Here is a 100,889-nt window from a genome sequence, read left to right on the forward strand (position 1 = left end):
CTCTTTGCCTGATGACCATAGCGAGTCGGTCCCACCCCTTCCCATCCCGAACAGGACCGTGAAACGACTCTACGCCGATGATAGTGCGGATTCCCGTGTGAAAGTAGGTAATCGTCAGGCTCCCTTAGCCAGAAACCCCTGCCTAACCGGCGGGGGTTTTTGCATTTGTGGCACGGAAATGCGCGCAGCGAACGGGGCACCTATCTGGGCGCACAGTCTTCTTCGAAAAAGCCCGGTGCGATCATCGTCAGACAAGGGGCGCCACCTCGATTCCTCGCAACTGCCGTTAGCGCAAACAGGCCGCTCAGCCTGAGCTCCCGCCCATCATCTCCATCCAGCCCACTCCGCTCGAAAGCGCCAGGCAATTTCTCGGCGCAAAATAGACGGTCGCCGCTCACCGTGGCCGTAAAATCTTCACATCCCCATATCCGCGTACAAAACAATGAACGCTCCCACCCAGTTCGCGCGAGCCGTATGCCCTCATGACTGTCCGGATACGTGCGCGATGCGCGTGACGGTCGAAAACGGCAAGGCGCTCAAGGTCTCCGGCGACCCCGATCATCCGCCGACACAGGGCGTGTTGTGCACCAAAGTCAGCCGCTACGCAGATCGGGTGCATCATCCGGATCGCCTGACCGTCCCGCTCAAGCGTATCGGCGCCAAAGGCGAAGGACGTTTTGCGCCGATCAGCTGGAACGAAGCATTCGATGAAATCGGCCGCCGTCTCGGCAACATTGCGAAGCGCGCGCCGGAGGCCATCGTGCCTTACAGCTACGCGGGAACGATGGGGCTCGTGCAGGGCGAAGGCATTGCGCAACGCTTCTTCCACAAGCTGGGCGCGTCGCGGCTCGAGCGTGCGATCTGCGCGGCCGCGGGCGCGGCCGGGCTGCGCTATACGTATGGCGGAAGTCTCGGGATGCATCTCGAGTACTTCGAGGAGAGCGAACTGATCCTGATCTGGGGCGCGAATCCGATTGCGTCGAGCCTGCATTTCTGGACGCGGGCCCAGGAGGCGAAACGACGCGGTGCGCATCTTGTCGCGATCGATCCTTATCGTTCGCTTACCGCGGAGAAATGCCACCAGCACATCGCATTGAAGCCCGGAACCGACGGCGCATTCGCGCTCGGCATGATGCATGTGCTGATCACCGAAAACCTGCTCGATCATGACTACATCGACCGCCACACGGTTGGATTCGATGCGCTCAAGGCGCGAGCGATGTCCTATTCGCCGGAACGGGTGGCGGAGATCTGCGGTATCGATGCAGCCGAACTGGTCGACCTCGCGCGCCGCTACGGCGCTACCCGCAAGGCGTCGATCCGGCTCAACTATGGCATGCAGCGCGTCCGCGGTGGCGGCAATGCGGTGCGCGCAATTGCCAGTTTGCCCGCGCTGACAGGGGCGTGGCGAGACCGGGCCGGCGGCTTGCTGCTGTCTTCGTCGGAATGGGCGCCGGTCAATCAGCCGGCGCTGCTGCGTCCCGACCTGATGCCGGGCTGGCCGCACAAGCTGCCGCGCGTAATCAACATGAACGCGATCGGGGACGCGCTGCTGCACCCCGGCGACGCATCGTTCGGACCCAAGGTCGAAGCGATGATCGTCTATAACTCGAACCCGGTTGCCGTCGCGCCCGATTCGTCGAAGGTGGCCGCCGGGTTCGCGCGCGAAGATCTGTTCGCTGTCGTTCTCGAGCATTTCAAGACAGATACCGTCGATTTCGCCGATATTGTGCTGCCGGCGACCACGCAGCTCGAGCATCTCGACGTTCACAAGTCGTACGGTCATACCTACGTGATGGCCAACCTGCCGGCGATTTCTCCGATAGGTGACACGCGGCCGAACACGGAGATTTTCCGGGGCATCGCGCGCAGCATGGGGCTCGACGAGCCGGCGCTTTACGAGAGCGATGAGGACGTCGCGCGCGCGGCGCTCCGGTGGGACGACCCGACGCTCGACAGTGACTGGGATACGCTGAAGCAGGCGGGGTGGGTCAAGCTCAAGCTGCCCGATGCACCGTTCGCGAACGGCGGCTTCCGCACGCCTTCGGGCAAATGCGAGTTCTACAGCTCGGTCCTGGCGGAGCTGGGCATGGATCCCGTCCCGGACTATCTGCCGCCATTCGAGTCGGCGGAGGCGGCGCCCGAGCTCGCGGTGCGATACCCGCTGGCGATGATCTCGCCGCCGGCCCGCAATTTCCTGAACAGCACGTTCGTCAACGTCGACAGCCTGCGCAATACGGAAGGCCAGCCGCATCTCGACATCCATCCCGACGACGCCGGCGCGCGCGGAATTGCCGACGGTGATCTCGTCCGCGTCTTCAACGATCGGGGTTCGATGCAGGCACGCGCACGGGTGACCGACCGCGCCCGCGCCGGACTCGTGGTCGGCTTGTCGATCTGGTGGAAGAAACTGTCGCCGGACGGCCGAAATGCGAACGAGGTGACGAGCCAGGCGCTGACCGATCTGGGCAATTCGGCGACGTTTTACGACTGCTTGGTCGAAGTAGCGAGAACTTGAGAAAAGATCGGTCAAGCGCCCGCTCACCCGCCGGAAGTTCGAAGGGGGTGTCTAACCCTGTTGTCTCAAGCCGGGCGAGCCGCTACGATGCGTTTCAGCACGATCATTCGAAAATCCGTGAGGAGACGCGCAGTATGGAAAAAATTTGGCTGAAATCGTACCCGCCCGGCGTTCCAGCCGAAATTGACGCGTCTCCATACCCCTCAGTCTCCAGCCTGCTCGAAGAGAGCTTCAGCCAGTACCGTGACCGGACCGCATTCGTCTGCATGGGCAAGGCAATCACGTATCGCGAACTCGACACGCTGTCGCGCCAGTTCGGCGCGTGGCTGCAGTCGCGCGGGCTGGCGCGGGGCGCCCGCGTCGCGATCATGATGCCGAACGTGCTGCAGTACCCGGTCGCGATCGCGGCGGTGCTGCGAGCCGGTTATACCGTCGTGAACGTCAATCCGCTGTATACGCCGCGCGAGCTCGAGCATCAGCTCAAGGACAGCGGCGCCGAAGCGATCGTCATTCTCGAGAATTTTGCGGCGACGCTGCAGTCCGTCATTGCGAATACCGCCGTTAAGCACGTGGTCGTCGCGTCGATGGGCGACCTGATGGGCCTCAAGGGCTGGCTCGTCAATTATGTGGTGCGCAACGTCAAGAAGATGGTGCCGGCCTGGCAGCTTCCGGCGTACACGCGCTTCAAGGCCGCGCTCGCCGAAGGCGCGCGGCAGACGTTCAAGCCGCAGCAGCTCGGCCCGAACGACGTCGCGTTCCTGCAGTACACGGGCGGCACGACCGGCGTCGCGAAGGGCGCGACGCTGCTGCACCGGAACATCGTCTCGAACGTGCTGCAGGCCGAAGCGTGGCACCACCCGGCACACGCGAAGTATCCGGACGTGAAGCAGTTCGTGACCGTGGTCGCGCTGCCGCTTTATCACGTGTTCGCGCTGACCGTCTGCGGTTTCCTGACGATGCGCACCGGCGGCATGGGGATCCTGATCCCGAACCCGCGCGATATCGCCGGCATGATCAAGGAACTGAAGGGATATCAGATCTCGACGATTCCCGCCGTCAACACGCTCTACAACGCGATGCTGAATCACCCGGATTTCGATCAGCTCGATCTTTCGAAACTGGTGATCGCGAACGGCGGCGGCATGGCGATCCAGGAAGGCGTCGCGAAGCGCTGGTATGAAAAGACCCGCACGGCGATCGTCGAGGGCTATGGCCTGTCCGAGACGTCGCCGGTCGCGACTTGCAACCCCGTGACGGCCACCGAGTACAGCGGCACGATCGGCTTGCCGCTGCCGTCGACCGAAGTGTCGATTCGAGACGACGCGGGCAACGAAGTCCCGCTCGGCGAGCCCGGCGAAATCTGCATCCGCGGGCCGCAGGTGATGGCCGGCTACTGGAATCGCCCGGAGGAAACCGCCAAGGTCATGTTCCCCGACGGCTTCTTCAAGACGGGCGACGTCGGCGTGATGGATGCGCGCGGCTACGTGAAGATCGTCGACCGGAAAAAGGACATGATCCTCGTGTCCGGCTTCAACGTGTATCCGAACGAGGTCGAGGACGTGGTGGCGTCGCACCCGGGCGTCTTCGAGGTGGCGGCGGTCGGCGTGCCGGACGAGCATTCCGGCGAGGCGGTGAAGCTGTTCGTCGTGAAGAAGGATCCGGCGTTGACCGACAAGGACATTCTCGCGTACTGCAAGGAGCGGCTCACCGGCTACAAGCGGCCGAAGTTCGTCGAATTCCGCACTGAATTGCCGAAGACGAACGTCGGCAAGATCCTGCGGCGCGAACTGCGTGACGGGCGTGCATGACGCGCTGACGGAATGAATCAAGCCCGGCTTCGGCCGGGCTTTTTCGTTTCTGGTCCTGGGATGGCGAGCGGCAGGGCGGGACGACAGGCCGCGGGCCGGCGTCGGCGCGACCGCCGCGCCGGAAAAGAAAAAGGCGCCCGAAGGCGCCTTCAAGATGTTGCGGCTTGTCAGGCAAGCTGGTTAGAACTTGTGACGGATGCCGACGCGAGCGGCCACCTGGTTGCTGGTGGACGACGGGTCGAGGCCGTTGATCGCTGCGGTTGCAGCGATCGGTTGATTCGTCTTGGGATCAAGCGTATTGCCCGATGCGTGCTGATACACGCCGATCACGTAGACGTCGGTGCGCTTCGACAGGAAGTAGTCGACCCCCACCGAGCCTTGGTGGTACTTCGCTGCCGATGCGTTGTCGATCTTGCTGCCCTGCGTGTAGTCGTATGCCGCGCCCAGGATCAGTGCCGGGGTCAGCTGATACTTGAAGTTGATTTCTCCGTTGTTGAACGTCGCGGTTTGGTTCGTGAACCCGCCGGCCGAGAAACCCTTGAACTTCGTGTTCGAGTATGTCGCACCGATCGTAGCCGCGCCGAACGTGTAGGCGCCGCCCGCACCGATAACCTGGTACGTGTTGGCGGTCGCTGCGTACGGACCGTAGACCGGCGTCGATGCAACAGACGTCGATGCGTTCGCGCCGTTGTTGAACATGCCGCCGAAGTTGCCCGGCGTACGCGCGTTCAGGTAGCCGACGCCGAGGACCAGCGGGCCGTTGTTGTAGCCGGCGCCGAGCGACCAGACCTGATTCTTCGCGAACTGGCCGGCTTGCCCGCCGAAGCTGTACACGCCGCCGAACGAGAAGCCGTTGTAGGTCGGGCTCGTGTACTTGATCGCGTTGTTCACACGGTACGCGTTGTTGAAGTTGTCGACGTCGCCCGGGTGCGCGGCGATGTAGCCGCCCCACTGGTCGCCTGCCTCGAGCGGGCCGACGAAGTCGACGACGGAGTCGTACTGGCGGCCCAGCGTGACCGTGCCGAAGCCGCTCGACAGGCCGACATATGCCTGACGGCCGAATTCGAGGCCGCCCTGGCCGAGTGCGCCGGTGTTCACGTTAAAGCCGTTTTCGAGCACGAAGACTGCCTTCAGGCCGCCGCCGAGGTCTTCCGCGCCGCGCAGGCCAAAGCGGCTGCCTTGCATCACACCGCTGGCCAGGCCGTACAGGTGCTTGCCCTTGGCGTTGTTGTTGAAGATGAAGCCTTCATCGATGATGCCGTAGAGCGTCACGGTGCTTTGCGCGTGGGCAGCGCCAGCGAACGCGCCCAGCGCGACGAGCGCGAGAAGCGACTTTTTCATTAACGGATCTCCAAGAAACACTGAATTTTTTGTTGCGGGGCAAATAGTTATGTTCTGCCGATGATCCCCGCCTCAACTTCGCGTGAAGTCCGACGTAATGTAGCAAAAGGACTTTTTGCCACAAAGCGAAACGCCCCCGCCCGAGGCCGCCATGTTTCCTTTATGCAACAATGGTTAAAATCACGGGTTAACCGCAATTTCCGCTGAAGAATCAAGTCGGTTACGTAGCGGACACGCGTTTTCGCCGCGTGTGGAAGCGCGAGCAAAGCAGCCAGGAGAACAGGATGGTGTTGGATGAACTGATCAGCGAATTCGACCGCGGCCTGCGGTCGCTGACGGGCGTAAGCCGCATGAGCCGCCCCGTGCCGGCGCCGGCCGAACCCCCGGCCGTCGAGCTGACGCCGGCGGAGCGCACGCATGCCGCCGGGCTCATGCGCGTGAATCATGTCGGCGAGATCTGCGCGCAGGCGCTGTATCAGGCGCAGAAGCTGACCGCCCGCACGTCGGGTGCCAAAGCGATGTTCGAGGAGGCCGCGCGCGAGGAAGAGGATCACCTCGCGTGGACCGCGCACCGGCTGAAGGAGCTCGATTCGCGCCCGAGCCTGCTCAACCCGCTGTGGTACGCGGGCGCGCTGGCGATCGGCGTCGCGGCCGGGACGCTCGGCGACAAGGTGAGCCTCGGCTTCATGGCCGAGACCGAACGCCAGGTCGAAAGCCATCTGGAAGGTCATCTGTCGGATTTGCCGGCGACCGATACCGCGTCGCGCGCGATCGTCGACCAGATGCGCATCGACGAGGTGAAACACGGCAAGGCCGCGACCGACGCGGGCGGCATCGAGCTGCCGCTGCCGGCGCGGATGTTGATGCGTGCGGCGTCGAAAGTCATGACGAGCACTGCGTACTATCTCTGACGAAATCCGTGGGGCGGCGAGGTTCGCCGCTCTGCCATCGAGCCTGCCGATACCGCCCGCTTTTTCCGCGTTTTCCCGCCCCCGAAAGCCCCGTCCGCACGCCCATCTGGCCAGCCTTGTTCACGTATCACCTTCACAAGTTGCACTAGCTCATTCATTTATAACGGTTTTTAGAATAAGGGGGCGCATGAGCATGTGCGCGTAAGTCCTTGTTCTAACTAACAAAATTCGTCAAAAAACCGGGCCGCTCCCTTGACCGTGCTACACCCTTCCTCTAAAGTGGGAGACAGTGTGAGAAAGTGTATTTTTGTGTGATTTGGCGGGCTATTCGGGCTAAATTCTCAGCACTGAGCGGGTGCTTCGGTGCCCTGAACGGGAGAGCGGAAAGTGTTCCAAGGGGCGTCGGCGCTGACGCTCGATGCGAAAGGGCGGATGTCGGTGCCGGCTCGCTATCGCGAAGCGCTGCAAGGACAGGCAGAAGGACGGGTGACTGTGACCAAGCACCCGGACGGCTGCCTGTTGCTGTTTCCGCGCCCCGAATGGGAAGTGTTCCGCGCCAAGATCGCCGCGCTGCCGATGGATGCGCACTGGTGGCGGCGGATTTTTCTCGGCAATGCGATGGATGTCGATCTCGACAGCGCGGGCCGGATTCTCGTATCGCCCGAGCTGCGCATGGCGGCCGGGCTGGAAAAGGAAGTCATGTTGTTGGGAATGGGTAGTCACTTCGAGCTGTGGGATTCGCAGACCTACATCGCGAAGGAGCAGGCAGCGATGGCGCAGGGCATGCCCGACGCGCTGAAGAATTTCACGTTCTGATTGCGGTGACGGAGACGCCCGCGATGGGAAATGAATTGCAGCATCGGACGGTGCTGTTGGACGAAGCGGTCGATGCGCTCGTGACGCGGCCGGACGGAACCTACGTCGACGGCACGTTCGGGCGGGGCGGTCACAGCCGCGCGGTGCTCGCGCGGCTCGGGGCGGCCGGCCGGCTGATCGCGTTCGACAAGGATCCGCGTGCGATCGAGACGGCGCAGGGCATCGAGGATGCGCGCTTCTCGATCGTGCATGACAGCTTTGCGTCGATGCAGGGCGCGCTGGCGGCGCGCGGTGTCGAGAAGGTGTCGGGTGTGTTGCTGGACCTGGGCGTGTCCTCGCCGCAGGTGGACGATCCGCAGCGGGGCTTCAGCTTCCGCGCGGACGGCCCGCTGGACATGCGCATGGATCCGACGCGTGGCGAGTCGGCGGCCGAATGGCTCGCGCGGGCGTCGCTGCAGGAACTGACGGAGGTGATACGGGATTATGGGGAAGAACGGTTTGCTTTTCAGATTGCAAAGGCGCTTGTTGCTCGCCGGGCAGAGTCCGACCGTCTTGGGCCTCTCGACACCACGGGCGAGCTTGCCCAAATCGTGGGTCACGTCGTCAAAACCCGTGAGAAGGGCAAGGATCCGGCAACCCGCACCTTTCAGGCTATACGGATTCACGTCAATCAAGAGCTTGCGGACCTGCAAGTCGTACTAGACGCGGCATTGTCGTTGCTGGAGCAAGGGGGGCGGCTGGTGGTCATCAGCTTTCATTCACTCGAGGACCGGATCGTCAAGCGATTCATGCAGGCGCACGCCAGTGCGCCGGCGGTCGATCGTCGCCTGCCGATCCGCGCCGTCGACCTCCCGAGCCCCCCGTTGAAGGTGATCGGCCGCAAATTCCCGAGCGATGCGGAAGTGGCCGCGAACCCGCGCGCCCGCTCGGCCGTGATGCGCATTGCGGAGCGCGTCGCGCCATGAGCCGCTTCAATATCTTCCTTCTGATCATCGTGATGGGCTGCGCGCTGTCGGTCGTCAATTCGACGAACCAGCAGCGCCAGTTTTTCATCCAGCTTCAGCGCGCGCAGTCGCAGGAGCGCCAGCTCCAGCAGGACTACGCGCAGCTTCAGTATCAGCAGAGCGCGCTGTCGAAGACGTCGCGCATCGAGCAGCTCGCGAACGATTCGCTGAAGATGCAGTCGATCACGACCGGCCGCACGCAGTACCTGACGCTGCAGCCGGGCGCCGCGAACGCGATCGACGCGCCGATCCCGGCATCGGCGGATGCGGCCGCGGGCAAGGCCAGGGGGAGCGCGCGATGAAGCCGTCGCAGAAGCGCCAGAACGTGAAGTTCGCGTCGAGCCCGGTGCTGTCGGTGCACCTGCCGATGTGGCGCTCCAAGCTCGTCGTGTTCCTGCTGTTCATGGCGTTCGTCGCGCTCGCCGCGCGCGCGTTCTGGATCCAGGGGCCCGGCAACGGTTTCTATCAGAAGCAGGGCGAAAGCCGCTACCAGCGCACGATCGAGCTGCCGGCGACGCGCGGCAAGATCCTCGACCGCAACGGCCTCGTGCTCGCGACGAGCCTGCCGGTGCGCGCGATCTGGGCGATTCCGGACGCCGTGCCGGACGATCTCGGCGCGGACAAGGTCAACCGGCTCGGCACGCTGCTCGGCATGACGCAGAAGGAGCTGCGCGCGAAGCTGTCGGAAGACAAGGGTTTCGTCTACGTGAAGCGCCAGGTGCCGACCGACATCGCGGACAAGGTCGCGGCGCTCGACATCCCGGGTGTGTACCAGCGCAACGAATACAAGCGCTTCTATCCGGAAGGCGAGATCACCGCGCACCTGATCGGCTTCACGAACGTCGAGGACGAGGGCCAGGAAGGCGTCGAGCTGGGCGACCAGAAGCTGCTGTCCGGCACGTCGGGCGTGCGCCGCGTCATCAAGGACCGGCTCGGCCACATCGTCGAGGACGTCGCCGAGCAACTGCCGCCGCACAACGGCACCGACGTCGACCTGTCGATCGACAGCAAGATCCAGTACATCGCGTACGCGAACCTGAAATCCGCGGTCGAGAAGTTCAAGGCGAAGGCGGGGGCGGCGATGGTCGTCGACGTGCGTACCGGCGAGGTGCTCGCGCTCGTCAACTATCCGACGTACAACCCGAACGACCGCTCGCACCTGACCGGCGAGCAGCTGCGCAACCGGATCCTGACCGACGTGTTCGAGCCGGGCTCGATCATGAAGCCGTTTACGGTGTCGCTCGCGCTCGACCTGCATCGCGTGACGCCGAACACGCTCGTCGAAACGGGCGGCGGCCGCTTCGTGCTGGACGGCGCACCGATTACCGACGACGCGGGCTTCGGCACGCTGACCGTCGGCGGCGTGATCCAGAAATCGAGCAACATCGGCGCGACGAAGATCGCGATGACGATGAAGCCCGAGGAAATGTGGAATATGTATACGAGCATCGGGCTCGGCCAGGCGCCGAAGGTCGGCTTCCCGGGGGCGGCGGCCGGCCGCCTGCGGCCGTGGAAGAACTGGCGCCGGATCGAGCAGGCGACGATGTCGTACGGCTACGGCCTGTCCGCGTCGCTGTTCCAGCTCGCGCGCGCGTACACCGCGATCGCGCACGACGGCGAGCTGATGCCGGTGACGATCTTCAAGACCGACACCGCGCAGCCGGTCACGGGGCCGCAGATCTTCGCGCCGTCCACCGCGCGCCAGGTGCGCGCGATGCTCGAGACCGTCGTCGCGCCGGGCGGCACGTCGCCGGACGCCGCCGTGCCGGGCTACCGCGTCGGCGGCAAGAGCGGTACCGCGTACAAGCACGAAGGCCACGGCTACACCCGCAAGTACCGGGCATCGTTCGTCGGCATGGCGCCGATGCCGAATCCGCGCATCGTGGTCGCCGTGTCGGTCGACGAGCCGACGGCCGGCAGCCACTTCGGCGGGCAGGTGTCGGGGCCGGTGTTCTCGACGATCGCGGGCGATGCGCTGCGCGCGCTGAACGTACCGCCGAACATGCCGGTCAAGCAGCTGGTGGTGTCCGACGATACGGCCCCCGCGCCGGCCGCGGGCGGGCCGCAAAAGCTTGCCGCGGGCGCGGGAGCGAAGCATATGATCGTGTCCAGTACGACACGCAATTCTCCTGGAGTGATTCGATGAGCGCCGCTCGCAGTTCCCATCCGGCGCACCAGCAAATCGCAGCCGCGCTTGCGTGGCTGCGTCAGCATGTGGCCCCCGCGGCGCAATTGCATGCGGATACGCGCAGCCTGAAGGCCGGCGACGTGTTCCTCGCGTACGCGGTCGACGGGGCAGACAATCGCGCTTTCATTCCCGACGCCGTCGCAGGCGGCGCGGCCGCCGTGCTGTATCAGCCGGACGGCCTCGCCGCGGCGCCGGCCGCGCCGCTCGCGCTCGCGGTGCCGGCGCTGAACGAGCTCGCCGGCGACATCGCCAGCGGCTGGTATGGCGACCCGAGCGACAGCCTGCTCACGGTGGGTGTCACGGGCACCAACGGCAAGACGTCGTGCACGCACTGGATCGCCGCCGCGCTGACCGCGCTGCATCAGCCGTGCGCGCTGATCGGCACGCTCGGCAGCGGGATGCCGGGCCACCTCGTGCCGACCGGCTTCACGACGCCCGACGCGCCGCAGCTGCAGCGCAGCCTCGCGCAACTGCGCGACGCGGGCGCGAAGGCGGTGGCGATGGAGGTGTCGTCGCACGCGCTGCATCAGGGGCGCGTGAACGGCACCGCGTTCGACATCGCGGTGTTTACGAACCTCACGCAGGATCACCTCGACTATCACGGCACGTTCGACGCATACGAAGCCGCGAAGGCGAAGCTGTTCGCATGGCGCGGGCTGCGCGCCGCGGTCGTCAATCGCGACGATCCGGCGGGCCGCCGCGTGCTCGAAAAGCTGGCCGGGCGCGTGCGCACGATTGCATACGGAATCGGCGATGCACCGGCGGCTGGCGCCGATCGCGACCTGACGGCGCACGACGTGCGCGCGACCGCGACCGGCACCGCGTTCCGCCTGCGATCGTCGTGGGGCGACGCGGACGTCGAAGTCGGCACGCTCGGCACCTTCAACATCAGCAACCTGCTCGCGGTGCTCGGCACGCTGCTCGCGGCCGACGTGCCGTTCGATGCGGCGCTGGCCGAGATCGCGCGGCTCGAGTCGGTCAACGGCCGGATGCAGCGCCTCGGCGGCCGCCTGCAGAACGACGAGCCGCTCGTCGTGATCGACTACGCGCATACGCCCGACGCGCTCGAGAAGACGCTCGACGCGCTGCGCCCGATCGCCGCCGCGCGCGGCGGCGCGCTCGTCTGCATGTTCGGCTGCGGCGGCGACCGCGACGCGACCAAGCGCCCGCTGATGGGGGCGATTGCCGAGCGGCTGGCCGACGAGGTGGTCGTCACGAGCGACAACCCGCGCAGCGAGGATCCGCAGCACATCATCGACCAGGTCGTCGCCGGCATGCGCGCGCCCGGCAACGCGCGCCGCATCGAGGACCGCGCGAGCGCGATCCTGCAGGCGGTGCGCGGCGCGGCGCGCGAGGACGTCGTCGTGCTGGCCGGCAAGGGGCACGAGGCAACGCAGGAAATCATGGGCAAGAAGCGCACATTCTCCGACCAGGACCACGCGCGGCTTGCGCTCGCAGCGCGCGCGACGCACGGCAAGGGAGGTGGCGAATGACGATGCTGAGCCTTGGTGAAGCCGCGCGCCTGATTCCCGGCGCGACCGTCAGGGGCGACGCGGGCGTGACGTTCGAGCGCGTGTCGACGGACAGCCGCACGGCGGGCCCGGGCGACCTGTTCGTCGCGCTGAAAGGGGAGCGCTTCGACGCGCACGATTTCCTCGGCGACGTCGCGGCGCGCGGCGCGGCCGCGGCGCTCGTCGCGCACACGCCGGCGGGCCTCGCGATGCCGACGATCGAGGGCGGCGAAACACGGGCCGCGCTCGGTGCCCTTGCACACGGCTGGCGCAAACGATTCGCGTTGCCGGTGGTCGCGGTGACGGGCAGCAACGGCAAGACGACCGTCAAGGAAATGATCGCGTCGATCTTCGCCGCCGCGGCAGGCGTGCAGGCGCGGCTCGCGACGGCCGGCAACCTCAACAACGACGTCGGCCTGCCGTTGACGCTGCTGCGCCTGAACGCTTCGCACCGGCTGGCGGTGATCGAGCTCGGGATGAATCACCCGGGCGAGACGGACGTGCTCGCGCGCATCACGGCGCCGACGGTCGCGCTCGTCAACAACGCGCAGCGCGAGCACCAGGAATTCATGGCGACGGTCGAAGCCGTCGCGCTCGAACATGCGGCCGTGATCCATGCGCTGGCGCCGGACGGCGTCGCGGTGTTCCCGGCCGACGACGCGTATGCGGGCATCTGGCGCGTCGCGGCGACCGGCAACCCGATCGTCGACTTCGCGTTGCACGACGGCGAGCGGCAGGCCGCGGCGCAGGTGACGGGCCGGCTGCACGGCGGCGAGCTCGCGATCGACACGCCGGCCGGGCCGATCGCGGTGCGGCTGCGCGCGCTCGGCGAGCACAACGCGCGCAACGCGCTCGCGGCAACGGCCGCGGCGCTGGCGGCGGGCGTCGAGCCCGCGGCGATCAAGCAGGGCCTGGAGGCATTCGAGCCCGTCAAGGGTCGCCTGCAGGTCCGGCAGGCGAGCGTCGGCAGCCTCGCAGGCGCGACGGTCGTCGACGATACCTACAACGCGAACCCCGATTCGATGCGCGCGGCGATCGACGTGCTCGCGTCGCAGCCGGCGCCGCGCGTGCTGGTGATCGGCGACATGGGCGAGGTCGGCGACGAGGGCCCGGCGTTCCACCGCGAGGTGGGCGCGTATGCGCGCGAGCGCGGCATCGATGCGCTGTTCGCGCTCGGCGACGCGTCGCGCGACGCATGCTCGGCATACGGCGACGCGGCCCGCCATTTCGGCGACGTCGACGCGCTGGTTGTCGCGCTGCAGGCGGCGGGCTACGGCGCGCAGGCGACGGTGCTCGTGAAGGGATCGCGGTACATGAAGATGGAGCGCGTGGTCGACGCGCTGACGAACCAACCCGCGGCGGGCACGGCGCCCGCCGCACACTGAGTAGAAGGAAGGAAGCATGCTGCTGGCGCTGGCGCAATGGCTGCAGGGCGACGCAAGCTTTTTGCGCTTGTTCACGTACCTCACGTTCCGTGCGGTGATGGCCACCATCACCGCGCTCGGGATCGGGCTCGTGTGCGGACCGTGGGTGATCCGCAAGCTGACCGCGATGAAGGTCGGGCAGGCCGTGCGCAAGGACGGCCCGCAGACCCACCTCGTCAAGTCCGGCACGCCGACGATGGGCGGCGTGCTGATCCTGATCGGCATCGCGGTCGCGACGCTGCTGTGGGGCGACCTGACGAACCGCTTCATCTGGATCGTGATGCTCGTCACGTTCGGCTTCGGCGTGATCGGCTGGGTCGACGACTACCGCAAGGTCGTCCACAAGGACCCGCGCGGGATGTCGTCGCGCGAGAAGTATTTCTGGCAGTCGGTGATCGGCCTGTTCGCAGCCGTCTACCTCGCATTCAGCGTGTCCGAGGCGAACAACGTGCGCGTGTTCGACCTGTTCATGGCGTGGGTGCGGAGCGGCCTGTCGATGGGGCTTCCGGCGCGTGCCGACCTGATGCTGCCGTTCCTGAAGTCGATCAGCTACCCGCTCGGCGTATGGGGCTTCATCGTGCTGACCTACTTCGTGATCGTCGGCGCGAGCAACGCGGTGAACCTGACCGACGGCCTCGACGGCCTCGTGATCATGCCGGTCGTGCTGGTCGGCGCATCGCTGGGCGTGTTCGCGTACGTGATGGGCAGCGCGGTCTACTCGAAATACCTGCTGTTCCCGCACATCCCGGGCGCGGGCGAGCTGCTGATCTTCTGTTCCGCGATGGGCGGGGCAGGGCTCGCGTTCCTCTGGTACAACACGCACCCCGCGCAGGTGTTCATGGGCGACGTCGGCGCGCTGGCGCTCGGCGGCGCGCTCGGCACGGTCGCGGTGATCGTGCGCCAGGAAATCGTGCTGTTCATCATGGGCGGCATCTTCGTCGCGGAAACGCTGTCGGTGATGCTGCAGGTTTCGTGGTTCAAGTACACGAAGAAGCGCTACGGCGAAGGGCGGCGCCTGCTGAAGATGGCGCCGCTGCATCACCATTTCGAATTGTCCGGCTGGAAGGAAACGCAGGTGGTCGTGCGTTTCTGGATCATCACGCTGATGCTGTGCCTGTTCGGTCTGACCACCCTCAAGCTGCGGTAAAGGAAAGGTAACAAGGATGTCTGGCGAGATGTTTGGAGATCGGCAACGGCCGATGGTGCTGGTGCTGGGGCTCGGCGAATCGGGCCTCGCGATCGCGCGGTGGTGCGCGAGGCACGGGTGCCGCCTGCGTATTGCCGATACCCGCGAGGCGCCGCCGAACCTTGCCGCGCTGCAGGCCGAAGGCATCGATGCGGAATTCGTCGGCGGGCCGTTCACGCCCGCGCTGCTCGACGGCGGCGTCGAGATCGTCGGGCTGAGCCCCGGCCTGTCGCCGCTCGAGCCGGCGCTCGCGGCGCTGATCGCGGCGGCCGGCGAGCGCGGCGTCGCGGTGTGGGGCGAGCTGGAGTTCTTCGCGCAGGCGCTGCGCGCGCTCGGCGCGAGCGGCTATCAGCCGAAGGTGCTGGCGATCACGGGCACCAACGGCAAGACCACGACGACGAGCCTCACCGGCCTGTTGTGCGAGCGCGCGGGCAAGAAGGTCGGCGTGGCGGGCAACATCAGCCCGGCGATGCTCGACCGGCTTGCGGCCGCGATCGACGCCACCGCGCTGCCGGACGTCTGGGTGCTCGAACTGTCGAGCTTCCAGCTCGAGACTGCACGCACCTTCGCGCCGGACGCGGCCGCGATCCTCAACATCACGCAGGACCACCTCGACTGGCACGGCAGCTTCGACGCGTATGCGGTGGCCAAGGGCCGGATCTTCGGCGCGACGACCACGCGCGTGCTGAACCGCGACGACGCGGCGGTGATGAAGTTCGCGCCGGCCGCGGGCGCGGCCGATGCGGCGCGCACGGTCACGTTCGGGCTGAACGAGCCGGCGCACGAGGGCGATTACGGGCTGTCGCGCGACAACGGCATCGCATGGCTCGTCGAGGCGATCGATCGCGATGCGACCGACGAGCCGGCGACGGGCCGCCGCCGCAAGCGGGAAGCGGCGCACACGCCGGACATCGCGCAGAAGCGCCTGATGCCGGCCGACGCGCTGCGCATCCGCGGCCTGCACAACGCGGCGAACGCGCTCGCCGCATTCGCGCTCGCGCGCGCGATCGACCTGCCGGCCGCGCCGCTGCTGCATGCGCTGCGCGAATACCGCGGCGAGGCGCACCGCGTCGAGCTGATCGCGACGCTCGACGACGTCGACTACGTCGACGACAGCAAGGGCACGAACGTCGGCGCGACGGTTGCGGCGCTCGACGGTCTCGCGCAGCGGATCGTGCTGATCGCCGGCGGCGACGGCAAGGGTCAGGATTTCACGCCGCTCGCGGCGCCGGTCGCGCGCTGGTGCCGCGCGGTGCTGCTGATCGGCCGCGACGCGCCGGCGATTCGCGACGCGCTCGCGGAAACGGGCGTGCCGCTCGCCGATCATGCGACGCTCGAAGAAGCGGTGCGCGCGGCCGGCAGCCTCGCGGAGCCGGGCGACGCGGTGCTGCTGTCGCCTGCCTGCGCGAGCTTCGACATGTTCAAGAGCTATGCCCATCGCGCGGACGTGTTCCGTCGCGCGGTGGACGATCTCGCCCTCGATAAAGGAGCGACGCCATGAGCTGGTCGGATCGCCTTGCCTCCCGTTTCACCGGTCAGCGCGACGCCGGCGGCAATGCCGCCGGCGGCCGCGTCGCGTCGGCCACGCGGGCCGCGACGGGCGGGCTCGCGAGCGTCGTCAACGGCGTGCGGCCGAGCCGCTCGCGGATGCTCGACTTCGACTACTCGCTGCTGTGGGTCGCGATCGCGCTGATCGGGCTCGGCGTCGTGATGGTGTATTCGGCGTCGATCGCGATGCCGGATTCGCCGAAATACGCGTCGTATCGCGATTACGCGTTCCTGCTGCGCCACTGCGTGTCGCTCGTCGTCGCGTTCGTCGCGGCGGTGATCGCGTTCCGCGTGCCGGTGTCGACGTGGGACAAGTACGCGCCGCATCTCTTCCTGATTGCGCTGGTCAGCCTCGTGATCGTGCTGATCCCGCACGTCGGCAAGGGCGTGAACGGCGCGCGCCGCTGGATCCCGCTCGGCATCACGAACATGCAGCCGTCGGAAGTCATGAAGCTCGCGGTGACGATCTACGCGGCGAACTACACGGTGCGCAAGCAGGAATACATGCAGAGCTTCGCGAAGGGCTTCCTGCCGATGGCCTGCGCGGTCGGCCTCGTCGGCGCGCTGCTGCTGCTCGAGCCGGACATGGGCGCGTTCATGGTGATCGCCGCGATCGCGATGGGCGTGCTGTTCCTCGGCGGCGTGAACGGCAAGCTGTTCGGCGGCCTCGTCGCGACGGCGGTCGGCACGTTCACGATGCTCGTCTGGCTGTCGCCGTGGCGTCGCGAGCGGATCTTCGCGTATCTCGACCCGTGGGACGAGCGCTACGCGCAGGGCAAGGCCTACCAGCTCACGCACTCGCTGATCGCGTTCGGCCGCGGCGAATGGTTCGGCGTCGGCCTCGGCGGCAGCGTCGAGAAGCTGAACTACCTGCCGGAAGCGCATACCGACTTCATCCTCGCGGTGATCGGCGAGGAACTCGGCTTCGTCGGCGTGATGGTCGTGATCCTGCTGTTCTACTGGATCGTGCGCCGCGCGTTCGAGATCGGCCGCCAGGCGCTCGCGCTCGACCGCACGTTCGCCGGCCTGACCGCGAAGGGCGTCGGCATCTGGTTCGGCGCGCAGGCGTTCATCAACATGGGCGTGAACCTCGGCCTGTTGCCGACCAAGGGCCTGACGCTGCCGCTCGTGAGCTACGGCGGCTCGGGCATCCTGCTGAACTGCGTCGCGCTCGCGGTGCTGCTGCGGGTCGATTACGAGAACCGGGTGCTGATGCGCGGAGGGAAGGTATGACCGCGGCACGGCGCACGTTGATGGTGATGGCAGGCGGCACCGGGGGCCACGTGTTCCCGGGGCTCGCGGTCGCGCACCGGATGGAAGCGGCGGGCTGGCGCGTCGTGTGGCTCGGCAATCCGGCCGGGATGGAAGCGACGCTCGTGCCGAAGCACGGCATCCCGATGGAGTACGTGCGGTTCGGCGGCGTGCGCGGCAAGGGGCTGAAGACCAAGCTGCAGCTGCCGTTCAACCTGCTGCGCGCCTGCTGGCAGAGCCTCGGCGCGCTGCGCCGGGTGCGGCCGGACGTGGTGCTCGGGATGGGCGGCTACATCACGTTCCCGGCGGGCGTGATGACGGCGCTGTCCGGCCGTCCGCTCGTGCTGCACGAACAGAATTCGATCGCGGGCCTCGCGAACAAGGTGCTTGCGAAGCTCGCGAAGCGCGTGCTCGTCGCGTTCCCGGACGCGCTGCCGCACGCCGAATGGACCGGCAACCCGATTCGCGCGGAACTTGCACGCACGGCGCCGCCCCAGGCACGCTATGCGGCGCGCAGCGGGCCGCTGAACGTGCTGGTCGTCGGCGGCAGCCTCGGCGCCGCCGCGCTGAACGAAGTCGTGCCGCGCGCGCTGGCGCAACTGGCGCCCGGCGAGCGGCCGCGCATCGTGCATCAGGCGGGCGCGAAGCACATCGAAGCGCTGAAGGCGAACTACGACGCGGCCGGTTTCGTGGCGGGCGACGACGTGCGGCTCGTGCCGTTCATCGACGACATGGCGGCCGCCTATGCGGCGGCGGATCTCGTGATCTGCCGCTCGGGCGCGATGACCGTATCGGAAATCGCCGCGGTGGGCGTGGCGGCGCTGTTCGTGCCGTTCCCGTACGCGGTCGACGACCACCAGACGACCAACGCCGCCTTCCTCGCCGAGGCGGGCGCGGCGGTCCTGGTGCAACAACGCGACCTGTCGGCCGAGTTGCTCGCCGACTGGCTGCGCAGCCAGTCGCGGGCGTCGCTCGCGGACATGGCGGAGCGTTCGCGCTCGCTGGCGAAGCCGGATGCCACCGATGAAGTCGCGCGGGTCTGCGCGAAGGTGGCCGGTGCGAACCTGGAACAACTGCAATGAAACACATCGTCAAACACATCCATTTCGTCGGGATCGGCGGTGCCGGCATGAGCGGCATCGCGGAAGTGCTCGTCAATCTCGGCTACCAGGTCAGCGGCTCGGACCTGTCGCGCAATGCGGTGACGGATCGCCTCGAGGCGCTCGGCGCGCGCATCGCGATCGGCCACGACGCGGCGAACATCGAGGGCGCGAACGCGGTCGTCGTATCGACGGCCGTGCGCTCGGACAACCCGGAAGTGCTGGCCGCGCGCGCGAAGCGCGTGCCGATCGTGCAGCGCGCGGTGATGCTCGCCGAGCTGATGCGCCTGAAGCAGGGCATCGCGATCGCCGGCACGCACGGCAAGACCACGACCACCAGCCTCGTCGCGAGCGTGCTCGCCGCGGGCGGCCTCGACCCGACCTTCGTGATCGGCGGGCGGCTGATCAGCGCCGGCGCGAACGCGCGGCTCGGCACGGGCGACTTCATCGTCGCCGAGGCCGACGAGTCGGACGCGTCGTTCCTGAACCTGTATCCGGTGATCGAAGTCATCACGAACATCGACGCCGACCACATGGACACCTACGGCCACGATTTCGCGCGGCTCAAGCAGGCGTTCATCGAATTCACGCAGCGCCTGCCGTTCTACGGCAGCGCGGTCGTGTGCGTCGACGATCCGAACGTGCGGCAGATCATCCCGTTCATCTCGAAGCCGGTGGTGCGCTACGGGCTGTCGCCGGACGCGCAGGTGCGCGCGGAAGACATCGACGCGCGCGACGGCCGCATGCATTTCACGGTGATCCGCGAAGGGCGCGCGCCGCTCGCGGTCGTGCTGAACCTGCCGGGCCTGCACAACGTGCAGAACGCGCTCGCAGCGATCGCGATCGCGACGGATCTCGGCGTGGCGGACGACGCGATCCAGCAGGCGCTCGCGGAATTCAACGGCGTGGGCCGGCGCTTCCAGCGCTACGGCGAGGTGCCGGCGGCGGACGGCGGCGCCTACACGCTGATCGACGACTACGGCCATCACCCGGTCGAGATGGCGGCGACGATCGCGGCCGCGCGCGGCGCGTTCCCGGGCCGCCGCCTCGTGCTGGCGTTCCAGCCGCACCGCTACACGCGCACGCGCGACTGCTTCGACGATTTCGTCAACGTGCTGTCGACGGTCGATGCGCTGGTGCTGACCGAGGTCTACGCGGCGGGCGAGGCGGCGATCACGACCGCCAACGGCGATGCGCTGTCGCGCGCGCTGCGCACGGTGGGCAAGGTCGACCCGGTGTTCGTCGCGACGGTCGACGACGTGCCGGACGCATTGACGAAGGTCGCCCGCAACGGCGACGTGGTGATCACGATGGGTGCGGGCTCGATCGGCGGCGTGCCGGCGAAGCTCGCGCAGCACACACAACAGAAGGCATGACATGAGCGGGATCGATCCGAAACGTTTCGGCAAGGTGGCGGTGTTGTTCGGCGGCGAGTCCGCGGAGCGTGAGGTGTCGCTCACGTCGGGCCGGCTCGTGCTGCAGGGCCTGCGCGACGCAGGCGTCGACGCGCATCCGTTCGACCCGGCCGAGCGGCCGCTGTCGGCGCTGAAGGAAGAGGGCTTCGAGCGCGCGTTCAACGCGCTGCACGGCGGCTACGGCGAGAACGGCCAGATCCAGGGCGCGCTCGATTTCTACGGAATCCGCTACACGGGCAGCGGCGTGCTGGGCTCGGCGCTCGGCCTCGACAAGTTCCGCACGAAGCTCGTGTGGCAGCAGACGGGCGTGCCGACGCCGCCGTTCGAGACGGTGCTGCGCGGCGACGATTACGCGGCGAGCGCGGCGCAGATCGTCGCGAAGCTCGGCCTGCCGCTGTTCGTGAAGCCGGCGAGCGAGGGGTCGAGCGTCGCGGTGCTGAAGGTGAAGACGGCCGACGCGCTGCCGGCCGCGCTCGCGGAAGCGGCGGCGCACGACAAGATCGTGATCGTCGAGAAGAGCATCGAGGGCGGCGGCGAATACACCGCGTGCATCGCCGCGGATCTCGACCTGCCGCTGATCAAGATCGTGCCGGCCGGCGAGTTCTACGACTACCACGCGAAGTACGTCGCCGACGATACACAGTACCTGATCCCGTGCGGCCTGCCCGCCGGCCAGGAAGCGGAACTGAAGCGCCTCGCGCGCCGCGCGTTCGACGTGCTGGGCTGCACCGACTGGGGCCGCGCGGATTTCATGCTCGACGCCGACGGCAACGCGTACTTCCTGGAAGTGAACACGGCGCCCGGCATGACCGATCACTCGCTGCCGCCGAAAGCGGCGCGCGCGATCGGCATCAGCTATTCGGAGCTGGTGGTGAAAGTGCTGTCGCTCACGCTCAACGACTGAAGCAGGAACGGAACGACGTCATGTGGAACAACGTTCGCCAACTCAACCTTGCCGCCAGCGCGCTGTACGCGCTGCTGCTGCTCGTGTTGGCGGCGGCCGGCTGCTACTGGCTGATCCAGCGTCCGACGTTCGCGCTGCGCGCGATCCAGATCGACGGCGACACCGACCACATCAACGCGCCGACCGTGCGCGCGGGCGTGGTCGGCCGGCTGAAGGGCAATTTCTTCACCGTCGATCTCGATACGGCGCGGGTCGCGTTCGAGCAGATGCCGTGGGTGCGCCACGCGAGCGTGCGCCGGGTGTGGCCGAATGCGCTGGCTGTCACGCTCGAGGAGTACAAACCGCTCGGGACGTGGGGCAGCAACCAGCTGGTGAGCGTCGACGGCGAGCTGTTCACCGCGAACCAGGGCGAGCTCGACGCGGAACTGCCCGCGTTCGACGGGCCGGAAGGCAGCGCGAAGGAAGTCGTCGCGCGGTATCGCGACTTCTCGAAGTGGTTCGCGCCGCTGAAGGCGGCGCCGGAGGAAGTGACGCTGTCGGCACGCTATGCATGGACGGTGAAGCTGTCGAACGGGATGCAGGTGGAGCTGGGCAAGGAGCGCAACAGCGAAACCCTGCACGACCGGAGCCAGCGTCTCGTTGCCGCATGGCCTGCCGTCACCGAACGCTGGGGCAACGACATCGAGTACGCGGACCTGCGCTATCCGAACGGATTCGCGATCCGCGCGGCGGGCATGCGGTTCCTGACCGATACCGACAAGCGCAAGAAGTAACGAGAGATCACACGCAAGAGCACTTTATGAGCAAAGACTACAAGGATCTGCTGGTTTCCCTCGACATCGGCACGTCGAAGGTGGTGGCCGTCGTCGCCGAGCTGAAGGGCGAGGGTCACTACGAGGTGATCGGCCTCGGCCAGAGCGAATCGAAAGGTCTGAAAAAAGGCGTGGTGGTGAACATCGAGGCCACCGTGCAGTCGATCCAGCGCGCGCTCGAGGAAGCGGAGCTGATGGCCGACTGCAAGATCACCAACGTGTTCACGGGGATCGCCGGCAGCCATATCCGCAGCTTCAACTCGAGCGGGATGGTCGCGATCAAGGACAAGGAAGTCACGCAGACCGACGTCGCGCGCGTGATCGAGACCGCGAAGGCGATCAACATCCCGACCGACCAGCAGGTGCTGCACATCCTCACGCAGGAATTCATCATCGACGGCCAGGAAGACGTGCGCGAGCCGATCGGCATGAGCGGCATCCGCCTCGAGGTGAAGGTGCACATCGTGACGGGCGCGGTGAGCGCCGCGCAGAACATCGTCAAGTGCGTGCGCCGCTGCGGGCTGGAAGTGAACGACCTGATCCTGCAGCCGCTCGCGTCGTCGCTCGCGGTGCTGACCGAGGACGAGAAGGATCTCGGCGTGGTGCTGGTCGACGTCGGCGGCGGCACGACCGACATCGCGATCTTCGCGGAAGGCGCGATCCGCCACACCGCGGTGATCCCGATCGCCGGCGACCAGATCACGAGCGACATCGCGATGGCGCTGCGCACGCCGACGCCGGACGCGGAAGACATCAAGGTCAGCTACGGGATCGCGAAGCAGGCGCTCGCCGATCCGGACGAGATGGTCGAAGTGCCGGGCCTCGGCGAACGCGGCCCGCGCACGCTGTCGCGCCAGGCGCTTGCCGCGGTGATCGAGCCGCGCGTCGAGGAGCTGTTCTCGCTGGTGCAGCAGGTCGTGCGCGAGTCGGGTTACGAAGAACTCCTGAGCTCCGGCGTGGTCATTACCGGCGGCGCGGCGATGATGCCGGGCATGGTCGAGCTCGGCGAAGACATTTTCCTGAAACCGGTGCGCATCGGCGCGCCGGAATACGCGGGCGGCCTGGCCGACGTCGTGCGCAATCCGCGCTATTCGACGGCGATGGGGCTGCTCGTGGAAGGCAGTGCTCAGCGCATGCGCGGCCGCAAGGTCGCCGTGCAGTCCGGCAACGCGGGACAGATCTTCTCGCGGATGAAGGAATGGTTCCTGAGCAACTTCTGACGAACCGAATCGAAATTCGCGCCGGTGCCGGCGGCTGGCGCGCGACAGGGGGTTGCCCGATCTCCTGCCGAATAACGGCCGAGTAGCGGTAATTTTCTTGACGGAGGCAACAATGGAATTCCAAATGCTGGAAACCGAAACCAACGGCACCATCATCAAGGTGGTGGGTGTTGGCGGCGCTGGCGGCAATGCCGTGCAGCACATGATCAACCGCGGCGTGCAAGGCGTCGACTTCATCGTGATGAACACGGACGCGCAGGCGCTGTCGCGTTCGCGTGCGCCATCGGTGATCCAGCTCGGCAACACCGGCCTCGGCGCCGGCGCGAAGCCGGAAATGGGCCGTGCGGCGGCCGAGGAAGCGCGTGAGCGCATCGCCGACGCGCTGCGCGGCGCGCACATGGTGTTCATCACCGCCGGCATGGGCGGCGGCACCGGCACGGGCGCAGCCCCGGTCGTCGCGCAGATCGCGAAGGAGATGGGCATTCTGACGGTCGGCGTCGTCAGCAAGCCGTTCGAATTCGAAGGCGGCAAGCGGATGCGTGTTGCCGAAGCCGGCTCGCAGCAACTGGAGGATCACGTCGACTCGCTGATCGTCGTGCTGAACGACAAGCTGTTCGACGTGATGGGCGACGACGCCGAGATGGACAAGTGCTTCCAGTGCGCGGACGACGTGTTGAACAACGCGGTGGCAGGCATCGCGGAAATCATCAACGTCGACGGTCTGGTCAACGTCGACTTCGAAGACGTGAAGACGGTGATGGGCGAGCAGGGCAAGGCGATGATGGGCACGGCGACGGTCGCCGGCGTCGATCGCGCGCGCCTCGCGGCGGAACAGGCCGTGGCGAGCCCGCTGCTCGAAGGCGTCGACCTGTCGGGCGCGCGCGGCGTGCTGGTCAACATCACGTCGAGCCGTTCGCTGCGCCTGTCGGAAACGCGCGAAGTGATGAACACGATCAAGAGCTACGCGGCGGAAGACGCGACGGTGATCTTCGGTGCGGTGTACGACGACGCGATGGGCGACGCGCTGCGCGTGACGGTGGTCGCGACGGGCCTCGGCCGTGCGGCGAAGAAGCAGCAGTCGGCGCCGATGACGCTGCTGCGCACCGGCACGGACAACCAGCCGATCAACGCGGTGTCGCACAACAGCTACGCACCGGCGCATCACGTCAGCACGGCCGACTACGGCGCGCTGGACACGCCGGCCGTGTGGCGCAACTCGCGCGAAACCGCGGCGTCGCACGTGCAAGCGCTGCAGGAGAAGGGTGTCGACACGTACGACATCCCGGCTTTCCTGCGCAAGCAGGCTGACTGAGGCACACGGGCGAAGCCGCGGCGGGGTCGCCGCGGCGGAGCCGGCGTGACGGATGCTACGGACCGTGACAGGCCGCGTCGGATGCGACGCCGGGCCGGGAAACGTGCCCTCTTCGCTTCGGCGAGGCGGGATGGGCCGTGCTGTCCGTGTCACGCGACTGACCGTATCGCTATGAGGGACCAGCCATGATTCAAGTGGGCGACGCGCTGCCCGACGCGCAACTGTTCGAGTTCATCGACGACGCGCGCGACGGCTGTACGCTGGGGCCGAACGCCCGCAGCGTGCGCGAGCAGACGGCGGGCAAGCGGGTGGTGATCTTCGGATTGCCCGGCGCTTTCACGCCGACCTGTTCGGCGCAACACGTGCCGGGCTATGTCGAGCACGCCGACGCATTGCGCGCGGCCGGCATCGACGAGATCTGGTGCGTGTCCGTCAACGACGCATTCGTGATGGGCGCTTGGGGACGTGATCTGCACACCGCGGGCAAGGTGCGCATGATGGCGGACGGCAGCGCGGCTTTCACTCATGCGCTGGGGCTGACGCAGGATTTGTCCGCGCGCGGCATGGGGATTCGCTCCCTGCGCTACGCGATGGTGGTCGACGACAGTGTGGTCAAGACGCTGGCCGTCGAAGCGCCGGGCAAGTTCGAAGTGAGCGATGCGGCGAGTGTGCTGGCAATGTTGACGCCCTGATTGCGCGGTGCGCCGTTGCCTGCGGGCAACACGGCGTATCGGCCGCAGGGCAGTTTGTAACACGGGCTGATGACCGGAAACGCCTCCGTTCCGGGCATCGGCCCGTCCCGTATCGGCTGGGGTAAACGGCCGATACAGATTGATACGCAGTTTCAAACTGCGGCGAATAGGGATTTACGCTATAATCTCGCCTATCGAATATAACGCCTGATTGATATCTTCAATCAAGACGAAGAACACCATGTTGAAGCAGCGCACCATCAAATCGATCGTGAAGACCGTGGGTATTGGTCTCCACTCGGGCCGCAAGGTTGAACTGACGCTCCGTCCCGCCGCGCCGGGCACGGGTATCGTGTTTTCGCGCGTCGACCTGCCGACCCCCGTCGACATCCCGGCATCGGCGATGTCGATCGGCGACACGCGGCTCGCGTCGGTCCTGCAGAAGGATGGCGCGCGCGTGTCGACCGTCGAGCACCTGATGTCCGCGTGTGCGGGTCTCGGCATCGACAACCTGTACGTTGACGTGACCGCCGAGGAAATCCCGATCATGGACGGCAGCGCAGCGTCGTTCGTGTTCCTGATCCAGTCGGCCGGCATCGAAGAGCAGAATGCGCCGAAGCGGTTCATCAAGGTCACGAAGCCGGTGGAAATCCGCGATGGCGACAAGTTTGCGCGCCTCGACCCCTATTTCGGCTTCAAGCTGAAGTTCACGATCGACTTCCGCCATCCGGCGGTCGACAAGACCGGCCAGGAGCTCGAGGTCGATTTCGCGAACACGTCGTACGTGCGCGAGATCGCGCGTGCGCGCACGTTCGGTTTTGCGCACGAGGTCGAGATGATGCGCGAGCTGGGCCTGGCGCGCGGCGGCAGCATGGACAACGCGATCGTGCTCGACGAGTACCGCATCCTGAACAACGACGGGCTGCGCTACGACGACGAGTTCGTGAAGCACAAGATGCTCGATGCGATCGGCGACCTCTACGTGGTCGGCCATCCGCTGCTGGCGTCGTACACCGCGTACAAGTCGGGGCATGGGCTGAACAACGCGCTGCTGCGCGAACTGCTCGCGCACGAGGATGCGTACGAAATCGTTACGTTCGACGATCCGTCGACCGCCCCGAGCGGCTTCGCGTTCGATACGCAGACGGCATTCGCCTGAGCGCGCTGTAAGCGCTGATATAAGAAAAAGCGGCCTGCGGGCCGCTTTTTTGCATTCTGGCGCGTGTGCGTTGCGGAGCGGGTGGTCAGCGCGGCGTCTTCGCGCCGTGGCGGGCGGCCATTCGCGCGAGCGCCGCCTGCAGCGGCGACGGCTCGAGGTGGTCGGCCAGCTCGCGCAGCGCCTCGGCGCCGACGGACGTCATCCGCGCCTGCTTCACGTGCGGCGGCGGCGGCGCGTCCTTCGGCCGTATGCGCACGCGCAGCGACGTCACCGGCCAGCCGCGCTGCTGGAGCTCGCCGAGCAGCCGCGGTTCGACCTGGCGCAGCCGCGCGGCCAGCGCGTTGTGTGCTGCAAACAGGGTCAGGACGCCATCCTTGATGAAGCCCGGCTCGACGTGGCTGGCGAGATAGTCGGGCAGCAGCGTGGCGAGGTCGCGCTGCAGCGCGGCGATCTGCTCGACGCCGGCGCGCAGCGCCGCGAACGCGTCGGTGCGGCCGAGCACCTCGGACACGGGTTGCGGACGATACGGGCCGAGCGGGCCGAAACGCTTGGAAAATCGGTTCATCGAGGCTTTCTTCGGGTGCGGTGGCGCGCGTAGTCTGACGCCGACGATTGTACCCGCGTCGGCGGGCGCGTGGCCCGCCTGGCCGCCATTGCGCCGGGTGGGGGCGGCCGGGTCGGCCGTCCGGCCCGGACACGGGCGCACGCTTCCTCGCGTGCTAAAATTCGACGTTTGTATTCACTCATACGCTAAGCCGCCGAGGCTCGGGCGTCGGGGCGCGCGACGCGCGCCGGGCGCCGGTGCTGCGACGCAGGATCCGATCCGATGACAACCGGTTTTCTCCAGAAAATTTTTGGCAGCCGCAACCAGCGGCTCGTCAAGCAATATCAAAAGACCGTCGCGGCGATCAATGCGCTCGAAACGCAGATCGAGAAGCTGACGGACGACCAGTTGCGCGGCAAGACGGACGAATTCCGCCAGCGGGTCGCGGCCGGCGAGTCGCTCGACAAGCTGCTGCCCGAGGCGTTCGCGGTGTGCCGCGAGGCGAGCCGCCGGGTGCTCAAGATGCGGCACTTCGACGTGCAGCTGATCGGCGGCATGGTGCTCCATTACGGCAAGATCGCCGAAATGCGCACCGGCGAAGGCAAGACGCTCGTCGCGACGCTGCCCGTATACCTGAACGCGCTGTCGGGCCGCGGCGTGCACGTCGTGACGGTGAACGACTATCTCGCGCAGCGTGACGCCGAGTGGATGGCGCGCCTCTACAACTTCCTCGGGCTGTCGGTCGGCATCAACCTGTCCGGCATGGAGCACGAGCAGAAGCAGCAGGCGTACGCGTCCGACATCACGTACGGCACGAACAACGAGTTCGGCTTCGACTACCTGCGCGACAACATGGTCTACGAGACCGACGCGCGCGTGCAGCGCGCGCTCAACTTCGCGGTGGTCGACGAGGTCGACTCGATCCTGATCGACGAGGCGCGCACGCCGCTGATCATCTCCGGCCAGGCCGAGGACCACACCGATCTCTACGTGCGGATGAACGCGCTGCCGCCGCTGCTCGAGCGCCAGATCGGCGAGGAGAAGGCGGACGGCACCGGCGTCGAGAAGCCGGGCGACTATACGCTCGACGAGAAGGGCCGCCAGGTGTTCCTGACGGAAGCGGGCCACGAGAAGGCCGAGCGCCTGCTTGCCGAGTGGGGCCTGATCGGCGACGGCGAGAGCCTGTACGCGCCGCAGAACATCACGCTGATGCACCACGTGTACGCGGCGCTGCGCGCGCACACGCTGTTCCACAAGGATCAGCACTACGTCGTGCAGGAAGGCGAAGTGGTCATCGTCGACGAGTTCACGGGCCGCCTGATGGCGGGCCGCCGCTGGTCCGACGGCCTGCACCAGGCGGTCGAGGCGAAGGAGCACGTGAAGATCCAGAGCGAGAACCAGACGCTCGCGTCGATCACGTTCCAGAACTACTTCCGGATGTACGCGAAGCTGTCGGGCATGACCGGCACCGCCGATACCGAAGCGTACGAATTCAACGAGATCTACGGTCTCGAGACGGTCGTGATCCCGACCAACCGTCCGCCGAAGCGGATCGACAAGCAGGATCAGATCTACAAGACGGCCAAGGAACGCTACGACGCGGTGATCCGCGACATCCGCGAATGCTACGAGCGCGGCCAGCCGGTGCTGGTCGGCACGACGTCGATCGAGAACTCCGAGCTGCTGTCGCACCTGCTGAAGCAGGCCGGGCTGCCGCACGAGGTGCTGAACGCGAAGCAGCACGCGCGCGAAGCGGCGATCGTCGCCGAGGCGGGGCGCCCGCAGCGCGTCACGATCGCGACCAACATGGCGGGCCGCGGTACCGACATCGTGCTCGGCGGCAACGCCGAGAAGCAGGCCGCGTTCATCGAGGCCGACGAGTCGATTCCGGCGGACGAAAAGGCGCGCCGCATCCAGAAGCTGCACGACGAGTGGGAAACGCTGCACGAGCAGGTGAAGGCCGCGGGCGGCCTGCACATCATCGGCACCGAGCGTCACGAGTCGCGCCGGATCGACAACCAGTTGCGCGGCCGTGCGGGCCGCCAGGGCGATCCGGGCTCGTCGCGCTTCTACCTGTCGCTGGACGATCCGCTGCTGCGCATCTTCGCGGGCGACCGCGTGCGCGCGATCATGGATCGCCTGAAGATGCCGGAAGGCGAGGCGATCGAGGCTGGCATCGTCACGCGTTCGATCGAATCCGCGCAACGCAAGGTCGAGGCGCGCAACTTCGACATCCGCAAGCAGCTGCTCGAATACGACGACGTGTCGAACGACCAGCGCAAGGTCATCTACCAGCAGCGCAACGAGCTGCTCGAGGCGCACGACATCACCGAGACGATCGGCGCGATGCGCCACGGCGTGCTCGGCGACGTGGTCCGCCAGTTCGTGCCGGCAGGCAGCATCGAAGAGCAGTGGGATATCCCCGAGCTCGAGGAAGCGCTGCGCAACGACTGGCAGCTCGATCTCGCGATCCAGGAAATGGTGAACGAGTCGTCGTCGATCACGGCGGACGAGATTCTCGAGGCCGTGACGACCGCCGCCGACGAGCAGTACGAGTCGAAGGTCGCGCTGGTCGGCCGCGAGTCGTTCAGCGCGTTCGAGCGCTCGGTGATGCTGCAGTCGGTCGACCGCCTGTGGCGCGAGCACCTCGCGGCGCTCGACCACCTGCGCCAGGGCATCCACCTGCGCGGCTACGCGCAGAAGAACCCGAAGCAGGAATACAAGCGCGAGGCGTTCGAGCTGTTCGCCGCGATGCTCGAGGCGATCAAGCAGGAAGTCACGCGGATCGTGATGAACGTGCAGATCCAGTCGCCGGAGCAGCTCGAGGAAGCCGCCGAGCAGATCGAGGAACGCGGCAGCGGCCAGCTCGAGAACGTCGAGTATCAGCATGCCGAGTTCGCCGAGGCGGGCGCGCCGGTGGCCGGCGGCGCGGCGGTTGCAGCCGCGGCGGCGACTGCCGAGATGGTCGGCAGCGCGATGACCCACAGCGGCCCCGGCGGCGAGCTGCCGAAGGTCGGCCGCAACGATCCGTGCCCGTGCGGCAGCGGCAAGAAGTACAAGCACTGTCACGGCAAGCTGTCGTGATCGAATGCGGCGCGCGATGAGCGCGCCGCGTCGTTTGCAGCGTTGAATGGTGATGTGAGTTGCGGCGGCCCGCGCATGCGGCCGCCGGTTCGTTCAATCGATGCCGGCACGCGCCGGCATTTTCCTTCCGGCAGGTGTTTCTCATGGCTGTCAATTTCCCGTCGATCGATCCCGCCCAACTGCATCCCGTCGCCGGCGTCACGCTGGGCTGGGCGGAAGCCAACATCCGCAAGCCGAACCGCAAGGACGTGCTGGTCATTTCCGTCGACGGCGACGCGACGGTCGCGGGCGTGTTCACCGAGAACCGCTTCTGCGCCGCGCCCGTGACGGTGTGCCGCGAACATCTGGCGAAGGTGCGCGCGGGCGGCGCGGGCATTCGCGCGCTGGTCGTCAACACCGGCAACGCGAACGCGGGCACCGGCGAGCCGGGCCTCGCGAACGCGCGCGAAACCTGCGCGGAGCTCGCGCGTCTCGCCGGCATCGAGCCGGCGCAGGTGCTGCCGTTCTCGACGGGCGTGATCCTCGAGCCGCTGCCGATCGACCGCCTGAAGGCCGGCCTGCCGGCAGCGCTCGCGAACCGCAAGGCCGCGAACTGGTACGACGCGGCGCAGGCGATCATGACGACCGACACGCTGCCGAAGGCGACTTCGCGCCAGGTGACGATCGACGGCCACACGGTCACGCTGACCGGCATCAGCAAGGGCGCGGGCATGATCAAGCCGAACATGGCGACCATGCTCGGCTTCCTCGCGTTCGACGCGAACGTCGCCCAGCCGGTACTCGACACGCTCGTGAAGGAAGTCGCGAACCGCTCGTTCAACTGCATCACGATCGACGGCGACACGTCGACCAACGACTCGTTCATCCTGATCGCATCCGGCAAGAGCACGCTGCCGGCGATCACGTCGACCGATTCGCCCGCCTACGCGGCGCTGCGCGATGCGGTCACCGAGGTCGCGCAGGTGCTGTCGCAACTGATCGTGCGCGACGGCGAAGGCGCGACGAAGTTCATCACGGTGCAGGTCGAGGGCGGCAAGGACGTCGCCGAATGCCGCCAGATCGCCTACGCGATCGGCCACTCGCCGCTCGTGAAGACGGCGTTCTACGCATCGGATCCGAACCTCGGCCGCATTCTCGCGGCGATCGGCTACGCGGGCGTCGCCGATCTCGATGTCGGCAAGATCGACCTGTATCTCGACGACGTGCTGGTCGCGAAGGCGGGCGGCCGCAACCCGGCCTACCAGGAAGAGGACGGTCAGCGCGTGATGAAGCAGAGCGAGATCACGATCCGCGTGCTGCTCGGCCGCGGCGACGCGCAGGCGACGATCTGGACCTGCGACCTGTCGCATGACTACGTGAGCATCAACGCGGACTACCGCTCCTGAACGGGGGCGCACGAGACATCATGGACAAGCTCGAACAGTTCCTGGCGCGCGCGGAAACGCTGCTCGGCCGCCTCGAGGCGATGCTGCCGCCCGCGTCGGCGGCGGTCGACTGGACTGCCGCGCACGCGTTCCGCTGGCGCAAGCGCCAGGGGCGCGGTTATCTGCAGCCGGTGCCGGCCGTGTCGTCGATCACGCTCGCCGACCTGCACAACATCGATCGCCAGAAAGGGCTGATCGAGCAGAACACGCGGCAATTCGTGCAGCGCAAGCCGGCCAACAACGTGCTGCTGACGGGCGCGCGCGGCACCGGCAAGTCGTCGCTGATCAAGGCGTGCCTGAACGCATACGCGAACGACGGGCTGCGCCTGATCGAGGTCGACAAGGACGACCTGCATGATCTCGGCGACATCGTCGACCTGATCGCGCAGCGTCCCGAGCGCTTCATCGTGTTCTGCGACGACCTGTCGTTCGAGGAAGGCGAATCGGGCTACAAGGCGCTGAAGGTCGCCCTCGACGGCTCGATCGCCGCGCAGTCGGACAACGTGCTGATCTACGCGACGTCGAACCGGCGCCATCTGCTGCCCGAGTACATGAGCGACAACGAGACGTACAAGCACCTGCCCGACGGCGAGATCCATCCGGGCGAGGTCGTCGAGGAAAAGATCTCGCTGTCCGAGCGCTTCGGCCTGTGGGTCAGCTTCTATCCGTTCAAGCAGGACGATTACCTCGGCATCGTCGCGCACTGGCTGCGCCATTTCGGTTGCGGCGACGCGGAAATCGAGCAGGCGCGCGGCGATGCGCTGGTGTGGGCGCTCGAGCGCGGTTCGCGCTCCGGGCGCGTCGCGTGGCAGTTCGCGCGCGACTGGTCGGGACGCAAGGAGCAGGCATGAGCACGGATCTCGCACCGGGCGCCGTGCGCGCGCCCGACGGCCGGAAGGTGACCGAGGTCGCGGTCGGCATCATGGTGCAGCCGGACGGCCGCTACCTGCTCGCGCAGCGGCTGAAGGGCAAGCCGTATGAGGGCTACTGGGAGTTTCCGGGCGGCAAGCTCGAAGCGGGGGAAAGCGTCGAGGACGCGCTCGCGCGCGAACTGCACGAGGAGCTCGGCATCGTCGTCACCGCATGCCACCGCTGGCATACGCTCGAGCACGATTATCCGCACGCGTACGTGCGGCTCTACTTCTGCAAGGTGACGGGTTGGCGCGGCGAGCCGCACAGCAAGGAAGGGCAGGCATTCGTCTGGCAGCACCTGCCGGTCGATGTCGCGCCGCTGTTGCCCGCGGCGCTGCCGGTGCTCGAACTGCTCGCGAAGGACGAAGCGCAACGCTGAGGCCGGGCGGCGCGCCGGGAGGCGGGCCGCATCGCGTCGTGCGCCGGTTCAGCTCGGGCGGCGCCCGTCCGTGCTGTCGTCTTCCTCGGACAGCGGCGAGTCGTCCGATCCACCGATCCGGTATTTTTCCGCGGCCCATGCGCCGAGATCGAGCTGCTTGCAGCGCGCGGAGCAGAAGGGACGGAAGCGATTTTCAGGCGTCCAGCGCACGTCGGCGCCGCAGGACGGGCATTTCACAACGGTAGTCATACGAAAGCGTCGATCCGGCACATGGCCGTTACAGATTGCACAGGGTCAGGTGGAACGGTACGTCGATGTCCACGGCACGCGGCCGGACATCGCCGTCCTGCATGGTGAACCGCACCCACAGCATGTACTTGTTCGCGCTTGCCTCGGGAATCACGCGCAGCTCGGGCGCCACGCGCACCTGCATCAGTTGATAGCTGCGACCGGACAGCATCTGCTGATAGCTGCCCTGCATCGCCATCACCTTCGACGCCTGGCCGGACTCGCGCGCGAGGCGCAGCACGATCGCCGCCGCATCGCGCAGCGGCAGCAGCGGCAGGATCCACTTGGCAATGTCCTGGCGCCGCTGCTCCGCGGGCCATTGCTGCCATGCGTAGTACGACGGCAGATCGAATTTGCAGGTGCCGCCGGGAATCACCGCGCGGCTGCGGATGCTCGCGAGCCACTCGTTGTCGACGAGGTGCTGGCCCGTCTTGCCCTGCATCTGCGTGAGGTTCGCGAGCGTCTGCTCGATCTCGCCGAGCACGGCCTCGAGCGCGTTCTGTTCGATGCCGGGATTGCCGCGAAACGGGGCGAGCGTCTGGCGCTGGCGTTCGAGCTCCTTCAGCAGATCCGACTTCAGATCCGCACGGCCCGTGACTTCGGCGATTTCGAACAGCGTCGTCAGCGCGACGTGATGTTCCCGCGCGTCTTCTTGAGCCAAAAAGAACGCGAAGCGCTCGAACAGGTCTTCGAGGCGCAGCAACGTGCGAATTCGCTCATTGAACGGATACTCGTAAAGAATCAAGCGCGCTCGCCTCTAGGGTAGGGGGTGAAACAATGCAGGACATTCTAATGCCCACGCTCTACCCTAGCAACGCGCCAATTTCGTGCACCATCATTGCGTGCGTGGTGCATGCGCGAAGCTGCCGCGCGGTGCTCATTTTGCCGCGGCTGCGCATGCGAGATAGCGCTGGTGCAGCGCATCGACCTGGGCGGCGAGCGCATCGGGCGTCGTTGCATCGTTGACGATGACGTCGTCGGCGGCGGCAAGGCGGGCATCGCGCGTCGCTTGCCGCGCGACGATCGCCTCGACCTGCTCGCGCGTGAAACCGTTGCGGCGCATCACGCGCGCGATCTGGGTCTCGACGTCGCAATCGACGACGAGCACGCGATCGGCCCGCGCTTTCCAGCTGCCGGATTCGACGAGCAGCGGCACCACGTACATCAGGTATGCGCCTTGCGCCTCTCGTGCTTCGCGATCGGTCTCCGCGCGGATCAGCGGATGCGTGATCGCCTCGAGACGCCGCCGCGCGGCATCGTCGCTGAAGATCAGCGCGCGCATCTTCGCGCGGTCGAGCGAGCCGTCCGCCGCGACGAACCGGGGGCCGAACGCCTGCTCGATCGCGGGCATTGCGAGCCCGCCCGGCGCGGTGATGCGGTGGGCGATCAGGTCGGTGTCGACGATCGTCGCGCCGCGCGCAGCGAACAGGTCGGCGACGGTCGTCTTGCCGCTGCCGATGCCGCCGGTGAGTCCTACCGCAAACATGTCAGCCTCCGAGCGCCGAATAGAAAGGGGTGCCGAAAAACAGCGTCGCGGCGCCGCCGGCCGCAAGAAACGGGCCGAACGGAATCGGCTCCTCGAAGCGCATGCGGCCGCGCCAGGTTGCCGCGAGCCCGACGATCGCGCCCGTCACCGCGGCGAACAGCACCACCTGCGGCAGCGCGGCCCAGCCCATCCACGCGCCGAGCGCGGCAAGCAGCTTGAGGTCGCCGAAGCCGATGCCCTCGATGCCGCGCAGCAATCGGAACAGCCAGTAGATCGACCACAGGAACAGGTAGCCGGCCATCGCGCCGATCACTGCCGCGCGCAGCGACGCGAACGTGCCGCCGAGATTGAGCACGAGCCCGGCCCACAGCAGCGGCAGCGTCATCGAATCGGGCAGGTAGCCGGTCTGGATGTCGATCGCGCTCATCGCGAGCAGCGCCGCGCACAGGCCGAACGCGGCCAGCGCGGCGACGGTGGGCCCGAACGACGCGAGCGAGCCGGCGGCGAGCAGCGCGCCCGCCAGTTCGATCAGCGGGTAGCGCGCACCGATCGGGTGGCCGCAGCTGCGACAGCGCCCGCGCTGCAGCAGGTAGCTGACGAGCGGGATGTTCTCCCACGCGCGCAGCACGTGGCCGCAATGCGGGCAGGCGCTGCGCGGCCGCCACAAGTCGTAATGCGTCGGATACCCGTCGTCGGGCTCCGCGCTCGCGCCCGTTGCTTCGGCGATCTCGGCGTGCCACGCGCGCTTCATCATCACGGGCAGCCGGTGCACGACCACGTTGAGGAAGCTGCCGACGCACAGCCCGAGCACGATGGCGAATGCGTACTGCACGGCGGGCGGCAGCAGTGCCAGCGCGGACAGCGCACTCGCGGGCGAATCGGGGGCGGCGTACAGGGGCACGGGCGTCATGTTGGGTGGTGATCGGACTAAAGGCGACAGATTCGGTTGCGATGCTACACCACGTTGCCGAGCTGAAGGATGGGCAGATACATCGCGACGACCAGGCTGCCCACCAGCGCGCCGAGGACGATCACGATCAGCGGTTCGCCGAGCGCGGCGAGCGCATCGAGCTGCGCGTCGAGCTGGCGCTCGCACAGGGCGGCGATGTCGGCGAGCATCGTGTCGAGCGCGCCGGTTTCCTCCGCGACGGCGATCGGCTGCACGACGTCGTCCGGAAAGCAGCCGGCCGCATGCATCGCGTCGGCGAGCCGCGCACCGTGCAGCACGCGCGCCGCGATGCGCGCGGTTGCCTGCTCGAAGACCGGATGGCCGGCGGTGCGCTCGACGGTCGCGAAGGCATCCGCGAGCGGCACGCCGGCCCCGAGCAGCGTCGCGAGCGAACGGCACCATCGCGCGGCCGCGAAGCGGCTCAGCGCATTGCCGACGAGCGGCGCGCGCAGCAGGTGCCGGGCGAGCGAGAAGCGCAGCGCGGGCGAATGCCGGATCGCGTGGCGCGCGGCCGCGCTTGCCAACGCGAGGCCCGCCAGCAACGGCGCACCCCACGCGGACGTGGCGGATGCAAGCGTGAGCAGCACGCGGGTCGGTGCCGGCAACGCCGCGCCGAACCCGTCGAAGATCTGGCGAAAGGTCGGCACGACCCACAGCATCAGCGCAATCGTGATCGCGAGTGCGAACAGGATGACCGACACCGGGTACGCGAGCGCGGCGCGCAGCTTGCGCCGCTGCGCGTCCGAGCGTTCGCGATGATCGGCGACGCGCGTCAGCACCGTGCCGAGCGCGCCGGACGTTTCGCCGACCTCGATCAGCTGGCGATACAGCGCACCGAATTGCGACGGGTAGCGGGCGAGGGCGGCGGCGAAACGGCGGCCGTCGACGATCTCGCGCGCGAGGCCGGCCGCGATGCGCGGCATGCCGTCGGGCCCGCGGGTGCGTGCGAGCGTCTCCAGCGACGGCGCGAGCGGCAGGCCGGCCTGCAGCAGGCTGGCGAGCTGGCGCGTGAAGCGGGTGACGTCCCGGGCGCGGGCGATCGGCGGCCGGGCCGCGCCGCGCGCAGCGAGCGACAGCACGGCGATGCCGGTGCGCGCGAGCATGGCCCGCGCGCCGGCGGCATCGAACGCGATCACGGTGCCGTGGCAAGGCGTGCCATCGTGACGGCGGCCGCGCCACGCAAAGCGGGTCTCGCGCGGCGGGGTGTGCACGGTCATGCGTCCGGCGTCGCGGCGAGCGCTTCCGCGAGACTCGTCGTGCCGTCCGCGACGCGCGCGAGCGCGGCATCGCGCAGGCTGCTCACGCCTTCGCCCACCGCCTGCCGGGCGAGTTCGCCGACGCTTGCGCGCGCGACGATCCGCTCCGCGAGGCCGGACGAAACCGGCATCGTCTGGTGCAGGCCGATGCGGCCGCGATAGCCGATGCCATGGCATTCGGCGCAGCCGCGTGCGACGAACGGCCGCCACCCGGCCGCCAGCGCCGCCGGCTCGCAGCCGGCTTCCCGCAGCAGGCGCGGCGGCGCGTCGGACATCGTGCGGCATGCCGCGCACAGCCGGCGCACGAGGCGTTGCGCGGTGACGAGACGCAGCGCCGCCGCGAGATTGTATGGCGCCACGCCGATGTCGAGCAGCCGCGTGATGGCGGCCGGCGCGTCGTTCGTGTGAAGCGTCGACAGCACGAGGTGCCCGGTCTGCGCGGCCTTGATCGCGACGTCGGCCGTCTCCGCGTCGCGGATCTCGCCGACCATGATGATGTCCGGATCCTGCCGCAGCAGTGCGCGCAGCGCGGTTGCGAAGGTCAGCCCGGCCTTCTCGGCGACGCCGACCTGATTGATGCCGTCGAGCTGGATCTCGGCCGGATCCTCGACCGTGCAGATGTTGCGCGCATCGCGATCGAGCATTTGCAGCGCGCAATACAGCGACAGCGTCTTCCCGCTGCCCGTCGGCCCGGTGACGAGCACGAGGCCGTGCGGCGCGCGGATCGCCGCTTCCATCGCATCGGCCTGTTGCGCATCGAAGCCCAGGCGCGCGAGCGTGAGGTCCGGCGGCAGCGTTTCGAGCCGGCGCAGCACGAGCTTTTCGCCGAACAGCGTGGGAAGCGAGCTGACGCGGTAGTCGCCGCGCCGGCCGGCGGCGAGCGCGACGCGCAGCCGGCCGTCCTGCGGGACGCGGCGTTCGGCGATGTCCATGCGCGCGAGCACCTTGATGCGCGTGACGAGCGCGTCCCGCAGGTGCGCGGGCGGCCGCGCGTGTTCGTGCAGCACGCCGTCGACGCGCAGGCGGATGCGCCAGCCCGTCTCGAACGGCTCGACATGAATGTCGGATGCTTCGCGGTGCGATGCGGCGTGCAGCGTGTCCGTCAGCAGCCGCACGGCGGGTGCGTCGTCGAGCTGGGTTGCGTCGAGCGGGCGGGAAATGGATGCGGGAGCGGGATCGGGGATCGCGGGCGTCCCGTCAGAGGGGGTGAAAAGCATCGATGCCGGCGCGTCGGCCGCCTGGTTACCGTGACCTTCGCATGGTCGCGCGGCAACGGCGGCGCCGGCAGTCGTCCGTCCGGCTAACGCTTGAGCCCGCGGGCGCCGCGCGACGGGCGCGGCCTGAAGAGCTTGACGGTGCGCACGGCTTGGTCGTCGCTGCGCATCACTTCGAGCATCACGTCGCCGATCTTCAGGCACACGTCGTCTTCGGGGATCTCCTCGAGGACTTCGAGGATCAGGCCGTTGAGCGTCTTCGGCCCGTCGGTCGGCAGCTTCAGGTGCAGCCAGCGGTTCAGTTCGCGCAGCGGCATGCTCGCGGCGACGATGCACTCGCCGTTCTCGTCCCATCCGCCCTTGCGCTCGCTGCGCGGCATCGACGTCGTGAACTCGCCGATCAGCTCCTCGATGATGTCCTCGGGCGTGACGAGGCCTTCGAGCTCGCCATATTCGTTGACGATCAATGCGGTGCGCTGGCGCGATTCCTGGAAAAACTGCAGCTGCTGGAACACCGGCGTGCCTGACGGCACGTAGTACGGCTCGGCGAGCAGTGTGCGCAGCGTCTCGCGGTCGAAATCCTGGTTGTGCAGCGCCGTCAGCGTCTTGCGCACGTGCAGCACGCCGAGCACCTTGTCGATGTCGCCCTCATAGACCACGAGGCGGTTGTGATAGCAGGTCTCGAGCTGGTGCAGGATGTCGTCGAGCGGCGCGTAGAAGTTGAGCGATTCGATCTGGCGGCGCGGCACCATCACGTCGTCGACGGTGATGTTTTCCAGGTCGAACAGGTTGAGCAGGATGCTGCGGTGCTTGGTCGGCATGAAGCTGCTCGACTCGAGCACGATGGTGCGCAGCTCGTCGGCCGACAGCCGCTGATCGCGGCCCTTCCCCGTGTCGATGCGCAGCACCCGCAGCACACCGTGCGCGAGCGCGTTGACGAACCAGACGATCGGCTTGAGCACGCGCATCAGCGGTGCGATGACGAGGCTCGCGGGCAGCGCGATGCGCTCCGGGAACGTCGCGCCGGCGATCTTCGGCGCGATTTCGGCGAACACGATGATCAGGAACGCGACGATGCCGGTCGCGATCGACAGCGCGAGGTTGTTACGGCCGAAGGTGTGCAGGGCGATCGACGTCGTGAGGACCGGGATGATCGTGTTGAACAGGTTGTTGCCGATCAGGATCACGCTGAGCAGCTGGTCGGTGCGCGTGAGCAGGCCCTGGGTGGTTTTCGCGCCGAGCGCGCCCTGGCCGGCGAGATGCTTCAGCCGATGGCGGTTGAGCGCCATCATCGCAGTCTCGGAAATGGAAAAGAAGCTGGAACAGAGGAGAAGCAGGAAGACGGCGCCGATTTGCGCCCATAAGGGAATTTGGTCCACGCGTCGGAAAGGGCAGTGAAGGACAGGGATGGAGGGACTATAGCAGAGGCCGGTGGCCGGGGCGTGTCGCGTCGGCGGCACGGGCCGCGCAGTGCGCAGGCAAAAAAAAACCGTGCACCTCGGTGCACGGTTTTTCACAAATCTGGTCGGGGTGAGAGGATTCGAACCTCCGGCCTCTACGTCCCGAACGTAGCGCTCTACCAGGCTAAGCTACACCCCGATTTGGACTCTTTCGACTTGCCGGTCTTCTTCAAGACCGCTGCGTCGTCGAGCAAGAACATAACTATAACAGCGCTTTTTCGAAAATGGAATACCTTGGCGAAGAAATTTTTTGAGACGGGTGCGCTGCGGTCCATTTCGAATCGGCTTTGCCGCTTGCGGCGGGGCCGAAGGTGCTTCAGATGGCGGGCGGCGCGCGCCCGCCGGTCATGCAGTGAGTTACGACTGTCGCGACGTCGAGTACGAGCACAGCTCGAGCAGGCTGTCCTTGTAGACGGAGTTCGGGAACGCGGCGATCGCGGCCGCCGCGGCCTGCGCTTCCTGGCGTGCGCATTCGAGCGTGTGGTCGAGCGCGCCCGAGCGCGTGATCGCGTCGAAGATCGTGTCGAAGCGGTCGGTGCCGCCTTGCTCGATCGCCTCGCGCGCGAGCGCGGCCTGTTCGGGCGTGCCGCGTTCGATCAGATAGATGAGCGGCAGCGTCGGCTTGCCTTCGCGCAGGTCGTCGCCGGCGTTCTTGCCCATCGCCTCGGCGGTGCCGGCATAGTCGAGCCAGTCGTCCATGATCTGGAACGCGGTGCCGATCCGGCGGCCGTACTCGGCCGCGGCAGCCTCGGTCGGCGCGTCGGCGCCTGCGAGCACCGCGCCCAGCCGGGCCGACGCCTCGAACAGCTTGGCTGTCTTGTAGCGGATCACCTGCATGTAGCGGGCCTCGTCGACGTCCGCATCGTGCATGTTGAGCAGCTGCAGCACTTCGCCTTCGGAGATGATCGTCGTCGCCTCCGACAGGATCTCCATCACGCGCATCTTGCCGACGCCGACCATCATCTCGAACGAGCGCGAATAGAGGTAGTCGCCTACCAGCACGCTCGCCGCGTTGCCGAACAGCGCGTTGGCCGTCTGGCGGCCGCGCCGCAGCTCGGATTCGTCGACGACGTCGTCATGCAGCAGCGTGGCCGTGTGGATGAATTCGACGACGGCGGCGAGCACGTGCCGCTGGTGCGACGTTTCGCCGAGCGCGCCCGCGACGAGCAGCAGCAACGCCGGACGCAGCCGCTTGCCGCCCGCGCCGATGATGTACTCGGCGATCTGGTTGATCAGCAGCACGTCGGACGCGAGACTTTGCCGGATGACGCGATTCACCTGCTCCATATCGCTGGTGATCGGGGCGAGCAGGTGGGCGGCGCTGAGGGAAGGGGAGGCGGTGGACGACGACATGATCATGGAATTGGGTGATGCCGCGGATTATAAGTCGAATCCGCGCCACGCCGGTCTGCGACGCGCGCCGCAGGCGCGATTTTGGCCATCCGGCCGAGGGCCGGCGCGGCAATCGCCGATTGGTTTTGACAGCGATGCTAACTCTCTGTATAATCACGCCTTTTCCGCGCGTGGTGTGCGGAAAAATTGGATCCAGAGTGAGGTTCTCAATGTACGCGGTCATAAAAACCGGCGGCAAGCAGTACAAGGTTGCCGTTGGCGAAAAACTCAAAGTAGAACAGATACCGGCTGACATTGACGCTGAAATCACGCTCGACCAGGTTCTCGCAGTGGGCGAAGGCGAATCGATTAAGTTCGGTACGCCGCTGGTCAGTGGGGCTTCCGTCAAGGCCACCGTTGTGTCGCACGGTCGTCATGCCAAGGTCACCATCTTCAAGATGCGTCGCCGGAAGCACTACCAAAAGCACGGCGGCCACCGCCAGAACTACACTGAGCTGCGCATCGACGCGATCAACGCGTAAGCGCCTCGGTAAAGGAGCAATCAGATGGCACACAAAAAGGCAGGCGGCTCTTCCCGGAACGGCCGCGACTCCGAGTCGAAACGTCTCGGCGTGAAAGTGTACGGCGGCCAGGCGATCAACGCCGGCGGCATCATCGTGCGTCAGCGCGGCACCCGCATGCACGCTGGCGAGAACGTCGGCATGGGCAAGGATCACACCCTGTTCGCGCTGGTCGACGGCCACGTGAAGTTCGCGACCAAGGGCGCGGACAAGAAGCATACGGTCATCGTCGTTCCGGCGGCTGCCTAATTCAGGCATCCACGGGCTTCGTAGCCGAAAGGCCCCGCAGTTGTCGCGGGGCCTTTTTTATTTGTCGCCGTGCAGGCGCGATTGGCCGGACGGCCGATTGTTCAAGCATGGCGGAGCGCGGCACAATAGCGGAAATACTGGGCGGAGTAACGAATGAAGTTCATTGACGAAGCGCGAATCGAAGTCATCGCCGGAGACGGAGGCGATGGCAGCGCGTCGATGCGCCGCGAAAAATTCGTTCCGTTCGGCGGGCCGGACGGCGGCGACGGCGGTCGGGGCGGCAGCGTCTACGCGATCGCCGACCGCAACATCAACACGCTGATCGACTACCGGTACGCGAAGAAGCACCTGGCGCGCAACGGCGAGAACGGCCGCGGCTCGGACTGCTACGGCAAGGGCGGCGACGACATCACGCTGCGCATGCCGGTCGGCACGGTCATCAGCGACATGGACACCGGCGAGCTGATCGCCGACCTGACCGAGCACGACCAGAAGGTGATGCTCGCGCAGGGTGGCGCGGGCGGCCTCGGCAACCTCCATTTCAAGTCGAGCACGAACCGCGCGCCGCGCCAGAAGACCGACGGCAAGCCCGGCGAGCGGCGCATGCTGAGGCTCGAGCTGAAGGTGCTGGCCGACGTCGGCCTGCTCGGCATGCCGAACGCAGGCAAGTCGACGTTCATTTCGTCGGTGTCGAACGCGAAGCCGAAGATCGCCGATTACCCGTTTACGACGCTGGCGCCGAATCTCGGCGTCGTGCGTGTCGGGCCGAGCAAGAGCTTCGTGATCGCCGACATTCCCGGGCTGATCGAGGGCGCGGCCGAAGGCGCGGGCCTCGGGCATCAGTTCCTGCGCCACCTGCAGCGCACCGGCGTGCTGCTGCATCTGGTGGATCTCGCGCCGTTCGACGAAAACGTCGATCCGGTCGCGGAGGCGACGGCGATCGTCGGCGAACTGCGCAAATACGATGAGTCGCTGTACGAGAAGCCGCGCTGGCTCGTGCTCAACAAGCTCGACATGGTGCCGGAGGACGAGCGCGAGGCGCGCGTCGCGGATTTCCTCGAGCGCTTCGGCTGGGATGGCCCGGTGTTCGAGATCTCGGCGCTGACCGGCCAGGGCTGCGAGTCGCTGTGTTATGCGATCTACGACTACCTCGCGGAGCATTCCGATGCACACCGCGCGGCCGAGGCGGAAGACCTGGCGGCGGACGTGCGTTTCCGCGACGGGCAGGCGGCGTCGGACGACGCCTGAGCGGTACGTGAGCGCCGGGCGCTGGCCGTCCGGCGCCGGATTCAATCGCGCATCACATAGAGGAGACAGCGCACGATGCGTTCGATCATCGCGGATTCGAAGCGACTGGTGGTGAAAGTGGGATCCAGCCTCGTGACCAACGACGGCAAGGGGCTCGATCATGCCGCAATTGGCCGCTGGGCCGCGCAGATCGCCGCGCTGCGCGCGCAGGGCAAGGAAGTGGTGCTCGTCAGCTCGGGCGCGATCGCGGAAGGCATGCAGCGGCTCGGCTGGAGCAAGCGTCCGCGCGAGATCGACGAGCTGCAGGCCGCGGCCGCGGTCGGTCAGATGGGGCTCGCGCAGGTCTATGAAAGCCGCTTCTCCGAGCACGGCATCCGCACCGCGCAGATCCTGCTGACCCACGCCGATCTGGCGGACCGCGAACGCTATCTGAACGCGCGTTCGACACTGCTCACGCTGCTGCGGCTCGGCGTCGTGCCGATCATCAACGAGAACGACACGGTTGTTACTGACGAAATCAAGTTCGGCGACAACGACACGCTCGGCGCGCTCGTCGCGAACCTGATCGAAGGCGATGCGCTGATCATCCTCACTGACCAGACCGGCCTGTTTACCGCCGATCCGCGCAAGGACCCGGCCGCGACGCTCGTCGCGGAAGCGAACGCGGGTGCGCCCGAACTCGAGGCGATGGCGGGCGGCGCGGGGTCGAGCCTCGGCCGCGGCGGCATGCTGACGAAGATTCTCGCGGCCAAGCGCGCGGCCCATAGCGGCGCCAACACGGTGATCGCGAGCGGGCGCGAACCCGACGTGCTCGCGCGGCTCGCGGCGGGCGAGGCGATCGGCACGCAGTTGATCGCCCGCACCGCGCGGATGGCCGCGCGCAAGCAGTGGATGGCCGATCACCTGCAGGTGCGCGGGCACGTCGTGATCGATGCCGGTGCGGTCGAGAAGCTGACGGCGGGCGGCAAGAGCCTGCTGCCGATCGGCGTGATCGACGTGCAGGGCGCGTTCGCGCGCGGCGAGGTGATCGCCTGCGTCGGGCCGGACGGGCGCGAAGTCGCGCGCGGCCTGACCAACTACAGCAGCGCGGAAACCAAGCTGATCCAGCGCAAGCCGAGCGGCGAGATCGAAACCGTGCTCGGCTACATGATGGAGCCGGAGCTGATCCACCGCGACAACCTGGTGCTCGTGTGACCTGCACGGTTCGCTGACAACCGACACGAAAAAGCCCGCGCAACGCGGGCTTTTCGCATTCGGTGACATCGCCGCCCGGCAGGCCGGCGCGATCAGCGCATCTGGTTCAGCACGGTGCGGTGATACTTGATGTTCTCGAGAATCGACTGCGTCGTGCCCGTCGGCATCTTGTTCGAGCAGAAATAGTCCTGGTAGAGCGCCGCATGGTACGCGTTCAGCTCGCCGTTCTCGATGCGTCGCCAGTCGTTTTCGACCGTGCGGTCCCAGCCGTCGTGGTCCGAGTTGAGGCCGGCATACTGGCGCCATTCGTAGGTGTCGCAGCGGATGCCCTCGTAGATGACGTTGCGCGCGCCGGCCGGGCTCGTGACGACCACCGTATACCGCACGATGCCGTCGGTGCCGACCGCCAGCGACTTCGCGTCGACGAAGAACTTGAGCGGCGTGTTCTGCGACACATTGAACGACAGCAGGTCGCCCGGCGTCGGCAGCGCGGGCAGCGCGTCGACCTTGTTTTCCTTCCATTCCCCCTGGCGGTCCAGCAGATAGACGAACGTGCCGTCATCCTTGTTGGTCGGCGTATTCGAATTCGCACAGCCGGCCAGCGCGGCCGCCGCGGCGATCGACGCGAGCGCGAGAGCAATCGCTTTCAATATGCATTCCTCGTAAAAAAAGGGCGCGACACCAAGGTCGCGCCCGGTCATGCAGTCCGACTTGTCATTCGCCGAGGATCAGGCGAGGAGGCGTCTCGTCGAGCGTGCTCGCGCCTGCTTCGACCTCGGAACAGACTACCGATGTGTCGACAATCGTCAACGTCTGCCGGGGCTGCACATCCACGACGCGCGGATAGCGCGATGGACGCAAGCCCCGCGGCTTGTCGGCCCGCTGCGCCGGGCGGCGCAGGAAGCGCGACAATTCCGTCAGCGCCAACTGATAGACATCCCGCTTGAACTCGATCACCGCATCGAGCGGCACCCAGTACTCGTTCCAGCGCCACGCATCGAACTCCGGGTGGTCGGTCGCGCGCAAGCAAATGTCGCAATCGCGTCCGACCATCCGCAGCAGGAACCAGATCTGTTTCTGGCCGCGGTAATGACCGCGTACTTCACGCTTGATGAACTTGTCAGGCACCTCGTAACGCAACCAGTCGCGAGTGCGGCCGATTATCTTGACGTGTTCCGGGTGCAGGCCGGTTTCCTCGTGCAGCTCCCGGTACATCGCCTGCATGGGGGTCTCGCCGTACTTGATCCCACCTTGAGGAAACTGCCAGGAATGCTCGCGGAGCCGCTTGCCCCAAAACACCTCGTTGCGCGCGTTCAAGAGGATGATGCCGACGTTCGGGCGAAAGCCTTCACGATCCAGCATACAACCACCTTCGAATCCTTTAAAATTGCTTTGATTATAAACAGATAACGGGCGCCGCGCACCGTAACGGAGCGAATCCGCGCAGGGTGTGCCGGCTGAATTGTCCCTGAATTGTCTGCTAGGTCATCTGCGCCATCGCCGTTCGCCGCGCGCAGCTTTTTCTCATTGAATCTTTTTCGGGCGCCCCGCATGGGGCGCCGTTTTTGGAACCGTCCGCATGAAAGCTTCCCGTTTCTTTATCGGCACCCTGAAAGAAGCACCCGCCGACGCAGAGATCGTCAGCCACAAGCTGATGGTGCGCGCCGGCATGATCCGTCGCGTCGCCGGCGGCATCTATAACTACCTGCCGGTCGGGCTGCGTTCGATTCGCAAGGTCGAGGCGATCGTGCGCGAGGAAATGAACCGGGCGGGCGCGATCGAGCTGCTGATGCCGGCGGTGCAGCCGGCCGAGCTGTGGCAGGAGTCGGGCCGCTGGGAGCAGTACGGCCCCGAGCTGCTGCGCTTCAAGGACCGCAAGGACAACGACTTCGTGATCGGGCCCACGCACGAGGAAGTGATCACCGACATCGCGCGCAACCAGATCCGCAGCTACCGGCAGATGCCGGTGAACTTCTACCAGATCCAGACGAAGTTCCGCGACGAGATCCGTCCGCGTTTCGGCGTGATGCGCGGCCGCGAATTCGTCATGAAGGACGCATACTCGTTCGACAAGGACGCCGACGGCCTGAACGAGTCGTATCGCAAGATGTATGACGCATACGTGCGCATCTTCACGCGCCTCGGCCTCGAGTTCCGGCCGGTCGCGGCCGACAGCGGCTCGATCGGCGGCAACTTCTCGCACGAGTTCCACGTGATCGCCGACACCGGCGAGGACTCGATCGCCTATTGCCCGACCTCCGAATTCGCGGCGAACGTCGAGGCAGCCGAGGCGCTGCCGCTGATCGCCGAGCGCGCGGCCGCCGCCGAGCCGATGGCGAAGGTGGCGACGCCGGGCAAGGCGAAGTGCGAGGCCGTTGCCGAACTGATGGGCATTCCGCTCGCGCGCACGATCAAGTCGATCGTGCTCGCGACCGACAACGAAGGCGCCGAGCCGACGATCTGGCTGCTGATGCTGCGCGGCGATCACGACCTCAACGAGGTCAAGGTGTCGAAGCTGCCGGGCCTGAAGAACCACCGCTTCGCGACCGAGCAGGAAATCGTCGAGTGGTTCGGCACGCCGCCGGGCTACCTCGGCCCGATCGGCACGAAGAAGCCGGTGAAGGTGATCGCCGATCGCACGGTTGCGAACATGAGCGATTTCGTCGTCGGCGCGAACGAGGTCGACTATCACATCGCCGGCGTGAACTGGGGCCGCGACCTGCCGGAGCCGGACGTCGCCGACATCCGCAACGTGCAGAAGGGCGACCCGTCGCCGGACGGCAAGGGCGTGATCGACATCTGCCGCGGCATCGAGGTCGGCCACGTGTTCCAGCTCGGCACCAAGTACTCGGAAGCGATGGGCGCGACGTTCATCGACGAGTCGGGCAAGCCGCAGCCGATGCTGATGGGCTGCTATGGCGTCGGCATCACGCGCATTCTCGGTGCGGCGATCGAACAGAACTTCGACGAGCGCGGCATCATCTGGCCGGAGTCGATCGCGCCGTTCGAAGTCGTGCTGTGCCCGATGGGCTACGACCGCAGCGACGCGGTGCGCGAGACGGCCGACAAGCTGTACGCGGAGCTGGCCGCGGCCGGCATCGACGTGATCCTCGACGACCGCGGCGAGCGCCCGGGCGTGATGTTCGCCGACTGGGAGCTGATCGGCGTGCCGCATCGCCTCGTGATCGGCGAGCGCGGCCTGAAGGAAGGCAAGATCGAGTACCAGGGCCGCCGCGATACCGAAGCGACGCTGCTGCCGGCCGACACGGCCGCGGCGACGGTCGCGGAGAAGATTCGCGCCGCGCTCGCGCGCTGAGCCTGACGCCCGGAGGACACGGTGGAATACACCTTCCTGTCGGCCACCGTGCTTCTCGTGCTGATCACCGATCCGCTCGGCAACATCCCGCTGTTCATCTCGGCGATGCGGGATGTGCCGCGCGAGCGGCGCGTGAAGCTGATCCTGCGCGAGGTCGGGATCGCGTTCGTGATCCTGCTGTTCTTCATGGTCGTGGGCGACCGCTTCCTGCGGATGATGAACCTCACCGACCTGTCGCTGCGGCTCGGCGGCGGCATCGTGCTGTTCCTGATCGCGCTGCGGATGATCTTCCCGCACCCGGACGGCGCGCTCGGCAGCGATCCGCGCGCGGGCGGCGAGCCGTTCATCGTGCCGCTCGCGATTCCGGCGCTGGCCGGGCCGTCGGCGCTCGCGACGGTGATGCTGCTGACGTCGCAGGCGCCCGGCAAGATGCTCGAATGGGCCGGCGCGCTGACGGTCACGATGATCGTCTGTGCGGTGACGCTGGTGCTGGCCGAACGGATCCAGCAGTGGCTCGGCGAGCGGACGGTCGCGGCGTTCGAGCGGCTGATGGGCCTCGTGCTCGTCGCGATCTCGGTCGAGATGATGCTGGGCGGAATCCGCGCGTTCGTACACCAGCTGTAGTCGGGCGGCACACCAATGAAAAAGCGGCGCTCCGGGCAATCCGGAGCGCCGCTTTTTTCATGCGGATCGCGCGGGCGTCAGACGTTCGCGGTCAGCGCGCGGATCGTCGGCAGGTTGCGCCAGTAGCCCTTTGCGTCCATCCCGCAGCCGAACACGTAGCGGTCGGGCACCGCGAAGCCGCAGAAATCCGGGTGCAGCGGCTTGGCCTTCGCGAGCGTCTTCTCGCACAGCACCGCCGACATGAAGCGCTTCGCGCCCATCTCGAGGATGCGGTCGCGGATCGCGGCCATCGTTTCGCCTTCGTCGAGGATGTCGTCGAGCACGAGCACGATGCGGTCCTTCACCGATTCGCGCGGCGCGACACGCCAGTGCATCTCCGGGCTGCCCTGCGTCGTGTTGCGGTAGCGGGTCAGGTGGATGTAGTCGAACTCGAGCGGGAAATCGAGATGCGGCAGCAGCATCCCGGTAAACACCGCGGCGCCGCCCATCACCGAGAGGACGAGCGGGAACGCGTCGCCGATCTCGGCGCGGATCGCGTCGGCCATCCGGGCGATCGACGCGTTGACGGCGTCGGCCGAGACGATCTCTTCGGAGTGGTCGAAAATGTGGAGGGCTTCTTCGCGGTTCATGGGTTCTGGCGGGCAGTCGGTATACAAATAAGAATGAAGCAGATCGGGCGGCGCGCGCTACAGCAAAAACCCGCGCGCCGGCCGACGGGCGGAATCAGCGCAGGCCGGGCATCATGCCCTTCAGGCCGCGCATCATCTTCTGCATGTTGCCGCCCTTCAGCTTCTTCATCATCGTACGCATCTGGTCGTACTGGTTCAGCATCCGGTTGACTTCCTGCACCGGCACGCCCGCGCCGGCGGCAATGCGGCGCTTGCGCGTCGCCTTGATGATCTCGGGCTTCGCGCGCTCGGCGGGCGTCATCGAGCTGATGATCCCTTCCATCCGGCGGATCTGCTTTTCGGCCTGGCCCATGTCGGCGCCGGCGGCCGCCTGCTGGAACTGCGCGGGCAATTTATCCATCAGCGACGACAGGCCGCCCATGTTCTTCATCTGCGAGATCTGCGCGCGGAAATCGTTCAGGTCGAAGTCGCCGCCTTTCTTGACCTTGTCGGCGAGCTTCTGCGCGGCCTGCACGTCGACGCCGCGCTGCGCCTCCTCGACGAGCGCGAGGATGTCGCCCATGCCGAGGATCCGGTTCGCCATCCGGTCGGGATGGAAGATCTCGAGGCCGTCGAGCTTCTCGGCGACGCCGACGAACTTGATCGGCTTGCCCGTGATGTGGCGCACCGACAGCGCGGCGCCGCCGCGCGAATCGCCGTCGAGCTTGGTCAGCACGACGCCCGTGAGCGGCAGCGCGTCGTTGAACGCTTTCGCGGTATTGACGGCATCCTGGCCGAGCATCGCGTCGACGACGAACAGCGTTTCGGCCGGCTTCAGCGTGCCGTGCAGCGCCGCGATCTCCTGCATCATCGCTTCGTCGATGCCGAGACGGCCGGCCGTATCGACGATCAGCACGTCATGGTAGTGGCGCTTCGCCCAGTCGACCGCGGCGACCGCGATGTCGACCGGCTTCTGGTCCGGCGTGGACGGGAAGAAGTCGGCGCCGACCTGTTCGCTCACCGTTTTCAGCTGCATGATCGCGGCGGGACGGTACACGTCGCACGACACGGTCAGCACCTTTTTCTTGTACTTCTCGCGCAGCAGCTTCGCGAGCTTGCCGACGGTCGTGGTCTTGCCCGCGCCCTGCAGGCCGGCCATCAGGATCACCGCGGGCGGCGTGACGGCGAGGTTCAGCTCGGCGGCCTTGCCTTCGTAGTCGCCGCCGATCACGGCGGTCAGTTCCTTCTGGACCACGCCGACGAGCGCCTGGCCCGGCGACAGGCTGCTGATCACTTCCTCGCCGAGCGCCTTTTCCTTGACCTTGGCGATGAATTCGCGGACGACGGGCAGCGCGACGTCGGCTTCGAGGAGCGCAAGACGCACCTCGCGGAGCATCTCCTGCGTGTTCGCCTCGGTAAGCCGGGCCTCGCCGCGCAGCGTCTTGACGACGCGCGCCATCCGTTGAGTGAGATTGTCGAGCATGGGGAGCGATGGACAGTGGGGCCCGAAGGCGCGGCGGGCTGAACAAGGGAGCCGTCGCGGGAAGGGGGCCTAGTGTAAACTTCGAACATGGATATTGTACTGTATGCCCTCACCGCATTCCTGTACGGCGGCCTCGCCGTCGCAGGCTGGCGCGCGCACCGCCAGGGCGCCGCAGCGCCGCTCGTCGCGAGCGTGCCGGCCGTGCCGGTTCCCGCGTCCGCCGCGTCCGGCATGAGCGGGGCGGGCCGCGCGCTGCTGTTCGCCGCGCTGGTTGCGCACGGCGTGCTGCTCCACATGACGATCTTCCCGCACGACGCGATGGTGTTCGGCTTCGCGTTCGCGCTGTCCGCGATGTTCTGGCTCGGCGCCGGCATCTACTGGATCGAGAGCTTCTTCTTCCCGCTCGACAGCCTGCGCCTGCTCGTGCTGCCGCTTGCGTGCGGCGCGTCGCTGCTGCCGCTCGTGTTCGGCGGCGTGCGGGTGCTGCCTTATGCCGCAGCGCCGCTGTTCAAGCTGCACTTCCTGATCGCGAACATTGCGTACGGGCTGTTCGCGATCGCGGCGCTGCACGCGGTCCTGATGCTGATGGTCGAGCGGCGCCTGCAGTCGCTGCGCAGCGGCGGGCGCGACGGCTCGACGGGCTGGATCGCGAGCTGGCTCGAGACGCTGCCGCCGCTGCTCACGCTCGAGAAGCTGCTGTTCCGCCTGATCGGCGCGGGCTTTGTGCTGCTGACGCTGACGCTCGCGTCCGGGATCCTGTTCAGCGAGCAGGTCGACGCGCGCGCGTTGCGGCTCGACCACAAGACCGTGTTCGCGATCGTGTCGTGGCTGATGTTCGGCGCGCTGCTGGTCGCGCGCCGGACGTCGGGCTGGCGCGGGCGCGGCGCCGCGCGCTGGGTGCTCGCGTCGTTCGGCGCGCTGCTGCTCGCGTATGTCGGCAGCCGGTTCGTATTCGAGGTGCTGCTGCACCGCTCCGTGGTTTGATCGACTGACTTTCGATGCGACAGATTCTTCTCCTCATCCTGCTGTTCTTCGCGACCTCGTGGGTCGCGCGCAAGCTGCGCCAGGCACAGGCGCGCGCCGGGCGCGACGCGGGGCCGGGCGGCGCTGCGCCGGGCCACGGCGGCGGTGCGGGCGCCACGCGCGCCGGCGGTGCGCAGTCGCTCCCCGAGCCGATGGTGCGCTGTGCCGAATGCGGCGTGCACGCACCGAAGGGCGACGCGATCGTCGCGGGCGGCGAAACCTTCTGCAGCGCCGAGCACGCGCAGCGCCACGCCGCACGCGCGAGCGACCGCGACGCGCGATGAGCGGCGGGGCATCCCTTTCGATCGACGCACACGGCTGGGTGCGCGAAGCGCGCCATGCGCCGTCGCCGAACTTCGAGGCGCGGCCCGCGGGTGCGGTGCCGACGCTCGTCGTCGTCCACAACATCAGCCTGCCGCCCGGCGAGTTCGGCGGCGACGCGATCGAGGCGCTGTTCCTGAATCGCCTCGACTGCGACGCGCACCCTTATTACCAGGCCCATCTGCGCGGCGTGCGCGTGTCCGCGCACTTCCTGGTCCGCCGCGACGGCGAGCTCGTGCAGTTCGTGTCGTGCGACGAACGGGCGTGGCATGCGGGCGCGTCCGATTTCTTCGGCCGGCCGCGCTGCAACGACTTTTCGATCGGCATCGAGCTCGAGGGCGCGGACGACGTGCCGTTCGAGGCCGCGCAATATGCGACGCTCGCCGCGCTCGCGCGCACGCTCGCCGGCCGCTATCCGGTCGATGCGATCGCCGGTCACGCCGACGTCGCGCCGGGCCGCAAGACCGACCCCGGTCCGCACTTCGATTGGCAACGCTTCGCGAGCGATGCCGGCTTTTCCGCCGAATACTTTCCTTACCGGCAGCACTGATCGCGGGGTTTTTCGACCCGCAAATTTTTTTTCTCCGACCAATGCCTTGCCGCGCCTGCGCGCGAGCGATGTCAAGGCCTTTGGCGCAAATTATCCAGTTGGACGACGTCCGAATGTCCACTATACTTGGTGCCAGTTGAGCAGTTCTGCACTAGATATAGTGTGTGTCGCAGGGAAAACCCGGGCGACACGAACCGGCGGGCAACGCCGGCGGACAGAGTTCTCAGGGCGACGCGTCAGGCCGGCGGTCCGGGCGTCGCGATCAGCGCAGCGAGTGTCGACGGGGCACAGGACACATGACGAAGCACCACACCGGATCACGTGCAGCACGACGGACGAACCGGCCCCCTCGACACATCGCTCGCGTCTTACCGCTCGCGCACCGCATTGCGCAGCGATCGTTTTAATCCGCGGTTCCCCCCGCATCACCCAACACCAGGAGCTTTGCACATGCAAACCACCGACAACGCGACGTCGCAATTCGAGAGCGCGTCGAGCCGTCCTCTCGGCGGCGCCGAACAAGGCGCGCAGGCGCTCGCGCCGCAGGCCACGTTCGCCGACTACAAGGTGATCCGCCGCAACGGCAGCGTGGTGTCGTTCGAGCCGTCGAAGATCGCGATCGCGGTGACCAAGGCTTTCCTGGCCGTCAACGGTGGGCAGGGCGCGGCATCGGCACGCGTGCGCGAACTGGTCGAGCAGCTGACGCACAACGTGGTGCGCGCGCTCGTGCGCAGCCGTCCGAACGGCGGCACGTTCCATATCGAGGACATCCAGGACCAGGTCGAACTGGCGCTGATGCGCGGCGGCGAGCACAACGTCGCGCGCGCGTACGTGCTGTACCGCGAGAAGCGCCACCTCGAGCGCCAGCACGCGGGTGAGGAAGCGGCCGCGGCGGAAACGGGCGGCGGCGCCATCAACGTGATCGACAACGGCGTCACGCGCCCGCTCGACCTGAACGCGCTGCGCGCGCTGATCGTGTCGGCGTGCGACGGCCTCGGCTCTGCGGTTAACCCTGACCCGATCGTCGCGGAGACGGTGAAGAACCTGTACGACGGCGTGCCGATGAGCCAGGTCTACGACTCGGCGATCCTGGCCGCGCGCACGATGATCGAGAAGGATCCGGCATACAGCCAGGTCACGGCCCGCATCCTGCTGCACACGATCCGCCGCGAGATCCTCGGCGAGGAAGTGGTCCAGGCCGAGATGTCGACCCGCTACGCGGAGTACTTCCCGCAGTTCCTGAAGCGCGGCGTCGACGCCGGTCTGCTCGACGACAAGCTGCTGCAGTTCGACCTGAAGCGTCTCGGCGAGGCGCTCGACGCGAACCGCGACCTGCAGTTCGGCTACCTCGGCCTGCAGACACTGTACGACCGCTACTTCCTGCACGTCGACGGCTCCCGCATCGAAATGCCGCAGGCATTCTTCATGCGCGTCGCGATGGGCCTCTCGCTGAACGAGATCGACCGCGAGACGCGCGCGATCGAGTTCTACAACGTGCTGTCGAGCTTCGACTTCATGAGCTCGACGCCGACGCTGTTCAACTCGGGCACCCACCGCTCGCAGCTGTCGTCGTGCTACCTGACGACGGTCGCGGACGATCTGGACGGCATCTATGAAGCACTGAAGGAAAACGCGCTGCTGTCGAAGTTCGCCGGCGGCCTCGGCAACGACTGGACCCGCGTGCGTGCGCTCGGCTCGCATATCAAGGGCACGAACGGCAAGTCGCAGGGCGTCGTGCCGTTCCTGAAGGTCGTCAACGACACCGCGGTCGCGGTCAACCAGGGCGGCAAACGCAAGGGCGCGGTGTGCGCGTACCTGGAATCCTGGCACCTCGACATCGAGGAGTTCCTCGAGCTGCGCAAGAACACCGGCGACGATCGCCGCCGCACGCACGACATGAACACGGCGAACTGGATTCCCGACCTGTTCATGAAGCGCGTGATGGAAGGCGGTGAATGGACGCTGTTCTCGCCGTCGACCTGCCCGGACCTGCACGACAAGTTCGGCGCCGAGTTCGAGGCGGCCTACACGGCGTACGAGGACAAGGTTGCCCGCGGCGAGATCAAGCTGTTCAAGAAGATCCCGGCGCAGCAGCTGTGGCGCAAGATGCTCGGCATGCTGTTCGAGACCGGCCACCCGTGGATCACGTTCAAGGATCCGTGCAACATCCGTTCGCCGCAGCAGCACGTCGGCGTCGTCCACTCGTCGAACCTGTGCACGGAAATCACGCTGAACACCAGCGACACCGAAATCGCGGTCTGCAACCTGGGCTCGGTGAACCTGCTCGCGCACCTGGTGAAGCAGGCGGACGGCAGCTACGCGCTCGACCACGACAAGCTGAAGCGCACGATCAGCGTCGCGATGCGCATGCTCGACAACGTGATCGACATCAACTACTACGCGGTGCCGAAGGCGCGTAACTCGAACCTGAAGCACCGCCCGGTCGGCCTGGGCATCATGGGCTTCCAGGACTGCCTGCACCTGCTGCGCACGCCGTACGCGTCGCAAGCGGCGGTCGAGTTCGCCGACCGTTCGATGGAAGCGGTCTGCTACTACGCGTACTACGCGTCGACCGAGCTGGCCGAGGAGCGCGGCCGCTACTCGAGCTACCGCGGCTCGCTGTGGGATCGCGGCATCCTCCCGCAGGACACGCTGAAGCTGCTGACGGAAGCGCGCGGCGGCTACGTCGAGGTCGACACGTCGGAGTCGCTCGACTGGACGACGCTGCGTTCGCGGATCGCCGCGCACGGCATGCGCAACTCGAACTGCGTCGCGATCGCGCCGACGGCGACGATCTCGAACATCATCGGCGTGTCGGCGTGCATCGAGCCGACCTTCCAGAACCTGTACGTGAAGTCGAACCTGTCGGGCGAATTCACGGTGGTCAACGAGTTCCTGGTGCGCGACCTGAAGGAGCGCGGCCTGTGGGACGAAGTGATGGTCGCCGACCTGAAGTACTTCGACGGCATGCTGTCGCGCATCGACCGCATCCCGGCCGACCTGCGCGCGATCTACGCGACCGCGTTCGAAGTCGACCCGACGTGGCTGGTCGAGGCGGCATCGCGCCGTCAGAAGTGGATCGACCAGGCGCAGTCGCTGAACATCTACATGGGCGGCGCGTCGGGCAAGAAGCTCGACGAGGTCTACAAGCTCGCGTGGCTGCGCGGCCTGAAGACGACGTACTACCTGCGCACGATGGCGGCGACGCACGTCGAGAAGTCGACGGTCGCGCACGGCGCGCTGAACGCGGTGCCGTCGAGCGGCGGCGTGAGCGGCGGTGGCGCGCAGGGCGCAGCCGGCGGCTTCGGCGCGGCGGGCGGCGAAGCGTCGTCGTCGGGCGCGGTGAACGCGGCGCCGGTCGAGGCGGAAGGCCCGGTGTGCATGATGCGTCCGGGCGACCCGGGCTTCGACGAGTGCGAAGCGTGCCAGTAACGCAACGCGCCTGACTCGGCGAGGCTCCGGGCGGCGCGCACTGCAACCGATAAAGGTTGAAGTGCGCGCCGCTCTCAACTAAAAAAATGATAAGGAATCTGTAACGCGCCACGCGCGTTGCAGGCAGTGACAAGCGATCGAAACAACCCCGACGGCGTCGTGTTTCGATCAGCGTTCGATGCGTCGAGCGCACCTCGCGATACACGCGCGTCACACGTCACGCGCGGCACGAACGACGATGCGTTGCTCAAAGTGTTGTATCGAGGTCGCAACGCGAATCGAAAAAGGGATTTTTCGTGAGCGAACCCTTTTATCGCTCAGGAAAAGATGGTACAAACCGTTCTAAATTGATGGTGAGAATTTATGCTCAACTGGGATGACGAGAAGACTGCCGTAACTCCCGCGAGCGGAGCGCAGCAAAACGCGATGCGCACCCCCGCAGGAACGGCTGTCGGAATGCAGGCCGCAGCGCCTGCCGCCCAACAGGCTCGTGACATTTTCGAAGGCGATCTCGCGGTGCCGCCGCAAGCATCGGCTGTTCCCGCTGCGGCTTCGGAAGCTCGGGTCAATGTCGCCGACAAGCGCATCATCAACGGCCAGACTGACGTCAATCAGCTGGTGCCGTTCAAGTACAAGTGGGCGTGGGAAAAGTATCTGGCGGGTTGTGCGAACCACTGGATGCCGCAGGAAATCAACATGTCCCGCGACATCGCGCTGTGGAAGGATCCGAACGGCCTGACCGAAGACGAGCGCCGCATCGTCAAGCGTAACCTCGGCTTCTTCGTGACGGCCGACTCGCTGGCGGCGAACAACATCGTGCTCGGCACGTACCGCCACATCACGGCGCCCGAGTGCCGGCAGTTCCTGCTGCGCCAGGCGTTCGAAGAGGCGATCCACACGCACGCGTACCAATATATTGTCGAATCGCTCGGTCTCGACGAAGGCGAGATCTTCAACGCGTACCACGAGGTCGCGTCGATTCGCGCGAAAGACGAATTCCTGATCCCGTTCATCCACACGCTGACGGACCCGGCCTTCAAGACCGGCACGCTCGAGGCGGATCAGAAGCTGCTGAAGTCGCTGATCGTGTTCGCCTGCATCATGGAAGGCCTGTTCTTCTATGTCGGGTTCACGCAGATTCTCGCGCTCGGCCGCCAGAACAAGATGACGGGTGCTGCAGAGCAATATCAGTACATCCTGCGCGACGAGTCGATGCACTGCAATTTCGGCATCGACCTGATCAACCAGATCAAGCTCGAGAACCCGCATCTCTGGACCGCGGAATTCCGCGCGGAGATCCGCGAGCTGTTCAAGCAGGCTGTCGATCTCGAATACCGCTACGCCGAGGACACGATGCCGCGCGGCGTGCTGGGTTTGAACGCGTCGATGTTCAAGAGCTATCTGCGCTTCATCTGCAACCGCCGTTGCCAGCAGATCGGCCTCGACCCGCTGTACCCGAACGAGGAAAACCCGTTCCCGTGGATGAGCGAGATGATCGACCTGAAGAAGGAACGCAACTTCTTCGAGACGCGAGTGATCGAGTATCAGACGGGTGGCGCGCTGTCCTGGGAATAACCCGCAGCAGCGACTCACGTCATGACGATGTAAGGCCGGCGCCACGCGGCGCCGGCACAAGGTTTAGGAGCAAGAACGCCTGATGCAAAGCACGCCCGGTGCCTTAGCGGCCCAACGATACGACAGGCACTTTGCGAACCCTTCAGTGGGATGGGCAAACTTCCCTCCGGAAAAAGCGGACAGCCGTGTGGCGATCCGCTTGATCAAGCGATCTGGGGTGGCGGCGCGTGGCGCGTCGGCCGCCGACTTGATTTGGCGCGCGAGGCCCGATGGCCACGCGCGCCATACCGTATTCATTAGCGTAAGCGCGTGGTATCCGCGTACGCCGATGAATAGCCCGCTTCGAAGCGCACGTCCTGAACAGCGTCCGCGGGAAGCGGGTTTTGACGAAGGGTGTAGTTTGAACTGACTCTCATCTGAACCTGAAGGAGAACAACATGGCACTCGCCAAGAAGAAACCGGCTGCGAAGAAGGCAGCTGCGAAGAAGACCGTTGCCAAGAAGGCTGCTGCGCCGGCGAAGAAGGCCGCTGCAGTGAAGAAGGTTGCTGCCAAGAAGGTCGCGGTGAAGAAGGTTGCTGCAAAGAAGGCAGCACCGGCGAAGAAGGCAGCGGCCAAGAAAGTCGCAGTGAAGAAGGTTGCCGCGAAGAAGGTTGCTGCGAAGAAAGTCGCAGTGAAGAAGGTTGCTGCGAAGAAGGCGGCACCGGCGAAGAAGGCCGCAGCGAAGAAAGTCGCCGCGAAGAAGGTTGCAGTGAAGAAGGTTGCAGTGAAGAAGGTCGCGGCCAAGAAGGCTGCACCGGCGAAGAAGGCTGCTGCGAAGAAGGCCGCACCGGCGAAGAAGGCTGCTGCGAAGAAGGCTGCGCCTGCCAAGAAGGCTGCTGCGAAGAAGGCCGCACCCGCGAAGAAGGCTGCTGCGCCCAAGGCGGCTGCGCCCGCGAAGACCGCTGCTGCTGCGCCGAAGAAGGCCGCTGCGCCGAAGAAGGCTGCTGCACCGAAGAAGGCAGTCGTGAAGAAGGCCGCACCGGCGACGACCGCGTCGACGGCATCGGTTGCGCCGGCATCGGGCGTGAAGACCGCGCTCAACCCGGCAGCAGCATGGCCGTTCCCGACCGGCAGCCGTCCGTAATCGCGGACCGCACCCACTACCCGGACACTCATGCGGTGTCCGCGGGTTGAGTAGCGCTACTCAATCGACCCCGCCATCTGGCTCAGGTGGCGGGTTTTTTTTCGTCCGCGCGTGCCGCGCTACGGCGTCCGGGCGAAAAAAAACGCATGCGCAACTTCGCGCATGCGTTCGACCGCGGCTTGCGCCGCGTGCTGAGGATACCGGTCAGTGCGTGACGCGGGTGACGCCGCCGCTCGACAGCAGCCGCACGCGCTCGCCGGCGCGGAATGCTTCGCCGCTCGCCGCTTGCGTGATCGAGCGCAGGTCGCCGTTGTCGAGGCGCACGGTGATCTCGACACCATTCGCCGTGCTGAGGTTTTCGCCGATCGCATTGCCCGCGACCGCGCCGGCGAGGCCGCCCGCGATGGCGGTCAGGATCGAGCCCTTGCCGCCGCCGATCGCGCTGCCGGCAACCGCGCCGAGTGCGCCGCCGCCGAGTGTGCCAACCGCGCTGCCGGCGCCTTCGGACTGGATGCGCACCGCGCGAACGCTCTCGACCGTACCCATCCGCACGGTCTGCTCGCGTTGCGCCTGGCCGACGCTATAGACGTCGGCCGAACCCGGCGGCGTGAAGCAGCCTGCCAGCGTCAGCGTGGCGGTCAGCATGGCCCCGAGCGTGAGGGTTTTCTTCATCAACATTTCTGCTCTCCCACAGTGTTCATTTGAGGCTGTAGCCAAAGGCAGCCTCGAAGCGTGCGTCGATCTCGGCGCGAGTCAGCGAGTAGGATTGCGGCCCCTGGTGGGCGATCTTGATCGAACCCATCAGGCTGGCCAGGCGCCCCGTGGTCGCCCAGTCGAGGCCCTTTTCGATCCCGTACAGCAGACCGCCGCGAAAAGCATCGCCACAGCCCGTCGGATCGGCGATCCGCTCGGCCGGCACGACGGGAATCTGCTCCACGCCCTGCTTGTGGCGGATTGTCGCGCCATGCTCGCCACGCGTGATGACGAGCGCGTCGACCCGGCTGGCGATTTCGTCTTCGGACCATCCCGTCTTGTCGCTCACCAGCTTGGCCTCGTAGTCGTTGACCGCAACGTAGGTCGCAAGTTCAATGCTGCGGCGCAGCGTCGCGCCGTCGAACAGCGGCAGGCCCTGGCCCGGATCGAACACGAACGGCACGCCGGCCTTCGCGAGTTCCTCCGTATGCTGCACCATCCCGTCGAAGCCGTCCGGGCCGACGATGGCGAGCGTGATGTCCGGTGCGTCGCCCGCGTGGTTCAGGTGCGACTGCATCATCGCGCCCGGGTGAAACGCCGCGATCTGGTTGTTGTCGAGATCGGTCGTGATCATCGCGTGCGCCGAGTGCATCTCGGGCAGCACGCGAACGTGGTCGCGGCGCAGGCCGAGCCGGTCGAGGCGCTCGAGATACGGTTGTGCGTCGAGCGCGCCGAGCGTGCCCATCATCCGTGCGTCGCCGCCGAGCAGATGCAGCGCATAGGCGATGTTGCCCGCGCAGCCGCCGAATTCGCGACGCATCGTCGGCACGAGGAAGCTCAGGTTGATGAGGTGCACCTGGTCGGGCAGGATGTGCTCGCGGAACCGCCCTTCGAAGGTCATGATGGAGTCGTAGGCGATCGAGCCGCAAATCAGCGTAGCCAAGGTGTGCGTTCCTGTAGAAATGAGGGACCCTGCGTGACAGCGCCGCGCGAAAAAGGCGCGGCGCGACAAGGGAAAGCGGGAAAAAGGCTTACTTCAGCGCAGCGAGCGCGGCGTCGTAGTTCGGCTCGTCCTTGATCTCGCCCACGAGCTGCGCGTGCAGCACCTTGTCCTGCGCGTCGAGCACGACGACGGCGCGTGCGGTCAGGCCGTTCAGCGGGCCGCTCGTCACGTCGACGCCGTACGCGTTCGCGAACGCGCGGCCGGTGCGGAACGTCGATGCGGTCAGCACGTTCGCGAGGCCTTCGGTCGTGCAGAAGCGGGTCGCCGCGAACGGCAGGTCGGCCGACACGACGATCACGACGGTGTTGTCGAGCGACGACGCGGCTTCGTTGAACTTGCGGGTCGACGTCGCGCAGGTCGGGGTATCGAGGCTCGGCACGATGTTCAGCACCTTGCGCTTGCCGGCGAAGCTGGCAAGCGTCAGGTCGGCGAGATCCTTGCCGACCAGCGAGAAGTCGGGGGCCTGCGAACCGACGGCCGGGAACGTGCCGGCGATTTCGATCGGGTTGCCACCCAGCGTAACTTTGCTCATGTTCGTGCTCCGAAATAGCGCGTCGCCAGGACGCGCGGGGTTGAGACGGGCGCGCATCTGCGCGCCGCGGGGCGTCACGGATAGAAGATCTGGACGCGGAAATTCGAGGCGGGCGTACCGTTCGTCTCGACGCGGACGACCATCGTCTGCGTTGCGCCGGCCGGCAGCCCCGCGTCGATTCGCGTGCCGGGCCGGACGTAATCGCGCGGCGCGAGCACGCGGCGGACGGTAACGTGGTTGGTGTCGTCGAGCAGCGTCAGCTCGAGCGACGGATACGCGAGTGCGACGCGGTAGCGGTTCGTCAGCGGCGCCTTCAGCTCGAGCACGCGCGGGCCGTCGAGCTGGTGCAGGTCGGTCGCTTCGAGCCGCAGCCCGTCGATCGCGCGCGGCGGCGCGACGGTGCAGCCGAGCGGCGCGCAGATGCGCTGGAACCAGCCTTGCGTGATCGGCCAGTAGATCATCACCGTCTCGCGCTGCCACCACGCGAGCTGGCCGGCCAGCAGTACGCCGAGCACGGCGGCCACCAGGCCGCCGAAGAAGCCGCCGAGCAGGCCGCGTCGTTGCGGCGCGCGGGCTTCGCGCGTGACGGCAAATGGGGGACGGTCGTCGTCCGCGGGGAGGGCCGAGAACTGTTCGTTTGGTGTGCCGGCGGCGAAGCCCGGTTCGCGAGCGGTGCGGGCGCCGGTGTCGGCGGTATCGTCTGGAGCGGGTTGCGGGTCGGCTACGAAGCGGGGCTCGTGCGTGTCGCGTGCCGCGGCAAACGGCGCGTGTTCGTGGGCGCTGTCGAGCGGCGCGTCGGCGGCGAGGCGCGGCTCGTGCTTGTCATGCGCGGGGGGCAGGGCAGTCGACGCCGGCGGTGCGAGTTCGTCGGCGCGTTGCGCCGGAGCAGCCGGCCGGGCGGCGGCGGACGCCGCTGCCGCTGCCGGGAAAGCGGGGGACGATTGCGGTGTGCCGGTCAGGCGGACCGCGCCTGGTTTGGCGTCGGGCGAGTTTCCGTCGGGCAGCGTGACGGGCACGAGGGGCTCGGCGCTGATATTGCTGCCGCTATGCTGCAGCGACGGATCGACGTTGCCGTCGAGCCACGGTGCCCACATGTCCCAGTGGTCCGGACGGAAGTCCGCGTGCGCGGGGTGCGCGCTGCTCGCGCTGTCGACGAACAGCCGGGGCAGGGCTGCCTCGTGCGCGGTGGCGGCGACGTGGGCTTCGGCGGTCGGCGCTTCGGCAGCGGTTGCCGCGAAGGCCGACGCTTCGGCACTGCGCGCGGCGTCAGGCGTGACTTTGGCGGCAGGGGCTTCGGCAACGCGAGCGTCAGCGAACGCTTCGTCGGCCGAACCTTTCGGTGCATGCATGTCGGCAGCGGTCGCGTGGCCGGAAGGCGCTTCGGCAACATGCGCTTCGACAGCGGGGGCCTCGGTTGCGTGCGAGTCGGCGGCAGCGGTATCGGGCGCATGTGCGCCGGTTATAGGCGCTTCGTCTGCAGACGCTTCGGCCACATGCGCTTCGGTGGCAGCGGCTTCGGAAGCATGTGCGCCGGCAACAGGCACTTCGACTGCGGGTGCTTCGGCCAGATGCGCTTCGGCAGCAGCGGCTTCGGAAGCGGGTGCGCCGGCAACAGGCGCTTCGACTGCAGACGCTTCGGCCACGTGCGCTTCGGCGACAGCGGCTTCGGAAGCCGGTGCGCCGGCGCCAGGCACTTCGACTGCAGATGCTTCGGCCACATGCGCTTTGGCAGCAGCGGCTTCGGAAGCCGGTGCGCCTGCTACAGGCACGTCGACCGCAGGCGCTTCGGCTGCGTGCGTATCGGCGGCAGCGGCTTCAGGAATATGCGTGTCGGCAACGGGCGCTTCGACAGCGGGCGCTTCCGCCATGTTGACGTCGGCAGCGGGTGCATCGGGAACAAGCGTGTCGGCAGCGCGCTTTTCGACGGCAGGCGCCTCGTCACCATGCGCCTCTGCAGCAGGCGCTTGCGCGACGGTCGCTTCGGCAACAGCCGAGGCAACCGCCGGCACGTCTACGACACCCTTGCCAGCCGCGCTTCCCGATGCGGCACCGCTTTCTCCCGCAAGCGCCGATTCACGCTGCGGCGCATGCTCGCGGACCAGCGAGTCCGCCGCATCGAACACGTGCCGGCAATGCCCGCAACGCACCAGCCCGCCATGCAGCGCGAGCTGTTCCTGCTGCAGGCGGAAGACGGTATTGCAATGAGGGCAGCGCGTCGCGAGAAGCATGTCGAGCCGGGCGGCCTGCTGGCCAGAGTGAAGGACAGCGCTATTCTAATGGCTTTCGCGGCGGGTTCCGGCGAGGCATACCCAACCTTCGTGTTCGCGCCAGACCGAGATGTCGACGTAGCGCACGTAGACGGCCGCGACTTCGTCCGCCTGGCGCGCGAGCACGCCCGACAGCGCGATGCGCCCGCCCGGTTTCACCTTCGACGCGAGCATCGACGCCATCAGCTTCAGCGGATTCGACAGGATGTTGGCGACGACGATGTCGAATTCGCCTGCCGGGCACTCGTCCGGCAGCCCGTACGTGACGTCCGCGTGGTTGCGTTCGCTGTTCAGGCGCGCCGATTCGACCGCCTGCGGATCGATGTCGATGCCGATCACGGGGTTCGCCCCGCATTTGCGCGCCAGGATCGCGAGGATCCCGGAGCCGCAGCCGTAGTCGAGCACCGACTGGCCGGGCTGCACCGATTGCTCGAGCCACTCCATGCAGAGCCGCGTCGTCGGATGGCTGCCGGTGCCGAACGCGAGGCCCGGGTCGAGTTCGAGCACGAGCGCGTCGGGATCCGGCGCATCGTGCCAGGACGGCACGACCCAGATCCGCTCGCCGATCGGAATCGGATCGAACTGCGATTGCGTGAGGCGCACCCAGTCCTGTTCCTCGACTTCGCGCACCTCGAAGCGCGGCGCTTCGCCGAGCCCGATCTCGTTCGCGGCCGCCGCGAGCAGCACGGCGGGATCGTGATCGGGCGGCAGCAGCGCGATCACGCGCGAGTGCTGCCATGCGGTGCGATCGGGCACGAGGCCCGGTTCGCCGAAGAGCGGCTGCTCGTCGGGCGTGTCCGCATCGGCATCCTCGACGGACACCGACAGCGCGCCCAGCTCGAGCAGCGCGTCGGACAGCGCCTCCGCGTGCTCCCGGGCCAGTTCGACGACGAGTTCGCGATAGCTCATGCGATTACGCTTCTTCCGGTGCGACCTGCTGCTTCTGCGCGAGCCGGTTTTCGAGGTAGTGGATGCTGGTGCCGCCTTCGACGAACTTCGAGTCGATCATCAGCTCGCGGTGCAGCGGGATGTTGGTCTGGATGCCTTCGACGACCATCTCCGACAGCGCGATGCGCATCCGGCTGATTGCCTGCTCGCGGGTCGCGCCGTAGGTGATCAGCTTGCCGATCATCGAATCATAGTTCGGCGGCACGAAATAGCCATTGTACGCATGCGAGTCGACGCGCACGCCCGGGCCGCCCGGCGTATGCCACGACGTGATCCGGCCCGGCGACGGCGTGAATTTGAACGGATCTTCGGCGTTGATCCGGCATTCGATCGCATGTCCGCGGAACTGGATGTCGCGCTGGCGCAGCGTGAGCTTCTCGCCGGCCGCGATGCGGATCTGCTCCTGCACGATGTCGACGCCCGTGATCAGCTCCGACACGGGGTGCTCGACCTGCACGCGCGTGTTCATCTCGATGAAGTAGAACTCGCCGTTTTCGTACAGGAATTCGAACGTGCCCGCACCGAGGTAGCCCATCTTCTTGCAGGCATCCGCGCAGCGGTCGCCGATCCGGTCGATCAGGCGGCGCGGAATGCCGGGCGCCGGCGCTTCCTCGATCACCTTCTGGTGGCGGCGCTGCATCGAGCAATCGCGCTCGCCGAGCCACAGCGCATTCTTGTGCGCGTCGGACAGCACCTGGATCTCGATGTGGCGCGGGTTCTCGAGGAACTTCTCCATGTACACCTGCGGGTTGCCGAACGCACGGCCGGCTTCCTCGCGGGTCATGTTGACCGCGTTGACGAGCGCGGCCTCGGTGTGCACGACGCGCATCCCGCGGCCGCCGCCGCCGCCCGCGGCCTTGATGATGACCGGATAGCCGATCGAGCGCGCAATCTTCACGATCTCCTTCGGATCGTCCGGCAACGCGCCTTCCGAACCCGGCACGCACGGCACGCCGGTCTTGATCATCGTCTGCTTCGCGGTGACCTTGTCGCCCATCAGGCGGATCGTCTCCGGGCGCGGGCCGATGAACGTGAAGCCCGATTGCTCGACGCGTTCGGCGAAATCGGCGTTCTCCGACAGGAAGCCGTAGCCGGGGTGGATCGCCTCGGCATCGGTGACTTCCGCGGCGCTGATCAGCGCCGGCATGTTCAGGTAGCTCAGGTTCGACGGGGCCGGGCCGATGCAGACGGCTTCGTCCGCGAGGCGCACGTACTTGGCTTCCTTGTCGGCTTCCGAGTAGACGACCACCGTCTTGACGCCGAGCTCGCGGCACGCGCGCTGAATGCGCAGCGCGATTTCACCGCGGTTGGCAATGAGGATTTTTTCAAACATAGCGAGTATTCGTCTCTTCGAGGGGCGCACGAATGGCGCCTGGAGAGCATCGGCGGCGCGCGGCGCTGCGGCCGCGCGGCGGACTTTAGCCGATCACGAAAAGCGGCTGGCCGTATTCGACGGCCTGGCCGTTCTCGACGAGGATTTCCTTGATCACGCCGGCCTTGTCGGACTCGATCTCGTTGAGGAGCTTCATCGCTTCGATGATGCAGAGCGTCTGGCCTTCCTTGACCGTGTCGCCGACCTGCGCGAACGGGTCGGCACCCGGCGACGGCGCGCGGTAGAACGTGCCGACCATCGGCGACGTCACGACGTGGCCCTGCGGCGCGGCTGCTGCGGGAGCCGCTGCGGCGCCCGGCGCGGCAGCGGCCGCGCCCTCGGTCGGCAGCGCCACCGTCTGCGCGGGCATGCTGATCTGCGGGGCGTACCCGCCCGTCGGCTGCACATAGACCGGCGGCGCGTTCTTGACGATACGCACCTTGCCTTCGCCTTCCGTCACTTCCAGCTCGGAGATGCCGGATTCGGAGACGAGGTCGATCAGAGTTTTCAGCTTACGAAGATCCATCGGGAATTCCCCTTTCAATACGTGAAAGCGCCGGTTCGGACCGGCGCTCAATCTAGATCGCGAAAATCAGCCGCGCGACGCGCCTTGCAGTTTGTCGAGCGCGTATTCGAGCGCGTACAGATAACCTTTCCAGCCGAGCCCGCAGATGACGCCTTCGGCCTGGTCGGAAAAGTAGGAGTGGTGCCTGAACGCTTCGCGGCGGTGCACGTTCGACAGGTGAACCTCGACGAACGGAATGCCGACGCCGGCGAGCGCGTCCCGGATCGCGACGCTCGTGTGCGTGTACGCGGCCGGATTGATCAGGATGAAATCGGTCTGTTCATCCCGCGCAGCCTGGATGCGGTCGACGAGCGCGCCTTCGTGGTTGCTCTGGAACGACGTCAGCTCGACACCCGCTTCCTGTGCCCGCGCGGCGAGCGCCTGATCGATCTGTGCGAGCGTCACGCGGCCGTACACCTCCGGTTCCCGGGTGCCGAGAAGGTTCAGGTTGGGGCCGTGCAGCACCAGCAATCGTGTCATGGTCGCTTCTATTTCTGCGGAATTGCGCGAACTTTAGCGCTATTTAGAGAAATTTGTCTAGTTTCGCCGAATGGCCGGGCGCGCGGCATCCGTAAGAATTACCGGCGTGCTTGCAAAGTATCGGCGAATTCACGCGAAGTTGCCGCGATCGCGATCCAAATCGCCGGCAACGTGCAACACGTTCTTCAGCGCGCTCAAAGGGCGTCGAGCGTCTTTTTCAGCTCCGCCGGCTGGATTTGGCCGAGCTTCGTTTCGCGGATTTTGCCATGTTCGTCGATCACGACGGTAAAAGGCAGCGCGCCGGCCGTATTTCCAAAATTGCGGGCCAGATCGGCGCCCGCATAACCGCTGACGAACACCGGGTAGTCGACCTTCACCTTTTGCAGGAAGTTCTTCACGTTCTGGCCCGAATCGACGCCGATCCCGACGAAGCGGATGCCTTTCTGCTTGTATTCGTGCGACAGCGCGACGAGCTCCGGCATCTCCTCGACGCACGGGCCGCACCACGACGCCCAGAAATTGACGACGACCTTCTGGCCCTTGAATGCGCTCAGCGTCGCCGGCTTGCCGTCGGCGTCGGTCAGCGCGGCGGCCCATAGCTGGTCGACCGGGTTGCCGGCGGCGGGCGCGGCTTCGGCGACGTTCTCGACCGGGCCGCCCCGGAACCAGTGGCCGGCGGCGAGGCCGCCCGCGACGGCGGCGGCCGCCACGACGGCGAGCGCCAGCATGCGTTTCGTGTTCATCATCGGATCAAGTGGATTCGGAAGGGGAGTCGCCCGCCGCGAGCAACGCGCGCAGCGCGGCCGCATCGGCGCGCGGCAGCCGGCCGCGCGCGTCGGCCTTCACCGCGCCGCGCAGGTCGTCGCTCGCGTACAGCGAGACGTGGATGCCGACCGGCTCCGCGTCGCGCAGGCCGCGCCAGAGGAAGCTCAGCGTCTCGATGTCGCCGCGGCCCGCGAAGTGTCGGGTTTCGGACACGTCGTACTGGATGTTCTGGTTCAGCAGGTGGATCGCGACGTCCTTCGCATTGTCGGTAAAGATCTGCAGGTGGATGTCCGAATGCGCGTTTGCGGTGCCGTTCAGCACCGCGCCCGTCACGTACGGATTGAAATCGGCGAGCCGGCGCATCCAGTCGAGCGCCACCTCGCGCAGGCGGCGCAGCTCGTCCGGTTGCGTGTCGCTCTGGAACAGCGCCAGGTACTCGCGCAGTTCCTCTTCGATCTGGTCGTTATCCGGCAGCCATTCGCCGGCAACGCGCACATCGCCGAGCAGCTGGCGCGCGGCCTTGCGCTTCGCGCCGGCGTAGTCCAGGCCATCCTCCGCGATGAGGCGCGCGGCGGCCTGGGCAATTTCCTCGCGGACGCGCCGCGGGTCGACTAAGGGTTTGCGAGACATGATGCGGCAATCATACTCGATCGCCGCCGCGCCCGATCGGCGGTGCGGCCGCTTGCCGCCCGGGCCGCCGGCGCGGCCCGCTTCGGTCGCGCGGGCCGCCGGGCCCGGCATGCCGTCAGTTACAATGGCGTCCTTTGTGTCGCGGTGACGAGCGCCGGCCGCGCGGCCTGTCCGGCGCACTGCAGACCCATCCTTTCCGAATCGACGGCGCCCGGCGGCGCGAAAGCATTCACCTATGCACATCCACATTCTTGGCATCTGCGGCACCTTCATGGGCGGTCTGGCCGTTCTCGCGCGCGCGGCGGGGCACACGGTCACCGGCTGCGACGCGGGCGTCTATCCGCCGATGAGCACGCAGCTCGAGGCGCAGGGCATCCGGCTGATCGAAGGCTACGGCGCAGAGCAGATCGACCTGAAGCCGGACCTGTTCGTGATCGGCAACGTCGTGACGCGCGGCAACCCGCTGATGGAGGCGATCCTCGATCGCGGCCTGCCGTACACGTCGGGTCCGCAGTGGCTCGGCGAGCACGTGCTGGCAGGCAAGTGGGTGCTCGCGGTCGCGGGCACGCACGGCAAGACGACCACGTCGTCGATGCTCGCATGGCTGCTCGAGGACGCCGGCCTGAACCCGGGCTTCCTGATCGGCGGCGTGCCGCTGAACTTCGGCGTGTCCGCGCGGCTCACCGATTCGAGCTTTTTCGTGATCGAGGCGGACGAATACGACACCGCGTTCTTCGACAAGCGTTCGAAGTTCGTCCACTACCGGCCGCGCACCGCGGTGCTGAACAATCTCGAATTCGATCACGCCGACATCTTCCCGGATCTCGCCGCGATCGAGACGCAATTCCACCATCTCGTGCGCACCGTGCCGGGCGTCGGGCGGCTCGTCAGCAACGGCCGCGAAGACGCGCTCGAGCGCGTGCTCGCGCGCGGCTGCTGGAGCGAGGTCGAGCGCTTCGGCGTCGACGGCGGCTGGCAGGCGCTGCCTGCCGAGGACGGCGTGCCGGCCGACGAGCGTTTCGCGGTGTACTGGCGCGGCGAGCGCTTCGGCGAAGTTGCGTGGCAGGTGCAGGGCGAGCACAACCGGATGAACGCGCTCGCGGCGATCGCCGCCGCGCGCCACGTCGGCGTGCCGCCGGCCCAGGCCGCCGCGTCGCTCGCGTCGTTCCGCAACGTGAAGCGCCGCATGGAAGTGCGCGGCAGCGTGAACGGCGTGACTGTATACGACGACTTCGCGCATCACCCGACCGCGATCGATACTACGATCGCCGGCCTTCGCGCGCGTATCGGCCGGCAAAACACCCGCATCCTCGCCGTGCTCGAGCCGCGTTCGAACACGATGAAGCTCGGCGTGATGAAGTCGCAGCTGCCGGCGAGCCTCGCCGATGCCGACCTCGTGTTCGGCTACGGCGCGCCGGCCGGCCGCGACGCGCTCGGCTGGAACCTCGGCGAGGCGCTCGCGCCGCTCGGCGACAAGGCGCACGCGTTCGACGATCTCCATCTGCTGGTGAAGGCGGTCACGGCGGCCGCGCGGCCGGGCGACCATGTGCTCGTGATGAGCAACGGCGGTTTCGGCGGCGTGCACCAGAAGCTGCTCGACGCGCTCGGCGGGAGCCACGCGTGATCCTTTACCTGCACGGTTTCCGCTCGTCGCCGCAGTCGGCGAAGTCGCAGCTGCTCGCCGCGCGCATGGCCGAACTGGGCCGCGCCGGCGAATGGCGCTGCCCGTCGCTGTCGATGTCGCCGCTCGCGGCGATCGCGGCGGCCGAAGCCGAAGTGGCGGGCGCGCGCGACGTGACCGTGATCGGCAGCTCGCTCGGCGGCTATTACGCGACGTGGCTCGCCGAGCGGCACGGCTGGAAGGCGGTGGTGCTGAATCCGGCCACCGAGCCGCAGCGCGACCTCGAGCAGTATCTCGGCGAGCAGCCGCTGTGGCACGGCGGCGGCACGATCGTCGTCGAGCGGCATCACCTGCACGAGCTCGACGCGCTGCGCGTGCCGGCGATCACGCGCCCCGAGCGCTACTATCTGTTCGCGGCGACCGGTGACGAAGTGCTCGATTATCGCGAGATGCTCGCCCATTACCCCGGTGCGAAAACCCGCGTGATCGAAGGCAGCGATCACGGGATCAGCGAATTTGCCGACTATATCGACGACGTTCTCGCATTTTGCGACGCCAAGGCGACATAAACCGGCCGCAGGCCATCGAACCCCCATCATCACGCGGCGCCGCCGGCCGACGGCGGCGCCCGGCAGTCTGAACGAGAGTACTGAGTGAACGTTTTCTTCGAGGAATCGGGCAGTTTCAAGGCGGGCAGCGTGCTGTCGCGCCAGGGCGACGCGTTTCAGGTCGAGTTGCCCGGCGGGCGGCGCGCCAAGGTGCGCGCGAAGGACGTGCTGATCGAATTCGAGAAGCCGGCCGCGAGCGAACTGATGCAGGAGGCCGACGCGGCCGCGCAGCAGATCGACCTGGATTTCCTGTGGGAATGCGCGCCGGCGGAGGAATTCGCGTATACGGCGCTCGCCGACGAATACTTCGGCACGACCTACGGCCCGGTCGAGCGCGCGGCGCTCGTGCTGCGCCTGCATGGCTCGCCCGTGTATTTCCGCCGCAAGGGGCGCGGCCAGTATCAGCGCGCGCCGGAAGAGCAGCTGAAGATGGCGCTCGCGTCGCTCGAGCGCAAGCGCCAGCAGGCGCTCGTGCAGGCGCAGTACGAAGAGGAGCTGAAGGCCGGCAAGCTGCCGGAAGCGTTCGACGGCAAGGTGCTCGCGCTGCTCACGCGCCCGGACAAGAACGCGATCGAATACAAGGCGCTCGAGGCGGCGGCCGGCGCGCGCGGCGTGTCGCCGGCGCGGCTGATGCTCGACTGCGGCGGCATCGCGTCCGCGCGCGCGCTGCACGAGGCGCGCTTCCTCGCCGAATTCTTCCCGCACGGCACCGGCTTTCCGCCGGTCAGCGTCGGTGCGCTGCCGGACGACCTGCCGCGCGCGGACGTCTCGGCGTTCTCGATCGACGACGTCACGACGACCGAAATCGACGACGCGTTCTCGGTCGAGCACCTGAGCGACGGCCGCGTGCGGATCGGCGTGCACATCGCGGCGCCGGCGCTGGGCATCGCGCGCGGCGACGCGGTCGACGCGATCGCGCGCACGCGCCTGTCGACCGTGTACATGCCCGGCGACAAGATCACGATGCTGCCGGACGACGTCGTCGACGTGTTCACGCTGAAGGAGGGCGACTATCGCCCGGCGCTGTCGCTGTACATCATCGTGAACCGCGAAACTCAGGAGATCGTCGCGAACGAGACGCGCGCCGAACTCGTGTTCGTGAAGAACAACCTGCGCCACAACACGCTCGACGAGCTCGTCACCGAGGAGACGCTCGCCGACGGCAGCGGCGACTATCCGCACAAGGACGACATCGCGGTGCTGTGGCCGCTCGCGCAGGCGCTGTTCGAGAAGCGCCAGCTGGCGCGCGCGGGCTACGGCCTGAAGCGCGAAGTGCAGCGCAACACCGACTACAACTTCTACGTCGACGGCGAACGCGTGACGATCACGCCGCGCCGGCGCGGCTCGCCGCTCGACCTGATCGTGTCGGAGCTCGCGATCCTCGCGAACTCGACATGGGGCGCGTTCCTGCACGACCACACGGTGCCGGGCATCTATCGCTCGCAGCGCGGCTTCGGCGCGCCGGGCCCGAAGCGCACGCGGATGCAGACGACGGCCGCGCCGCACGAAGGCCTCGGCGTGCCGCAGTACGCGTGGAGCACGTCGCCGCTGCGCCGCTACGTCGACCTCGTCAACCAGTGGCAGCTGCTCGCATGCGTGCAGCACGGCGTCACCGCGAAGCTCGCCGCGCCGTTCAAGCCGAAGGATGCCGATCTGTACGCGGTCGTGCAGGGCTTCGACGACACCTATTCCGCATACGCCGACTACCAGCGCCGGATGGAATATTTCTGGTGCCTGCGCTGGCTCCAGCAGGAAGGCAAGAAGCAGGTCGTCGCGAGCGTCGTGAAGGGTGACCTCGTGCGTCTCGAGGACGTGCCGCTGCTGCTGCACGTGCCGGCGCTCGGCGTGCATGCGCGCGGCACGCGCGTGCTGCTCGACGTGATGTCGATCGACGAGCTGACGATCGAGGCATCGGTGCGGCTGCTCAACGTGCTCGACGCGCCGGTCGTGTCGGGCGGCGAAGCGGGCGAGGAGGAGGAAGACGGCGAGGGCGGCGACGACGTGCTGCTCGACGCGGGCGACGCGTCGGCGGAAGCCGAGGCCGAGGCGCTGGCCGAGGCTGGAGCCGAAGCCGATGCCGGCGCAGGCGGCAGCGACGGCGCCGCGGAAAACAACGGCAACGAGGAGGAGCGCGCATCATGACTTCGGCCGCGTCGGCGAGCGGGCCGGACCGCTACGTCGTGTTCGGTAACCCGGTGGCGCACAGCAAGTCGCCGTTCATTCATGCGCGGTTCGCCGCGCAGACCGGCGAGCCGGTCGTGTACGAACACCGGCTCGCGCCGGTCGGCGGGTTCGAGGCGGCCGTGCGCGAATTCATCGCCGAAGGCGGCTGCGGCGCGAACGTGACGGTGCCGTTCAAGCTCGACGCGCATGCGCTCGCCGACACGCTGTCGCCGCGCGCGGCGGCCGCGGGCGCGGTGAATACGCTGCGCTTCGACGCCGACGGCGGCATTCATGGCGACAACACCGACGGCGTCGGCCTCGTGCGCGACATCGAGACGAACCTCGGCGTGCGTCTTGCCGGCACGCGCATCCTGCTGCTGGGCGCCGGCGGCGCCGCGCGCGGCGTCGTGCTGCCGATGCTCGAGCGCGCGCCGCTGTCGATCACGATCGTGAACCGCACCGCGAGCAAGGCGGAAGCGCTCATCGGCCAGTTCACGCAGGCCGCGCACGACGCGGGCTGCACGCTGGCGGGCGGCGGCCCGGACACGGTGCGCGCGCAGCCGTACGACGTGATCGTCAACGCGACCGCGGGCAGCCTCGACGCGGCGCTGCCGGATTGCGACCCGGCCGCCTTCGGGCCGGGCACGCTCGCGTACGACATGATGTACGGCGCGCAGCCGACCGTGTTCATGCAGCATGCGGCGTCGCTCGGCGCGCGCACGGCGGACGGGCTCGGCATGCTCGTCGAGCAGGCGGCCGAATCGTTCTTCATCTGGCGCGGCGTGCGGCCGGACGGCGCGCCGGTGCTCGCCGCGCTGCGCCAGGCGCTCGCCGCGCACTGAGCGGAGCCGGCGGCAGGTGGTCGCGGTGAGCGGTACGCAGCGGCGCGAGCGGGCGGTCGGCCCGGCGCGCTGGCTCGTCTACGCGGGTTCCGTATTGGCGGGCGCGTGGCTCGCGACGCAGCTGTTCTATTTCGCGCAGATCGCGCTGTGGTCGGTCGTGAACCCCGGCTCGACCGCGTTCATGCGCACCGACGCGTGGTGGCTGTCGCGCGACACGCCGCCCGCGCGCATCCAGCACCAGTGGGTGCCGTACGACCAGATCTCGCGCAACCTGAAGCGCGCGCTGATCGCGTCGGAGGACGCGACCTTCGCCACCAACAACGGCTACGACGTCGACGCGATCCTGCAGGCGTGGGAGAAGAACAAGATGCGCGGGCGCATCGTCGCCGGCGGCTCGACGATCACGCAGCAGCTCGCGCGCAACCTGTTCCTGTCGCGCGAGAAGAGCTACATCCGCAAGGGGCAGGAGCTGATCATCACGTGGATGCTCGAGACGCTGCTCGACAAGGAGCGGATCTTCGAGATCTATCTGAATTCCGTCGAATGGGGGCGGGGCGTGTATGGCGCCGAAGCGGCCGCGCGCTACTACTACCGGATCCCGGCCAGCCGGCTCGGCGCGTGGCAATCCGCGCGCCTCGCGGTGATGCTGCCGAAGCCGCGCTATTTCGACGCGCATCGCGGCACCGCGTACCAGGCGCAGCGCGCGGCGGTGATCGCACGCCGGATGGGCGCGGCCGCGCTGCCGCAATCGGAGTGAGCGCCCGGCGCGCCGTTCGGCGCATTGCCGGTTCCGTCGCTGCGGCATGATTCCCGCGCGGCGGTGCACGCATGCTGCGGCGCATCGTGCCCGCATTATTTAGATGAATCCGTCTATTTCGATTTCGTGGCCAATGCCTGGGTCCGATGCGCATCGTCGCGTCGATGCGGGCCGAAAGGCGTCGCTTTTTAGCCGAACCGGATAAACACGCGGATCGCTGAAAGGCGCGTGAAATTCGATGTTTCGGGATTCGAATCATTTCTGAAAGCTGCCCGTCACGCTGCATTTCCTTCGAATATTTCCAAGTTTTTCAAAGCCGGGCACGTCGCGTATATTGGCCGGCGCCTCGGCCTATCGGCCGCGCATGCGAGGCGGGGGGCGGCCTATCCGGCTGCTCGACACGACAACATTCGAGAGAAGGAAAGCAACGATGCCAGCGAGCAAAGCGAAGCTGTTGGTTGGTGTGGTTCTCTCTTCGCTGATCCTGGCGGCGTGCAACGGAGACGACATTACGTCGGCCTCCGGTGCCACCAGCGCCGACAGCTCAGCCGATCCCGCCGCCCGGGCGGACAAGCCGTACAACGATCCCAACCGCTATTCCTCGAGTCCGGGCGCGTCGCTCGCCGCGTCGGCCGCGCTCGAACGCGCGGCCGTCACGCATCACCAGATCACGCTGAACGGCAAGACGATCAGCTACACCGCCACCGCCGGCCACCTGACCGCGCGCAACCCGCAGACAGGCGCGCCGGAAGCGTCGTTCTTCTACGTCGCCTATACGGCCGACAACCAGCCCGCGGCGAACCGGCCGGTCACGTTCCTGTACAACGGCGGCCCGGGTTCCGCGTCGGTGTGGCTGCATCTCGGCTCGTTCGGCCCGCGGCGCATCCAGACCGGCGACCCGAACGCGAACAACGCGTCGTTCCCGTTCGTCGACAACGCGGAGAGCCTGCTCGACACGACCGATCTCGTGTTCGTCGATGCGATCGGCACGGGCTTCTCGGAAGCGATCGCGCCGAACACGAACCAGAGCTTCTGGGGCGTCGACCAGGACGGCGGCGCGTTCCGCGACTTCGTGGTCCGCTACCTGGCCGTGAACCAGCGCGGCGCGTCGCCGAAGTACCTGTTCGGCGAATCGTACGGCACGCCGCGCACCGATGTGCTCGCGAACCTGCTCGAGTCGGCCGGCGTGAATCTCGCCGGCATCGTGCTGCAGTCGTCGATCCTCGACTACAACGCGAACTGCGACATGGCGAGCAACAACGTCGGCAACTCGAACAACGGCTCGAGCCCGATCAGCTGCGCGGGCTTCGTGCCGAGCTACGGCGCGGTCGGCGCGTATTACCAGCTCGACAACCCGAACCCGTCGAACCTGCCGCAGTACGCGGACCAGATGCGCCTGCTGACGGCCGGCACCTACGTGCCCGCGGTGAACGCGTACCTGGCGAGCCATGCGCAGCCGTCGAGCGGCCTCGTCACGACGATGGCGAACGCGACGGGCGCGAAGACGTCGCTGTGGCATGCCGACTTCAACGTGATCCCGACCTTCTACGACAACAGCTACCAGCTGTCGCTGATCCCGGGCACGCTGATCGGCCGCTACGACGCGCGCGTGAACGTGCCGCTGTCGAGCCCGCTCGCGGCGGACGGCGATCCGTCGAGCTCGTTCATCACGAAGCCGTTCACCGACACGATCGGCCGCTATCTGCCGAACGAGCTGAAGTACTCGGCGCAATCGGCCTATTCTGTAAGCAGCAATGCGATCCAGACGTGGGACTGGAGCCACGACGGCCTCGCGATGCCCGACACGATTCCCGATCTTGCCGCTGCGCTGACGCTGAATCCGGCGCTGAAGATCCTGTCGCTGAACGGGTACCACGACATCGCGACGCCGTTCTACCAGACGGAGCTCGATCTCGCGCGGCTCGGGTCGCAGCGGAACCTGACGATCAGGGACTATCAGGGTGGACACATGGTCTATCTCGACGATACGTCGCGCCCGCAGGAGAAAGCCGACCTGGTGACTTTCTACAACGCGGCCGCGCAGTGACGCCATGCGCGTTTCCGGCGACGGACACCCGGCGGGCGCGCGCCCGAGGGTGCCGCCGGCCGGGTGTCGACGACCTCATTCCAGACTGGAGCCTGACATGAAGAAGCGATTTATCGTCGTTGCCGCGGCGCTCGCGTGCGGGAGCCTCGTCACATCCCTGTCCGCGTTCGCGCAGGCGAGTGATGCCGCGCCGGTGCGTGCCCGCCAGGCGCAGCTCGGCGATCCGTACGTGCCGCCGGCCGCGCGCAAGCCGACCGCCGGCACGCAGACCACCGGCGCCGCGCTGCACGCGCAGGTGGTCGCCAAGCTCGCGCGGCAGTTCCGCGCGGCCGACACGCAGAACACCGGCACGGTGACGGAGGCGCAGGCACGCGCGGCCGGCCTCGGCTATGTCGCGAACCACTTCCGGCAGATCGACGCGACCGGCAGCGGGCGCGTGTCGTTCAGCGACGTGCAGCGCTACATGCAGACGCAAAGCGCAACCCAGCAGTAAGCACCGCGCGCGGAAAACGGGGACGGGCCCGCGAAGCATGCGGGCGCGGCCCCATTTCGCCGCTGCCGCGCGGCTTCGTGCCGCCTGTTCTCAGTATCTGGACAACGCATTCAAATATTGGAGCCGAATGCGTGCGCTCCTACAATCCGAAGCACATCGACAAGCTTCGGACTCCCGCATCGCGTGGCGCCCGACGCATACGGAGACACTTTCCATGACGTTCGCCGGGCGCATTCCTCGGTGCCTCGACCGCCGCTTCGCCGCGGCGCCGGACAGCGGTCCGGCGCGCGCGCCGCGGCTTCACCGATTCCGTTGAAGGCAGCCCGCCCATGACCAAGATGCCCGTACCTCTTGCCCTCGACGGCCGCCGTCCGATAGTGGACGACGCGCCGGCGCTCACCGACAGCATCGGCGCGACCAGCACGCCGCTCGACCTCGCCGCGCAGCAGGCCGGTACGCAGACGCTGCTGCGCGGCCTCGCGATCCTCGAGGCGATCGCGAACGGCGCGCGCGACATGCGCTCGATCGGCGCGGCGCTCGGCACGACGCGCAGCACCACGCACCGTCTCGTCAGCAGCCTCGTGCAGGCGCGCTACCTGCGCCAGGTGCAGGGCGGCTACCTGCTCGGCCCGAAGCTGATCGAGCTCGGCACGATCGCGCTCGAGCAGATGCCGCTGACGGCCGTCGCCCGGCCGCACCTGGAAGCGCTCGCCGAAGCGACGCTCGACACGATCCATCTCGGCGTGCGCGACGGCGACGACGTGCTCTACATCGACAAGATTCCCGGCACGCGCGGCCTCGAGATGCGCTCGCGGGTCGGCCACCGGATGCCGCTCGCGTCGACCGGCATCGGCAAGGCGATGATGCTCGACCTCGAGCCCGACACGTGGCGCACGCTGTTCGAAGCCGCCAAGCGCGCGCTCGCCGGCGTGAATTTCAAGCCCGACAACCGGCCCGACACCGGTGCGTTCCTGCAGCGCATGGCGCATTACGCGGCGGGCGGCTACACGTTCGATCTCGAGGAAAACGAAGCGTCGATCCGCTGCGTCGCGGCGCCGATCCGCGACGCATCCGGCGCGATCGTCGCGGCGGTGTCGGTCGCGAGCACGATTCCGTATATGCCGCACGACCGCATGGACGAACTGATTCCGCTCGTGCAGCGCGAAGCGCGAGCCATTTCCGCGGAACTGGGCTGGAGCCCGCCGCAGGGTACCCGCAGGATCAAACGATGACGAACTCGACCGGGACCGCTCCGGAAACCTTCACCGCCGCCCCGTCGCTGATCGCGCTCGACTGGGGCACCACGTCGCTGCGCGCGTACCTGTACGACGCGCACGGCGGCGTGCTCGCGACGCGCAGCCGCGCGGCGGGCGTGATGCACGTGCCGGCCGGCGGCGCGCGCGCGTTCGACGAGGCGTTCGAGGACGCGTGCGGCGACTGGCTCGCGCGTGCGCCCGGCGTGCCGGTGCTCGCCGCGGGCATGGTCGGCAGCGCGCAGGGCTGGCGCGAGGCGCCGTACGTCGAAGCGCCGGCGGGCGCCGACGCGCTCGCGGCCGGCCTCGTGACGGTCGAGAGCGCGCGCGGCGCGGTCGTGTCGATCGTGCCGGGCGTGATCGCGACGGGCGAGCTGCCCGACGTGATGCGCGGCGAAGAAACGCAGATCGTCGGCGCACTCGCCGATGGCGCTTCATTTGATTCCGATCGTTCAGGGCTACTGATCGGATTGCCGGGCACGCACGCGAAATGGGCGTGGGTGAAGGACGGGCTGATCGAGCGCTTCCAGACCTACATGACGGGCGAGCTGTTCGCCGTGCTGCGCGATCACACGATCCTCGGCCGTACGATGCGCGCGCCCGAGACGCCGGACCGCGCGGCGTTCCTGCGCGGCGTGTCGATCGCGCGCGGCGCGCAGCGCGCCGGCATGCTCGCGACGATCTTCAGCACCCGCACGCTGGGCCTGACCGGCCGGCTCGCGCCGCACGCGCAGGGCGACTACCTGTCCGGCCTGCTGATCGGCCATGAGCTGAACGCGCTCGACGCGATGCTCGCGGAGGAACGCGGTATCGCGCTCGCGAGCCAGCCGCTGCTGCTGATCGGCGACGACCGCCTGTGCGCGCGCTACGTCGATGCGCTGCACGCGTTCGGCAGCACGCACGCGCGGGTCGTCGCGCATGCGACCGAGCGCGGCCTGTGGCAGATCGCGGCGCGCGCGGGGCTCGTGCGCGCCGATGGCGTACCCGCCTGCGCTGCCCGATGAACCGAACCATTCGAGGGGGGAAATCCTTCATGTCGTCCGAACTCACGCTGCCCGCGCCGTACGCGCCGCATGCCGCGCTGATGCAGGCGTTCGCCGCGTGCCCGCTGATCGCGATCCTGCGCGGCATCACGCCCGCCGACGCCGCGGCGCACGGCCACGCGCTGTATGAAGCGGGCCTGCGCATCGTCGAGGTGCCGCTCAATTCGCCCGAGCCGTTCGACAGCATTGCCGCGCTGCGCCGCGCGCTGCCCGGCGACGCGATCGTCGGCGCCGGCACCGTGCTGCGCCCCGAATACGTCGATCGCGTGCAGGACGCGGGCGGCGCGCTGATCGTGATGCCGCACAGCGACGGCGCGGTGATCCGCCGCGCGCGCGAGCGCGGCCTCGCGAGCGCGCCCGGCGTCGCGACGCCGACCGAGGCGTTCGCCGCGCTCGCGAACGGCGCGGACGTGCTGAAGATGTTCCCGGCCGAGCAGCTCGGCGTGCCCGTCGTGAAGGCGTGGCGCGCGGTGATCGATCGCGCGGTGCCGTTGATCCCGGTCGGCGGCGTCACGCCCGACAACATGCAGCCGTTCCTCGCGGCCGGCGCGAACGGCTTCGGGCTCGGCTCGGCGCTGTACCGGCCCGGCCAGTCCGCCGACGCGACCGCGGCGAACGCGCGCGCGTTCGTGGCGGGCCTGCGCGCGGCGCGCGGCGGAGCGGCATGATGGGCCGCCTCGCGGGCAAGGTCGCGATGGTGACGGGCGCGGGCCGCGGCATCGGCGCCGCGATCGCGCATGCGTTTGCGCGCGAAGGCGCGGCGGTGGCGCTCGTCGATCGCAATCTCCCGCAGGCGAGTGCGATCGCCGCCGCGATCGCCGGCGCGATCGACGACGCGCACGTGCTGCCGCTGCATGCGGACGTCGCGCAACAGGACGCGGTGCGCGACGCGCTCGCGCAGGCCGAAGCGGCCTTCGGCGCGCTGGACGTGCTGGTCAACAACGCGGGCATCAACGTGTTCTGCGATCCGCTGACGATGACCGACGACGACTGGCGCCGCTGCTTCGCGGTCGACCTCGACGGCGTGTGGCACGGCTGCCGCGCGGTGTTGCCGGGCATGGTCGAGCGCGGGCGCGGCAGCATCGTGAACATCGCGTCGACGCATGCGTTCCGGATCATCCCGGGCTGCTTTCCGTACCCGGTCGCGAAGCACGGCGTGCTGGGCCTCACGCGTGCGCTCGGCATCGAATACGCGGCGCGCAACGTGCGCGTGAACGCGATCGCGCCGGGCTACATCGAGACGCAGCTGACGCGCGACTGGTGGGGCGCGCAACCGGACCCGGCCGCCGCCAAGGCCGATACGCTCGCGCTGCAGCCGATGAAGCGGATCGGCACGCCGGACGAAGTCGCGATGACGGCCGTGTTCCTCGCATCGGACGAGGCGCCGTTCATCAACGCGACCTGCATCACCGTCGATGGCGGGCGCGCGGCGCTGTACCACGACTGAAGGATTGGCAGCACCGAATCGACAGACCGCAGCGCGCGGCGGCCGCGCGCACGCTGCATCGAAACCAATAAGCGGCCGTATTCCGATCGATGAAGACAAGGAGACACTGGAGATGAAACGCAGAACATTCGTCACGCTCGCCGCCGCAACCGCGGTGCTGATGGGCAACCCGCTCGCGCACGCGGCCGACCCGGTCAAGATCGGCTTCCTCGTGAAGCAGCCCGAGGAGCCGTGGTTCCAGGACGAGTGGAAGTTCGCGGAGCTCGCCGCGAAGGACAAAGGCTTCACGCTCGTGAAGATCGGCGCGCCGTCCGGCGAGAAGGTGATGAGCGCGATCGACAACCTCGCCGCGCAGAAGGCGCAGGGCTTCATCATCTGCACGCCCGACGTGAAGCTCGGGCCCGGCATCGTCGCGAAGGCGAAATCGCACGGGCTGAAGATGATGACGGTGGACGACCGCCTCGTCGACGGCGCGGGCAAGCCGCTCGAGGCCGTGCCGCACATGGGCATCTCCGCGTACAACATCGGCAAGCAGGTCGGCGACGGCATCGCGGCCGAGATCAGGAAGCGCGGCTGGAACATGAAGGACGTCGGCGCGATCGACATCACCTACGAGCAGCTGCCGACCGCGCACGACCGCACGAGCGGCGCGACCGACGCGCTCGTCGCCGCGGGCTTCCCGAAGGCGAACGTGATCGCCGCGCCGCAGGCGAAGACCGACACCGAGAACGCGTTCAACGCGGCCAACATCGCGCTCACGAAGAACCCGCAGTTCAAGCACTGGGTCGCGTACGGCCTGAACGACGAAGCCGTGCTCGGCGCGGTGCGCGCGGCCGAAGGGCGCGGCTTCAAGTCGGCCGACATGATCGGCATCGGCATCGGCGGCTCCGACTCCGCGCTGAACGAATTCAAGAAACCGCAGCCCACCGGCTTCTTCGGCACCGTGATCATCAGCCCGAAGCGCCACGGCGAGGAAACCTCCGAGCTGATGTACGCGTGGATCACGCAGGGCAAGGCGCCGGCGCCGCTCACGCTGACCACCGGCATGCTCGCGACGCGCGAGAACGTCGGCAAGGTGCGCGACGAGATGGGGCTCGCATCGAAGTAAGCGGCCCGCGCGGCTGCCGCGTGGCGCGGCGGCCGGCGGACGATCGATCGTAACGGGAGAGGCGAAGTGTCAGCGGCACTGCGTTTTGACAATATCGGCAAGGTGTTTCCCGGCGTGCGCGCGCTCGACGGCATTTCGTTCGACGTGCACGCGGGCGAGGTGCACGGCCTGATGGGCGAGAACGGCGCGGGCAAGTCGACGCTGCTGAAGATTCTCGGCGGCGAATATCAGCCCGATGCGGGCAGCGTGCTGGTCGACGGCCGGCCCGTGCATTTCGCGAATGCGGGCGCGTCGATCGCGGCCGGCATCGCGGTGATCCACCAGGAGCTGCAGTACGTGCCCGACCTGACGGTCACGGAGAACCTGCTGCTCGGCAGGCTGCCGAACGCGTTCGGCTGGGTGAGGAAGGGCGGCGCGAAGCGCCACGTGCGCGAGCGGCTCGCCGCGATGGGCGTCGATCTCGATCCCGATGCGAAGCTCGGCAAGCTGTCGATCGCGCAGCGGCAGATGGTCGAGATCTGCAAGGCGCTGATGCGCAATGCGCGCGTGATCGCGCTCGACGAGCCGACCAGCTCGCTGTCGCATCGCGAGACCGAGGTGCTGTTCAAGCTCGTCGACGACCTGCGCGCCGACGGCCGCGCGCTGATCTACATCTCGCACCGGATGGACGAGATCTACCGGCTGTGCGACGCGTGCACGATCTTCCGCGACGGCCGCAAGATCGCGTCGCACGCCACGCTCGCCGACGTGCCGCGCGAGCGCCTCGTCGCGGAGATGGTCGGGCGCGAGATCGCCGACATCTATCACTACGCGCCGCGCGCGCTCGGCGACGTGCGGCTCGCGGTCGACGGCGTCGAGGGCGACGCGCTGCGCGCGCCGGCCAGCTTCGACGTGCGCGCGGGCGAGATCGTCGGCTTCTTCGGCCTCGTCGGCGCGGGCCGCAGCGAGCTGATGCGGCTCGTCTACGGCGCGGACCGCAAGCGCGCGGGCACGCTCGCGCTCGACGGCGCGCGCATCGACGTGAAGCGCACCGGCGACGCGATTCGCCACGGCATCGTGCTGTGCCCGGAAGACCGCAAGGAGGAAGGGATCATCGCGATGGCGTCGGTCGCGGAGAACATCAACATCAGTTGCCGCCGGCACTCGCTGCGCGCCGGGCTGTTCATCGACCGCAAGACGGAAAGCGACACCGCCGACCGCTTCATCCAGCGGCTGAAGATCAAGACGCCGAGCCGCCGCCAGAAGATCCGCTTCCTGTCGGGCGGCAACCAGCAGAAGGCGATCCTGTCGCGCTGGCTTGCCGAGCCCGACCTGAAGGTCGTGATCCTCGACGAGCCGACGCGCGGCATCGACGTCGGCGCGAAGCATGAAATCTACGACGTGATCTACCGGCTCGCGGAGCGCGGCTGCGCGATCGTGATGGTGTCGTCGGAGCTGCCGGAAGTGCTCGGCGTGTCCGACCGCATCGTCGTGATGCGCGAAGGGCGCATCGCGGGCGAGCTGCCGCGCGCGCAGGCGAGCGAGCATGCGGTGCTGAGCCTCGCGCTGCCGCAGGCAAGCGCCGCGCACGCGGCCTGAACCACCAGGACAACCGATTCGACCACGCGCGGCGCCGATGCGCCGCGCGATGCAGGAGCAGGAGACATGACCATGCAAGTCAGAGAAAACCTCGCCGGCGCGGCTGTAAAACAGGCCGCCGACGCACCGGCGCCGCAGCCCGCCGACCGCCAGACGTGGTGGCAGCAGCTTGCCGACTACAGCCTGATCGCGATCTTCGCGGTGATGTTCGTGACGATGTCGCTGACCGTCGATCACTTCTTCTCGATCGACAACATGCTCGGCCTCGCGCTGTCGATCTCGCAGATCGGCATGGTCGCGTGCACGATGATGTTCTGTCTCGCGTCGCGCGATTTCGACCTGTCGATCGGCTCGACCGTCGCGTTCTCGGGCGTGCTGTGCGCGATGGTGCTGAACGCGACCGACAACACGTTCGTCGCGATCGTCGCCGCGGTGGCGGCGGGCGCGGCGATCGGCTTCGTCAACGGCGCGGTGATCGCGTACCTGCGCATCAACGCGCTGATCACGACGCTCGCGACGATGGAGATCGTGCGCGGGCTCGGCTTCATCGTGTCGAAGGGGCAGGCGGTCGGCGTGTCGTCGGATACCTTCATCGCGCTCGGCGGCTTGTCGCTGTTCGGCATCTCGCTGCCGATCTGGGTCACGCTGCTGTGCTTCGTCGTGTTCGGCGTGCTGCTGAACCAGACCGTGTACGGCCGCAACACGCTCGCGATCGGCGGCAACCCGGAAGCGTCGCGGCTCGCGGGGATCAATGTCGAGCGCACCCGCGTGGTGATCTTCCTGATCCAGGGCGCGGTGACCGCGCTCGCCGGCGTGATCCTCGCGTCGCGCATCACGTCGGGCCAGCCGAACGCCGCGCAGGGCTTCGAGCTGAACGTGATCTCCGCATGCGTGCTCGGCGGCGTGTCGCTGCTCGGCGGACGCGCGACGATCTCGGGCGTCGTGATCGGCGTGCTGATCATGGGCACCGTCGAGAACGTGATGAACCTGCTGAACATCGACGCGTTCTATCAGTACCTGGTGCGCGGCGCGATCCTGCTCGCGGCCGTGCTGCTCGACCAGCTGAAGAACCGCGGCGGGCGCGACTGATCCACCGGAGGCGAACCGCATGACCACCGATACTTCCGCGAACGATCCGCGCTACGCGCGCTACCCGAGCCTCGCCGACCGCGCGGTGCTGATCACCGGCGGCGCGACCGGCATCGGCGCCGCGTTCGTCGAGCATTTCGTCGCGCAGGATGCGCGCGTCGCGTTCGTCGATCTCGACGCCGCGGCGGGCCGCGCGCTCGCCGAGCGCCTGGCGCCCGCGCGTCACGCGCCGCTGTTCATCGAATGCGACCTCACCGACGTCGCCGCGCTGCGCCGTGCGATCGACGCGATCCGCGCGCGGATCGGCGCGATCGCGGTGCTCGTCAACAATGCGGCGAACGACGTGCGCCACGCGATCGGCGACGTGACGCCCGAATCGTTCGACGCGGGCATCGCGGTGAACCTGCGTCACCAGTTCTTCGCCGCGCAGGCCGTGATCGACGACATGAAGCAGCAGGGCGGCGGCGCGATCATCAACCTCGGCTCGATCAGCTGGATGCTGAAGAACGGCGGCTATCCGGTGTACGTGACCGCGAAGGCGGCCGTGCAGGGGCTCACGCGCGGCCTCGCGCGCGACCTCGGCCCGTTCGGCATCCGCGTCAATTCGCTGGTGCCCGGCTGGGTGATGACCGACAAGCAGCGGCGGCTGTGGCTCGACGACGCGGGCCGCGCGTCGATCAAGGCCGGCCAGTGCCTCGACGCGGAGCTGCTGCCCGCCGATCTCGCGCGCATGGCGCTGTTCCTCGCGGCCGACGACAGCCGGATGATCACCGCGCAGGACGTGATCGTCGACGGCGGCTGGGCCTGAGCCGCCGCCGCGCGATGCGAACCGACACCTCGATACAGAACGATGCAGGAGCGCCCGTCATGACCGCCACTTCCTCGCGCGCGTCGTCATCGCCGACGACGACGCAATCGCGCCGCGCGCGCCTCGCCGCCGCCGCGCAGCCGGTCAGCGCCGGCCCGCAGACCGCCGCGTTCGCGCAGGGCGTCGGCGCGTCGCATGCACGCGCCGTCACGCTGTCGAACGCGGCGCTGCGGCTCGACGTGCTGCCGCATCTGGGCGGCGGCATCGCGCGCTTCGACTGGCGCGGCGACGGCGGCGCGCTGACGCCGGTGTTCCGCCGCTGCGAGCGGCCCGATGCGGCGACCGATCCGAACGAGCTCGCGTGCTACCCGCTGCTGCCTTACTCGAACCGGATCGGCGGCGCGCGCTTCGAATGCGACGGCCGCAGCGTCGCGGTGCCGCGCAACCGCCGCGACGAGCCGCTGCCGATCCACGGCGACGGCTGGCTCGCGCGCTGGCAGGTCGACGAGGCGACCGACACGCTGCTGCAGCTGTCGCTCGATCACGGCCACGGCGCGCCGTACGCATTCCGCGCGACGCAGACCTTCATGCTCGACGACGCCACATTGTCGATCGCGCTGACGATCGAGAACGCCGGCCGCGCGCGGCTGCCGTTCGGGCTCGGCGTGCATCCGTTCCTGGTGCGCGACGACGCGACCGAGCTGGCGGCCGCGGCCGGCGGGCTGTGGCTGTCGGGCGCGGATTTCCTGCCGGTGCGGCACGTGAGCGTGCCGCCGGCCTGGCAGTTCGGCGTCGCGTATCCGCTGCCGGCCGCGCTGGTCAACCATGCGTTCACCGGCTGGGGCGGCCACGCGACGGTGAGCTGGCCGCGCCGCGGGCTGATGCTGACGGTCGCGGCCGATGCCGACGCGTACGTGCTGTATACGCCGCCGGGCGAGGATTTCTTCTGCTTCGAGCCGGTCGATCATCCGATCAATGCGGTGAACCTGCCGGGCGGCGCGGCCGCGCACGGGATGACGCTGCTCGCGCCCGGCGAGCGGCTCGCGCGGCGCTTCGCGTTCACCGTCGGGCGCAACGATGCGCGCGGCGAGGGCCCCGCGCGCGAAAGCCGGCGGCGACGCGGGTAAAATACGCGGTCTACCAACGGTTTGCCGCGAGTACCCGCCATGTCTTCCCCGCTTACTTTCATCGAATCGCTGCGCGCCGCGTGGCAGCGCACCAATTCGCTGCTGTGCGTCGGCCTCGATCCCGAGCCGTCGCGCTTCCCCGCGCAGTTCGACGGCCAGCCCGACGCGATCTTCGAGTTCTGCCGGCAGATCGTCGACGCGACCGCCCCGTACGCGAGCGCGTTCAAGCCGCAGATCGCCTACTTCGCCGCGCATCGCGCGGAGGACCAGCTCGAGCGGCTGATCGCGCACATCCACCTGCAGCATCCGGGCCTGCCGGTGATCCTCGACGCGAAGCGCGGCGACATCGGCAGCACCGCCGAGCAGTACGCCCGCGAAGCGTTCGAGCGCTACCGTGCGGACGCGGTGACGGTGAACCCGTACATGGGCTTCGATTCGGTCGAGCCTTACTTCGAGCACGACGGCAAGGGCGTGATCGTGCTGTGCCGCACGTCGAACCCGGGCGGCTCGGACCTGCAGTTCCTCGAGACCAACGGCCGCCCGCTGTACCAGGTGGTGGCCGATCTCGCCGCGAACAAGTGGAATGAGAAGAACGGCCAGCTCGGCCTCGTCGTCGGCGCGACCTTCCCGAAGGAAATCGAGATCGTGCGCGGGATCGTCGGCGACATGCCGCTGCTGATCCCCGGCATCGGCGCGCAGGGCGGCGACGTGCAGGCGACCGTCAGCGCGGGCCGCACCGCCGACGGCACCGGGATGATGATCAACTCGTCGCGCGCGATCCTGTACGCGAGCAAGGACGAGGACTTCGCCGAAGCCGCGGCGCTCGCCGCGCAGAAGACCCGCGACACGATCAACGCGCATCGTTGAGCGGGGCGGGCGGGCCGACGCATCGACTTCGCGCGTCGAGCCGCCCGTTTCGATTCCCCCGTCGCTGCGGCCGGCCTGCGGGCCAGGCCGTCACCCCGCCTTCCCGGGCCGCCGCGCGCGCATGACGCGCGCGGACAACTTCCCGTCGCATCCGCATCGCACGTTCGCACGGCAATCGCGCAAAGCTGCCGCTTGTCATCGATCCGTCACGAAAATGTCAAGAAAGGAGCCGACGCCATGCCCATGCTGCCCCGACGTCTTCTGGCCGCGCTTGCCGCGTCCATGTCCCTCACGTTTGCCCATGCGGCCGAGCTCGCGCACTGGCCGGCCGACAGCGCGAAGGCGCTGAACGCGATGATCGCCGCGCACGCGCATCGCGGCGACTACGCGGTGTTCGACGCCGACAACACGACCTACCGCAATGACCTCGAGGAATCGCTGCTGCCGTATCTCGAGCAGCGCGGCGTGCTGACGCGCGACACGCTCGACGCGTCGCTGAAGCTGATCCCGTTCAAGGATTCGCCCGAGTACAAGGAATCGCTGACGAGCTACTACTACCGGCTCTGCGAGATCGACGACCTCGTCTGCTATCCGTGGATCGCGCAGGCGTTCGCCGGGCTGTCGCTCGCCGAGCTGAAGCGGCACATCGACGCGATGCTCGCCGACGGCCGGCCGATCCCGATCCGCTACTGGCAGGGCGACAAGGTCGCCGACGGCACGGTGAACCCGCCGCGCTTCTTCCGCGGGATGCAGGAGCTGTACAACGCGCTGCACGAGAACGGCATCGACGTATACGTGATGACGGCCGCGCACGAGGAGCTCGCGCGGCTCGTGCTGTCCGATCCGAAGTACGGCTACAACGTGAAGCCCGACCACGTGATCGGCGTGACCACGCTGCTGCGCAACCCGGCGACCGGCGCGCTGACGACGTCGCGGCTGCAGATCAAGGCCGGCAAGTACGACGAGGCGGCGAACCGTAATCTCGTGATCACGCCGTTCCTGATGAACCCGATGACGTGGTACGAAGGCAAGCTCGGCTCGATCGTCGGCTGGATCGACCAGTGGAAGAAGCCGGTGCTCGTCGCGGGCGATACGCCGACGTCGGACGGCTACATGCTGCTGAACGCGACGGACGTCGCGCGCGGCGGCGTGCGGGTGTGGGTGAACAAGAAAGACAGGCAGATGACGCAGATCCGCGCGTGGTCGGACGAATCGGCCGCGAAGCAGAAGGCGCTCGGCCTGCCCGTGACAGCCGACAAGAACTGGATCGTCGTGAAGCCCGACGCGATTCAGTAAGCGCCGCGGCGCGTCAGCCTTCGCGTTCGTCGAGCAGCTTCAGCAGCCCGCGCAGCGCATGCGCGGCTGCCTGCGTGCGGATCTGCTCGCGATCGCCCTTGAACACGAGCGTCTCGGCGTCGGTATGCAGCCGGTTGCTCCACGCGAACGACACGGTGCCGACCGGCTTCTTCTCGCTGCCGCCCGCGGGGCCGGCGATGCCGGTGACCGCGAGCGACACCTGCGCGCGGCTGTTGCGCAGCGCGCCTTCGGCCATCGCGCGCGCGACCGGCTCGCTGACGGCGCCGTGCTTGTCGATCAGCTCGGCCGGCACGCCGATCATCTCGCTCTTGGCCTGGTTCGAATACGTGACGAAACCGCGCTCGAACCACTGGCTGCTGCCGGAAATGTCGGTGACCGCCGCGGCGATCATCCCGCCCGTGCAGGATTCGGCGGTGGCGAGCAGCAGGTGCTCGTCGCGCAGCTTGTTGCCGGCGCGGATCGCGAGCTGATGGACGACGGAATCGGTTGGCATGCGGATCGGAGGAACGGAAGTCGGAAGGGCCGGCCCGGCAGGGTCAGCCGGCGAACGATCGCCACAGCGCGATCACGAGCAGCGACATGAACGCGGCGATCAGGTCGTCGGCCATGATGCCGAGGCCGTCCTTCAGGCGGCGCTCGACGTAGCGGATCGGCGGCGGCTTCAGCATGTCGAAGAAGCGGAACGCGACGAACGCCCAGAGCTGGCCGACGAAGGTCGCCGGCGTGACGAACAGCATCACGATCCAGATCGCGACGATCTCGTCCCAGACGACCGGGCCCGGATCGGCGTTGCCCATCTTCTTCGCGGTGAAACCGGTGAGCCAGATGCCGCCGGCGAACGCGGCGGCGATCAGCGCCCACCATTCGGGCACCGTCAGGTAGCGGTTCAGCGCGACGAACGTCAGCCAGCCGAACAGCGTGCCGAACGTGCCGGGCATGAACGGCGCGAGCCCGCTGCCGAACCCGAGCGACAGGATGTGCGCGGGATGCGACAGCATGAAGCGCAGGGTGGCGCGCTGCGGCGCGTGCTGCGTTGCGCCGCCGGCTTCGGCCACGGCGCGCGGGGGCGTCGGGTCAGTCTGCATGGAAGTGGTCGAAACCGTGCAACGTGAGTGCAAGGGGCGCGCCGGCGGCGTCGCGCCACGCGATCGCGGGCCGCTCCGACGGCGCGGACAAGCTTCGTATTGTACCGATTCGCGTGACCGCGACGCCCGCCTGCCGGCCGGCTGCCTCGACCGCCGCGCGGGCGGCCGAGGGTGCGGTGAAGCACAGCTCGTAGTCGTCGCCGCCCGCGAGCGCGCAGCGCCGCTGCACGTCCGGCGGCAGCGTCGCGAGCGCGGCCGAGCGGGGCACCGCGTCCGCGTCGATGCTCGCGCACACGCGCGAGCCGGTGAGGATGTGCTGGAGGTCGCCCGCAAGGCCGTCGGAAATGTCGAGCGCCGCGTGCGCGACGCCCGCGAGCGCGAGCCCGAGCGCGACGCGCGGCTCGGGGCGCTCGAGCGCGGCCCGGAACGCGGCCGCCTCGGCCGCGCCGGCCGTCCATTCGCCGCGCGCGACGCCGAGCCCGGCCCGCGCGTCGCCGAGCGTGCCGGACACCCAGACGTCGTCGCCGTCGCGCGCGGCGTCGCGTCGCAGCACGGCGTCGGGCGCGACCTCGCCGAACACGGTCACGCACAGGTTCAGCGGCCCGCTCGTGGTATCGCCGCCGATCAGCTCGCAGCCGAACCGGTCGGCGAGCGCGAACAAGCCGTCGCTGAACGCCGCGAGCCATGCCTCGTCCGCGCGCGGCAGCGCGCACGCGAGCGTGAACGCGCGCGGCTCGGCACCCATCGCGGCCAGGTCGGACAGGTTGACCGCGAGCGTCTTGTGGCCGAGCGCGTGCGGCGCGACGTCGGAGAAGAAGTGGCGGCCTTCGACCAGCATGTCCGTCGAAATGGCAAACAACTTTCCGGAACGTGGTGCGATCAGCGCGCAATCGTCGCCGATTCCGAGCGTCGCGGCACGCGCTCCCCGGGCCGCGCGGCGCGCGAAGAAGCGGTCGATCAGGGAGAATTCGGACAGGGCGGCTGGCACGGCGGACGGACCCGAGGCGGTTGGAGTGAACGGCATTGTACGAGCCGAACGGCGGCGTTCCTGCACCGTTCAGTACATTTTTGTCGCGGCTGTTGCACCCGAATCGCCATTTTGGAGCCATCGAATGGCGCTACAATGCGTCGACTAGTTATTCTAATCCGCTCGTCACGAGACACATGTCCACTCAAGCCTCCTCCAAAGCCAAGCTCCGCGAAGCCGCCCTCGACTATCACGAATTCCCGACCCCCGGAAAGGTCGCCATTGCGCCGACCAAGCAGATGATCAACCAGCGCGATCTGGCGCTCGCCTATTCGCCGGGCGTCGCGTTCGCGTGCGAGGAGATCGTCGAGAATCCGCTCAACGCGGCCCGCTTCACCGCGCGCAGCAACCTGGTCGGCGTCGTCACGAACGGCACCGCGGTGCTCGGCCTCGGCAACATCGGCCCGCTCGCGTCGAAGCCGGTGATGGAAGGCAAGGCCGTGCTGTTCAAGAAGTTCGCCGGTATCGACGTGTTCGACATCGAGCTGAACGAAACCGACCCGCACAAGCTGGTCGACGTGATCGCCGCGCTCGAGCCGACCTTCGGCGGCATCAACCTGGAAGACATCAAGGCGCCGGACTGCTTCATCGTCGAGCGCGAAGCCCGCAAGCGGATGAAGATCCCGGTGTTCCACGATGACCAGCACGGCACCGCGATCGTCGTTGCCGCGGCCGTCACCAACGGCCTGAAGGTGGTCGGCAAGGACATCAAGAAGGTCAAGCTCGTCGCATCCGGCGCAGGCGCGGCCGCGCTCGCGTGTCTCGACCTGCTCGTCGACATCGGCCTGCCGCTCGAGAACATCACGGTGACCGACCTGGCCGGCGTCGTATACAAGGGCCGCGCCGAGCTGATGGACCCGGACAAGGAGCGTTTCGCGCGCGAAACCGAAGCCCGCACGCTCGCCGAAGTGATCGACGGCGCGGACATCTTCCTCGGCCTGTCGGCTGCCGGCGTGCTGAAGCAGGAGATGGTCAAGGGCATGGCGGAGCGCCCGCTGATCCTCGCGCTCGCGAACCCGACCCCGGAAATCCTGCCGGAACTCGCGCTCGAAGTGCGCCCGGACGCGGTGCTCGCGACCGGCCGCACCGACTATCCGAACCAGGTCAACAACGTCCTGTGCTTCCCGTTCATCTTCCGCGGCGCGCTCGACGTCGGTGCGACGACGATCACGCGTGAAATGGAGATCGCGGCCGTCAATGCGATCGCCGAACTCGCGCAGCAGGAGCAGAGCGACATCGTCGCGACCGCGTACGGCATCCAGGACTTGTCGTTCGGGCCCGAATACCTGATTCCGAAGCCGTTCGACCCGCGCCTGATCGTGAAGATCGCGCCGGCCGTTGCGCAGGCCGCGATGGACGGCGGCGTCGCGACGCGTCCGATCGAGGACATGGAGGCATACAGGGTTCACCTGCAGCAGTTCGTGTATCACAGCGGCACGACGATGAAGCCGATCTTCCAGCTCGCGCGCAGCGTGGCGGAGGAGAAGAAGCGCGTCGTGTTCGCGGAAGGCGAGGAAGAGCGCGTGTTGCGCGCCGTCCAGATCGTCGTCGACGAAAAGCTCGCGAAACCGATCCTGATCGGCCGCCCGGCCGTGATCGAGCACCGCATCCAGCGCTATGGCCTGCGCCTGACGCCGGGCGTCGATTTCACGGTCGTCAACACCGAGCACGACGAGCGCTACCGCGAGTTCTGGCAGGACTACGCGAAGATGATGGCGCGCAAGGGCATCAGCGAGCAGCTCGCGCGCGTCGAGATGCGCCGCCGCACCACGCTGATCGGCGCGATGATGGTGAAGAAGGGCGAGGCGGACGGGATGATCTGCGGCACGATCAGCACGACGCACCGCCACCTGCACTTCATCGACCAGGTGATCGGCAAGCGCCCGGGCTGCAGCGTGTACGCGGCGATGAACGGCCTCGTGCTGCCGGGCCGCCAGATCTTCCTGGTCGACACGCACGTGAACGTCGATCCGACCCCGGAGCAGCTCGCCGAGATCACGATCATGGCGGCGGAAGAAGTGCGCCGCTTCGGCATCGAGCCGAAGGTCGCGCTGCTGTCGCACTCGAACTTCGGCACGAGCAACGCACCTTCGGCGCAGAAGATGCGCGATACGCTCGCGATCCTGCGGGAACGCGCGCCGGAGCTGAAGGTCGACGGCGAAATGCACGGCGACGTCGCGCTCGACGCGGCGCTGCGCAAGGAAATCCTGCCGGATTCGACGCTCGAGGGCGACGCGAACCTGCTGGTCCTGCCGAACATCGACGCCGCGAACATCGCGTACAACCTGCTGAAGACGGCCGCGGGCAACAACATCGCGATCGGGCCGATCCTGCTGGGCGCCGCCCAGCCGGTGCACGTGCTGACCGAATCGGCGACGGTGCGCCGGATCGTCAACATGGCCGCGCTGCTGGTTGCCGACGTGAACGCGACGCGTTAAGACGCGTTAGGCGAATTTGTAAATAAAAGAAAAAAATGGCGTGCCCGCAACGGGCACGCCATCGGGCAGGGCGCAAACGCGCTTCCCCTAAGCAACAGCAGCATCTCTCCACTCCAGTAGCGAAGCGTGGCAAGGAGGCAGGTCTTGCCATGCGAGAGATGCCGCCGGCATTTTATCCTGAACAAGATAAAATTGACTAGAAGTCGGTAAGAATTTCTCGGATCGTGGCGCGGCGTAGCTTTCGATACCCAAACGAACATTGATTCGCGCGGACAATAGCGCTACGCTAACGCCTTCGTTGGTCGTCAACTACTTGATTTAACAGCGGGAACCCTGGTTCATGGCACGCAAGTGGCTCCGCAACGGCGCGCTCGCGTCCGTCTTCGCGATGTTCGCGATGGGTATCGTCGGCACGCCGACGGGCAGTCTGGTTTCCGCCGCCTACGCACGGGGGGCCGTCTCGGCCGACGTGGCCGCCGGCGGGCTCGACACCGTCCCGACCGCCCGTCTTCCGCGCGAGGCCGTGACCACGCTCGGCCTGATCGCCGCCGGCGGCCCCTATCCGTACGAGAAAGACGGCGTCGTGTTCGGCAACCGCGAACGGATCCTGCCGAAGGCGAAGCGCGGCTTCTACCATGAATACACCGTGCCGACTCCGCGCGCGCGCAATCGCGGCGCCCGCCGGATCGTGTGCGGCGGGCCGCTGCGTCGGGTCGACAATTGTTATTACACGGACGACCACTACAGCAGTTTTAAACGCATTGTTGATTGATTACGGGATGAACGGCATGAGCGACACTATCTACACGCACGACACGGCGTCGGCGGCGGATCTGTTCGCGGCCGGCGACGGCAATCTGTTTCAGCGCGTCATGCAGATGCGCGCGACGGCACAGGCTGGCGACGCGCCGTCGGAGCAGGACACCAGCCCCGGGCTTTCATCGAACGAGGAGCCTATGAGCCTTTTCACGACCGTGCGACCCAATCTCGTGCAGTCGATCCGCGCGTTCCGCGTGCAGGATCTCGCCGACGAAGCCGGCCGGCTCGGCCAGCATTTCCTGTATGCGTACTGCGGCGCCGCGCAGTCGAAGCAGGAAGTGATGGAAACGATCGCGACGTCGTTCCTGTTCCCGAAGCACTTCGGCAAGAACTACGACGCGCTGTACGACTGCCTGACCGATCTCGTCGCGAAGGCGGGCGCGCAGCCGGGCTTCGTGATCGTGCTCGAAGGGTTGCCGATCGCGCAGAAGTTCGACAAGGAAGGCCGCGAGACGCTGCTCGACGTGTTCCGCGAAGCGGCCGAGTTCTGGGCCGAGCGCAAGGTCGCGTTCCGCGTGTTCTATTCGTTCGCGTAACGCGCGAGCCCGCCGGCCCATCGGGCCGGCACACCCGGCCCAGCAGAAGACGCCCGCCTCGAGCGGGCTTTTTTGCGCCCGCGCGCCGTCCGGCTCGACCGGGCTTTCATCGTGCACGCTTTTCCCGGACAATCCTGGCCAACCTGGCCGCGGTGCCTGCCGCGCGCCGGGTGCACAAGACAATTCATCCGAGAGAGGGCCGTTTTCCCATGACGATTTCCCGTTCCGCGCGCGGTTGCGCGCGTGTTCCGTTCATCCGCGCCGCGTGCGCGGCCGTGCTGTCCTCGCTTGTCCTTACCGGCGCCGTGCACGCCGCGCCGCTCACGCCCGAGCAGACCGTCGACCTGTACCTCGGCATGTTCGTCAACGGCGACGCATCGAAGGCCGTGCAATACAACGACGCGGTGCGCGCGCGCTATGACGGCAAGGATTCGCTGGACACCGACGCGATCGCGCATCTCGGCGACGCGATGCACAAGGAGATGGCCGACGGGATGCTGTCCCGGATGCCGCCGAAGACGCGCCCGGCGCTGCGCGCACCGGTCGACGCGATGGTCGGGGCGTACTTGCGTGCGCTCCACCGCACGCAGTGCAAGTCGACCGGTTCGACCCAGGCGCCGAACGAATACATCGAAGGCGAGTCGATCGCGACCGTCTCGTTCGAATGCCAGGTCGCGGACGTGGAACCGGGCGCGAAGGCGCTGCAGGCGAAGATGGGCAACCCGCGCCCGAAGGGCGACAAGGCGTGGATCGCCGCCTTCACGACGATGTTCTCGGGCATGGCGCGCGTGTTCGACGAAGCGCCGCCGAGCCGCACGGTGTCGTCGAAGTTCGACGTCTACGGGAGCAGCGGAGAAGGCTGGATCAATGGCCGGCCGGGCGAGGTGCTGTCGCCCGTCGTCGATGCGCTGGTGGACGCGATTCCGGTACCCGGCGCGGCGAAGTAACGCGCGGCGGGCTCGACGATCGAATGGGCGGGGCACACGATGATCCGCTTCAGACGGGCTTCGCTCGTGTTCGCGGCTGCGCTTGCGGGGAGCGGCTGCGCGTTCGCGAGCGATGCCGCAACTGTACCGGCCGGCGTCGAGGTCGCGCCGCACGAGGATGGCGCGCTCGCACGCCTGCTCGCCGAGCTGCACATGCGCGCGACGCCCGCCCAGTATGCGGCCGATGCGATACACGCGTCGCCTGCGCTGGCCGCGGCATGCGAGACGTCCTCCGTGATCGACATCGAGCCGATGAACGCGGCGACATTCCGCCCGTGAGTCGGGAGCCAGCGCCGTCCGCAAAACCCACTCGCGCTCAACAGATGATCGTCGGCAGGTGCTTTGCTTGTCAGCCTGCTCGCATATCACCACCCGCCCCAGCGCGCCGCCAGCGCCGCCAGCACCGCCGCGCCGGCCGTCTCCGTGCGCAGCACGCGCGGGCCGAGCGACAGCGCGGTGAACCCGCGCGCGCGCGCCGCGTTCTCCTCGTCGGGCGACAGCCCGCCTTCCGGGCCGATCAGCAGCGTGACGTTCGCCGCGGGCGGCGCATCGGGCAGCGACGCGAATGGGATGCTCGCGCGCGGCGACAGCAGCAGCCGCAGCTCGCCGTCGGCCGGCGCGGCCGGCAGCGCGTCGAGCCACGCGTCGAAGCCGCGCACCGGCGCAACTTCCGGCACGCGGTTGCGCCCGCACTGTTCGCACGACGCGCGCACGACGCCGCGCCAGTGCGCGACGCGCTTCTCCGCGCGTTCGCCCGACAGCCGCACGACGCCGCGCGACGTCGACAGCGGCACGACCGCCGCGACGCCGAGCTCGACGGCCTTCTCGATCACCCAGTCCATCTTGTCGCCGCCGGCGATGCCCTGCGCGAGCGTCACGCGATAAGGCGGCTCCGCTTCGGTCGGCTCGAACGCGCCGAGCTGCGCGATCGCGTTGCGCTTGTCGATCTCGACCAGCCGCGCGCGGTACTGGCCGCCCGTGCCGTCGAACAGCGCGAGCGTGTCGCCCGGCTGCAGCCGCAGCACCTGCGCATGGCGCGCGACATCGGCGGGCAGCGTGAGCATCGCGTCGGCGCGCAGCGCCGCGTCGACGAAGAAGCGCGGCACGGCCGCGGTGGTGGTGGCTTCGCTCATGCTTCGAGACGGCGCGCGAGCGCCCAGCGGTAACCGTCGAGATCCTCGATCTGCGCGAAGCGATCTCCCCAGAACTGGTTCTGCGGCGCCGTCAGCGATTTCGCGCCGGCGTCGAGCGCGCGCTGCCAGGTTGCGTCGACATCGTCCACGTACAGGTAGAACGACTGCGGCGCGGTCGCGCCCGCGCTCTTCGGCGTGCGCGCGGTCGAGCCGAACGCGCCTTCCGGCGCGAACATCACGATCAGCTGGCCGCGATAGACCATCTCGACGTGCATGATCGCGCCGTCCTCGTCGAGCATGTCGCGCAGTTCGAAGCCGAAGGCGGCCTTGAAGAAATCGATCGTCTCGCGTGCGTTGCGCACGGCCAGGTAAGGCGTCAACCAAGGCACGTCGGCCGGACGTGGATCGGTCATGAATATCTCCTGTCGATCGCGGCCGGCGCTTGGCGCGCGGACGCCGATCGGATGCAAGTGCGGGGGAAAAGCGACATGCCGCGACGGCGCGAACGGTCAGCGGCGAACGCCCAGTGTATCGCGCAGCGTGCGCGGCAGCGCGAACAGCGCCGGGTGCAGCCGCGCATCGTAGTAGCGCAACCCTTCGATGCCGCGGCTGGCGAGGCGTTCCTCGACGTCGTGCATGAACAGCGACGCGGCGTCGAGCGTGTCGCTCGCGATCGCCATCAGCCACTGGGAGCCGTACAGCGGTACGTGCGCGGACAACGGATCGACGACCGCGAAGCTCGCGCGCAGGTCGGCGAGCAGCGCGGCGATGCGCGACGCATGGAACACCGGCGAGCCGAGATGCATCGTGATCGCGCCGCACGGCGTCAGGATCCGCTTCAGATGCGTATAGAAGTCGCGCGTATAGAGGCCGGCGGCCGGCGAATCCGGCGGCGTGAGGTCGAACACGACGAGATCGAAATGCTCGACGGTCGACCGGACGAAATGCGCGGCGTCGCCGATCACGACCTCGACGCGCGGATCGTCGAGCGCGCCCTGGTGCACGTCGTCGAGATAGCGGCGCGCCATGCCGACGACTTCGTCGTCGAGCTCCGCGACGACGATCCGCTCGATGCACGCATGCTTGAGCAGCTGGCGCGCGGCGCCGCCGTCGCCGCCGCCGAGCACGAGCGCTTTGCGCGGCGCCGGGTGCGTGAGCGCGGCCGGGTGGGTCATGCACTCGTGATAGATGTACTCGTCGCCGACGGACGTCATCGGCCGGCCGTCCAGCGTGAACAGGCGGCCGAGCTGCGGCGTTTCCCACACCTCGATCTGCTGGTGCGGGGACGCGACGTGCGCGAGCCGCCGCGCATGCGGAAAACCGTAGGCGGAATCGGGCGTCGGGTGGAACAGAAGCGTCGTGCTCACAGGAAGGCCGCGCGGGGCGGGGAGTGCCAACTCCTGAATTATAGAGGGCGGGAAATGCATGGCGGAAGGACGACGCAAGGGCGGCGAGAAGCTTGACGGAAATCCGGGCCCGAACACCGGCCGCCGGGAAGGGAAATGTCAGCCATTCTGTTAAAATGACAGGCTTTGCTGCCCTGTCCGTCGGCTCCATCAGCCTCGCCTCCGTCTGGCGCCGCACTGCGCGCCGGGAGCGGCCGGCCCGCGAGCTTCCGGATACCGCACGTGCCCCGTTTTCTCGACTCGATCTCCGGACTCGACATGACGACTTCGTCTCCCGCCTCCACCACCCTGATGGCCAACGCGATCCGCGCGCTCGCGATGGACGCCGTCCAGCAAGCGAACTCCGGCCACCCCGGCATGCCGATGGGCATGGCCGAAATCGGCGTCGCGCTCTGGTCGCGCCACCTGAAGCACAACCCGGCAAACCCGCACTGGTCGGACCGTGACCGCTTCGTGCTGTCGAACGGCCATGGCTCGATGCTGCTGTACGCGCTGCTGCACCTGACCGGCTACGACCTGCCGATGGAAGAGCTGAAGAACTTCCGCCAGCTGCACTCGAAGACGCCGGGCCACCCGGAGTACGGCATCACGCCGGGCGTCGAGACGACGACGGGCCCGCTCGGCCAGGGTCTCGCGAACGCGGTCGGCATGGCGCTCGGCGAAGCGCTGATGGCCGCCGAGTTCAACCGCGACGGCGCGAAGATCGTCGATCACCATACGTACGTGTTCCTCGGCGACGGCTGCCTGATGGAAGGCATCTCGCACGAGGCCTGCTCGCTGGCCGGCACGCTGAAGCTGAACAAGCTGATCGCGCTGTACGACGACAACGGCATCTCGATCGACGGCGACGTCGTCAACTGGTTCCACGACGACACCCCGAAGCGTTTCGAGGCGTACGGCTGGAACGTGATCCCGAACGTGAACGGCCATGACGTCGACGCGGTCGATGCGGCGATCGCGAAGGCGAAGCTGTCGGACAAGCCGACGATCATCTGCTGCAAGACCGTGATCGGCCAGGGCGCGGCGACCAAGGCGGGCGGCCACGACGTGCACGGCGCCGCGCTCGGCGCGGAAGAAATCGCGAAGACGCGCGAGGCGCTCGGCTGGACGTGGGCGCCGTTCGTGATTCCGCAGGAAGTCTATGCGGCGTGGGACGCGAAGGAAGCCGGCAAGCGTGCCGAAACCGAATGGGATGCGACGTTCGCGCAATATCGTGCGAAGTTCCCGGCGGAAGCGGCCGAATTCGAGCGCCGGATGGCCAACAAGCTGCCGGCCGACTGGGCGGAGAAGGCGAAGGCGATCATCGCCGGCGCGAACGAGCGCGCCGAGACGGTGGCGACCCGCAAGGCGTCGCAGCAGGCGATCGAAGGGCTGGCCGCCGCGCTGCCGGAGCTGCTCGGCGGCTCGGCCGACCTGACCGGCTCGAACCTGACCAACTGGAAGGCATCGAAGGCCGTCCGCGCGAATCCGGAAGGCCCGGGCGTCAAGCTGGGCAACCACATCAACTACGGCGTGCGCGAATTCGGCATGAGCGCCGCGATCAACGGCCTCGCGCTGCACGGCGGCCACAAGCCGTTCGGCGGCACGTTCCTGACGTTCTCCGACTACAGCCGCAACGCGCTGCGCGTCGCCGCGCTGATGAAGGTGCCGTCGATCTTCGTGTTCACGCACGACTCGATCGGCCTCGGCGAGGACGGCCCGACGCACCAGTCGATCGAGCACGTGTCGAGCCTGCGCCTGATCCCGAACCACGACGTGTGGCGTCCGGCCGACACGGTCGAAACGGCCGTCGCGTGGACCCACGCCGTCGCCGCGGATCGTCCGTCGAGCCTGATCTTCAGCCGCCAGAACCTCGCGTTCAACCCGCGCACCGATTCGCAGATCGCGAACATCGAGAAGGGCGGCTACGTGCTGAAGGACTGGGACGAGGAAATCGTCGCGCGCAAGATCATCCTGATCGCGACGGGCTCGGAAGTCGAACTCGCGATGAAGGCCGTCGAGCCGCTCGCACAGCAGGGCATCGCGGCGCGTGTCGTGTCGATGCCGGCGACCACCGTGTTCGACCGCCAGGACGCCGAGTATCGCGAGCGCGTGCTGCCGCACGGCGTGCGCCGCGTTGCGATCGAAGCGGGCGTGACGAGCTTCTGGCACAAGTACGTCGGCCTGGAAGGCGGCGTGGTCGGGATCGACACGTTCGGCGAATCGGCGCCGGCCGGCGTGCTGTTCAAGCACTTCGGCTTCACCGTCGACAAGGTCGTCGAGACGGCCAAGGCCGTGCTGGCCTAAAAGGCTTATTCGCGGCGCGCGCGTCCCCACGCGCGCGCCGCACCGTGAAGCTGCACGAAACGAATTTTTTCAGCCATCAGGAGATAGACCATGACGATCCGCGTCGCAATCAACGGCTACGGCCGCATCGGCCGCAATACGCTGCGCGCGTTCTATGAAAACGGCAAGAAGCACGATCTCGAGATCGTCGCGATCAACGACCTGGGCGATGCGAAGACCAACGCGCACCTGACCCAGTACGACACCGCGCACGGCAAGTTCCCGGGCGAAGTGTCGGTCGACGGCGACTACCTGGTCGTCAACGGCGACAAGATCCGCGTGCTGGCGAACCGCAACCCGGCGGAACTGCCGTGGGGCGAGCTGGGTGTCGACGTCGTGATGGAATGCACGGGCTTCTTCACGACCAAGGAAAAGGCGAGCGCGCACCTGAAGGGCGGCGCGAAGAAGGTCATCATCTCGGCGCCGGGCGGCAAGGACGTCGACGCGACGATCGTCTACGGCGTGAACCACAACGTGCTGAAGGCCGAGCACACGGTCATCTCGAACGCATCGTGCACGACGAACTGCCTCGCGCCGCTCGTCAAGCCGCTGAACGACAAGATCGGCCTCGAAACCGGCCTGATGACGACGATCCACGCGTACACGAACGACCAGGTGCTGACGGACGTCTATCACGAAGACCTGCGCCGTGCGCGCTCAGCCACGCACAGCCAGATCCCGACCAAGACGGGCGCGGCTTCGGCGGTCGGCCTCGTGCTGCCGGAACTGAACGGCAAGCTGGACGGCTACGCGATTCGCGTTCCGACCATCAACGTGTCGATCGTCGACCTGTCGTTCATCGCGAAGCGCGATACGACGGTCGAGGAAGTCAACGCGATCATGAAGGAAGCGTCGGAAGGCGCGCTGAAGGGCATCCTCGGCTACAACGACGCGCCGCTGGTGTCGATCGACTTCAACCACAACCCGGCTTCGTCGACGTTCGACGCAACGCTGACCAAGGTGTCGGGCCGTCTCGTCAAGGTGTCGAGCTGGTACGACAACGAGTGGGGCTTCTCGAACCGCATGCTGGATACGGCAGTCGCATTCGCGAACGCGAAGTAATCCCGCACGTTGCGCGGCCGCCGCAAGGCGGCGCGCGGCGAACCAACCCGGTCCGGTTCTTCCGGCCGGGTTTTTTTATTGCCGCGATCATTGCCGCGATTGCGCGGCCACTTGCTCGACCGCGTCGACGAACGCGCGCTTGAGCGGGCTGTCGAGATCGGTCCATGCGAGGCCGATGCCGCTGCGGTGCCCGGCGAGATCGAGCGGCCGCGCGAGCACGTTCGGCGGCAGCGCGCTCGCCGCTTCCGCCGGGATCAGCCCGATTCCCATTCCCGCCGCGACGAGTGCGAGCATCGTCGTGAATTCGCCGAACTCCTGCGCGATCTCGAGCGTCGTGCCGGCGCGGCTGAGCGCGAGCAGCATGTCGTCGTGGAAGCCCGGCGCATAGCGGCGCGCCAGCACGAATGCCGGATGGCCGCGCAGGTCGGCCGGCGCTATCGCGTCGCGCGCGGCGAGCGGATGCCCGGGCGGCAGCGCGACGACGAAGCCCTCCTCGAGCACCACCCGCGTGTCGATGCCCGCATACGCGGCCGGCAGCCGGATCATCCCGAAGTCGATGCGGCGCTCGCGCAGCGCCGCGACCTGGTCGGGCGTCGGCATGTCCTTCAGTTCGACCGTGATCAGCGGGTAACGCGCGCGCATCTCGCGCAGGACCGCCGGCAGCAGCACCGGCAGCACCGACGACACGAACGCGAGGCGCAGCGTGCCGATCTCGCCGCGGCTCGACAGCCGCGCGATCTGCTCGGCGCGCGCGGCCTGCTGCAGCGTGGCCCGCGCCTCCGGCAGGAACACCCGCCCGGTGTCGCTCAATTCGACCTTGTGCCGGTCGCGTTCGAACAGCCGCGCGTCGAGTTCTGCCTCGAGCGACTTGAT

The 100,889-nt window shown here is 67.6% G+C and carries 92 protein-coding genes, 1 tRNA gene, 1 rRNA gene and 2 pseudogenes; 63 read left to right on the top strand and 33 right to left on the bottom strand.

Annotated features, from left to right (window positions below; all coding sequences use genetic code 11):
• Nucleotides 1-7 precede the first annotated feature (7 nt).
• The 3 genes from rrf to HWY45_RS32395 all read left to right on the top strand — a co-directional run bounded on the left by rrf (nt 8) and on the right by HWY45_RS32395 (nt 4,326).
• Nucleotides 8-120, top strand: a 5S ribosomal RNA gene (gene rrf, locus HWY45_RS32385).
• A 322-nt stretch (nt 121-442) separates the two neighbouring features.
• The gene (locus HWY45_RS32390; protein ID WP_059878662.1) at nt 443-2,518 is read left to right on the top strand and encodes a molybdopterin-containing oxidoreductase family protein; all 2,076 of its coding nucleotides are present in this window, start codon (nt 443-445) and stop codon (nt 2,516-2,518) included.
• Between the two features lie 134 nt (nt 2,519-2,652).
• Nucleotides 2,653-4,326, top strand: a complete 1,674-nt coding sequence (locus HWY45_RS32395; protein ID WP_059878665.1) for a long-chain fatty acid--CoA ligase — start codon at nt 2,653-2,655, stop codon at nt 4,324-4,326.
• Between the two features lie 180 nt (nt 4,327-4,506).
• Here the strand turns inward: HWY45_RS32395 and HWY45_RS32400 are convergent, their stop codons facing one another.
• On the bottom strand, nt 4,507-5,667 hold the full coding sequence (locus HWY45_RS32400) for a porin (protein ID WP_059878668.1): 1,161 nt from the start codon (nt 5,665-5,667) through the stop codon (nt 4,507-4,509).
• A gap of 284 nt (nt 5,668-5,951) precedes the next feature.
• On the opposite strand from HWY45_RS32400, the gene coq7 reads away from it, so the two are divergent.
• The 18 genes from coq7 (at nt 5,952) to lpxC (ending at nt 26,120) form a co-directional block, all read left to right on the top strand.
• On the top strand, nt 5,952-6,578 hold the full coding sequence (gene coq7, locus HWY45_RS32405) for a 2-polyprenyl-3-methyl-6-methoxy-1,4-benzoquinone monooxygenase (RefSeq protein ID WP_059564619.1): 627 nt from the start codon (nt 5,952-5,954) through the stop codon (nt 6,576-6,578).
• A gap of 387 nt (nt 6,579-6,965) precedes the next feature.
• A complete protein-coding gene (gene mraZ / locus HWY45_RS32410) occupies nt 6,966-7,394 on the top strand; it encodes a division/cell wall cluster transcriptional repressor MraZ (RefSeq protein ID WP_006400450.1) in 429 nt (142 codons plus the stop codon).
• A 23-nt stretch (nt 7,395-7,417) separates the two neighbouring features.
• Nucleotides 7,418-8,359 carry a 16S rRNA (cytosine(1402)-N(4))-methyltransferase RsmH gene (gene rsmH / locus HWY45_RS32415; RefSeq protein ID WP_059878780.1) on the top strand — a complete coding sequence of 314 codons (942 nt, stop codon included), beginning with the start codon at nt 7,418-7,420 and terminating at the stop codon, nt 8,357-8,359.
• The gene (ftsL, locus tag HWY45_RS32420) at nt 8,356-8,700 is read left to right on the top strand and encodes a cell division protein FtsL (RefSeq protein WP_059878673.1); all 345 of its coding nucleotides are present in this window, start codon (nt 8,356-8,358) and stop codon (nt 8,698-8,700) included. The genes rsmH and ftsL overlap by 4 nt, the downstream gene beginning before the upstream one ends.
• Nucleotides 8,697-10,544 (top strand): peptidoglycan D,D-transpeptidase FtsI family protein, encoded by a 1,848-nt coding sequence (locus tag HWY45_RS32425; RefSeq protein WP_059878676.1) that lies wholly within the window; start codon nt 8,697-8,699, stop codon nt 10,542-10,544. The genes ftsL and HWY45_RS32425 overlap by 4 nt, the downstream gene beginning before the upstream one ends.
• Nucleotides 10,541-12,079 (top strand): UDP-N-acetylmuramoyl-L-alanyl-D-glutamate--2,6-diaminopimelate ligase, encoded by a 1,539-nt coding sequence (locus HWY45_RS32430; protein WP_059564598.1) that lies wholly within the window; start codon nt 10,541-10,543, stop codon nt 12,077-12,079. The genes HWY45_RS32425 and HWY45_RS32430 overlap by 4 nt, the downstream gene beginning before the upstream one ends.
• A complete protein-coding gene (locus HWY45_RS32435) occupies nt 12,076-13,482 on the top strand; it encodes a UDP-N-acetylmuramoyl-tripeptide--D-alanyl-D-alanine ligase (protein ID WP_059878679.1) in 1,407 nt (468 codons plus the stop codon). The genes HWY45_RS32430 and HWY45_RS32435 overlap by 4 nt, the downstream gene beginning before the upstream one ends.
• A gap of 16 nt (nt 13,483-13,498) precedes the next feature.
• Entirely contained in the window at nt 13,499-14,668 is a 1,170-nt protein-coding gene (mraY, locus tag HWY45_RS32440) for a phospho-N-acetylmuramoyl-pentapeptide-transferase (protein ID WP_017333461.1), read from the top strand.
• Between the two features lie 28 nt (nt 14,669-14,696).
• Nucleotides 14,697-16,208, top strand: coding sequence for a UDP-N-acetylmuramoyl-L-alanine--D-glutamate ligase (gene murD / locus HWY45_RS32445; protein WP_059878681.1), 1,512 nt, complete (start codon nt 14,697-14,699; stop codon nt 16,206-16,208).
• On the top strand, nt 16,205-17,488 hold the full coding sequence (gene ftsW / locus HWY45_RS32450; protein WP_059809167.1) for a putative lipid II flippase FtsW: 1,284 nt from the start codon (nt 16,205-16,207) through the stop codon (nt 17,486-17,488). The genes murD and ftsW overlap by 4 nt, the downstream gene beginning before the upstream one ends.
• Nucleotides 17,485-18,588, top strand: a complete 1,104-nt coding sequence (gene murG, locus HWY45_RS32455; protein ID WP_059878684.1) for an undecaprenyldiphospho-muramoylpentapeptide beta-N-acetylglucosaminyltransferase — start codon at nt 17,485-17,487, stop codon at nt 18,586-18,588. Before ftsW ends, murG begins: the two co-directional genes overlap by 4 nt.
• A complete protein-coding gene (gene murC, locus HWY45_RS32460) occupies nt 18,585-19,982 on the top strand; it encodes a UDP-N-acetylmuramate--L-alanine ligase (protein WP_059878686.1) in 1,398 nt (465 codons plus the stop codon). Before murG ends, murC begins: the two co-directional genes overlap by 4 nt.
• A 1-nt stretch (nt 19,983) precedes the next feature.
• Nucleotides 19,984-20,925 (top strand): D-alanine--D-alanine ligase, encoded by a 942-nt coding sequence (locus HWY45_RS32465; RefSeq protein ID WP_059564592.1) that lies wholly within the window; start codon nt 19,984-19,986, stop codon nt 20,923-20,925.
• 20 nt (nt 20,926-20,945) lie between these two features.
• A complete protein-coding gene (locus tag HWY45_RS32470; RefSeq protein WP_059564591.1) occupies nt 20,946-21,698 on the top strand; it encodes a cell division protein FtsQ/DivIB in 753 nt (250 codons plus the stop codon).
• A gap of 26 nt (nt 21,699-21,724) precedes the next feature.
• Nucleotides 21,725-22,957 carry a cell division protein FtsA gene (gene ftsA / locus HWY45_RS32475; RefSeq protein WP_010091242.1) on the top strand — a complete coding sequence of 411 codons (1,233 nt, stop codon included), beginning with the start codon at nt 21,725-21,727 and terminating at the stop codon, nt 22,955-22,957.
• Nucleotides 22,958-23,069: 112 nt separating this feature from the next.
• Complete coding sequence (gene ftsZ, locus HWY45_RS32480) at nt 23,070-24,269, top strand: cell division protein FtsZ (protein ID WP_017333468.1); 1,200 nt, start codon at nt 23,070-23,072, stop codon at nt 24,267-24,269.
• A 185-nt stretch (nt 24,270-24,454) separates the two neighbouring features.
• The gene (locus HWY45_RS32485) at nt 24,455-24,961 is read left to right on the top strand and encodes a peroxiredoxin (protein WP_059564590.1); all 507 of its coding nucleotides are present in this window, start codon (nt 24,455-24,457) and stop codon (nt 24,959-24,961) included.
• A gap of 241 nt (nt 24,962-25,202) precedes the next feature.
• Nucleotides 25,203-26,120 carry a UDP-3-O-acyl-N-acetylglucosamine deacetylase gene (gene lpxC, locus HWY45_RS32490; protein WP_059564589.1) on the top strand — a complete coding sequence of 306 codons (918 nt, stop codon included), beginning with the start codon at nt 25,203-25,205 and terminating at the stop codon, nt 26,118-26,120.
• A gap of 85 nt (nt 26,121-26,205) precedes the next feature.
• On the opposite strand, the gene HWY45_RS32495 is transcribed toward lpxC, so the two are convergent.
• On the bottom strand, nt 26,206-26,685 hold the full coding sequence (locus tag HWY45_RS32495) for a DciA family protein (RefSeq protein ID WP_059564588.1): 480 nt from the start codon (nt 26,683-26,685) through the stop codon (nt 26,206-26,208).
• A gap of 261 nt (nt 26,686-26,946) precedes the next feature.
• Here HWY45_RS32495 and secA point away from each other — a divergent pair, with 261 nt between their 5' ends.
• From secA to HWY45_RS32515, 4 genes are all read left to right on the top strand, one after another.
• Nucleotides 26,947-29,748, top strand: coding sequence for a preprotein translocase subunit SecA (secA, locus tag HWY45_RS32500; RefSeq protein WP_059809182.1), 2,802 nt, complete (start codon nt 26,947-26,949; stop codon nt 29,746-29,748).
• 143 nt (nt 29,749-29,891) lie between these two features.
• Complete coding sequence (gene argJ / locus HWY45_RS32505; protein ID WP_059878694.1) at nt 29,892-31,133, top strand: bifunctional glutamate N-acetyltransferase/amino-acid acetyltransferase ArgJ; 1,242 nt, start codon at nt 29,892-29,894, stop codon at nt 31,131-31,133.
• Between the two features lie 20 nt (nt 31,134-31,153).
• Nucleotides 31,154-32,023: an ATP-binding protein gene (locus HWY45_RS32510; RefSeq protein ID WP_059564585.1), complete on the top strand. Its 870-nt coding sequence runs from the start codon at nt 31,154-31,156 to the stop codon at nt 32,021-32,023.
• Entirely contained in the window at nt 32,020-32,463 is a 444-nt protein-coding gene (locus HWY45_RS32515) for an NUDIX domain-containing protein (RefSeq protein WP_059564584.1), read from the top strand. Before HWY45_RS32510 ends, HWY45_RS32515 begins: the two co-directional genes overlap by 4 nt.
• Nucleotides 32,464-32,511: 48 nt before the next feature.
• On the opposite strand, the gene HWY45_RS32520 is transcribed toward HWY45_RS32515, so the two are convergent.
• The 9 genes from HWY45_RS32520 to HWY45_RS32560 form a co-directional block, all read right to left on the bottom strand.
• A complete protein-coding gene (locus HWY45_RS32520) occupies nt 32,512-32,712 on the bottom strand; it encodes a DNA gyrase inhibitor YacG (RefSeq protein ID WP_059564583.1) in 201 nt (66 codons plus the stop codon).
• A gap of 28 nt (nt 32,713-32,740) precedes the next feature.
• On the bottom strand, nt 32,741-33,496 hold the full coding sequence (zapD, locus tag HWY45_RS32525) for a cell division protein ZapD (RefSeq protein ID WP_059878699.1): 756 nt from the start codon (nt 33,494-33,496) through the stop codon (nt 32,741-32,743).
• Between the two features lie 132 nt (nt 33,497-33,628).
• A complete protein-coding gene (gene coaE, locus HWY45_RS32530) occupies nt 33,629-34,237 on the bottom strand; it encodes a dephospho-CoA kinase (protein ID WP_059878701.1) in 609 nt (202 codons plus the stop codon).
• A 1-nt stretch (nt 34,238) separates the two neighbouring features.
• A complete protein-coding gene (locus tag HWY45_RS32535; RefSeq protein WP_059564581.1) occupies nt 34,239-35,147 on the bottom strand; it encodes a prepilin peptidase in 909 nt (302 codons plus the stop codon).
• A gap of 44 nt (nt 35,148-35,191) precedes the next feature.
• Nucleotides 35,192-36,403, bottom strand: coding sequence for a type II secretion system F family protein (locus HWY45_RS32540; protein WP_059878704.1), 1,212 nt, complete (start codon nt 36,401-36,403; stop codon nt 35,192-35,194).
• Nucleotides 36,400-37,659 carry a GspE/PulE family protein gene (locus tag HWY45_RS32545; RefSeq protein ID WP_059878707.1) on the bottom strand — a complete coding sequence of 420 codons (1,260 nt, stop codon included), beginning with the start codon at nt 37,657-37,659 and terminating at the stop codon, nt 36,400-36,402. Before HWY45_RS32545 ends, HWY45_RS32540 begins: the two co-directional genes overlap by 4 nt.
• A gap of 83 nt (nt 37,660-37,742) precedes the next feature.
• Nucleotides 37,743-39,035, bottom strand: a complete 1,293-nt coding sequence (locus tag HWY45_RS32550) for an HlyC/CorC family transporter (protein WP_059564578.1) — start codon at nt 39,033-39,035, stop codon at nt 37,743-37,745.
• A gap of 143 nt (nt 39,036-39,178) precedes the next feature.
• Nucleotides 39,179-39,255, bottom strand: a tRNA-Pro gene (locus HWY45_RS32555).
• A 218-nt stretch (nt 39,256-39,473) separates the two neighbouring features.
• On the bottom strand, nt 39,474-40,469 hold the full coding sequence (locus HWY45_RS32560; RefSeq protein WP_059564616.1) for a polyprenyl synthetase family protein: 996 nt from the start codon (nt 40,467-40,469) through the stop codon (nt 39,474-39,476).
• A gap of 209 nt (nt 40,470-40,678) precedes the next feature.
• Between HWY45_RS32560 and rplU the strand changes: the two genes are divergently transcribed.
• The 4 genes from rplU (at nt 40,679) to proB (ending at nt 43,720) form a co-directional block, all read left to right on the top strand.
• Nucleotides 40,679-40,990 carry a 50S ribosomal protein L21 gene (rplU, locus tag HWY45_RS32565; protein WP_006025184.1) on the top strand — a complete coding sequence of 104 codons (312 nt, stop codon included), beginning with the start codon at nt 40,679-40,681 and terminating at the stop codon, nt 40,988-40,990.
• A 24-nt stretch (nt 40,991-41,014) separates the two neighbouring features.
• Entirely contained in the window at nt 41,015-41,278 is a 264-nt protein-coding gene (rpmA, locus tag HWY45_RS32570; protein WP_006400419.1) for a 50S ribosomal protein L27, read from the top strand.
• A 153-nt stretch (nt 41,279-41,431) separates the two neighbouring features.
• Entirely contained in the window at nt 41,432-42,526 is a 1,095-nt protein-coding gene (gene obgE, locus HWY45_RS32575) for an Obg family GTPase CgtA (protein ID WP_059878710.1), read from the top strand.
• A 75-nt stretch (nt 42,527-42,601) separates the two neighbouring features.
• Nucleotides 42,602-43,720: a glutamate 5-kinase gene (gene proB, locus HWY45_RS32580; protein WP_059564576.1), complete on the top strand. Its 1,119-nt coding sequence runs from the start codon at nt 42,602-42,604 to the stop codon at nt 43,718-43,720.
• A 92-nt stretch (nt 43,721-43,812) separates the two neighbouring features.
• Here the strand turns inward: proB and HWY45_RS32585 are convergent, their stop codons facing one another.
• Together HWY45_RS32585 and HWY45_RS32590 are read right to left on the bottom strand one after the other, a co-directional pair.
• Nucleotides 43,813-44,421, bottom strand: coding sequence for a CNP1-like family protein (locus HWY45_RS32585; RefSeq protein ID WP_059564575.1), 609 nt, complete (start codon nt 44,419-44,421; stop codon nt 43,813-43,815).
• A gap of 13 nt (nt 44,422-44,434) precedes the next feature.
• Nucleotides 44,435-45,082: an RNA pyrophosphohydrolase gene (locus tag HWY45_RS32590; RefSeq protein WP_059878713.1), complete on the bottom strand. Its 648-nt coding sequence runs from the start codon at nt 45,080-45,082 to the stop codon at nt 44,435-44,437.
• 217 nt (nt 45,083-45,299) lie between these two features.
• Here HWY45_RS32590 and HWY45_RS32595 point away from each other — a divergent pair, with 217 nt between their 5' ends.
• Together HWY45_RS32595 and HWY45_RS32600 are read left to right on the top strand one after the other, a co-directional pair.
• Entirely contained in the window at nt 45,300-47,036 is a 1,737-nt protein-coding gene (locus HWY45_RS32595) for a proline--tRNA ligase (protein WP_059878716.1), read from the top strand.
• Between the two features lie 21 nt (nt 47,037-47,057).
• Nucleotides 47,058-47,660 carry a MarC family protein gene (locus HWY45_RS32600; protein ID WP_026045027.1) on the top strand — a complete coding sequence of 201 codons (603 nt, stop codon included), beginning with the start codon at nt 47,058-47,060 and terminating at the stop codon, nt 47,658-47,660.
• A gap of 77 nt (nt 47,661-47,737) precedes the next feature.
• Here HWY45_RS32600 and HWY45_RS32605 read toward each other — a convergent pair whose 3' ends face one another.
• Nucleotides 47,738-48,289 carry a hypoxanthine-guanine phosphoribosyltransferase gene (locus tag HWY45_RS32605; protein WP_017333491.1) on the bottom strand — a complete coding sequence of 184 codons (552 nt, stop codon included), beginning with the start codon at nt 48,287-48,289 and terminating at the stop codon, nt 47,738-47,740.
• A 94-nt stretch (nt 48,290-48,383) separates the two neighbouring features.
• The gene (gene ffh / locus HWY45_RS32610; protein WP_059564572.1) at nt 48,384-49,751 is read right to left on the bottom strand and encodes a signal recognition particle protein; all 1,368 of its coding nucleotides are present in this window, start codon (nt 49,749-49,751) and stop codon (nt 48,384-48,386) included.
• An 87-nt stretch (nt 49,752-49,838) separates the two neighbouring features.
• Here ffh and HWY45_RS32615 point away from each other — a divergent pair, with 87 nt between their 5' ends.
• From HWY45_RS32615 to HWY45_RS32645, 7 genes are all read left to right on the top strand, one after another.
• Entirely contained in the window at nt 49,839-50,735 is an 897-nt protein-coding gene (locus tag HWY45_RS32615) for a cytochrome C assembly family protein (protein ID WP_059878718.1), read from the top strand.
• Between the two features lie 14 nt (nt 50,736-50,749).
• Complete coding sequence (locus HWY45_RS32620; RefSeq protein WP_059564570.1) at nt 50,750-51,058, top strand: PP0621 family protein; 309 nt, start codon at nt 50,750-50,752, stop codon at nt 51,056-51,058.
• Nucleotides 51,055-51,645, top strand: a complete 591-nt coding sequence (gene ampD, locus HWY45_RS32625) for a 1,6-anhydro-N-acetylmuramyl-L-alanine amidase AmpD (protein ID WP_059564569.1) — start codon at nt 51,055-51,057, stop codon at nt 51,643-51,645. The genes HWY45_RS32620 and ampD overlap by 4 nt, the downstream gene beginning before the upstream one ends.
• 450 nt (nt 51,646-52,095) lie before the next feature.
• Entirely contained in the window at nt 52,096-55,077 is a 2,982-nt protein-coding gene (locus HWY45_RS32630; RefSeq protein WP_059564568.1) for a ribonucleoside-diphosphate reductase subunit alpha, read from the top strand.
• 363 nt (nt 55,078-55,440) lie between these two features.
• Nucleotides 55,441-56,652 (top strand): ribonucleotide-diphosphate reductase subunit beta, encoded by a 1,212-nt coding sequence (locus HWY45_RS32635; protein WP_059564567.1) that lies wholly within the window; start codon nt 55,441-55,443, stop codon nt 56,650-56,652.
• Nucleotides 56,653-56,734: 82 nt separating this feature from the next.
• Nucleotides 56,735-57,061, top strand: coding sequence for a hypothetical protein (locus HWY45_RS32640; RefSeq protein ID WP_081059754.1), 327 nt, complete (start codon nt 56,735-56,737; stop codon nt 57,059-57,061).
• Between the two features lie 28 nt (nt 57,062-57,089).
• Nucleotides 57,090-57,776: a histone H1-like DNA-binding protein gene (locus tag HWY45_RS32645; protein WP_059984885.1), complete on the top strand. Its 687-nt coding sequence runs from the start codon at nt 57,090-57,092 to the stop codon at nt 57,774-57,776.
• Nucleotides 57,777-57,980: 204 nt separating this feature from the next.
• On the opposite strand, the gene HWY45_RS32650 is transcribed toward HWY45_RS32645, so the two are convergent.
• The 11 genes and pseudogenes from HWY45_RS32650 to HWY45_RS32695 all read right to left on the bottom strand — a co-directional run bounded on the left by HWY45_RS32650 (nt 57,981) and on the right by HWY45_RS32695 (nt 67,031).
• Nucleotides 57,981-58,454, bottom strand: coding sequence for an outer membrane lipoprotein (locus tag HWY45_RS32650; protein WP_017333499.1), 474 nt, complete (start codon nt 58,452-58,454; stop codon nt 57,981-57,983).
• A 19-nt stretch (nt 58,455-58,473) separates the two neighbouring features.
• Nucleotides 58,474-59,412, bottom strand: coding sequence for a carbohydrate kinase family protein (locus tag HWY45_RS32655; protein WP_059809209.1), 939 nt, complete (start codon nt 59,410-59,412; stop codon nt 58,474-58,476).
• An 88-nt stretch (nt 59,413-59,500) separates the two neighbouring features.
• Nucleotides 59,501-60,004: a thiol peroxidase gene (gene tpx / locus HWY45_RS32660; protein ID WP_059564614.1), complete on the bottom strand. Its 504-nt coding sequence runs from the start codon at nt 60,002-60,004 to the stop codon at nt 59,501-59,503.
• Between the two features lie 74 nt (nt 60,005-60,078).
• Nucleotides 60,079-60,672, bottom strand: a pseudogene (locus tag HWY45_RS37520) (DUF3426 domain-containing protein); the annotation flags it as partial.
• A 1,428-nt stretch (nt 60,673-62,100) separates the two neighbouring features.
• Nucleotides 62,101-62,232: pseudogene (locus HWY45_RS37525) on the bottom strand (MJ0042-type zinc finger domain-containing protein); the annotation flags it as partial.
• 45 nt (nt 62,233-62,277) lie between these two features.
• Nucleotides 62,278-63,180, bottom strand: a complete 903-nt coding sequence (prmA, locus tag HWY45_RS32670; RefSeq protein ID WP_059878730.1) for a 50S ribosomal protein L11 methyltransferase — start codon at nt 63,178-63,180, stop codon at nt 62,278-62,280.
• 4 nt (nt 63,181-63,184) lie between these two features.
• Nucleotides 63,185-64,552 carry an acetyl-CoA carboxylase biotin carboxylase subunit gene (gene accC, locus HWY45_RS32675; RefSeq protein ID WP_059564563.1) on the bottom strand — a complete coding sequence of 456 codons (1,368 nt, stop codon included), beginning with the start codon at nt 64,550-64,552 and terminating at the stop codon, nt 63,185-63,187.
• An 85-nt stretch (nt 64,553-64,637) separates the two neighbouring features.
• Nucleotides 64,638-65,117 carry an acetyl-CoA carboxylase biotin carboxyl carrier protein gene (accB, locus tag HWY45_RS32680; protein ID WP_059564562.1) on the bottom strand — a complete coding sequence of 160 codons (480 nt, stop codon included), beginning with the start codon at nt 65,115-65,117 and terminating at the stop codon, nt 64,638-64,640.
• 66 nt (nt 65,118-65,183) lie between these two features.
• Nucleotides 65,184-65,636 carry a type II 3-dehydroquinate dehydratase gene (gene aroQ, locus HWY45_RS32685; RefSeq protein WP_059809219.1) on the bottom strand — a complete coding sequence of 151 codons (453 nt, stop codon included), beginning with the start codon at nt 65,634-65,636 and terminating at the stop codon, nt 65,184-65,186.
• A 194-nt stretch (nt 65,637-65,830) separates the two neighbouring features.
• Complete coding sequence (locus HWY45_RS32690; RefSeq protein ID WP_059564613.1) at nt 65,831-66,379, bottom strand: TlpA family protein disulfide reductase; 549 nt, start codon at nt 66,377-66,379, stop codon at nt 65,831-65,833.
• 7 nt (nt 66,380-66,386) lie between these two features.
• A complete protein-coding gene (locus tag HWY45_RS32695) occupies nt 66,387-67,031 on the bottom strand; it encodes a hypothetical protein (RefSeq protein WP_059809222.1) in 645 nt (214 codons plus the stop codon).
• A 235-nt stretch (nt 67,032-67,266) separates the two neighbouring features.
• On the opposite strand from HWY45_RS32695, the gene mpl reads away from it, so the two are divergent.
• The 18 genes from mpl to HWY45_RS32785 all read left to right on the top strand — a co-directional run bounded on the left by mpl (nt 67,267) and on the right by HWY45_RS32785 (nt 87,178).
• Nucleotides 67,267-68,655 (top strand): UDP-N-acetylmuramate:L-alanyl-gamma-D-glutamyl-meso-diaminopimelate ligase, encoded by a 1,389-nt coding sequence (mpl, locus tag HWY45_RS32700; RefSeq protein ID WP_059809225.1) that lies wholly within the window; start codon nt 67,267-67,269, stop codon nt 68,653-68,655.
• Nucleotides 68,652-69,221 (top strand): YqiA/YcfP family alpha/beta fold hydrolase, encoded by a 570-nt coding sequence (locus HWY45_RS32705; protein WP_059878732.1) that lies wholly within the window; start codon nt 68,652-68,654, stop codon nt 69,219-69,221. Before mpl ends, HWY45_RS32705 begins: the two co-directional genes overlap by 4 nt.
• Nucleotides 69,222-69,305: 84 nt before the next feature.
• Nucleotides 69,306-71,402, top strand: a complete 2,097-nt coding sequence (locus HWY45_RS32710) for an RNB domain-containing ribonuclease (RefSeq protein ID WP_059878736.1) — start codon at nt 69,306-69,308, stop codon at nt 71,400-71,402.
• Entirely contained in the window at nt 71,399-72,265 is an 867-nt protein-coding gene (aroE, locus tag HWY45_RS32715; RefSeq protein WP_059878739.1) for a shikimate dehydrogenase, read from the top strand. Before HWY45_RS32710 ends, aroE begins: the two co-directional genes overlap by 4 nt.
• Nucleotides 72,266-72,281: 16 nt before the next feature.
• Complete coding sequence (gene mtgA / locus HWY45_RS32720) at nt 72,282-73,022, top strand: monofunctional biosynthetic peptidoglycan transglycosylase (protein ID WP_059564557.1); 741 nt, start codon at nt 72,282-72,284, stop codon at nt 73,020-73,022.
• A gap of 430 nt (nt 73,023-73,452) precedes the next feature.
• On the top strand, nt 73,453-75,069 hold the full coding sequence (locus tag HWY45_RS32725; RefSeq protein ID WP_059878742.1) for a S10 family peptidase: 1,617 nt from the start codon (nt 73,453-73,455) through the stop codon (nt 75,067-75,069).
• Nucleotides 75,070-75,166: 97 nt separating this feature from the next.
• Nucleotides 75,167-75,562, top strand: a complete 396-nt coding sequence (locus HWY45_RS32730; protein ID WP_059878745.1) for an EF-hand domain-containing protein — start codon at nt 75,167-75,169, stop codon at nt 75,560-75,562.
• A gap of 329 nt (nt 75,563-75,891) precedes the next feature.
• Nucleotides 75,892-76,794 (top strand): IclR family transcriptional regulator, encoded by a 903-nt coding sequence (locus tag HWY45_RS32735; protein ID WP_059564554.1) that lies wholly within the window; start codon nt 75,892-75,894, stop codon nt 76,792-76,794.
• A complete protein-coding gene (locus HWY45_RS32740; protein ID WP_059878749.1) occupies nt 76,791-77,819 on the top strand; it encodes a 2-dehydro-3-deoxygalactonokinase in 1,029 nt (342 codons plus the stop codon). Before HWY45_RS32735 ends, HWY45_RS32740 begins: the two co-directional genes overlap by 4 nt.
• A 29-nt stretch (nt 77,820-77,848) precedes the next feature.
• Complete coding sequence (locus tag HWY45_RS32745; protein ID WP_059564552.1) at nt 77,849-78,526, top strand: 2-dehydro-3-deoxy-6-phosphogalactonate aldolase; 678 nt, start codon at nt 77,849-77,851, stop codon at nt 78,524-78,526.
• Complete coding sequence (locus HWY45_RS32750; RefSeq protein ID WP_059878789.1) at nt 78,526-79,305, top strand: SDR family oxidoreductase; 780 nt, start codon at nt 78,526-78,528, stop codon at nt 79,303-79,305. Before HWY45_RS32745 ends, HWY45_RS32750 begins: the two co-directional genes overlap by 1 nt.
• A 112-nt stretch (nt 79,306-79,417) precedes the next feature.
• A complete protein-coding gene (locus tag HWY45_RS32755) occupies nt 79,418-80,413 on the top strand; it encodes an arabinose ABC transporter substrate-binding protein (RefSeq protein ID WP_059809249.1) in 996 nt (331 codons plus the stop codon).
• 66 nt (nt 80,414-80,479) lie between these two features.
• Nucleotides 80,480-81,991: an L-arabinose ABC transporter ATP-binding protein AraG gene (gene araG / locus HWY45_RS32760; RefSeq protein ID WP_059878752.1), complete on the top strand. Its 1,512-nt coding sequence runs from the start codon at nt 80,480-80,482 to the stop codon at nt 81,989-81,991.
• A 72-nt stretch (nt 81,992-82,063) separates the two neighbouring features.
• On the top strand, nt 82,064-83,080 hold the full coding sequence (araH, locus tag HWY45_RS32765; RefSeq protein WP_059564610.1) for an L-arabinose ABC transporter permease AraH: 1,017 nt from the start codon (nt 82,064-82,066) through the stop codon (nt 83,078-83,080).
• 19 nt (nt 83,081-83,099) lie between these two features.
• Nucleotides 83,100-83,888, top strand: coding sequence for an SDR family NAD(P)-dependent oxidoreductase (locus HWY45_RS32770; RefSeq protein ID WP_059878755.1), 789 nt, complete (start codon nt 83,100-83,102; stop codon nt 83,886-83,888).
• A 59-nt stretch (nt 83,889-83,947) separates the two neighbouring features.
• The gene (locus HWY45_RS32775) at nt 83,948-85,015 is read left to right on the top strand and encodes an aldose 1-epimerase (protein WP_059878758.1); all 1,068 of its coding nucleotides are present in this window, start codon (nt 83,948-83,950) and stop codon (nt 85,013-85,015) included.
• Between the two features lie 39 nt (nt 85,016-85,054).
• Entirely contained in the window at nt 85,055-85,882 is an 828-nt protein-coding gene (gene pyrF, locus HWY45_RS32780; RefSeq protein ID WP_059878761.1) for an orotidine-5'-phosphate decarboxylase, read from the top strand.
• Nucleotides 85,883-86,119: 237 nt separating this feature from the next.
• Nucleotides 86,120-87,178 (top strand): HAD family hydrolase, encoded by a 1,059-nt coding sequence (locus tag HWY45_RS32785; RefSeq protein WP_059878763.1) that lies wholly within the window; start codon nt 86,120-86,122, stop codon nt 87,176-87,178.
• 13 nt (nt 87,179-87,191) lie between these two features.
• Here the strand turns inward: HWY45_RS32785 and HWY45_RS32790 are convergent, their stop codons facing one another.
• From HWY45_RS32790 to thiL, 3 genes are read right to left on the bottom strand one after another with little or no spacing between them, the layout of a single operon-like run.
• Nucleotides 87,192-87,692 (bottom strand): CinA family protein, encoded by a 501-nt coding sequence (locus HWY45_RS32790; RefSeq protein WP_059564545.1) that lies wholly within the window; start codon nt 87,690-87,692, stop codon nt 87,192-87,194.
• A 43-nt stretch (nt 87,693-87,735) separates the two neighbouring features.
• Nucleotides 87,736-88,284 (bottom strand): phosphatidylglycerophosphatase A family protein, encoded by a 549-nt coding sequence (locus HWY45_RS32795; RefSeq protein ID WP_059564544.1) that lies wholly within the window; start codon nt 88,282-88,284, stop codon nt 87,736-87,738.
• Nucleotides 88,274-89,308 (bottom strand): thiamine-phosphate kinase, encoded by a 1,035-nt coding sequence (thiL, locus tag HWY45_RS32800; protein ID WP_150999159.1) that lies wholly within the window; start codon nt 89,306-89,308, stop codon nt 88,274-88,276. The genes HWY45_RS32795 and thiL overlap by 11 nt, the downstream gene beginning before the upstream one ends.
• Nucleotides 89,309-89,448: 140 nt before the next feature.
• On the opposite strand from thiL, the gene HWY45_RS32805 reads away from it, so the two are divergent.
• The 5 genes from HWY45_RS32805 (at nt 89,449) to HWY45_RS32825 (ending at nt 94,369) form a co-directional block, all read left to right on the top strand.
• The gene (locus HWY45_RS32805; RefSeq protein WP_059878769.1) at nt 89,449-91,749 is read left to right on the top strand and encodes an NADP-dependent malic enzyme; all 2,301 of its coding nucleotides are present in this window, start codon (nt 89,449-89,451) and stop codon (nt 91,747-91,749) included.
• Between the two features lie 340 nt (nt 91,750-92,089).
• Entirely contained in the window at nt 92,090-92,521 is a 432-nt protein-coding gene (locus HWY45_RS32810; protein WP_059564541.1) for a ribonuclease, read from the top strand.
• A 16-nt stretch (nt 92,522-92,537) separates the two neighbouring features.
• Nucleotides 92,538-93,104: a barstar family protein gene (locus HWY45_RS32815; protein WP_059564609.1), complete on the top strand. Its 567-nt coding sequence runs from the start codon at nt 92,538-92,540 to the stop codon at nt 93,102-93,104.
• A gap of 209 nt (nt 93,105-93,313) precedes the next feature.
• A complete protein-coding gene (locus tag HWY45_RS32820; protein ID WP_063895620.1) occupies nt 93,314-94,051 on the top strand; it encodes a hypothetical protein in 738 nt (245 codons plus the stop codon).
• A gap of 39 nt (nt 94,052-94,090) precedes the next feature.
• A complete protein-coding gene (locus tag HWY45_RS32825; protein WP_059878771.1) occupies nt 94,091-94,369 on the top strand; it encodes a hypothetical protein in 279 nt (92 codons plus the stop codon).
• An 86-nt stretch (nt 94,370-94,455) separates the two neighbouring features.
• On the opposite strand, the gene HWY45_RS32830 is transcribed toward HWY45_RS32825, so the two are convergent.
• From HWY45_RS32830 to speE, 3 genes are all read right to left on the bottom strand, one after another.
• Nucleotides 94,456-95,223: a 16S rRNA (uracil(1498)-N(3))-methyltransferase gene (locus tag HWY45_RS32830; protein WP_059878774.1), complete on the bottom strand. Its 768-nt coding sequence runs from the start codon at nt 95,221-95,223 to the stop codon at nt 94,456-94,458.
• A complete protein-coding gene (locus HWY45_RS32835) occupies nt 95,220-95,636 on the bottom strand; it encodes a VOC family protein (RefSeq protein WP_059564608.1) in 417 nt (138 codons plus the stop codon). The genes HWY45_RS32830 and HWY45_RS32835 overlap by 4 nt, the downstream gene beginning before the upstream one ends.
• Nucleotides 95,637-95,732: 96 nt before the next feature.
• On the bottom strand, nt 95,733-96,590 hold the full coding sequence (gene speE, locus HWY45_RS32840) for a polyamine aminopropyltransferase (RefSeq protein ID WP_059878777.1): 858 nt from the start codon (nt 96,588-96,590) through the stop codon (nt 95,733-95,735).
• A gap of 252 nt (nt 96,591-96,842) precedes the next feature.
• Here speE and tkt point away from each other — a divergent pair, with 252 nt between their 5' ends.
• Nucleotides 96,843-98,915, top strand: coding sequence for a transketolase (tkt, locus tag HWY45_RS32845; protein ID WP_059878796.1), 2,073 nt, complete (start codon nt 96,843-96,845; stop codon nt 98,913-98,915).
• A gap of 90 nt (nt 98,916-99,005) precedes the next feature.
• Nucleotides 99,006-100,016 (top strand): type I glyceraldehyde-3-phosphate dehydrogenase, encoded by a 1,011-nt coding sequence (gap, locus tag HWY45_RS32850; protein WP_010091320.1) that lies wholly within the window; start codon nt 99,006-99,008, stop codon nt 100,014-100,016.
• 87 nt (nt 100,017-100,103) lie between these two features.
• Here gap and HWY45_RS32855 read toward each other — a convergent pair.
• Nucleotides 100,104-100,889, bottom strand: a 786-nt coding sequence (locus HWY45_RS32855) for a LysR family transcriptional regulator (protein WP_150999156.1), incomplete at its 5' end; no start/stop codon positions are given.

The organism is Burkholderia stagnalis, assembly GCF_902830275.1.
GTDB lineage: Bacteria > Pseudomonadota > Gammaproteobacteria > Burkholderiales > Burkholderiaceae > Burkholderia > Burkholderia stagnalis.

Coding starts and splice junctions, on each gene's coding strand:
- accC (WP_059564563.1), bottom strand. CDS start 64,552: ATGTTTGAAAAAATCCTCATTGCCAACCGCGGTGAAATCGCGCTGCGC.
- HWY45_RS32430 (WP_059564598.1), top strand. CDS start 10,541: ATGAGCGCCGCTCGCAGTTCCCATCCGGCGCACCAGCAAATCGCAGCC.
- rpmA (WP_006400419.1), top strand. CDS start 41,015: ATGGCACACAAAAAGGCAGGCGGCTCTTCCCGGAACGGCCGCGACTCC.
- HWY45_RS32645 (WP_059984885.1), top strand. CDS start 57,090: ATGGCACTCGCCAAGAAGAAACCGGCTGCGAAGAAGGCAGCTGCGAAG.
- HWY45_RS32775 (WP_059878758.1), top strand. CDS start 83,948: ATGACCGCCACTTCCTCGCGCGCGTCGTCATCGCCGACGACGACGCAA.
- HWY45_RS32435 (WP_059878679.1), top strand. CDS start 12,076: ATGACGATGCTGAGCCTTGGTGAAGCCGCGCGCCTGATTCCCGGCGCG.
- HWY45_RS32740 (WP_059878749.1), top strand. CDS start 76,791: ATGACGAACTCGACCGGGACCGCTCCGGAAACCTTCACCGCCGCCCCG.
- aroQ (WP_059809219.1), bottom strand. CDS start 65,636: ATGACACGATTGCTGGTGCTGCACGGCCCCAACCTGAACCTTCTCGGC.
- rplU (WP_006025184.1), top strand. CDS start 40,679: ATGTACGCGGTCATAAAAACCGGCGGCAAGCAGTACAAGGTTGCCGTT.
- gap (WP_010091320.1), top strand. CDS start 99,006: ATGACGATCCGCGTCGCAATCAACGGCTACGGCCGCATCGGCCGCAAT.
- HWY45_RS32640 (WP_081059754.1), top strand. CDS start 56,735: ATGCAAAGCACGCCCGGTGCCTTAGCGGCCCAACGATACGACAGGCAC.
- ffh (WP_059564572.1), bottom strand. CDS start 49,751: ATGCTCGACAATCTCACTCAACGGATGGCGCGCGTCGTCAAGACGCTG.
- coq7 (WP_059564619.1), top strand. CDS start 5,952: ATGGTGTTGGATGAACTGATCAGCGAATTCGACCGCGGCCTGCGGTCG.
- HWY45_RS32820 (WP_063895620.1), top strand. CDS start 93,314: ATGACGATTTCCCGTTCCGCGCGCGGTTGCGCGCGTGTTCCGTTCATC.
- HWY45_RS32540 (WP_059878704.1), bottom strand. CDS start 36,403: ATGACCGTGCACACCCCGCCGCGCGAGACCCGCTTTGCGTGGCGCGGC.
- mraY (WP_017333461.1), top strand. CDS start 13,499: ATGCTGCTGGCGCTGGCGCAATGGCTGCAGGGCGACGCAAGCTTTTTG.
- HWY45_RS32615 (WP_059878718.1), top strand. CDS start 49,839: ATGGATATTGTACTGTATGCCCTCACCGCATTCCTGTACGGCGGCCTC.
- ftsZ (WP_017333468.1), top strand. CDS start 23,070: ATGGAATTCCAAATGCTGGAAACCGAAACCAACGGCACCATCATCAAG.
- rsmH (WP_059878780.1), top strand. CDS start 7,418: ATGGGAAATGAATTGCAGCATCGGACGGTGCTGTTGGACGAAGCGGTC.
- aroE (WP_059878739.1), top strand. CDS start 71,399: ATGACTTCGGCCGCGTCGGCGAGCGGGCCGGACCGCTACGTCGTGTTC.
- HWY45_RS32425 (WP_059878676.1), top strand. CDS start 8,697: ATGAAGCCGTCGCAGAAGCGCCAGAACGTGAAGTTCGCGTCGAGCCCG.
- HWY45_RS32520 (WP_059564583.1), bottom strand. CDS start 32,712: ATGACTACCGTTGTGAAATGCCCGTCCTGCGGCGCCGACGTGCGCTGG.
- HWY45_RS32590 (WP_059878713.1), bottom strand. CDS start 45,082: ATGCTGGATCGTGAAGGCTTTCGCCCGAACGTCGGCATCATCCTCTTG.
- murG (WP_059878684.1), top strand. CDS start 17,485: ATGACCGCGGCACGGCGCACGTTGATGGTGATGGCAGGCGGCACCGGG.
- HWY45_RS32770 (WP_059878755.1), top strand. CDS start 83,100: ATGACCACCGATACTTCCGCGAACGATCCGCGCTACGCGCGCTACCCG.
- obgE (WP_059878710.1), top strand. CDS start 41,432: ATGAAGTTCATTGACGAAGCGCGAATCGAAGTCATCGCCGGAGACGGA.
- ftsA (WP_010091242.1), top strand. CDS start 21,725: ATGAGCAAAGACTACAAGGATCTGCTGGTTTCCCTCGACATCGGCACG.
- HWY45_RS32790 (WP_059564545.1), bottom strand. CDS start 87,692: ATGCCAACCGATTCCGTCGTCCATCAGCTCGCGATCCGCGCCGGCAAC.
- HWY45_RS32730 (WP_059878745.1), top strand. CDS start 75,167: ATGAAGAAGCGATTTATCGTCGTTGCCGCGGCGCTCGCGTGCGGGAGC.
- HWY45_RS32690 (WP_059564613.1), bottom strand. CDS start 66,379: ATGAACACGAAACGCATGCTGGCGCTCGCCGTCGTGGCGGCCGCCGCC.
- HWY45_RS32485 (WP_059564590.1), top strand. CDS start 24,455: ATGATTCAAGTGGGCGACGCGCTGCCCGACGCGCAACTGTTCGAGTTC.
- HWY45_RS32605 (WP_017333491.1), bottom strand. CDS start 48,289: ATGAACCGCGAAGAAGCCCTCCACATTTTCGACCACTCCGAAGAGATC.
- HWY45_RS32815 (WP_059564609.1), top strand. CDS start 92,538: ATGAGCGACACTATCTACACGCACGACACGGCGTCGGCGGCGGATCTG.
- HWY45_RS32390 (WP_059878662.1), top strand. CDS start 443: ATGAACGCTCCCACCCAGTTCGCGCGAGCCGTATGCCCTCATGACTGT.
- accB (WP_059564562.1), bottom strand. CDS start 65,117: ATGGATCTTCGTAAGCTGAAAACTCTGATCGACCTCGTCTCCGAATCC.
- HWY45_RS32620 (WP_059564570.1), top strand. CDS start 50,750: ATGCGACAGATTCTTCTCCTCATCCTGCTGTTCTTCGCGACCTCGTGG.
- HWY45_RS32400 (WP_059878668.1), bottom strand. CDS start 5,667: ATGAAAAAGTCGCTTCTCGCGCTCGTCGCGCTGGGCGCGTTCGCTGGC.
- ftsW (WP_059809167.1), top strand. CDS start 16,205: ATGAGCTGGTCGGATCGCCTTGCCTCCCGTTTCACCGGTCAGCGCGAC.
- ftsL (WP_059878673.1), top strand. CDS start 8,356: ATGAGCCGCTTCAATATCTTCCTTCTGATCATCGTGATGGGCTGCGCG.
- HWY45_RS32515 (WP_059564584.1), top strand. CDS start 32,020: ATGAGCACGGATCTCGCACCGGGCGCCGTGCGCGCGCCCGACGGCCGG.
- HWY45_RS32755 (WP_059809249.1), top strand. CDS start 79,418: ATGAAACGCAGAACATTCGTCACGCTCGCCGCCGCAACCGCGGTGCTG.
- HWY45_RS32560 (WP_059564616.1), bottom strand. CDS start 40,469: ATGTCGTCGTCCACCGCCTCCCCTTCCCTCAGCGCCGCCCACCTGCTC.
- HWY45_RS32795 (WP_059564544.1), bottom strand. CDS start 88,284: ATGCAGACTGACCCGACGCCCCCGCGCGCCGTGGCCGAAGCCGGCGGC.
- HWY45_RS32750 (WP_059878789.1), top strand. CDS start 78,526: ATGGGCCGCCTCGCGGGCAAGGTCGCGATGGTGACGGGCGCGGGCCGC.
- argJ (WP_059878694.1), top strand. CDS start 29,892: ATGGCTGTCAATTTCCCGTCGATCGATCCCGCCCAACTGCATCCCGTC.
- secA (WP_059809182.1), top strand. CDS start 26,947: ATGACAACCGGTTTTCTCCAGAAAATTTTTGGCAGCCGCAACCAGCGG.
- proB (WP_059564576.1), top strand. CDS start 42,602: ATGCGTTCGATCATCGCGGATTCGAAGCGACTGGTGGTGAAAGTGGGA.
- HWY45_RS32695 (WP_059809222.1), bottom strand. CDS start 67,031: ATGTCTCGCAAACCCTTAGTCGACCCGCGGCGCGTCCGCGAGGAAATT.
- HWY45_RS32465 (WP_059564592.1), top strand. CDS start 19,984: ATGAGCGGGATCGATCCGAAACGTTTCGGCAAGGTGGCGGTGTTGTTC.
- pyrF (WP_059878761.1), top strand. CDS start 85,055: ATGTCTTCCCCGCTTACTTTCATCGAATCGCTGCGCGCCGCGTGGCAG.
- HWY45_RS32805 (WP_059878769.1), top strand. CDS start 89,449: ATGTCCACTCAAGCCTCCTCCAAAGCCAAGCTCCGCGAAGCCGCCCTC.
- HWY45_RS32630 (WP_059564568.1), top strand. CDS start 52,096: ATGCAAACCACCGACAACGCGACGTCGCAATTCGAGAGCGCGTCGAGC.
- HWY45_RS32825 (WP_059878771.1), top strand. CDS start 94,091: ATGATCCGCTTCAGACGGGCTTCGCTCGTGTTCGCGGCTGCGCTTGCG.
- coaE (WP_059878701.1), bottom strand. CDS start 34,237: ATGTTTGCGGTAGGACTCACCGGCGGCATCGGCAGCGGCAAGACGACC.
- HWY45_RS32595 (WP_059878716.1), top strand. CDS start 45,300: ATGAAAGCTTCCCGTTTCTTTATCGGCACCCTGAAAGAAGCACCCGCC.
- thiL (WP_150999159.1), bottom strand. CDS start 89,308: ATGCCGTTCACTCCAACCGCCTCGGGTCCGTCCGCCGTGCCAGCCGCC.
- HWY45_RS32835 (WP_059564608.1), bottom strand. CDS start 95,636: ATGACCGATCCACGTCCGGCCGACGTGCCTTGGTTGACGCCTTACCTG.
- HWY45_RS32830 (WP_059878774.1), bottom strand. CDS start 95,223: ATGAGCGAAGCCACCACCACCGCGGCCGTGCCGCGCTTCTTCGTCGAC.
- HWY45_RS32535 (WP_059564581.1), bottom strand. CDS start 35,147: ATGACGCCCGTGCCCCTGTACGCCGCCCCCGATTCGCCCGCGAGTGCG.
- HWY45_RS32510 (WP_059564585.1), top strand. CDS start 31,154: ATGGACAAGCTCGAACAGTTCCTGGCGCGCGCGGAAACGCTGCTCGGC.
- murD (WP_059878681.1), top strand. CDS start 14,697: ATGTTTGGAGATCGGCAACGGCCGATGGTGCTGGTGCTGGGGCTCGGC.
- tpx (WP_059564614.1), bottom strand. CDS start 60,004: ATGAGCAAAGTTACGCTGGGTGGCAACCCGATCGAAATCGCCGGCACG.
- HWY45_RS32650 (WP_017333499.1), bottom strand. CDS start 58,454: ATGTTGATGAAGAAAACCCTCACGCTCGGGGCCATGCTGACCGCCACG.
- lpxC (WP_059564589.1), top strand. CDS start 25,203: ATGTTGAAGCAGCGCACCATCAAATCGATCGTGAAGACCGTGGGTATT.
- HWY45_RS32495 (WP_059564588.1), bottom strand. CDS start 26,685: ATGAACCGATTTTCCAAGCGTTTCGGCCCGCTCGGCCCGTATCGTCCG.
- HWY45_RS32470 (WP_059564591.1), top strand. CDS start 20,946: ATGTGGAACAACGTTCGCCAACTCAACCTTGCCGCCAGCGCGCTGTAC.
- HWY45_RS32735 (WP_059564554.1), top strand. CDS start 75,892: ATGACCAAGATGCCCGTACCTCTTGCCCTCGACGGCCGCCGTCCGATA.
- ampD (WP_059564569.1), top strand. CDS start 51,055: ATGAGCGGCGGGGCATCCCTTTCGATCGACGCACACGGCTGGGTGCGC.
- HWY45_RS32725 (WP_059878742.1), top strand. CDS start 73,453: ATGCCAGCGAGCAAAGCGAAGCTGTTGGTTGGTGTGGTTCTCTCTTCG.
- murC (WP_059878686.1), top strand. CDS start 18,585: ATGAAACACATCGTCAAACACATCCATTTCGTCGGGATCGGCGGTGCC.
- HWY45_RS32545 (WP_059878707.1), bottom strand. CDS start 37,659: ATGCTTTTCACCCCCTCTGACGGGACGCCCGCGATCCCCGATCCCGCT.
- prmA (WP_059878730.1), bottom strand. CDS start 63,180: ATGAGCTATCGCGAACTCGTCGTCGAACTGGCCCGGGAGCACGCGGAG.
- HWY45_RS32785 (WP_059878763.1), top strand. CDS start 86,120: ATGCCCATGCTGCCCCGACGTCTTCTGGCCGCGCTTGCCGCGTCCATG.
- HWY45_RS32745 (WP_059564552.1), top strand. CDS start 77,849: ATGTCGTCCGAACTCACGCTGCCCGCGCCGTACGCGCCGCATGCCGCG.
- araH (WP_059564610.1), top strand. CDS start 82,064: ATGCAAGTCAGAGAAAACCTCGCCGGCGCGGCTGTAAAACAGGCCGCC.
- HWY45_RS32810 (WP_059564541.1), top strand. CDS start 92,090: ATGGCACGCAAGTGGCTCCGCAACGGCGCGCTCGCGTCCGTCTTCGCG.
- HWY45_RS32635 (WP_059564567.1), top strand. CDS start 55,441: ATGCTCAACTGGGATGACGAGAAGACTGCCGTAACTCCCGCGAGCGGA.
- mpl (WP_059809225.1), top strand. CDS start 67,267: ATGCACATCCACATTCTTGGCATCTGCGGCACCTTCATGGGCGGTCTG.
- HWY45_RS32585 (WP_059564575.1), bottom strand. CDS start 44,421: ATGACCGGGCGCGACCTTGGTGTCGCGCCCTTTTTTTACGAGGAATGC.
- HWY45_RS32395 (WP_059878665.1), top strand. CDS start 2,653: ATGGAAAAAATTTGGCTGAAATCGTACCCGCCCGGCGTTCCAGCCGAA.